A 114,827-nucleotide genomic window follows, 5' to 3' on the forward strand; every position below is an offset into this window, starting at 1 on the left:
GAGCAACTTGCCGATAAACTGGGGGCGGCTATTGGCGCATCGCGGGCGGCGGTCGACGCTGGCTTTGTGTCTAATGATTTGCAGGTAGGACAAACAGGTAAAATTGTCGCCCCGGATTTGTATATTGCAATAGGAATATCTGGTGCGATTCAGCATCTTGCCGGAATGAAAGAGTCAAAGGTGATCGTAGCGATCAACAAGGATCCAGACGCACCGATATTCGAAATAGCCGATTATGCGTTAGTAGGGGATCTGTTTGAATTACTCCCTGAACTCATTGAAGCTCTTTAACGCTAACTTTCTATATTTATTCAATCACTTGCCAGCCATGCTCATGCGCCATTGCCGTTAGTACGGCATGGTCGCTCTGCAATTCTTCTTCCATCCAAGTAATGAAACTTGTGACGGCGTCACTTTCAAGGCCTATTCGGTAGTAATATTCCCATGAACTGTTGGTCACAATGGTCGCGTCTTCAGGAAGACGGAGGTAGCCTTGTCGCAGTTCATTGACCACCAGCATCAGATCGGTGATGGTTACGCCTTGTCCCGAAAAGCATGATGTCAAAGCCATATCTAGGGTATTGAAAGTAATACCATTTTGGTTGATATGTTTCTCCAAGCCGTTACGTGATAACCAGACTTGCCAGTCACTCTGTTCTGGGCTTGGGTGCAGCCGCGGATAGTGGAGAATATCTTCGACGGTCATCGGATTGTGTTGTGGTGCAAGCAACTCCGAATAGACAGGGGCAAGGTACTCCCGGCGCAAGAAATGCAATGGGAAGTGGCTTTTGGGTTCGTGCTGCACATTATAGATGGCAATATCGTAGTCATCATTTTCAAGTTTTAGCTCTTCGCTGCTGTAGCCCATATTGGATTCTAGGTTAATGTCCAATGTAGGGTAGCGTGCTTTAAATGAATGCAAACGAGGGATCAACCAGCGCACCGCAAAACTCATCACGACTTTGATCCGCAAGGTATGACTTTCTTTAGCCTGAAGCTGGCGAATGGTGTGGTTGAGTTCGCTGTACTGGCGGGTAAGAATCAGAGCGATCTCCTTTCCTTGCTCGGTTAAATCCAATGCGCGGTGATGGCGAATAAATAATTGAAACCCCATCTGTTCTTCGAGTTGCCGAATCTGTCGACTAACCGCGCTTTGGGTAACATTGAGTTCCTCTGCGGCCAAGGTGAAGCTAAGGTGACGAGCGGCAGATTCGAAGACCCTCAAGCCATTGAGTGATGGTGGCAGCAATGTATGTCTTTTTTTCATCTTAATCTTCAGTTGTTCAATGGGGTATTAGATTCTTTGCATGAGTTTTTAGAATGCAAAAGAACTATAAATGTTGTTTGAAACATGATGCAAGAGCCAATAGAGTGATCAAGATCATGTTGGCGTATTGCCTTTGGTATCCTTAATACATTTCTCCCAGCAGTAACACTTTACTTTTATTGAATATTTTGACTTCTGTTGGGCATTTTTCTTTTTCCTTGGGGGATCCCCCCCATGCTTGTTCGTAGGTGAATAATGAAAAAATTGATCAGCCTTGCTGTGCCTCTTATCATTTCACAGCTGGTTGCCCAATTGTTGGTTTTTACCGATGTTTGGATGATGTCCCGTTTGAGCATCATGGCGATCGCTGGTGGTGGGCTGGGGGCATCGGTTTATTCGATCGTATTTACGGTTGCTGGCAGTACCGTTGGTTGTGTTGCGAACTTGATAGCTATCGCGTACGGCAAACGTGTTAGCCAGCCCGAAAAAGGGGATGCGGACGTCAACCGTTCGCTGAAAAGCGGCGTGTTACTTGCCGTATTGCTGACCTTGGCACTACAGCCATTGTTTTACCTGATGCACCACTTGTTGATTGCGGCAGATCAAGATCCACAAGCTGTCGTATTAGCGATGGATTATATGGATGCGCTGAAATGGTCGATGCTACCAACCTTGATGCTGCTGGTGCTGCGTAGTTTGGTTAGTGCGTTTGGTGATACCCGCTCTGTGATGGTGATGTCTGTTGCTACGGTGGTATTGAATGTTCCGTTGAGCTACCTATTTGCCTTTGGTTTGAATATGGGGCTTGCTGGGCTAGGTTATGGCACTTCACTGGCGGCGTTTATTGTCATGGTGGGCTACGGCTATTGGGTGTTCACCCGCCCGAAGTACCGTCGCTACAATCCGTTTGTCGCTTTAGATCAGTACAAGTTAGGGATCCTGCTGCCTTTGTTGGCTATTGGGGTACCAATCATGATTGCAACCATGCTTGAGCATGCGTTGTTTTCAGCGGCAGCCTTGCTGGCAGGTACGTTGGGGGCAGTGTCATTGGCCATTCATCAGATTGCTATGCAGTGCTTGAACCTGTCATGGAATATCGCATTCGGCCTATCTCAGGCAGCCTCGATTCTGGTGAGCCAGCATATGGGGCGTCAAGAGCCTGATATGGTCAAGCGTTATGCCAAGCTCGGTGTGGTATTGGTGACAGTGACCAGTGCCGTATTTGGTTTACTGGTTAGCTTAAAACCAGAGTTTTTAACTGTGGTGTTCAATGTGGAAGGGGATGCATTGGCCAGTGAACTGGTTGCTCAACTGCCGGGTGTCATGATTATGGTGGCGATGTGTTTTGTGGTAGATGCTTGGCAACTTACCGCAATTAGTATTCTACGAGGGATGAAAATCGTCAAAGCACCCACAATCAGTACGGCAATTGGTTACTGGCTGATTGGTTTTCCGGCTGCATGGGTTCTGATGAGTGTGATGGGGTTGCGCGGAGTATGGGCCGGGTTGGGGATCGGCTTGGCGGCAACCGGGATCATGCTGGTTGTGATTTTGTTGCGCGAGCTACGGAAGATGACGTTACAGGGTGACACCGATTTGGATCATTCCGAACATCAGACGTTGGTATAACCTCCACGATAGCGACTTACTGATGGGTATAGCCATTGCCGTATCGTCATAGCAGAAGATACGTTGTATAAGAAAAAGGTAAAAAGAAAGCCGGTTTAAAAACCGGCTTTTTTTGTCTGTTTGATGCGCATCGCGGTGCGCGACATATTAACGCAGACGGAAAACGTCTGTTTGTTTGTCACTTTGCACTTCGGCAAAACTGCGGATAAATGGACCTTGTTGGCGAACATCCGCTGGCAGCTGGTCAATCATGTAGCGTGCTTCAGCTTTTGTCGCAAAATCGCCATAGATCACTGCATACCAGTGGTAACCTTGGCTGCGTTTCCAGTTAACCCAAATAGGTTGTTGGCCGTGGATAGAGCGGATGTAGTTTTTTACATCCCTTTGGCGTTCTTCTCTTAGAGCCAGTACCTGAATAGTAAAGCGGTTCGGGTTCAGGTGGCCATAGGCTTCCTGAGTTGTCATTGCCCCAATGCATTGGTTGTCACTATATGTGTTAGAACAGCCAGCCAATAATAGCACGGCCAAAAGCGCAAAAATCTTTTGCATTATTCTTCTCCGAATGTCCCTACAGTGCTTGTGATCAGCACTTTATATAAACGACTATCATATCAATTTCATAAAGCGATATGGTGATAAAAGGCAAATTTATCAGTGCGTTTGCTGGATATCCCAGCAATTTTGTGCGAAATCAAGTCGAATAACATTATGGGCTGTCGTTATCGGACCGTTCTCGAAAGGAATTCATACCAAAACAATAAATTGCTTAGTGTATAAACAGGTGCACGGATGAATTTTGCCTAACAAGTGACTATTGTAACGCCTTATGATTATACTGTATATAAATACAGTTATAAGGGTTATAAATCATGTGTGCGGTGCCTCTGTTTTTGGATACTGTAAAGTGCGGTTTTCCCTCCCCAGCGGATGGATATCAGGAGGAATTGGATCTAGACAGTTATTTGATCCGCCATCCTAATGCAACGTTTTGCTTGCGTGCTTCGGGACATTCAATGGAAGGAGCCGGCATTTATGACGGTGACTTACTGGTCGTGGACCGTGTCGAGCCCGTTCGGCCTGGGCGTATTGTTATCGCCCGTATTTATGATGAATTCACATGCAAAAGATTGATTCGAAAAGATAATGCATGGTGGCTGAAGGCCGAGAGCCCGGCCTATAACCCTTTTCCTATGCCTGAAGATTCAGAAATTTTTGGGGTAGTTACTCGTAATATTCATAACTTGTTGGACTGACGATGGCCGATTTGAACGGGTATCGTGATCAGGTATGGGCACTGGTCGATGTCAAAAATTTTTATTGTTCTTGCGAGAAACTGTTTGATCCCAAGTTAGCAAACAAACCGGTTGTGGTTTTGTCGAACAACGATGGGTGTTGTGTGGCGATGTCTGATGAGGCAAAGGCGCTGGGAATTCAGCGTGGCGCGCCATGGTTTAAAATTGAACGAGAAGCCAGGCGTTTGGGGGTAGAGGTTCGCAGTTCTAATTATGCCCTGTATGCGGATATGAGCCGCCGTTTTATTGAGGAGCTTCACCGTTTTTCGCCCTACATTGAACAGTATTCTATCGATGAGGCATTTGTTCGATTCGACGGGTTTAAGCTCGATGGTCTGACCCAGTATGGTCACGAAATCAAACAGACAATTCAGCGGCATATCGGCTTACCAGTACGAGTCGGTATTGGAGCAACGCCGACGTTGGCTAAGTTGGCAAGCCAAGCCGCTTCTCGCTATGAAGCAAAGGTTAATGGCGTCATTCAACTTGATTCAGAGCATCGATGCCGCTGGTTATTAGCTCGTACAGATATTCAGTCAATATGGGGGATCGGGGCGAGGACGGCGGCTAGACTCCGCTCCACGGGGCTAAATGATGCGTTGCAGTTATCTGAGAAAAATGCGGCTGATATGCGGCGGCTATGGAATGTCGGATTAGCCAGGACGGTCCTCGAACTGCAAGGCCTAACTTGTATTTCACCTGGCGATATTGATGAAAAGCGCAAGCAGATCCTGTCGAGTCGCAGTTTTGCATCTGGGATCAGTGCAATCGACGAGCTTCGGGCTGCTTTAGCTTTTCACTGCCAGCGCGCGGGAGAGAAGTTGCGTAGGCAGGGAAGCCAAGCCTTGGTGGTTGGTGTGTTTTTGCGTACGAACCGGTATAAAGATTTGCCCCAGCATAACATAAGTAGTGCGGTGCCACTGGCTTGTGCAAGTCAGGACAGTTATAGGTTTTTGGATTCGGCATTGGTTCAATTGGCGAAAATATACCGTCCGGGTTACGAATACCAGAAGATAGGCGTAATACTCGATGAATTGACTGATGCCAATAACGATCATTTTCAGCTGGACATGTTTGATACCAGCGCATTGGCCGAAATGAAGCGCCGGGATCTCATGGCTATAACTGATCAGATGAATGCGCGTTTTAAAAACGGCATTAAACCGGCATCAGTGATCGGCTCTACCAACTGGCATATGCGGCAGGCTTATCGTTCTAATCGCTGGACAACCCGTATTGATGAGCTGCAAATAGCTCGTTGTTGAAACGAATGTAACGACAGGAGAAATACAGTGTTGTCACTCGAAGAACCAGTTAGGTATTGATGGAGTGCTCATATTCTTTACGGTACTCTGTTTGCTTATTGGTCAATGGGTTAAGCGTAAAGGAATGCGTGTGTCCGTCAAATTATTCCCAGCCACAGTGTTGGCTTTATCTATCGCCCTGTCAGGGTGTACCACATCAATTAACAGTGAAGATATTATGGCCCACCGGGTTAACTACCTGTTAGATGTCACCCAGTATCAAGATGCCCAATGGTTTGATGCTAGCATCCACAGCGTTGAACCGTTCAAGATAAGGTTTGATGACGGCATTCGAGCCTCTGGGGTTCGCTTGTCAGTTGAGGGAAGTAAGAATACGGTCATTTATTTTGGTGGAGCGCCTTACCGGGATCAGAAAAGCGATGTTGATATCTTGGGTCAGTTTGCCTTGCTTGGGTTGAATGTTATTACCGTACGAAACCGCAGTATTGACAGTCACGGCAATTGGCCGACATTAACGCAGCTCAAAGAAGACTCGGAAATGGTGTATCAGGCGGCAAGGCAGAAATATCGTAATGAATTTTTGATTTTGCATGGTACGGCGGTAAGCAGCTTTTGGGTATCGAAGATGGCCGCTGAGCGAGACGATGTCGATGCGCTCGTTCTGGAAGGCGGGATCACCACCTTTGAGGAATTTGCCGAAGAGAAAAACCATCTGGCATGGTTGAGAGAAAAACTCGATTTGAAACAAAAGGTTGATGTCGACAGCGAGCTAACATCACTCAATAACTATAAGAGTTTGGAGTTATTTGAAGGCCCGATGCTGGTTTTGGCAGCCCAGCAGGATTCATTGGTACCTTCTGGCCTGGCCAATAAGCTTTATGATGCGTCACCGAGCATGAAAAAGGCCGTCAAGGTCGTGAATTATGCCGATGAGAAAGATCTGATGATGCGTGATGATGCGCTGGCTGCTTATATGCAGTTTGTCCAGACCTATGGCTGGAAGGATCTGTAATTTTCCATCGTGGATTCTTGTTATCCAAAAGCCAACGCAATGTTCTCTTTGTGTTGGCTTTTTTATTGGCCATAGGATAACAAGGGTTGTATCGCCGTAGGGATTTTGGCATAAATGCATAGATAGGCATATTGATGTTAAAAAGGAGAATCAGTATGGAGCAGGCAACAGAAGTGAAGATGGTTGTGGCAGACTATGCAAATCCTGCCCATGGTTCGGCAATGTTGGCATTGATGAATACCTATGCCGATGAGTTGGTGGACGATAAGCGCGAACCGTTCAACGAGTCTTTGATAGAAGCCTTGGGCAAGCGTTCCTATGCATTTACTATCTTGTGTTACGTTGATGGTGAAATTGCCGGTTTGGCTAACTGCTTTGAATCATTTTCGACGTTTCAGGGACAGCCGCTGATTAACATTCATGATTTTGTGGTGGCATCGGCTTTTCGTGGCCGGAATATCAGTGAGGCTTTGATGGCCGAAATTGAATCTCATGCTCGCCAGCGTCAGTGCTGCCGTATCACCCTGGAGGTGCTCGAGGGGAATGACATTGCCCAGCATGTTTATCGCAAACATGGTTTTGGTCCTTACCGGCTCGATGATATCAACGGCAGTGCGCTGTTCTGGCAAAAATCGCTGTGCTAAGACATGCATGCTAGGTTTTTGGGTATATAACCTTTATTGATTAGATAGAGACAAAGCGAATTTCTGTAGGCAGTGATTTTTCCCATAATGCATTGATAGCAATGAGATGGGAAACGGTATGCAAGTATGGATCGGAATTGTACTGGCTTTGTTGGTCGCGTCGATATTTAGCGATGGTTTATACGGTGCCATATTGGTCGCGGTGGCGTTTTTTCTGGTATTGGTTGTCGCATTACGCAAACGACCAATGAAGCGAGCTCTTGGATATAAAACAGAATGACAGATGGCCAGCAAATGCTGGCCATTATTGTTTTGGGAACGGATTGTTTTAGGAGTGGGTAGGTTTGGAACGTGGTTGGCGTATTAGGCTGCAAGTTGGATATACGCCAGAGAACAACTACCGATGGAAACCCATAACAGAATGCCGAGTAGTAATGGTTTAAGGCCGGCTGCACGCAATTTCTGTACTGTGATCCCTGAGCCAATCAGGAACAGGCAAACAACCAATAGCCGTTTGGAGGCGTTGAAAATCATGTCGTAGGCTGGTTGTAGGGCTGGCAGGAAATGGGCAACCAAAATAGCAGCACAGTAGAACAGGATAAACATAGGGACGCCGATCTTTTTGCTGTCGCCTTTGAACATCAGCGCGCTGAGAAAGGCGATTGGTATGATCCACAGGGCGCGGGATAGCTTTAGGGTCGTAGCTGTTTTAAGCGCCTCGTCACCATAAGCGCCAGCAGCACCGACAACCGACGAGGTATCGTGAATCGCAATGGCGGCCCATGTGCCGAATGCCTGCTGGCTCATATCCAGCATATGGCCAATAACCGGAAAAATGAACAGGGCGATGGCGTTAAGCACGAACACCGTTGCCAGTGCAAGTGAGATTTGTTCATCTTCAGCATTGATTGCTGGTGCAACGGCAGCGATGGCACTGCCACCACAAATAGCTGTGCCTGAGGCGATCAGGTGCCCCGTTTTCTGGTTGATCCCCAATGCTTTGGTAAGAACGAACCCAAGGATCAGCGTGAAGAAAATAGAGGCAACAATCAAACCGAAGCCTTGTTTGCTGGCTTCAATAGCCTGATTGAGATGGATACCAAAACCCAGACCAATAATAGAGTAGGACAAAAGTTTTTTGGTCAGGGCTGCAATATTAAACTGAGAGGGTACAAGCCCCACAGTGGCAAGGGTGAAACCCAGTACTAACGCGATAGGAGAGCTGACAATCGGGAGCAAGCAAAGTAGGGCAACAAGAATAAACACACCGTCAGATTTACGGGTGTTGGATAAGAGAACGTGAATAGCGCGCATTGGAGTTTGATATTAGGGAGATAGATGCCGGGAGTATAATGACACTAAATATTAAGGAAAATTATAAATAACTGATTCCGGGGTTAAGATTTATTGAAAGTAGATTTCATTAAAACTGAATGTGTACAGTTGTTGCTGTGAGTGCTTTTTATGCTTTATATCATTGATAAAATATTCACGTTCATTGGAAAAAACCTGCCGTTTGTTTGTATAAAGATTGCGTCAGTATGACAAAGTCAGGGGCAAGTAAGTATTTAACGTGGACATTCGGTATTGATACAGTATTGATTGTAGGTTTGGATACTAATGCAAACGTCGTTTTTCACGCCGTTGGTGATAGTTAGTTATAAAAATGAAATTTACAATTAGGACTGAGAGTGCAAATTCGTCATATGTAGACTATTTGCGAAGCCACTTGCCGGATGCATCTTGATAGTAATGACCTGAGGCTGTTTTTTCTATTGCGCGTTTGTGAGCAAGGTGGCCGACTTCTTTGACGCTAAGCCCGTGGGAAACGGCAATTTTTTTATACTGTTCATTACGGTGCTTGTTTACATCGGCAACCAATTTCCGAACCTCGTTAGAGGGTTGCGATGTGACAGGGGCGATAAGGCCGGTATTGGTTTCCCCAACCAAACCACGGTCTTTGGCCTGTTGTAAATTGAGTGCGTAGGCATGGAAGGATATAAGCAGGGCAATGACTGCAAGCAGGCATTTTTTCATGGCAATCTCCATGCCGGATCAGAAGACGTCATCATCACTGAAGAGCTCGTCGATTTCCTTGTCAACTTTGATGCGGATTTCGTGTTCAATTTTAACATTTAGATTAATTTCAATCGGCTTGTCAGATGTCGCGACCTGAACCGTAGGCGTGCAACCGACGATGCCTGCCATGAACAGTAGACTGAAAATGGCAAAAAGCAACGGTATGAAGGTGATTTTCAGTTGAATATCCATTGAAGTACAACCTTTAGCAATAAAAACGTAAGCGCAACAGCTACTTATCCACACCCATCTGCTTTAAAAAAAGGCTTTCCAGCTTAGAGGCATTTATCATGCTCAATGTTTTTAGTAGTGCTGGTATATCTTCTTGAATACTGATGTTCAAATTCACGTTACGACCCGCAAGTACGTCTGGATTGTGCCCTTTAAATGAGGCATCAGCATTCAATAGTCCTTTTTTAGAATAGTCTAGATGAACCGAAAGCGAGCTGTAGTTATAATTTTTGAGAATTTTGCTGACCACAAGTAGGCTGTCATCACTTGCTGCTTCAATATTCTGATCAATCGTTGAACCCTTGCGGTACTTGAGTATCCCGCCAGGGTAGCGGCTGTGAAGTCTGCCTTGTTCAATCACGGGCAAGCCATCTTCAAAACTTAGCGGCAGCGTGCCGTCAAGTGTTCCTGTCATCATTATATCTTTGGCATCAATCGCTGTTGCTAGTGCATCTAAGCTTAATCCATGTACGACTAGAGAAGCCGTCGGGATCGTTAACAGGCTATTGCTGACGACCTCATGGGTACTGACGGACCCGTTAAGCATGTAGGCGTTGGCTCTGAGCAAGCGATAGAACGGTTTGGCAGAATCAAATTCCAGCACGGCGTAGAGGTTTTCAAGCAAAATTCCTGCATGGAGGTAACTGGCGTGAAGACTGATAGGATGCAATGAGCGGATGCCCTCGGGGGAAATAGCGCTAGTGACTGAGATATTGAGATCTGCAAAATGGATATCATGGGCATAACCGCTGAGTTCATGGGTAAAAAGCCCGATGGTGCCATTCCAGCCGTTACTGTCGTAGCGCAGACTGGCATCAAGGCTGATTTCACCGCCGGTGAGATCATAGCGAATAGGCAATCCTGGTAGGTAGTGTTTCTTGAGTGAATTATCGCTAGTGAATCGCATTAGGTTACGGTGTAGCGTGATGTCTGTTTGCTGTCGATCCTGCCGGTGTTTGACAGTGAAAATTAGTAGCGGGGTTTCTTTGGCGTTCGTCAATTGCCCGTCGATAGCCAGTTGGTTATCTGTTGTCTTTATTTGCCCCTTGGCATGGATAGATGGCAGTCGCTGTTCGTTAAGGTTAACCCTCATTGCGGCGAGGTACGCCGCTTGAAAAATTGTCGGCTGCGATTGCGATCCCAGTGTTAACGCTATCTTGCTCAATTCTGCGTTGATCAACCCTTGGTATTTTTGTACGGGGCTATTTCTGGTTATCTTTTCTGATGCGGCCTGCGCAATGAGCTGTTGGGCTTCAAATGCGGCATGTATTTTTAGTGGATCTTCTTGTGACGCTGTCACTATTAAATCGCTGTTTCCTTTTTTGGGGTTGATTTCATTATTGAAATGCTGGCGTAACTGTAGCCGTTTATTGCCGATCTGTACGTTTGATGCTTGTAGGTTAAGGTCTTGGCGGTGATATAGCACGGAAGCAATATTGATAGAGGTATCTATCATTTCCAGCCTCGCCATAAATGGCCTCCACAAGCTATTGAGACGGCTTTTGGCTTGGATATCGGATAGCTGTATTTGTGGGGTGGCGGAGAGGGAGTTTATCTGAGCATGTAACTGCGACTGTGCTCGGCATTGGCTGTTTTCGACGTCTGTAGTGAGTAATGGGAAATTACAGGAAAAAGTTGTATCTGTAAGTTCGAGATTGCTGCCATGCGTCTCGTTCGTCAGTGTAATTTTTTCACCTGTGCCATTGAGCGACAGACTGAGATGATCAGTTTGATAGCTGGCTGTAAGTTGTAGTTCGCCATCGCTGCTTATGATTAAGGTGTCAAGCCGATCGTTGGGAGGTTGTCCGTTATGACGGGCAGATTGCATCGAGGCAAGTATCGGGTGAGAGAGTGCCAATTGGCGGAGTGTAATGGGAATATGGGTTGGGATCTTGAGAGTGATTTGGTATTTGGCTGATTCAACCCGGCGAAAGTGGTGGATGGTTTTGCGCTCTGCTTTTGGGGTGTTTGTTTGGTTAGCTTGTTGATTAGCCTGTTGATTAGCTTGTTGGTTCGATAGTAAGTGAGCACTGCCGGGGCGAAGCAGTAACTGTGTTTGTATAGCTTCGATAGCCAATGGTTGTTTGAGTTGGGCACTGGGCATACCGGCTAATCCCAAACGGTCAGTGATATCGGCACTGTTTCTTAAACGAGCGTTGCATAGTAGGTGTTTGGGTAGCGGGCTGAGGAAGTTGATATCGCCTTCGCATGAAAGGCTATTGCCTTTTGGACCCGTCATTGTGCCATTGAAATGGGCATCTTGTTGTTTGGTATGTTTGACGAGAACATCCATCAGATAGGGTTCTGGCCCGAGTGCTTTTCCTTTCAAACGTAATTTGGCCGGTTTATCGGGTTTATTCATTCTGAATCTTGGAGTTTCCAGCACTAATCGTGAATCGATGATTAGCTGTCCATAGGTAAACCGACTGACTTTCAGGCGCCGAAAAGGGAGCTGCGCCAAACTGGCGATTGTCTGACCAAGGTGGAGACCATCATAATCATCACCGGGCTGATTCAGGAATACTGGTAACTTGCTGGGCTGATCAAGGTCGATCACATCTGCGCTAATTCGGGTCGAGGTACTTGGCCGATTGAGATCCGTGGTTAGCGAGATATCTTTACCTTGCTGGACAAAATCGGGGGCGAGTGTCGGCCAGTGCGGGTTGACCGTTGCCAGATGAACAGCAAGCGGCGTCTTGAATGGCTGCCAACTCAAAGAGAAATGTCCTTGGTTGAAATTAACGGGGAAATAGTAGCCTTGGATATCTAGCGGGAAGAGCAAGTTTAGCTCGGCATGATTAACCACGCCGGTTAATGTGACAAAGGGCGAGGTGGTAAGCACCAAATTGACATCGCTGATCTGCTGTCTTTTGGGTTTGTGGTATTCGCTGGCCAGAGTCATCGAGGCCGAACCTACCTGAGCACTGAATACATAAGGCGGGGATAGGTCAATAAGGTTAAATACCACGTCTTCGAGTTCCAGCGGGCTGAGTATCAGTCCTTGACGTTTGAGGCTATGGTGGATAATAGGAGTCAGCCTCACGTTCATCTTAGGAGAGACCAGTCGCCATGAGCTGTCTGATATCGCACTTTCCTTATCAACAAAGTGTTCAAGGGTCAGCTGGTGGATAGTGAGAACATTACGGTTGATTGTGATGCCCAATTCCCCGATGACAATTTTTTTGCCGATGCTGACCCCTGATATCGCATTGATTTCGATTCCCTTTGACGCGAGCCACGGCGGCAGCAAAATGACGGGGATCAAAATCAGCCCGCACAGGAAAACCAAGCCATATACAAAACAACGAGCCTTGCCCATTCGCGGCCGTGGCGGAAGGTTTGCGCTGTGTGGTTGAGCGGGAAGGTTATTCATTGAAGAGTTGGCTATCGTCCTGCTTCGTGTATCGTGCCAAGAATGTCTCGTCCATTGAGTTAAGCATAGCCGCCTAAACGGAATATGTGCGGCTAAGGTGGCCAATATCCAGCCAGAATCAAAGGGTTGTTTATGGGAATTTGTTCATTTTTTATTGTTTTTTTATTTGTTTTTTCTGGATAACCAAGGACGTTTTGCCTCGTATGTAGAGTGATGGTCTGCATATTGACATCAGACTGAAATAACGTGTTGTTGGATGATTTGCCGCTGGTTGCCATCAGACAATAAAACGGAGAAAAATAAGCAAGGAAATGACACCACACTTGTCGCCGACAATATACAAAATAGCTTGTCGGGGGATAGGTGCGAGTCAGCATGGATGAAAAAGAGTCGATAAAAACAGGATGTATTTATGACAGACAGCACAACAACAGAGGCAATGCAGGATAGACGGTTATCAGTTGGACAATTGGTAAAAATGCTGGGCCCAGGGATCATGATGGCCACGGCAGCTGTCGGGGGCTCGCACCTTGTTGCGTCAACCAAGGCAGGGGCGATTTATGGGTGGCAGTTGGCAATCCTAATCCTTGTGGTGAACTTGCTCAAATACCCGTTTTTCCGAGCCGGGGTGCAATACACAATGGGAACCGGTCATAGCTTGATTAAAGGTTATGACAATATGGGGCGCGGTTACTTGTGGGTGTTTACCGGACTGAGTGTGGTGTCGGGGATAGTCAATACTGCTGCGTTGCTGCTGTTTAGCGCAAGCCTGCTGGGGTATTTTTTACCGTTTACCTTATCGTTGCCGCTATTGAGCTGCGTGGTGGCTATCGCTTGTCTGGCCATACTGTTTGCGGGGCATTACAAGGCGCTGGATGCGCTCTCTAAACTGATTATGGCTGTATTGGTTGTCGCCACTGTGAGTGCCGTCTTTATTGCCGCGATGAATGGCCCTGCGGCGGCGCCTGACTATCAGGCACCTTCAGCGTGGTCTATTGCCAGTATTGGCTTTATTGTGGTGATGATGGGCTGGATGCCAGCACCGATTGAGATATCTTGCTTGACGTCACTATGGCTGAAAAGTCAGCGGAAGTTGCATCAGGTTACTCCACAATCGGCATTGTTTGACTTCAATGTCGGTTATATTGGTACGGCGGTGTTGGCGGTGGTGTTCTTGTCTTTGGGGGCATTGGTACTCCATGGCAGTGGTACGGAGCTAAAGGCATCGGGGATTGGCTTTTCCCATCAGCTCGTGAGCATGTATGCAACGACCATTGGTGAGTGGTCACGGTATTTGATTGCCGTCGTCGCCTTTTTCTGTATTTTCGGTAGCACTATTACGGTGATAGACGGGTATGCCAGGGCGATTGCCGAGGCGCAATCGCTGCTCCGGGAGAATGAAGAAGGCTGTAATCGGCAGTGGCATAATAGTTGGATGGTTGTTCTGAGTGTATCGGCAATGGGGATTATTCTGTTCTTTAGTTCAGCCCTGATGCCATTGCTTGATTTTGCGATGATCATGGCCTTTATGACGACGCCTGTTTTTGCCTTGCTGAACTATCAACTGGTTTCTAATGCCGATTTGCCTGTTTCGCTTCAGTGGAGCAAGCCGATGAAAGTGCTATCCATTGTAGGACTGAGTTATTTATTCGGATTCTTGGCTTTGTTCGTCTGGTGGAAGTGGATGATGTCATAGCGGCGAGCAAAAAAGGCCGGTAACGGACAGGACAGAAAGTACGTTACCGGCTGATTCCAGAAGGTTATGGAGCTATTGTTATTTTAAGAATGGGTTATTGGTAATCTTGACGTTAGCCGGCCAGTACAGGGTCGGATTTTGCATTCTTTACAACCAGTTTGCTTGGGCTGAACGGGGTGATATTCAGTTCATGGTTGATGCGTCGCATAGCGGTGGCAAGTACGCCATGAGCCTCTTCATTTGCAGCTGCTTCCAGTGTCAGCAAGACGGCCCGGAGTTCGCGCTGGAGTTGGGTTATTTGCTCGTTGGCATGTTCCAGTTCAATAGCCTGAATGGAAATGATTTCGTTGATCAACTGGTTGGCAACCTGTGTAGGCAGCGCTGTACGGTTGGTCATTAGTTGCGAATTACAATGTTTCAGGTAACTGATCGTTTGGGTAAGCGATTGCGACGCGTGCTTCATCTTGTGATCCTTGTCTGGATTTCACATTGCATTGTATGGTTTGTGAAATCTATTCCATGTAATAAAACAAACTGCTAACGACTCTAGTGCATACTGAATACGCAAAATTTGGCGCAGATCAAGTCCCTGCAATAAACTTGTCTAGAAGATTCCTCTAGTAGTCATTTTTATGACTAACTTATCACCTTTGTAAGAAAATTTACGGGGAATACACCTAAGTTTTTGAATATCCATTCTTATTGGTGAATAAAATGTGTTAGAGGCCATCAGAGGTTTTTTGTGTTCATTATCCAGTAAAATGATGACTCAGATGGCCGTTTTCTCATGATTTATCGTTTAGGGTTTGGTTGAATCGGCTTCGTCATCTATTTGGTTTTGCTCAAGGTAAATAGACCAATTTTCATGAATACGCTCAAATTCATCCTGACATATGTCTTCTTTTTCAACTTTGTATTGTTGGTCGATCTCTTTAAATAGCATTTTGTGTTTGTCTGGGTTGCTGCCGTAAATCAGGCACAATGTATAGAAGTAACGCTGTATATCGAGGCTATGTTCATCGATAAAATCCAAGTTATCGAACTGCTCAATTTGCGCGTCCTCTAAGGCAAAGAGTTGTGCGGCATGAAGTGCAATATCATCACCGTTTTCGACATGATGCAGCAGGATCACGGAAGCGAAATTATCGGCGGCATCTTCTTCACGGCCCAAGACAGGAATATTGTAGATGTCGATATAGGCGTGACCGATCTCGTGCAGCAAAGTATGGAGTAAGCTATCCATACTTGCTTTGTAGACAGCTTGTTTTTCGTTTTTCTCATATTGAGTAGAAAACAGTTTAACGGCATCAGACCAGAACTGATAGGGAACTTGAATCTCTCTAAGCTGGGGATCATACAGTGGGCCGTCTTGACTACCGAACTGAATTGTAACCGCCTGATCAAAGTGGATAACGTCGTTGTTGAGTTGAGCTATGATCTCTAGCTCAGGGGCATGTTGTAGTAGTTTGCGGATCTGTTTGTCGCTTTCGTTCTCTGCTGGCAAAAATTCACGTTCAATAGGGATTATCATTGTTTCTGAAGCATTATCACTTGTGGTATCTGCGATGTAGTTTGACGCGAAGGCAGAGCTCGATGAGATAGCTGCGCAGAGTAAGAGCCCGGCTGTATATTTGGTATTGCATCGTGATGATGCCGAGATAAGAACGTTTGATAGTTTTTTGATAACAGAATATGTCATGGTGTTTTCCTTGACCAAGTGTGTAGCTCCCTTCAGTGAGTATGGTTGCTAATTAACAAATGGAAAGAGTGGGAGACTTTTATTATATCGTGAAGGTTGAGATACTTAGGTCAACGTTAGGTCAGCAATTTTGGGTGCTGATTCGACATATGAAGGAGATGGTGTGAATAAACTGTTGTCATTCGAAGCCCTGATGGTTTTAGACGCAATTGATCGACGCGGTAGCTTTGCGGCGGCAGCTGAAGAATTGGGGCGTGCGCCATCGTCGTTGAGTTATCAGGTTCAAAAGCTAGAACAGGATCTTGATCTGGTAATTTTTGATCGCTCCGGCCACAAGGCTGTGTTTACTAAAGCAGGTACTTTGTTGCTAGAGCGGGGAAGGTTATTGCTGACAGCCGCTGATGAAATGATTGCTGATGCCAGTACATTAGCGCATGGTTGGGAATTGGACATTACTATTGCCTATGATGGTTTGATTAAGTTTGAAACATTATTGCCGCTGGTGGATAAGCTCGGTCAAGTGAGCAAGACACGTATGCGTTTTCAGGAGGAGATCCTTGCCGGTTGTTGGGAAGCCCTGTCACAAAATCGTGCCGATATTCTGATTGCACCGGCCCCGAGTGTTGCTCCTCCAGATGTAAAGATTCAACCCATTGGTAAGCTTGATACGTTGTGGGTTGCACACAAAGACCATCCTATTCATCAACATGATAACCCCCTTGATCCTGCCGTTCGTAAGTTATATCGGGGTATTGCCGCTGCGGATACGGCCCGTCATCTACCGCCGCTAACCCATAATATTCTTGATGACCAACCACTACTGACGGTTGGTTCTATGCATGAGAAGTTACAAGCGCTAAGAGCCGGTGTGGGTATTGCTACCATGTCGTATGAACATGCCAAGCCTTATATCGAGAATGGAGAGCTCGTTCTAATTGGCGATGATCCTGTGTATGAGCTTGAGATTGTTATGGCATGGAATCGAAGTCAGATGGGAAAGGCGAAGAGTTGGTGTATTCAACATATTGCTTCAATGTGGAAAGAGCGGTTTTAAGTTGTTTGACGTAGGGTTACTATCTACCGTCTACGTCTCGAAGTTGCTTTGTTATATGCTTTATTATCAGTTAGATAAGATGGATATTTACGGATAGCAACGTATTCATTGATATATTTAAACAGTTCAATTTAGTAAGAGAGACAAAGTAAATAATAAGTCTAAGCGATTGAGAAAGAAGCTCTATGTAGGCGAGAATCGTAGCCCAAAGGCGTTTTATATGATCTTTGGGCTAGTACGAATTAAGCTAAGATAAAATCCTTAGCCATCGATTTTTCCGTTGTTGATAAGCCAATTTAACAACTCAACTAATTTTTTAAATATAACGTTAAAGCCAATAGGTAAGGCAAATAGAGTTAATAGAAATAAAATTTCACTGTGTGTTGAAATTGGTTTGGGTATTTGAGATATCACTTCAATAGACAAGAATACCGAAGGTAATATGATTATCATTTTTTCTAGTTGCTGTTTGTAATGGTGAAATTTATACATGATAACTACCTTGGGTAACGTCGGAAATTGAACGGAATATATATTATACTATGTCCAACGGTTTGTGATTATCATCACAAAAAGTTACACCACCACATCTGTGTGATCGGTGGTGTATGCATTAACCTTTATGACATTTCCGATTCTAACGTCCAATCAGAGACTTTAATTGATTTTGCAAAAGAGGGTGTCTTAATAGCTTCAATTGCGTCAATAACAGACTTATGGAAGAAAATGATGACGGATTCAAATGATGGTCTGAAAACCAATCTATTTTCTTGGGGAATGTCGCTTAGTTTATCAAAGTCAAAGCCTTCTTCATCATCAAGAATGTTAATGATGTTATAGCAGTGAAGATACAGATATTCTTTATCTATAATTTTTGCGGGAACAAGAGAGTTCTTATGCAGATCTAGCTCGACCAACGCGTTGGCATAATCCATATCAAAGAGGATTTTACCGAAAGCGGCGATATCGAATTTAGCTTCTATCGGTTTAAACGTAGTTAGGCTTTTGCATTCGAAACTAGCCGGTATTGTTGTTGATATCGGTTGATCTCGTAAGATCCCAAGTCTCCGACTATCATTCATGTTCACAACAAAATTTACTTTAGAGTAGTCATTTGAAAAAAGATAATACTCATCTTTAATCGACATTGTTATTGACTCCAGCACCCATATATTCAGAAGTTTTAGATAAGCAAGGATTATCTTCGTCGTTTATTCTCTGAATTTAACGCTCTGATTTTTCTCATTGCAAGATTTTCTTTTGGTAATCTTGATCTAACATCACGATGATAGTGCCCGGATAGTTGTTTGATTAGAGCATATAGTGGCTCGTATAAGGTGCATATTGGATCTCTTAACCGATTAAGCACTATCAGATGCAGTTTGCTTAGTTAATGGAAGTTGCATTTCAACCACGCCATCTTCCATTTGGATGTCTATTTCAAAACCGACTTTTTGGGCTAGCATGATCATCCCGCGGTTTGCTGGCATCGTCATTCCAGTGATCCGTTTTAGTCCGCGTTCGCGGCAGTAATTGATGATTTTTGTCATCAGTATTCGTCCCAATCCAATGCCTTTGAGATCGGAGCGAACCAATATGGCAAATTCAGCGTCGATATTATCAGGATCAGACAGCGCTCGGGTTACCCCGATAATTGTTTCAGTATCATCGCTTGATTGATTCTCTTTGTCTTTATCGATGCTGGTGGCTGGTGGCGTGCGTTTTACTGCAACAAATGCCATTTCCCGGTCATAATCGATTTGGGTAAGGTTAGCCAGTGCCTCATGCTTAAGTTCGCCAACATCAGAGAAGAAGCGTTTGTAAAGATCATCAACGGATACTCTGGAAACGAACTCGGCATGTTTGGGCTCGTCTTCCGGCAAAATAGGCCGAAGCAAGATACTAGAGCCGTCTTTTAAGATGACTTCCTCTTCAAACTCTTTGGGATAAGGACGGATCGCGAGCCGTTGATGCGGGTCTTGGTTAAAAGGACGAATGGTCATCGAGGCATCGATAACAGTCATTTCTTTGCCAGCCGCAAGTAGCGGGTGGATGTCAAAGGTTTCTATTTCCGGACAATCGATAATCAGCTGAGAAATTTTGACCAGCAATTGGCACAGGGCAGGAATATCAAGGCCTTCTGGCATGTTCCGTAGGCGAATTTTCCCTGTTTTGATTGCATTGATCACCATGTAGCGAGCCAGCGCCATATTCAACGGTGGGATACCAACTGCGGCATCTTTGTGGATATCCCATTGTGCGCCATCTTCACCCAGTAAGATCACCGGGCCGAAAGTAGGATCATTATGAACGGAAATTCTCAGCGACTGTGCCCCGGTGCGACGCGCCATTCGTTGTACCAATAAGCCGTCTATTTTGGCATCTGGAAAGTTGAGTGATACCCGATCAAGGATGGCTTGTGCACCATTGGCGACTTCTTCGGCTGTCCGAAGGTGAAGCAGAACACCATGCACGGCAGATTTATGGGGAATATCCGGTGATCGCAGTTTAACGGCCACGGGGTAGCCAATTTGCTCGGCAATCTGAGCAGCTTCAGCTGGGTCATCGGCAATCCAGGTTGGCAGGGTATCAAAGCCATAGCTTTCCAATACCGGCCTGACCTCGTGGGTTTCGAGTTGTGTGATCCCCTGTGCCAGTAAATGATTCACAACATCGTGAACATGGCGTGGATTAGCTTGAATCATTCCGTGTGATATCGGCGTTTCCATGAGTTGCTTTTGGTTTCGGCGGTATTCCACTAAATGCATGAAGGCTGATACAGCACTTTCTGGGGTGCGATAGGCCGGATAGCCCGCTGCAGTGAAAATTTGCCGGGCTTTTGTGGCAGCTCCTTCTCCTGACCAGTTAGTTAATATATTGAATCGCTTGCTGCGAGGGTGCAGTTTGAGTACATCGACTAACTTTTCGGCTGTCTCTTTGCTATGGGCAATGGCCGAAGGAGAGTGCATGACCAGCAGGGCATCGAAGTCGTCGCTATCGAGCAGGATTTTTACGGCTTGTTCGTAACGCTCTATTGAGGCATCGCCAATGATATCGATAGGGTTGGATTTTGACCAACTGCTCGGCAATACGGCTGAGAGCTTCTCGATGGTCTCTGCACTGAGGGTAGCGAGTTTTCCGCCGCGGTCAGACAACGTATCGACAGCCATGATCGCAGGTCCACCACCGTTGGTCAGGATCGCCAAACGCTCACCTCGTAGTGGTACGGAGTGGGCCAATGTTTCAACGGCGGCAAATAATTCGTGGGTATCGTTGACCCTTAGCATCCCCGATCGGCGAATGGCGGCATCGTAGATGGCATCTAGCCCCGGTTCGCCCCCTGTATGCAAATGCGCAGCGGCACTACCGGCTTTGGTGCGGCCACTTTTCACCACTAGAATACGGCGGTTGCGAGCTGCGGCTCTAGCTGCAGACATGAAACGGCGCGCATCGGTAACCGAGTCGACGTAAAGCAGAATGGCCTCGGTCTTACTATCGCGGCACAAGGTATCAAGTAGCTCGGGAAAATGGACATCACATGCATCACCCAAGGATAAAAAGGTTGAAAAGCCGATGTTTTTGCTTTGTGCCCAGTCAAGAATGGTTGTACATACGGCTGCAGACTGCGAGATAAACGCGATATTGCCCCGGTTGGCTGCAATAGGAGAAAACGAAGCATTGACATTGAGCCAAGGCAGAATTAATCCCATGCTATTGGGGCCAACCAGCCGCATGCCGAATTGTCTTGCGGCCTCAAACATATGCTGTTCTTCGGTTTTACCGTCTCGGATTATCAGGTTCATGCCAGCCGCAAGAACGATGGCTACTTTAACGCCCTTGTGGCCAAGTTGGCGAATAATCTCAGTATTGCGCTGGGCATGGGTACAGACGATGGCGAGATCTGGGATACGGGGTAGGCTATCAATGGTTGGATAAGCCAGAACGCCAGCAACAGCATCATACTTAGGGGTCACTGGCATGATCGGGCCATTGAAAGAGCCGGTCAGCAGATTACGCATCACGACATATCCAGCTCGGGTCGGGTTGTCTGATGCGCCGATGACACAGATCGACTTGGGTTTAAGTAGTTTTGCTATGCCTACCATCGTTATTATCCCTTTCCTGTTCGAACTCTCTGAATTCAGTGTAACCATTCTTGTTTTGTCTGTCTGAGGCAGGTGTAGGAGCTGTGATCATGCGCTGTTTTCAGGTGAATAGGCGGAGGCGGGGGATGAATCGTGGACAGCATGGGTAAGAAAAAGGCACGGAGACCGTGCCTTTATCGGTTAGATTTGGTATCGGGATTTATCACCGATGTCGTAATGCAAAGGCATGCGCCATTTTGAAAAGGCAGCAACCGCCAGCAAAATCGCACCCGTCATGCTGAAAGCGATACTGATTTGCTGTTGGTCGAACACATAGCAGAACCAGAAACCACCCAAAGCGACAGGGGTCACTAACAGAGCCTTTAACTGGAAGCAGAAGTACTCTTTGATTGTCAGTGCACTAAACGCAAACAGGGCCGCACCCATTGCTAGCGGAGACCATAAGCCCATCAATTGCCAGCAGGTAGCAAACAATGCGCTACCCAGAATTAGCCAGCGGAAGCGTTTGTCGTAGATATGTACCGTGGTGGTGGCGAGTAACGCTGCAATGACCAAGGCTGTTGTCGCGGCTTGGGTTTCCCATGCCAAAATTGAGAGGATACCAGCCGAGGCAGTAAGCGCAGAGCGATAGAGTAAGACTGTGAGTTTATCAAGGAAGTCCAATTCGCACTGAATGTGAGGATCGGCCATAGTTTTCTCCAAGTAGGTGACCATGATTGGTCTATTTTACGCTGTTTTCTTGTGACAATGAGCTGATAGTTATTGATCTATATAAAGGTTAGGGTTGAATGGGTTAAAAAGTGACGGCAAAATGTAGGTTGCCAAGCTATTTCAATGAGTCCGTAGTGTAAACATCTGTGGTATTTTTTGAACTGACTCGGGAATATAAAGGTAAGTTCAAACCTGTCTTGATTTCCAAGTATGGAGATCACTTGTGATACATGGTGTTATGAGTAAAAGTGGGGATGGACGAGAAGGTAAATCGTTTTTATTTGGCAGATTAACAATGAAAAAAATAGCCGTACTCGCTGTGGCTGCGGTCTTGGCTGGATGTGCTTCAGATGACCAGACTCAGCTATTGTCGTCTACATCAGAAATGACGTACAGTGATGAGCAACAAGAAGCAATTATTGGTTCGCAGGAAGCCGTTGATACAGATATCGTGCAGACAGCACCACCATCGACTGTTGTTGAAGAGGTTGTAACGGAAGAAGAGGTTATAACGCCTGTAGAAACCGTACCACAACAGCAGGCTGAAACGCACTCTGGTTATACTATTCAGGTACTTGCTTTAAGCCATAATAAAGGATTTGTTTCTTATATGAAGAATCTTCCTTTGGGGCAACCTGTATGGATGAATGAGAAGGATCTGAAGGGTGCGCCTTGGTATACCTTGCTATATGGTCAGTTCGCGACGAAAGACCAAGCGCGTAATGCATTAAAAGCCTTACCACAATCCGTTCGTGAAACGGGACCATTTATTCGCAGTTTAGAAGAGATCAGCTCATCTAACTCACCAACACTGACTCGCATGAATTAACTGTTCATTGTGAATAGGACAAGCACCGCTAAGGCGGTGCTTTTTTGTATCTGTCACAACGCATTTATCGTCATTGCTTTGTAATTAATTTCTATATTTCTGGAAATTTTAGTTCCAACCTTGATCATTTCAATAATTCTTGTAATATTGAACTTATGAACAGAGACCAAGCAACAGTAATATTCGATTCACTATCATCAGGCATACGTTTGGATGCATGGCGGTTATTGGTGAAGGCAGGAAAAACCGGTTTAGTCGCTGGGGAAATGGCGAAACAGATGGATGTTGCGCCTAACTCTTTGTCTTTTCATTTAAAAGCAATGCTTCATGCGGGATTAGTCTCGGTTGAACAGCAGGGGCGTTTTCAACGCTATCGGGCCAATATCCCGGTAATGATGGAACTGATAGGTTACCTAACTGAAGAGTGCTGTGGCGATGATACGTCAGAGCAATGCCATCCTAGCCATTTAAAAACCGATGCAGATCACTGCTGTGAAAAGTGACATCTAGCAAGAATACAGTGGCCTTGCCTGAATCTGGTTGACAGTAACAGGTTGTAGGTAAGAACTGCAGAAGATAAACAGGCGCTAAAACTTCGATAGTGCTTGTTAGCTTCTTGCACCCTAAAAATGAGAGAGGAGCCCAAATCATGGGTGTTTTTGAACGATTTTTGAGCGTATGGGTTGGCTTGGGAATGCTACTGGGTATAACCGGTGGGGTGATGTTCCCTGAGGTATTTTCATTTCTGGGTAGCTTGCAATATGCGCAGATCAACATGGTCATCGCGGTATTAATATGGCTTATGATATATCCAATGATGATGCAGGTGGATTTTTCATCGATAAAGCAAATTCACCGGCGGCCTAAAGGGCTAGTTGTCACGATAGTGATTAACTGGTTGGTCAAACCATTCACTATGGCACTCTTGGCGGTGTTGTTCATGCGCTATATATTTGGCCCTTGGGTAACCCCAGATCTCGGTGAGCAATATATTGCCGGGATGATTTTGCTAGGCGTTGCTCCTTGTACAGCGATGGTTTTTGTCTGGAGCCAGTTAACCAAAGGCGATGCCAACTATACCGTTGTTCAAGTTGCCCTGAATGACTTGATTATGGTCGTGGCGTTCGCTCCGATTGCTGCTTTCTTGCTTGGTGTTACGGACGTTACCGTGCCGTGGGATACCCTGTTGTTATCTGTCTCATTGTTCGTGGTGATCCCGTTAGTCGCCGGTGCTATGACGCGTCATTTTGTTCGTAATCAGCAGAAGCTGGGGACGCTTTCAGCGAAATTGAAGCCTTTCTCAATTATTGGTCTGGTAGGGACGGTGATTTTATTATTTGGTTTTCAGGCTGAAACTATTATTGCTAACCCTGTAGATATTGTACTGATTGCTATTCCGCTTCTTATTCAAACGTACCTGATTTTTGCTGTAACCTATGTGTGGATGAAAAAGTGGAAGCAGCCGCATAAAGTGGCGGCACCCGGTGCGATGATTGGAGCATCTAATTTCTTTGAATTGGCAGTCGCCGTGGCGATCAGTCTGTTCGGTATACATTCTGGTGCAGCGTTGGCTACCGTGGTCGGGGTCTTGGTTGAAGTGCCGGTCATGTTATCTTTGGTTGCCTATGCCAATCGAACCCGAGATCAATTTGCTGTCGAAACGGCGTAGTTACTAACGGCGATTCTGGCAAATCATGTTAAAACCGTGAGCTATTGTCTCACGGTTTTTTACATTGATGGATATATAAACTAATCAGTGGCAAAAAGACGAAAGAAATCACTAATAAACTAGATATTAGATGCAAGCAACCCCAGTTTTTTATTACTATAGAGAAAATATTGATTTAGCTGGCTGCGGTAGTCAGTGAATAACAACAAGGGATGATAATGAGCTCAATCCACGTATTACTCCTGTGTGGCGGCGGTAGTGCTGAACACGAAGTATCATTGGTATCCGCCAACTACATCGAACAACAGCTTCAAGAGATTGAAGGTATCCACTATACCCGTATCGAAATGAACGATAAGGGATGGATGAACGCTGACGGTGAGTTGTGTCGATTGAATTTGGATCGCACCTTGGTACAGGGTACTAATAGCAGCATTGTTGATTACGTTATCCCATGTGTACACGGTTTCCCTGGCGAGACCGGTGATCTACAGTCATTTTTGGATATGGCGGGTTTGCCATATTTAGGTTGTGGTGCTGAAGCTAGCACAAACTGCTTCAACAAAATCACCACTAAATTGTGGTTTGATGCGTTAGGTATTCCAAACACACCGTACGTTTTCTTGAGCGAAAACAGTGTAGAGGCTCATCAGCAAGCTGCAGAAGCCTTTGATACTTGGGGAAAAGTGTTCGTGAAGGCGGCCTGCCAAGGCTCATCAGTAGGTTGTTACCGTGTCACAGAAAAGGCAGAGTTGGCAAAGGCCGTCGATGACGCATTTACATACTCAGACCAAGTGTTGATTGAGAAAGCGATCAAACCTCGCGAGCTTGAGATTGCAGCCTACCAGTACGGCGACGAATTGGTGATCACCAAGCCGGGTGAGGTATCTTGCCCAGAAGACAAGTTCTACAGTTATGAAGAAAAATACAGCGCGGCAAGTGCTTCTACAACTTCCGTTGAAGCTGGTAATCTGACTGCGGATGAGATTGAAGCAATGCGAACCTATGCTCGTAAAGCGTTTGTTCATATGAAGCTTAAGGATCTGTCTCGTATTGATTTCTTCATGAGTGAAAATGGTGAAATTTTGCTTAATGAAATCAATACCTTCCCTGGTATGACACCGATTTCAATGTTCCCTAAGATGCTGGCGCATCATGGCCATGATTTTAAGGCCTTCCTAGAGCAAGCCATTCGCTTGGGATGTAAAGCATAAAAATAGAAAAGCCGGGTGTGATATCCGGCTTTTTCATTTCTAGGTATACTCAATACGGCATAGAGCGATTAGACAGGCTAAAATGTTAACAGAACAGCAGAAACACGCCCGCTTCAAACAATTGCAGGCTCGTAATTATAGAGCCAGTTTGAAACTTGAAGGCATAGAAATTATGGCAGAGCAGGCGACTGTCAAAGGCGATACTGAAGCTGAACAGATAGCCAATCTGAAGAAGCAATATGAGCGATAAGTACGGCGTTGAACACGATCCCGATTGTTATCCGGGATCTACGGTACTCAAAAATTTGCTTGCTATTCATGACGAGCAGGAGCTCGAAAGGGCTGAGCGAGACTTTACCCGAGTACGAGCAGAACACTTCGAACCGGATTTTGATCGGTTTAGCCTCGAATACCTCAAACAAATTCATTACACACTTTTTCAAGACCTCTACGCTTGGGCCGGGAAAATCAGGCAGGTTGATATTACCAAAGGGGAGACAAGGTTCTGCCATTGGGTGAATATAGAAAAAGAAACCGATAAATTACTGATGGCACTGGCTAATGAAGATTACCTGCAAGGTTTATCGCTGAGTTCATTCATAGAACGTATTGCTCATTATTACTGTGAACTGAATGTCGTCCATCCATTTCGAGAGGGGAATGGAAGAGTACAGCGGATCTTCTTTGAAATATTGGCGATTAATGCTGGCTATGAAGTCTGCTGGGAAAATATCCAATTAGATGAATGGGTTAACGCCAATCAAAAAGGGTATTTTGGGGATTTATCGCCTTTGATTGAATTGTTTGAGCGGATTACCCAACCTATAGATGAGTCGGGATTTACCCATGATCATTGGGGGGATTCTCCGCAGTAGTTATCAAATAAGGAATAGAAAACAATAGCCATACTATCCTAATGCACTATAACTTTATATTTAGTATTAAGACAAACAATCATCACACCTTACAAAATTAGCGCTCCCAAGGTTTGTCTTTCACATACTTCTTAATTTCCTGATCGTGCTTGTCCGATTTACCTATGTACTGAGCCGGCATAGCAGGGCTCTTCCATCGTCCTTGCTCTTGAATATCAGATAAAGATAACCCGGCATCGGCTAAATCTTTTGATGCTCCCACTCGTGGTGATTGGCCTGAGAATAGTTCATTATCTGACAAGCCAAGCTCACTGCTGGCTCTACGAAAAACACGGTAAATAGAAGAGTGATCCATCGCCTTATCCCCAACATTACCGTGACGGTCAATTCGACGAAATACGACATCATCAAAAATGGCACCGATAACAAGCCACCGTTGTAGGGCCTTTGACGACACGTTGCTAAGTGCAATTGTATGATTGCCTACACTAATATCAATAAGCCCATCATCATGTATGAAAAGATCATCGACACACAGTGCTGCTAATTCGCTACGCTTGAGCATACCTTCAAACATGACAGCCCAAATCGCACAGTCACGAACATCCTTAGCTTTCGTCGCAACATCATAAACACTCAGTAATTGCTGTAGGTGTTCATCGCGGAACGCAGCGGCATTTTGTTGATCGCTATGTTTATCTGTTTGTTGCTTTCGCATTGCCAATCGTATCTCTGACTTCGCGCAAGGGTCGGGCAGGGAATGGCACCTGTGGACCAGTGAAATGGTTACCACGTAACGCTTTAGGCTTGCTAGCTTCCGCGAGTCAGCCATTTTCTCAATAAAGCGATGCACAGTATCTGCAGTTGCAGGCAGTACAGACACATGTTGTTCTAGGCAAAATTGCAGGAAATTGTTCCAATCATTAGTAAATGACACTAATGTATTTTTTGCATACTGACCCCGGGTGAGCACATTCATCGTTTCAGCATTTTCTAATCGCCGCTGAAATTGCTCTTGGCTTTGAGCACTTAATATAGGATCAGATATAGGGCTGATTTGTTTCGCCATTCGCGAACCTCAGAGAAATGTTTGTTTTCTTAATTATATCATGCACATCAACTCAATAGTCTAGGTCGATGTAATGGAAGCGATTTTATAGGGTGGGAGAGAGCCAACCAAGTAAGCAGCCATCATCAAATAACATAAAAAAACGCCCAATAGGGCGTTTGTTATAAATGCATATCAGCAACTTCACGTTCACACATCTAGAGATGCAATAGACGAGTTAGTCTTCATCATCTGACTTTTCAACGTCAACAATATAGTCACCCATCAGCCAGTTGCGGCCAATCAGCAATTTATAATCGAGTTTACTACGATCTCTTAGGTTTACATTAACCCGCTTATGCTGGCCATTCCAGCCAAGATCCATTTTCACCGCATAACGGCGCTCAACCCCCTGAGCATTGCGAATTTTGCTTACTTTAACAATTTTCCCTTTATAACGCGCTTCTTCGCCTTTTTCGTTTACTGACGTAAACTCAACAGTATGACCAAGATGATCTCTCATGTTTTCACTGTCACTTTCATCACCGATCACTTTGATATCTTTAGCGTTGATCGATGTTGTAGCCGCACCAGTATCAATACGCGCTAGATAATCCAGCCCGAGTTCATGAACTTTGATGGTTTCAACTTGCCCGACGATGGATTTCTCAGCGTGTTGCTTATTGCTGTCGTTGTCAGCATAAGACAGTGGACTACCAACCAAGGAAGCCAATAACAAAGCAGGGAAAATAAATTTCTTCACGAAAACTCCTGAGGTAGCTCTTTATAACGATGAGTATTGTGTCAAATTAGACATGAACAATCGATGAATAAGATAAATTTTAGTTAATATTGAGCAAATTACGAATAGCTTCACAGCTAATCGTTGGCGTTGTAAACAGATAAGTCTGGAATCCAAGGTGTTTCGCGGCAGTTATGTTTGCAGGGCTATCATCGATAAATAGCGATTCTTCAGGATTCAACATAAAACGCTCAGCCAGACGTTTGAAAATTTCAGGCTCGGGTTTTAGCAATAGTTCCTTTCCAGATACCAAGCCGCCATCGAACCAGACATAGAAGCTATACTGTTCATTCAGCTTTTCAAAGAAGGCACTGCTCATATTGGTGAGGAAATATGTACCAAAACCTAACGCAATAACTTGATCTACAAGCGTTTCAGTTTCAGGAATAATCGTTAATGTAGACTGAATATGTTCAATAAAATCACCGATCCTCGCTTCAGACATTCCAGTTCGTAGCGCAAAGCGAGGGATAACTTCTGCCATTAACATCGTACCGCGATCCAGGGCCAGCCAGTCGGGGTGATGAATGACATAGTTAAGCAGTATTTGCCGCTCATTGGTGTCTTCGGTGAATGATTCTACGATTTTGCTAGGATTCCAGTGCAAAAGTACCGCGCCAAAATCGAAAATGACGTTTCTTATCATAACTGTTTCCGTTTCAGTACCTATTATTGATAATATTGGGGTATGGGTAATACGCAAATGAGAACCTTGAAGTTATTACCTTGCTCACAAATCAAAGAAAACCAACGAGATTTTATCGATGAACGACAACAGCCGCTTAGTATTCTCAACGGAGACTGGACGCATTAAAGAAGAGAAGCCAGCACCAAAGCGCCCGCAAGGTGATGGTATCGTCCGCGTGCAACGCCAAACTAAAGGTCGTAAAGGCAAAGGCGTCTGCATTGTTACGGGCCTAGACATGGAAGACACAGAACTAAAATTGTTGGCGGCAGAGCTTAAAAAAGTTTGCGGCTGTGGCGGTTCTGTCAAAGATGGCACTATCGAGATTCAAGGCGACAAGCGTGATGTCATCAAAGCTGCGCTAGAGAAAAAAGGCCACACAGTAAAATTGGCAGGCGGCTGAGTCAAAACCTGTTATTAACGATAGCCAATAGAAACCCCAGGCAAAGGCTTGGGGTTTTTCTTAAGATAATTTGAAGATTCGAAAAACTGACAATGCCTGCGAAGTCAGATTTACTAAACTGCTAATTATCTACTTTATGGTAAATACGCATTATGGTTAAATTGGATAGCGTTGATACGTGTTCATTATCCCAATGCAAACAAGGGTAGTGACTTATAAACCAATAAGATAGAAACCATAGATTAGATATTACCTCCGCAAACCTTATTTAACATAAGGTACATAATGCGCACTAAGGGTGTAGAAACCCGTTAGAAGTGTCAGGTTTGAGCCAGTTAGAAATGTCATGTTGAACTACCTTCAGAGCTCGGTAATTAACTGTATTCTGGAGCCAATGAGATGTTGCTGACCATGACTGATAACGAATTCTTGAGGATTAAGCTTATCCAGGACGTTTGTGACAAACGGATCACCGGCGTTAGAGCTGCACAGCTCCTTAATTTAAGCGCCCGACAAATTTACCGCTTAGTGCAACGCTTCCTGAAATTTGGTTCTAGTGGATTAGTTTCACTTAAGCGTGGTCGTCCCGGTAATCATCGTCACAATGCAAAATTAAAACTGCGGACACTAGCCATCATCCATGAGTACTACGCTGACTTTGGCCCCACACTAACTCATGAAAAGTTAGCTGAAGTTCATGGTGTTCACATCGGATTGGAAACCCTTCGCCAATGGATGATTGCTGATGGGCTTTGGGTTCCCCATGCCAAGCGAAAACCTAAGATTTACCAGCCGCGCCACCGACGTGACTGTTTGGGCGAGCTTGTTCAAATCGACGGCTCTCACCATGATTGGTTTGAAGGTCGCAGCGAGAAATGCTGCCTCTTGGTTTACATCGATGATGCCACCGGCCGCCTGATGAACCTGCGCTTCAGCGAAACTGAATCCGCCTTCGATTACATGGTCACTACACGTGAATATATTGACCAACATGGTAAACCGACTGCGTTTTACAGCGATCGTCATGCTGTTTTCCATGTCAGTAAGCGTGATGCGCAAACCGAACGCCTGACCCAGTTCGGTCGTGTTCTTCAAGACCTTAATATCGAGCTTATTTGTGCCAACAGTTCACAAGCTAAAGGCCGTGTCGAGCGAGCCAACAAAACCTTACAAGATCGCCTTGTTAAGGAAATGCGTCTGCAAGGTATCGACACTATTGAGCAAGCCAATACATGGCTCCCCGACTTCATCGCTGATTTCAACCAGCGCTTTGCCAAACCGGCGCATTATCCCAAGGACATGCACCAGCCAGTACGTGAATCGCCCGGCGAAATCGATGATATTTGTACGTGACAAGAACCAAGGAAACTCTCAAAGTCACTGACCTTTCAAAACGATAAGGTTACCTATCTCATTGATCCGTTTGGTGAATCAAGTTCCATCTCGCCCTCTTACCCGATTTCGTCTTCAACGGCATCAACGTTGTTCGATGCCCTCCAGACCACAGCATCCGCAACCGGCAAGGCAAACGAAAAAAGCCCGCGAAACCTATAGGCTTGCGGGCTATTAAATATTTGAAGTAGGTTAAATTTTTAATTGGCAAAATTAAATAAATTTTTTAGATGTGGTTGAACGATTTCTCTTATTCGTATGGCGTGATCGAATCTTAAATTCTCTAACGAAATAGGGTCGTCGTAATAAGTTTTTGCTCCCTCATGAAAATCAAAGAACTCAGAAATAAGATTTGCATTGATACTAACAAGTAATGTATAAAACTTGTTATCCATCACTAATTTCCCTGTCACTGCTAGTTTTGAGACGTTTCTTATGTCTTCATCAATATCTTTTATTATTCCTGGTGAATACTCTCCGCAATGTGAAGATCGTATTTTTTCAGCCCAATGGCATATGTTTTCTAACGAGTTAATTACTTTATTATATTGTTCCCATTTTTCAATCCATATCCTCTCTTTCTTATACTTTGATAATGTGAAATATGCACCGAGTACAGCACCAAGGAAACTACTTATTATTGGTGCTGAAAACTTCAATAACAGTTCAAAGTCCAAGATCAATCCTCCATATGACGAAACATATCTTTGAGTTCAAATACCCACTCATAGAAACTATCGGTATCTCTATTTTTGATAAAAATAGCCATATCATTAAGTAGCCAATAAATACATTCTTCTTGCGTTTGTTCTGATTTGGAATCCTCAACCAAAACATATAAATCACATGCTAGATTTTCTATTTTAATTAACGTTCTATCATCGACACCCCAATATATTAATTCATCTTTTATCTTATTTAAGATGATTTTAAATTCGCTAACCATATATCCTCCTTAATGACATTAAATATAGACTATCATTAAGGTAAGTGATTGAAAATACTGTGTATTTATCCTCTATAGTAATAATGACAGAGAAGGTATGAAATATAAATTAATTACCATCGAATACCCTATCTTTCCACTCCTTACCATCCTGCAAGATGTACTCGAGCTTTTTGAGTTTGGTGAAGATCCCGGTCTTCTGTTGTAGGTGACGGGTACTGTCATCGGCCTTTTACATTATCACACCGGCGAATTGGCAGTTATCAATGATAGTTTTCGATACTTCCTGCCCACGCTGGAACATGTTGATGCAGCACAAACCAAACTTGCGTCCGACCTGCTCGCCTTCATAACCCCAAAGCGGATCCGATCGGTTTGATAAATAGATCTTTGGCCTGCTGGGCAATATCTTTTGATTTCTATATACTGTCGCTTGCGTATTATCATTGCCTAGACAAAAATGTTTTTTGATGAGGTAAGAACTATGAGTGACTCTGTTTATACACAGGGAATATAAGACTACATGGAAATGTTCAGCTGGTTGTTCAACAATTCATCCTGGTTAATGAAAAAACTTCTTGGCAAAAGTACCAAGTGGTTCGAGATTCTTAGTGGTGCCATAATTTGTGTTGCGTCTTTTTCGGTAGTAGCATCTGACGGGGAAGATGTTACGGCAGAATATCATTTACTTTCAAAACAGTATGAGCAATATTATTTAAACCATCATTTAGGTGATGCAATGGAAGTAGCTCTTAAGCAGTTGGATATGGATCCAAGTGATTCAGTTGCTTTTTTACGGCTAGCATTATCAATCCGTGGTTCATGTGACCAAGTAAAGCAGTATTACAGTCAATATGGTTCAATGAATCAGTTCAAAGATATAACAGTTTTAGCAAAGAAAATCATTCAGAAAGAGTGCGGTATAGACTTGTGAGTTGTGCCTAAAGGCATCAAGATGACTGGTTATACTCAGCAGTTTTTGCTTGGAATATAGTGCGCTGGTGAATTTATTATGGCGCACCTTATGCCCGGCGCTATACCTTAGGAGTTAAAATGTACAAAGAGCCTTGGTGTGATATCAAAGAATTTCCTACTCGCCACGCAGAATCATTAGTCTCTGAATTGATAACTGAATTCTATGATCAAAATGTTGATTTGATTAAGTCTAGTATTGAGCTACTAGCAAAGAGAGAGGATCAAGATGAAATACTTATTACTACCGAAGGTAAGTTTTATATTATTCATCTAACTTGGTCAGGCAGGTCAGAGCAAGCGCCTTACCCGATAACTTCATGCTATGAATCTTGGGAACAAGTTTTGGCTCGTTTGAGCAGTGACTCGGAGCAATACGAGGCATAAGCATAGCAAGTCATCTTAAGTGCCCGCTGAATTATCCGTTTTTTTCGTATGGCTATTAGATTGAAGCTGTTAAGTTTATAGTGGTTTTATATTTTTACACTGTTTGCAAAGTAACTGCGATATCTTGATAAAATACCATTAAAACAGTGACTTATAACAAAACCCACCAATAGCTATGTATATTCATACACTTCTATAGTCACCTCATATCAAAACATCCCCTATTCCATCGTAGTGAGCGGCACTTGTTGTGAATGAATTTCACACATATCGATATAAAATCATCCAATTCACACGCCGGCAATCCACTTGTGACGCTGTCACACTTTTATCATTTAGGATTTAATAGATGGTTGGGCTTATAAATAAACTCAACAGATGCTTATTGTAGAACAGAGAGATTAGTTCTATAGGTAAGTTACACAGATGACGTTGTTGAGTATAAAAAATATGCCTAACGAGTTTTGTCTATCTACTCAATCACTTTCCCTCTCGGCGTTGGGCAATTTTACATTTCAAACTGACTCAGCATACCTGAAAGATCGCGTGATCTGTCATGATCGCTTGATTGATCTTAAGAGATACAAACAAAGATCGAAGTGTCATGCATCAATGGGAAGTTGTGGCAACCACACAATTTTCATCTTGTGCAATCTGGCACTCACGCGAACTCTGTTGGTGTCCCATTGTATAAGAAGAAATGTGTCTAAATAGCACCATAATAAACAAAACTCAAAATGAGTAGCTAACCTCATAGTCATGATCTTATATTCTCTGTTATGGCTAAAATTGAATATTGTTTATTTGCCTTTAATCTTCAATTAATTAAGCCCTATTCTGTTTTAACTTAATTATGTATTTTATCTATTACGTGAGGATATTATCTTATATAATATCTCTTATAGCAGATAATATATTCCTCATTATTTTATGTCAGCGCTCTATAATAATTACCAACTCCCTGTATCGCTTAAAACTGGCTCTGCAGTGGGTCGTCATATCAGTCGTATTCATGAAGCCGTATCCAATCCGGCACTGAGTTATATCAACTCGTTGGCTGCGACCAATACGACCGGCGGCCGGGCAAATGCCCGATTTATGCTTGAGCGGTTTTGTCGATTTCTCATTGGTGGCTCGGTAAACAAAATGGATTGGCTCGTTCTGCTAACTGACCCAAATTTGACCCAGCGGGCTATCGCTGGTTTTCTTCGATACAAAGCACAACAAAAAGCGTTTTATACTGGTCGTAAAGTCGATGTGGAACAACCTTACCTCAATATGCATTTAACCCCTGTTATTGAAGGTATCCATGCTGTTGCTCGGGCGGCGATAAATGCTGGCTATCTTACTGAAAGCCAATGGGCACAATCTGTTAGTCAATTATCAAAATCAGATCTTGATGGCATTGAACCACTAGAATACGGCTGGCTACCTGAATCAATGCCCGCTTTTACTCCTGTTAGCGGTGAGGATGAGATAAGCCTAACCGCTCATCAGGCGCTAGAAGGTTTTAGCACATTTTGTATTACTTCGTGCATCCACCGTTTTGATTGGGATGGCTTGCTCACGGCCCCCGTCGTCAAGGCAACGATTAGTGAGTACCTTGATCAAGGTGTAATTTTGAACGGTGAAAAAGAAAGAGACTACAGCCCTGCTACCGCAGACAATTTGTTTCGAATGATCAGAGGTGTGGCCGAACACCATTGGTTAGCGGAGAATATTACTGTTGAGCGCTTACAGAGAATCAAGGCCATCAAACTTCCAAGAGGCTCACGAAAAACATCGGGGCGATATATCAGCTATCAAGATCTCGATAAGATACTGAATATTGCTAGCACCCACCCTAACCCAGTTCGCGCAATACGAGATCAAGCAATCTTTTCAGTCTTGTATGAAACCGGTTTACGTCGTTCTGAAATTATATCGCTGTCTATGGGATGTATCGATTGGAGCCGTGGCTGTATTAATATTATCGGTAAGGGTAACAAAGAGCGTAATATCTATTTTGATCAAAATGGTGAGATGATCGAAAAACTCAATAATTGGTTATCAGTGCGCAATAGCATTATGACTACCGATACGAATATTGCGAAAGAACCCATTTTCTGCGGGATTTCAAAATCCAAAGTACCCACAGGAAAGAAGATCAGCACCCAAACAATCAATGATATTTGTAAATGGTTAAGCCAACATGGATTTCATCGGACTATCTCTCCGCATGATTTTCGACATTCATTGGCGACAAATTTGCTTAGCCAAAATTTCGACTTGCTCTCTGTCAGCCAAGTGCTTGGCCACAGTTCTCTATCCACAACACAGCGTTATGACCAACGTGGTGAAGAGTCGTTAAGACAAACTATTGTAAGGCGAATTTAGTAATTTCGTGACGTTGTCACTGATGTTGGTGAGTATCGGCTTTAATGAGTTAATGGGATTTACTCGTTCTGCTCAATTTTCTGTAGTACAGAAGAAATCACAAACTCATTAAGGAAAATATCGTGGTCGCCAGTAATTTCATCGTACTTCACAGTCTTATTGTGCTCTTTCAGTTTATTAACATAATTGACGCTCAGATATGGTTTCGTGACCGGATCATCACTACCACAAATAACATGAATATCAGTGCGATCAGAAATATATTGAGTTAACTCTATCGGTGAGGTTCTCTTCAATTTTCCCCAGAATAGTGGATACTTTAAATATCTCAACATATCCCTACGCCAGGGGTTTATGTCTGATGGGCACGATACGATAATCGCCGAATGAGCAATATCCGGATAGTAAGCAATTAGCTTTCCTGTTATAGCTGCACCACCTGAATGGCCAGCAATTATGACCTTTGCCGGATTAAAACGTTGTTTGAGTAGCTCTATGGCGGTGGCTAACTGTTGGATTCTTTTTCGATCGTAATTATCGCCAACGGTAAAACCACGCCGACCGCTTGATTTATGCCCTTGCCCATCTTTATAACCAGGCCGAAGTAAACCGACAGCAATAACATGGTTCGCGTTATCCGCAATCATTCTGGCAAAAGTATTCTGATACGAGGCAGGTCCAGTGGGACAATCACCATGAATAGCTATAACTAGAGAGCAAGGTTTACCTCCTCCCTTCTGATAGATTTTGGCAATTGTGGTTTGTTCATCAACCTTAAGTTCAACAAATTCACCCTGCACGTTTAACCTCTCTACTTAGTTGGCTATCGTATCAGCACGCTTTTCTTTGCTTGTTACCTTGGGGATATAAAAGCCACAAGCCTCCCGTTTGGCGGTTGTTGGCATTTCCCATGCACCGCATAGATCTTTCGTACTCATTTTAGTACGTGAAAAATGGCGGCACTTACCGCATGTTTCCATACGTTTTCCTTATTATTAAATTTCAGCCTTGAATGGTGTCAGATCCATCCCTTCAATTTCGCATACGGCTTTTACGGTTGAATGTTCACTCATACGTTTTAAATACCCAGCCAAGTGTGGGAATGTAAACGGCGATCTCGCAACAGGTAATGACCATTCAGCAAGCATAAACAAAAAGAAGTCACAGGCTGAGATCTCGCTGCCAAGCAGATATACATTGTCAGCAAGTTGGTCATCTATGATTGATAGTGATTCGGCTATACGCTCGTCTTGTGCCGCAATAAGTGCCGGTATGCTTTGCTCATCCTTTATATTACGATGCGGGTAATAGCGAACCATCAGTTGTGGTTGCAATGTATTATTCAAGAATGCCAGCCACTGATAAAACAATGGTCTTTTGGGTGATCCCAGCGGGGGGATTAATTGATACTCAGGATGTTGATCACAGAGGTGGATACAAATAGCAGCGCTTTCGAAAATAGGCTGGCCATTATCAACCAACGTTGGAATCCGCCCTGCCGGATTAAGTTTCAGATATTCGGGTGATTTATGCCAATTTGATTTTTTATCAACTAAAACAAGATCATAGTCAAGTCGCATATGATGAAGAAGAAAATGTGGAGCCAAACTTGCGTTATTCGGATAGTAGTAAAGCTGATACATGCTTAATTCCCATTTAAGTCCTTAAAAACACTTAGAACTTTCACTCTACTTTAATATGAAGATCGATTCCATCATCTCTTTCCCTTTTGGTAACCATTCATCTGCTAATTCGGTACTGGTAGTAAAATGAATTGTCAAAAAACGTTCATTTACCGATGCTCCATATACTATAAGATGTTGTGACATACGATTGCCTATTGTCGGAAGAATAAACTCCATGACAATAAATTCACGACCATTTTGCTCTATAACCTGATCTCTTATCCATTTTGATCCTGGCGGCATACCTTTGTGTACTTTCTTGGAAAGAGAACGATGTTGATAACGGAAGTACTTAGAGCTAATGGGTTCTTGCGTGTAGCTATACATCAGCATCACATCGCCTGATTCGTTGCTTAATACTTCATCAGGCCTTTGTGATTTCGAACCAAAATGAGCCTTAATTTGTTCATCGCTCATCTCTTTAAATTTATAGGGCGTCAACATTAATACTTTCCCGTCAAGCATCTCTACAGGCCCCAAATCGCTAGCTGATGACATCAAACTTAACATCGACAAAAATAAAGTAATCACTATTTTCTTCATATCATTCCTTGTGACGTTTCATTTCCCTATCGTTTGATACTTATCAGCAACTTTTCTTTGCAAACAATCATCTCACCATGGGTGACCTATTGCGCATATTTTCTGTTTGAATACTGTATATCTGTGATATGTGTGGAAGAAAAATAAATCCTTCATGATTTAGCCACGGACTTATGCGGTTACAACCGCATTTGCACTGTTGAGTATTTTCACATTGAATTTGTTTACGTAGGTTAGTCAGAACTAGCTCTAACGTTTGTTTTTGCGGCCTAGATTGGTTCTATTGTTATAAACACCATGTCAACAACTAGGTCGCTTTTTTTCATTCACATAGAACATTATCCATTCACTCAACAAAACGATTCCAGAAAATAAATTCGATTTTCTGCGGGCATGATTGGAAAAACACAGAGCTTCAAATAGATTTACTCAGCACAATCTATGCAGGTATTTTTCATCCTGAAATAGACTATGCCGAGAGCGTTCTAAGTCCTTCATCTGAATATCTTTGGTATATCGTTAATGGTATGTAGGTTGTTTTAGAATAGCACCACATAGACAAATCACGGTATCTCGTTCATCCAATACTAAGTACTCATCGCACTGATTACATACTGGGCATGGCTCGTCGTCTAATTTTTTCTCTTCGATCATATCTACCTCTTCATGATGTTTCGTCATGAGAATGTTGTAGCAAGTGGATCATAAGAAAACTTCCACTTTTGACACAAATTAGGTCTAGGTCTCAAATTAAATTATTTGTATCAGTAATTTCAACATCAATAACCTGAGTCATGTCGCGCTATTATCAATAATAAAACTTTATTAAAAAGGTAAAAAAAACCAAGCTGTTACGGTAATATTTGGTAAAGTAAACTCTCTTTGCCAACAAATTTTTGAGATGATTTCATGATTAGACATGAAATATATAGATGCGCTCTCGATATAGTTTATACCAATAGCTTCACTGCTGATAATTAGCTGTGAACCACTTCTAAAAAATCAAGTAAACCCAATGGATAACCAAATTACACATCGATACTTTGGTACTGATTCTGTAACAATAAAAAAGAAAATAATCGAATAAAAAGAAGGTGTCTTATGCGCACATCACTCTTATTAATCATCTTATCTTTGTTAATATCACCGATATCATGGGGTGCAAGTGTAAAACAGTATAAACGTCAGTATGCCCATTTGCCCTGTGATACCTACGTTCAAATGATGAGTGATATACAGTCTAAATACGACGTATCTTCGAAACACCAACAGAAAAAAATGCGAAAAAAATCTGAGGCTATTGCGCAACTAAGAGAGAAAAAGAAATGCTCAAGAGCGTATTACCACTAGGCTGCTTGAGTATATAATACTGCGCATCTATAGATAGATTGCGGACTTTTAAAATGAACAGCAAAATGTATGGTGAACACGCATCAAGTTACGATGAAGCAATAGCAGACAATATCTACAATGCACACATAGATCGCCCTACTCTACAATCCATGCTGGATGATATTTCAGGCAAGCACGTTCTTGATTTAGGCTGTGGTTCAGGGCCTTACACTCAATACCTATTCGAGAAAGGTGCAGCAAAAGTAACTGCCGTCGATACATCTCCTGCTATGCTCGAAATCTTAAAACAACGCGTGCAAAACCCAGCATTATTAAATGCATATCAGCAAGATTTATCACTCGGCTTACCGCAAGAGTCAAATGCCAGCTATGATTTCGCAATTTGTCCACTGACTCTTCATTATCTTCATGATATTGAATCATTTTTTAAAGAAGTTAGTCGTGTTCTTAAGCCTAGTGGCTATTTGGTTTTTTCTACTCACCACCCATGGCTTGATTTTGAAGATTCACCCACGGGTGACTACTATGCAACAGAATTGATCCATCAGAGTTGGGATACTATTGGTGTTCCAGTTGAAGTGAGTTTCTATCGCCGTTCGCTAACAGATATATCGCAGTCTCTTTTACACGCGGGCTTTCATATTGCTCTAATAAAAGAAGGAGAAGTTGCAGAGAGTGTTAAAGATAAAGACCTTGAGCGCTATCTGCAATTGAAGAAACAGCCCATCTTCCTTTTCATCAAAGCCATAAAATTTTAGCATCTTTGTCACACAAAACCTTCCAAGCCATATAACCATTGGGCATATGGCTTGCTCTACCCCTCGTTTTTTTGTCGTATGTAACAAAATATATCTATAAATTCATGTCAAAAAAGTGACACATCGACTTTATTCTAGATAATAATTATCGAGCAAAGTCACATTTTTTCAGTGAAAATAGTCCATCTTTATAGACAGCTTGTACTGATAATAGTAACAACTACAGTAATTTCAGCCGATCTATATCAATATTTCAGAATTTTCACCCGCTCAAATATAACATTTCATAGATATCAACTTTGTCAAAGGTTCATTTCAAGAGATTATCGTTTTTATCCTAAATTTGATAATTCCGTAATGGTATATGCAACACGATCGTGATAGTGTGATTGTGTAACATAAATATACAAAAGAACAACATTTGCTTGGTGTTATCAATTAGGGGTAAAGATATGGATATCAAATCGCACGAAGTACATGGTTTTGATGCTGATGTCATTCATCTGTATCTTCAAGAAATTGCGCACAAACCACTGCTTACCAAACACGAAGAAATATTCTACAGTCGTAAAAGCCTACGTGGCGATGAGATTGCTAAAGCAAAAATGATCGAAAGTAATTTACGACTCGTTGTTAGCATCGCAAAAAAATATCGCAGTAGCGGTATGCTACTCAGCGACCTTATCGATGAAGGCAATATCGGATTAATTACCGCAGTAGAGAAATTTGACCCTGAGCGTGGATTCCGTTTTTCGACCTACGCAACATGGTGGATCAAACAGACTATAGAACGTGCTATTCATAATCAGGCACGTACAATCCGACTCCCTGTTCATGTGTCCAAAGAAATAAATACGATATTACGAACACATAAACAACTACAAAAGCATAATAATCAAGAGCCTACTCACGAAGAAGTAGCAGAGAAACTTGATCGTAGTGTCGATGAGATTTCAAGTGTACTTGCCTATGATGCTCCTGTCGTTTCTATCGATCAGCAGATCAGTGATAACTCAAACTCGCAGACTATGTCTGCATTCATTGCCGATAATGATAGCAATGAACCCGACAATGAACTGAATCGAGCTGATATCAGCCGACTGGCTGTATCAATGCTCGAAACACTCAATGCGCGTGATCGTGAAATTCTGTGTCGTCGCTTTGGTCTCATGGGTTATGAAGCACAAACGCTTCAGCAAGTTGCCGATGAAGTCGGCCTCACACGAGAACGTATTCGTCAGCTACAAGTAAGCTCACTGAAGAAACTTAAGAATGTACTAAGTCGTGAAAATTACAATATTGAAGTCCTATTTGCTGAAACCGCTTAACCAAGCGATACGCAATACAAAAAAAGCACCGTCTGGTGCTTTTTTTGTTCCCATATAACAACCCAGCCAGATCCAATCTCTTGTATCAAAAAAATAATGGCCTCTCTCATCAATATCTGAAGTAAATAAGAATTTACTCTTTCACCCTAGCCATAGAGTTCTTCGCAAACAGCATAGTTCAATTCGTACCCATGCATAATAAATCTATATAGTCTTAACACTATTCACAAAATGGATAAATATGATGAAAAAACGCTATTGGCTTGTCACTATGATGGTTACCATTCTACTTGTCCCAAACTTTGCTGAAGCGAACAAGATAAAAAAACGCAAACAACAATGCGTCAAAACAAAAGAAAAAATAGAAAAAATCCAGAAAAAAATGCGTGGTGGCTACAGCTTAAAAAAAGGTCGAAAATACCAAGATAAATTGCATGAACTCTACAAAGATGAATTCAAATACTGCTTGTAGTCCCTAGCGAGGCTGACGTGAAATAAGTGATGCCCATTCTGATTGATACTGCATCAAAATATTTGTCTCAATCATGAACCAAACATCGATTCTGAAATCAAAGATACTCTATTAACAAACCCTGAAATAGAGTGATTTTTCGTGAAGAAGATGTCTCGTATCCTAACTACCCTAATTATTCCAGTCTTACTTTGCTCATGCGCTAGTTACAGCGTCACGGAAGGAGATATCCAAAGCTATCTTGATAAAAAAACAAAAGTTGAGCGCACAGTAGGTATCAAGGGAGTTGCCTATGCCAATATCAAATTCAATGATATAACGGTTGGTATAGGCCGCGTATCAGCTGATCGAATCAACTTAGATGCGAAATCAAAGGCTAAAGTAACCATCTACAACCAGCCTAGCCAAGAGCTTGCCCTGAACGTGAATTTCAGCGCCATCCCGTACTATGATAAGGACGAAGGCGCGATCTTCCTAAAAAACTTGGAAGTCGAAAATCTTGATATCCAACCTAACAACTTAAACGTACCGACAAAAGCACTACTCAGCCCTATTGTTGAAATGGTCGGCCAGTTCCTGCTTACACGTCCTGTTTATCGTCTAAACGAGGACGATTTCAAACAAGCCGCATTAAAGACAGCACGACCTGAGCTTTTGATCAAGAATCACACGCTGGTCGTTCAAATGTAGCCGTATCGCAATGCGAGGGGGCTCTTGTATCCCCCTTCGCTTAATCGGCTACACTTTGTGATTGCTCAAGAAAATTTGTGCCGGCCGCTTCGTCAATTATATGTATCGCCTTCTCTGCTTCAAAAGCCTTGCGCATCGCTCCTGCAGCCAGGTCTTTAACCATATGCTCCTGCGCACTCACAAAGACAACAATAAATAACATCATGCTGATTACGGCAGTAAAAATGAGCGCAAGAGTACGGCGGAAAAGCCGCTTTTCAGCCTGCTGAAGCTCATACTGAACGATCTCTATAACGTCATAGTTCGTTAAGTTAGGACGAACTTTCTTTTTAAAGTCCATGGCATCTTATATTGAATGGAATATGCTATAACTCTACCCCTCCTGACTTAACTCTACCTTAACCACGTTGTTAAGCCGTAACAAATAGTCATATTATTCAGCAAGATACGAGCAATCGTTTGCACCTAAACTAGCCTATTCTTATATTTTTGAATGAATTAGATATCTATAATCAATCATAAAGTTATAGTGCATTAGATACCAATGCGTTATCTCCTAAAGAAGGATATCGAGGTGATATCAAAGATATAAAAAAATGCGGCACTTAGCCGCATTTCAACCGATAAATCAGTAACAAAACTAAATAACAACACGATAAGCAATAAAGAACATAATCAACAGCCATACTGGCGTATTACGGTATTTCAACAAATAGAAGCCAACAATAACAGCGAGAACATCCCAGACTGTTCCAATTGCACTGATCATTACCGGTTTTACCAGTGCACTGGCTAACAAGCCTACGACAGATGCGTTCACCAACATCACGGCTGATTTTAACTTCTCGTGACTAAACAGCGCACTCCATGCCGGTAAAAAAGCAAACAACAACAATGCCCCCGGCAAGAAAACCCCAATGGTTGCAACTAGACTGCCAAGCACGGGTGAATCGGTAATCGCCGATGCCCCAAGATAACTTGCCATTGTAAACATCGGACCTGGTACCAACTGCGCCGATGCATAAGCACTCAAAAATGTATCGGGTGTCACCATCCCCTCTAGCATAGGCTCAAGCAACGGCAATACCACATGCCCGCCCCCGAAAACAAAGCTACCCGCTTGATAAAATACATTAAACAAAGTCAGGAATTCGTTTTGACTGCCTATAAGAGGCAAAACCAACAAAAGAAGACCAAACGCCGTAAATAAGAAAATGTTAGGTCGAATCGGTTCAGCGTTAGCAACCGCCCTCGACTCCGTACGTCGAAACGACAGAAGAAAACCAACCAACGCAGCAACGAGGATCGGCAGAATCTGCCCGAGCAGCCCCGTACTAAAGAAAACCCATACCCCCGTTAGCCCTGCTGCCGATATAGTTAGCACACTAGTCAGGTTTTTCTTTGCCATTCCCCACAATGCATCCGCGACAACCACAACAGCCAATAGCTTTGCCGCCTGGATAACGGTATCGATAATAGCCACATCGTTGTAATGCTGATTACCAATAGCTAGAAATGTAAGCAATAGGAACGAGGGAAATGTGAATCCGACAAATGCCGCCATTGCACCGATATAACCGGCTTTTTTATAACCTATATACATACCTAGCTGGCTACTCGCAGGACCGGGTAAAAACTGACATAGGGCAACAGCTTGGTTGAAATCAGTATCCGTTAGCCACTTCTTGTTTTGAACAAACTCCCTCTGAAAATAACCAATATGGGCAGCAGGTCCGCCAAAACTGTAAAGACCTAATGTAAAAAATTGCCACAATACGTTAAGCATAAAATAAAACCTCCAAATGAGGATTTCATCATAATCCCGACAGCAAAATTAATAAAATCGTTGGTTTTAATGCTTAATATCGATTAAATTAATACTTGTAGTATCCCATCATCTCTTGCTTTCCTTGATATGACACGAGAAGAAGACCCACAATCCTGCATCAGGAGGTAACACTGCAATAATCAATGGTATAATCTTGCGGTCATCAAAGATTGGTTATTCTTATGCTTGAAAATCTGCAACAGATGGTTATCTTGGCCACCGTTGGTCATGAACAGAACTTCACCCGTGCCGCAGAGCGCCTTGGTATTTCTAAATCTCAAGTCAGTAAACAAATTCGTTATTTGGAAGAACGATTAGGTTGCCAGCTGGTTCAACGTAGCACCCGAGCCGTTGCGCTAACTGATATCGGCTTACAATATGCCGAATACGGCCAGCAGTTGCTTGATACCGTCAATGAGGCGGAAGCCTTAGTGGCAGGTTACCGCAATGAAATCAAAGGGGTACTTCGAGTTGGTATTGCGCAGTCATTTGGCAATCACCATATCACATCCGCTTTGGCTGATTTTCAAAAGCAATACCCTGGGCTTGAATTGGAAGTGAGCTTATTCGACCATCGCCCTAACCTCCTCGAAGAAGGCTTTGATTGCTGGATTGCAATTCACGAACACCCACCCGAAGGCATGGTTGCGCGTCGCTTGTCGAATTGTCATTTCGTTGTGGTTGCATCGCCGGCATATATTGCCGCTAACGGAGCCCCGCAGGTACCGGGCGATCTCCGTCAGCACAACTGCATTACCTACCAAAGCCGAGAGCGCAAATATATCAATTGGGAGTTTACCCGAGACGGGGTGCATCAATCGGTACGCGCTCGCGGAAACTATCGTATCGATAACGCGCCAGCCGTTCTTGATGCAGCTAAATCAGGTTTAGGCGTTGCCTATTTGGCTACATATCTCATGACGGACGAACTGAATACAGGACAATTAGTGCAGTTGCTGCCTGAATGGAAAGCAGATGTCGAATTGCCGATCTATGCCGTCTACCCTCGGCGAAAATACTTGGCTCCTAAAGTTCGTTCGTTTATCGACTTTATGTCAGAGCGAATGGCACAGCCTCCTTATCGCCCGTATACCCCTGAGGTTATCGCGCCTTAAGTGCTAAAACCGGCTTTACCCTCGGCGTCCATCTCAATACTGCAGTTGTTATCGCGACCAGATCAACTAAACCTATAAGATGACAGTGTAACGCGCATAGGCGGTAACCGGTATGTCTGGGCTTCGATTAGGTCGGTGGATTAAACATTTTGCCGCCGTTAGTGTCATTGTAATACTAACGGCGTGCAGCAATGACAACAACAGTGACAACGTCACAACAGATCCCCCTTCACTCCAGCAACCTTCGTCGGAAACAGTTAAAGACAGCAACATACCCGATGCCAAAGTGATGCTCACAGAAGTAACGGAGATGAGCACAACACTCTATTTCGAGCCTAACAATTTCGAACTTGACTCCAGTACTCAGTTACTTATCGATCCCATTGCGGTTAGCCTTCGGCAACACCCCGACAGACACGTGATCATTGTTGGTCATGGTGATGATTTCGCGGATGAAGATGACAATATTGCGATTTCTTACGAACGGGCGTTCAGCGTCGCAATTTACATAGCGTCAGTATTTGGGATTGATGAAGAACGGATCCAAGTCGTTTCTGCTGGCAGCAGTGAGCCTATGGAAGGAAATGGGCAGAACAGACGAGTAGATGTGATCTCACCAAAGGCCATTGTGAGGACACTAAGCCCCCACAATGAACCTAAATTTTAAAGGCAAAGCCTTCTCAAAACACTATAGGTTAAGCTTTTTACGCGCTGGTAGTGCGTACATTTGCTTGAGAATATCAGCGACGCCTAGTGGCAAACCTGCCAGTTTATCGGCAAAGCGTTGCTTCTCATCTTCAGTGACTGATTCATCTTCAAGATCAGCGGCAACATAATTGACCGGAAACAATTTATAGTTTGCGGTGATCTGGCGATCAATCTCTTCAGCCAACGCATCAGGTGTCGCGAATCCAGGCTGAATCACATCACCAAAGCTGACATGGATACGCCGCTTATGGCCGACGATCCCTTGGATGATGCTTTCGATATCTTCAAATTCACCTTTTTCATAACTACCCTGCGATTGCTTTTGATACAACTCTTTGGCTTTCGCCAAATCACACGGGTCATTCTCATAAGAAATGGCCACAGGCACGATATTCAATTCAGCCATATAATCGCCAAATTCAACTTTACGCTTGCGACCTTCCACATGAAACATTTTTAGAATGGCTGGATCTGTTTTGTCATTGCCGTCTTTGGCCCGCCCTTCTTTCTGGGCAATCCAAATCGAGTTACCCGTTTCCAGTGAATGGCGAATGTAGCTAGAAAGCAAAGACAATGCCTTAAGCATTTCACGCGGAGCCTTAACAGAGCGCTTTACGATAAAGCTCTTATTAAGCCTCATCAGCTCTGTTGCACACGGCTTTTTCAATAAGTTATCACCGATTGCAATACGAACCGTCTCAAAACCGTTATTGAACAAACACCAGTTAACCATCGCGGGATCCATCGCAATATCACGGTGGTTAGAAACAAAAAGGTAAGATTTGGCCGGATCTAGCTTCTCAAGCCCACTATAGGTAACACCATCGCATGAATGGTTGATTGTTCCATGCATATACTTGGCAACTTGACGCTGAACATCAGCGACAGAATTAACGTTTGACCATTTACGAATCAAGAAATGCTTAATGAGAGGAGTCAACAACCAACCAAACGCACCTGAGAGTTGCGGAAAGCGATAGTTCAGAATTGCATTGATAAATTCTTTGTCATTAACCAGACGCTTAATCGCCCCATTGACTTCATCGTCATTGTAAGGGCGAATTTCTTTATAAATATCGTTATCAGCTTGCACAATTATGCTTCATCATATGGAAAAACCGTGCCATTTTACGCACTTTATTCCTATTACCCAACGTAAAAGCCCACATAAAAGACATGGTTGGAGGTCTTACCAGATCAATTCAAGGCATGAGCCTGTACTCTACCTGATATAAGCTATGAAATCTGCTGCAGCAACACCGTTTCTACTCAAAAAAACAGCAATTTTTCGGTTTAGGTCTTCTGTTAGTTGACCCATACTGCAAAACAGAAGAATATGTCGCCGCTACTTCGAAAGAGAATCACTATGAAACAGGCTATCGACTTTTCCCATATTCAACAGACATTTCTTGACGTTGGTTCACGACGCAAGAGCCAATGCTCATACATGCTGCTCGTTACCAAGGGCTGTGCATTTATTCGTTTAGGCAAAAACGAATTTGCAGTAAAAGCAGGCGGCGGTTTCTATATTCCTTTCGATTGCCTCCACGCCGTTACCGTGCTGCCAGACTCGGAATACTATAAAGTTTCTTTTTCTGCCCGTTTACTTGCAGCAGCCAACCACCAGCCGCAACTTTGCCGAGATGCAGGTTACTTCAATGCGACGCCGCTAATCACTGCTGTATGTAGTGAACTGGCAACATTAGCTCGCAAAGGCAATGAACTCGCAATGGCTGGAAAAAACGGCAACTTACTACGTGTACTTGCCGATCAGATCTACGGTATGAAAGTACATACAAAATCCACCAGCCCAGGCCTTGCCAAACACGATGAGGAAAAGCTGGCGAAACTACTCTCCGGTGACACCATCACAGATATTGACTCGGTATGTGAATACCTAGGATTCACTCACAATGAGCTGGTTTCATGTCTACTTATGCGAGAAGCTATCAAGCTATCACGCTCAGGCCGCAAGGCTGGGCAAATTGCACAAAGCCTTAATACTCCCGTTGAGCTCCTCTCAGCGATGGCTGAGCCAATTCTTGGCAAACCACTAAGCCAAGCCTAGGCCCTTTTATTAGATAGTAAAAAGTATTAGATAGTAAAAAGCGACGCTAAATAGCGTCGCTTTTTGTATTCCTCTATTGGAATGGTATTTCGACCTGAAGATAAATATCGTCAAGGTCTCTATCTTCATGCCAACGGTAGTCAAATCGAAAACGTGGTGATACGCCGTCATCCCCACCGAACCCAAGGCTCATTTGTAACCCGTAGCTCTTCAGCCACTCTTTGGCATCATCGATATCTTCAATGCTGAGTGCCTGATCTGCATAACGGGAAGGTTGCCAAAATCCTAAACCATAAAAACTAGAGCTGTTTTGAGAATGTAAAACCGGTGAGTTGTTCTCACCTACCCAGCCCTGCCAAAACCGACCATCGTTATATTGATCAGCCTTCCAATCAATATAACTATCTTGTCTCAGTCGCGACGAATCAGACGCTGAATAATGATCAGTTGCATCAATCTTTTGCGCCGAACAAACAACCGAACTTTCTTTTTCTGGCAAATCTAAACATGACGAAGCAAATGCTGATGTAGCCCCAAACGTCATGCCGACTATAAGCAATGACACCAATAACACGTTTCACCTTACAATGATCCCTAAGACGTTTGATATAACGCCTTATTCATAATTAACTTAGCCACTTTTGGCGTCGTTAAATGTGAGATATCACAACTATTGACAATTGCATCTCGAATAGCGGTCGACCGAATCGGAACCGTTTCCGGACACGCTAGCACCTGCCAGCGTTTCATTATCTCATCTGACCGATAAAACTTGCTAAAATTCAGAAAATTATCAGGACCAACAATAAAAGTGAGATTTGCATTAGGCATTTTCCGTTGCAGGTTATCTAGCACCGCATAAGTCGTCACCGGATCATTACCATTGGCAATCTTCTGCTCAATCCGCGACAAGGTCACATTATTGAGCTGAGAATCCTCGATAAAAGCCGCCACCAGCTCACAGCGAACGTCATAATCAAGCATCTTTTTTCCCCAAGCATGCGTATAACTAGGCAGGAGAAGCACTTGATCAAAATGAGTCAGTCTTTCAAGCACCGAAAGGTGCCCCAAACTGGGTGGATTGAATGCGCTACCAAATACAGCAACTGATGCAGTCATAACTGGTATGTCCCTTTTTTATTCTGATTTTATGCTATTTCAACTTTATTTCTGAAAGAAGATTGATCCCTAGCAAGAGTTATCGCATGATTTTGCCAAAGGTTTAATGCATTTCATTGAAATTATGCTTTAAACAACGCTATATGGTTACAATTTGGGCATGCCCGGAGGATGCAACATTATGGAACAGCTTATTCGCGAGGAAATGCGCGTATTGCCAACAATTGACGTTGATTTTGAGATTGAGCGACGTATCGCGTTCATTCAAAAGAAACTCAAGCAATCTGGATGCAAATCGCTGGTGCTGGGTATTAGTGGTGGTGTTGACTCAACAACTTGTGGTCGTCTCGCCCAACTCGCCGTACAGGACCTCAATAGCAAAGAAGATACCGAAGCCTATCAGTTCATTGCCGTTCGTCTGCCTTATGGCGAGCAGCAGGATGAAGATGAAGCGCAGCAGGCTCTCGCCTTTATTCAGCCAAGCCACTCAGTAAGCGTCAATATCAAAGATGGCGTCGATGGCCTACATGCCAGTACGCTAGATGCGCTTGATGGGACAGGACTTATCCCTCAGAACGAAGCAACCGTGGATTTCGTCAAAGGCAACGTCAAAGCGCGTGCCCGTATGATTGCCCAATACGAAATTGCAGGGCTTGTTGGCGCCCTAGTACTGGGTACGGACCATTCTGCAGAGAATATCACCGGCTTCTATACCAAATTCGGTGATGGCGCATGTGATCTTGCGCCGCTGTTTGGTCTAAACAAACGTCAGGTGCGTCAAATTGCCGCTAAGCTGGGCGCTCCTGAGCTATTAGTCAAGAAAGTACCTACCGCCGATTTAGAAGAGTTAGCGCCGCAGAAGGCCGATGAGGACGCGCTACAGGTAAGTTATGATCAGATCGATGACTTCCTCGAAGGCAAGCCCGTTGAACAGCATGTAACGGATCGCCTAGTGGGTATCTACAAGGCTACCCAGCACAAACGCAAGCCTATTCCGACTATTTATGATGAAGCGTAATAAGCGCTGAATACCACTCTTAACAAAAAAGGGCTCTCGCAGCCCTTTTTTATTATTGCTAGCATCAACTTTCACTAAGAGCTTACCAAGAAGATCGTGTACGCTCTATTAAGGTATCAAGCTCCCACCAAATCGCCTCACACAATCCTTTGCGATATACCGCCGCTTTGAAAGCCGGATGTTCAGCTTGATACTGTTGGTAATAGGCTTCTGGACTGGTCAGGCTTGCCCGTACATTGGCAAGCCGGTCGCACGATTTGACTATCAACGCAAGTCGTGCGGCTTCTTCATTGATATCCAGATTAGCTAACCGCTGGTTCACTTGCGATTTGCGCTTAGCCCGATCCGCCAACTTGCCATCAGAGATATAACTAATGGCATCGGCAATAACAAAACCGAAATCAGCGACCAACTCATCAACCGATGTTTCTGTATCCTCAAGAACGTCATGAAGCTGTGCCACTATCATAGCATCGGTACCAAAAGGGCTTGCCAACCGGGAAACAGCCTCAAGGTGGACGTAATACGGCACATCACCATACATTTGGCGACCATGCTTTGCCCGTGCCAAGGTACGAGCCTTTAGGTAACGGTTATTCATCCTTCCCCCTACCAGATGGAAAACAACCATATCATCCTTAAGATATGGAACTACAAAATTCTATTTCAGCATATTGAATTCTACTGGAATTGTATGAAACTTATGCGATTTAACACACGAAAAATAAAAAAGGCACCGCGTAGGTGCCTTTAAATTCGGTAAGCTACCGAAAATCCAACAAACAAAAAGCCTATTATTCTTCTGCGTCGTCTTCAGCTGCTGCTTGTTGCTGCGTTTTTTGCGCTTCTGCTTCACGAATCGCGTTCGCGACCATCATGATAGCCTCGCCACTACTAATACCCTGCGCCATTAGTTCGTGGATCTTTTCAGCGGCTTCTTGCTGCTGCGCGTGTGTCAACGTAGGTGAATTACCAAACATAATGGTTCAACTCGAAAAAAACGGGCTCACAGTGTAGGTAGTTTACGCTATCTTGTCACCCGTTAATTTTTTAACCTAACCCTATCCTTTCCCTACCCCGGGCGGCCATCAACACGCGGTTGCGTCAGTACCGGATAGTAAACATAACTAAATACCCCATAGGCTGACGCCCATAGCAATGCAGACACCCCGTAACCGGCTATTCTCATCTCTGGCATCATGACAATAAACAAGGTTCGAGCCAAAAGCGCCATAACCAGTGCCCAAAACGCCATAACCATCACAGGCCCGACTTTCAGCTCCCGCCCCGTATGTCCTAACGATACCCGAGCAATCATCGCCAATACCATCCCGCCAATGCCACCTACCGTCAGTACATGCAACGCAATACTGTACTCTACCGCCCCACCAGCAAAGTAGACAGCAAACATGAACAAGCCGATCACCATTGCCAAATAAGCAATATGAAGCAGCCACAGCAAAGGCACACGACAAGTAGACAAGCTACGCCAACGGGCAAAGCGTACCAAATGCAGCATTGCCGTGACCACCAACAACACCGGCAATAGCTGCCTCTCCATGCTGTGCTGCCAACCACCGGCAAAAGGCACCAGCAGTAAAGCGAGCAACACCAACCAGCTGCTCACCAGCGACGATACCTCGATCCACTTAACTCGCGTAATTTGCTCGCTCTGGGTTCCCCGCCATGTAAAGAACGGAATAACCCTTCCCCCAACAATCAATACAACCAAACTGATTGCCATCACCGCAACCAATGCAATACTCCGAGTCGAGACTGTCAGCCAACCAAGCACCTGCATATGGAACATGGCGTTCACCCCAGTCAGTAGCAATAACATAGGAACGAAGAAAAGGTTGTTCCACTGACGTCGCAATACAATGGGCTTACCGAGGCAATATGCGGCTAACGGCATCCACAGCAAATCAAATGCCATCCATACCCAATGCGGACTGGCGATCATCATCGCTATGCGCGCCACCAGCCAACAGGCGAAAATACCGGCCAGCTGCCATCCCCTGACACCCGTTGCCCCTGTCCAGTTCTGTACTGCGGTAAGCAAAAAACCAATAATAATGGCCCCAGTGAAACCAAACAGCATTTCATGGCTATGCCACCATATAGGATTACCGTACATCCACTGAGATGCTTGGGTATAACCCAGCCAGAACAGCCCCCACAACCCCATAGAGACAACCGTAAGCATGCTTGCCGCCAGAAAGAAAGGACGAAAGCCAAGACGAAACAGCGGCACGATACGCTGCTCTTTCTCCTGATCTAAAATCTGCATCATATTTTGCTTCCTCATACTGCCTGCTACAACTCAAATACCCAGCATGGCAATACGTCTACTTTAAAGATGCATTAATAATACACCTTTAAAGGTGCAATTGAAATACAACTTATGTTGTTTATCTCTTGTGGTCTCTCTATAGCGCTGACTTAGTAATAGCATGGCACTAACACCATGTTGCAGAGGGCAAAAACTAAAAAAGGCCCTTAATGGGCCTTCATGTTCTATAGCTATCTTCTTAGAAAATCGACAACGAGTTACTTGAAACTGTCACCGGTATGATCAACAGGTCGGGTAATACTCTGGATATCCAGAACCGATAGCTCTCCTTGCCAGCGACTCTCTATGATTCCGACACTGAGCCAATAGCGACCATCTGGCAAGTCCACCTCTGGCAAGCTCGTCGGCAATCTGCCATCTACGTTTTCGGTCCATAGCGGCGTCCAGGAGGTATCATTAAGATCGTATATATTCATCGACAATATCGGTGTCGGGCAAGCCTTGTCAGGAAGACCATTTTTCTCTATCCGCCATGTACGGCTATCTATCCAGTTGATCCACTGCTTGCGCTTGGGCGGAGACAAGATAACCCACTCCTTGAATTCCTCTCCGTCCCCGGTATTAATGATCAATTGGTACAAGCCTGCACTGCTGGCTTTTTCCAACCGCTTAGTCTCAATAGAGAAGTAATCCCCAGAGAGTCTACCCGGCGAGGCCGACAGTACCTTCTCCTGCGGCCAACGGATAAAATCAATATGTTTGATTTGCTTTGACGCTGTTCCCGTAATAGCCAGCTTAGGCAAAACCTGAGATTGATTTTGGATCATCTCGCGCTGAACGGTAAGTGACTTCAACCAGGCCGGAAAACGCGTGGCATCCAGACTACGCCCACAATCCTCGGTCACGGCCAAGTTAAGCAATGCGTTGAGATTGGCTTCTTGCTCTTCAGTCGGCTTTCCTTGCCAAGCCTGTATCATTGCATCGAAACTCTCGGCACTACTCCCTTCAAGCAATTTCTGATGGGCAACCGTCAATACATCTTGTTGTGGAAACCATGCTGCCTGAACACTCGGTACACACAACACCGAGTTCAACAGCAGCATGGAGAAAACAACCGGTATCCTTGGCATGTGACTACGCAGACTTCATGCGGTAGCCGACACCGCGTAAGGTTTCAATCTCAATACCAGAGAGCTTCTGGCGCAATTGCAGTATATGGGTATCTACCGTTCGGGTTGTTGGGTAATGGTTATAACCCCATACCTGATCAAGCAACTCGTCACGGGTAAACACCCGACCGGCATGTTTGGCCAAAAACACCAACAGTTCAAATTCAGTGCGGGTCAGTACCACGCTCTCATCACCATTGCGAACTTCGCGACTATCTAGATCAATCTGTATACCGCCGACCTTGACGATATTCGCAGCGACTTTCTCTGGCGCACCGTCACGCAGATGCAAACGCACGCGCGCCAATAGCTCTTCCTCGGCAAACGGTTTGGTCAGGTAGTCTTTTGCCCCTGACTCCAACCCCGTGACCTTGTCTGAAATAGACACCATAGCCGTCAACAGAATAACGGGAACGTGCTTAATATCCAGCCATTGGCTCAGGTAGCTAAGGGAATCCCCCTCCGGAAGCTGGCGGTCAAGAATCACCAGATCGGCACCAGACCAAAGATCTGCAACTTTGCTTGCGCAGTCTGCGTAAAGGCAATGGTAGCCAGCTTCTTTTAAACTTTCGAGTAAACCATCAGCGAGGTTACGATCATCTTCAACCAGAAGCAGAGTCTGATTCACAAGGTATCTCCAATATAAACGTTGTCGGCGGGCCAACTAGCTTCATTCGCCCACCCATTCTTCGGATCATCGATTCGACGATTGTAAGTCCAAGCCCCAAGCCTTTTTCACTCACAAAGGGCTTTCTTAATCTTGCCCAGTCTTTATGACTGAGCGGTCCATTATCTGAAACTCTTACAATCAATTTTCCAGAATCGAACGATGAGGTTAATTTTACCGGCTTCACGCCGTACTTATGGGCATTCGATAACAAGTTATCAATACAGGTGCCCAACCAATATACATTGACATCAACAGGACGATCTTGAGCCAGCTCTAATGTCACTTCATAAGGCTCGCTGAGGTATTCCACCCACTCATTGAACGATTCGACATGCGAAACGCTGAGTTCCTGTTGATTTGCCTGCAAATAATCCTTACTGGCCTCGGCAAGTTGCCGCAAGCGCCGGGAATCTTCTGTCAGGCGTCTGAATTCATCATATAGACTTTCTGGCAATGCATCAAAATGTCGTCGGAATCCCTCTACTGTCATAGCCAAGCTGGCTATCGGTGTACGCAGTTCATGTGTCAGGATTTGCAGTACCAACATCCGCTCTTGCATCGCCCTACGGCGAATACGCCAACGATAGAACCCCCATCCCACCAGCAAACCAATATTGACGACCAACAATCCTACCAGCAGGTAGGATGTCAGGTGTGATTGGTCTTCCTCGGCCCAGCAAATATTGCCACTTTTAAGAATACAAAAACCATCGTGTTTCAGGCGGGTAAAGTTCACATCGAACTTACCCATTGCCTGTGACCACACGGGCTGATCATAAATATGGTACTCATTGCCATTGCGTATCCAAAGCTCGCCGTTAGAGACAAACGCTTCGGCACCGGCAATGTATACCGCTACCTCATCGGGGCTCATCCTCTGCAAGCGTCCCAATGCCGTATTGGTCGGTGCCAGTTCGCGCTCCTGAACATGCAGGAAACGAGCGAGTTGTTGTTCCATATCAGGATGTACCGCCAAATAACGGGCCGCATAGCTCCCGCCACCGGGGTGAATGTAACCCGCACGGGCAAACCAACCGACAGGCAGCACCGTGTTGTTACACAATGCACGAGTAAACACGAGAGGCTGTGTCAACAATGGGGTGACCGGCCAAGGCCCCTTGCAGGTCAGTGACCCCTGATAAAGACGGCGCAATGACTTGAGCGGGTATTTAGCCGACTGCGGCAACAGCGTTGTCGGTATCAGCAAAGGCGTGGGGAATTGGCTTTGAAGCTGGCGGAAATCATACGTCGCTACCGGTTCGCTCGCCAAAAGCTCGGCACGAACCGCACTCAAACGCTCGGGCAAATTTTCAGCCCACGCTGGCTGCAGCCCCGACAGAAGCAGCGATAGGAATAGGACGTATTTTTTCATGGCGCCAGTGTATCACCCAATATCCTTACATTGTCATGAAATTGTCATTCGAGTGAAGATAAAGTGAGCAAGAAACCTCTTCGTGTCATAGTTTTCCCCTATTGATAAATATAAAAAAACAGCCAGCAGGTTATCCTACTGGCTGTTCAACTTTTGCCGCTATTTATCGATGTGGATCTAGTCCAAATGCTCCAGAATACTCAAGCAGCTATCTTTGGCATCACCAAATAGCATCTGAGAGTTCTCTTTGAAGAACAACGGGTTCTGAACGCCTGCATAACCGGTGTTCATTGAACGCTTGAACACGATAACGTGCTTGGCGTTCCACACTTCCAGAACAGGCATCCCTGCGATAGGGCTATTCGGGTCATCCAACGCCGCTGGGTTTACGGTATCGTTAGCACCAATAACCAGCACCACATCAGTTTCGGAGAAATCGTCATTGATTTCGTCCATTTCCAATACGATATCGTAAGGTACCTTGGCTTCTGCCAACAAGACATTCATGTGACCTGGCAGACGGCCGGCAACTGGGTGAATACCAAAACGCACATTCACACCTTTCTTACGCAGCTTGTCGGTAATTTCATGAACTGGGTACTGAGCCTGGGCAACTGCCATGCCGTATCCCGGGGTAATAATCACCGAGCGGGCGTCTTTTAGCATTTCCGCCACTTCTTCTGCTGAGGCTTCCTGATGCTCGCCCTGCTCCTCGTCGCTAGAGATAACAACTTCCTGACCGAAGCCACCAGCAATCACACTAACAAACGAGCGGTTCATCGCCTTACACATAATGTAAGACAGGATCGCACCTGACGAACCAACCAGTGCGCCAGTAACAATCAACAGATCGTTTGCCAGCATGAAACCCGCTGCTGCCGCTGCCCAACCCGAGTATGAGTTCAGCATAGACACGACAACCGGCATATCCGCACCGCCGATGGAAGCCACCAAGTGATAACCGAACGCAAAAGCAATCAGCGTCATGACAATCAGCGCGAACATACTGCCGTCAGCCTTGACGAAGTAGATCATAAGAAGCGCAGACACAACAACGGCCGCCAAGTTCATTTTGTGCTTATGGGGCAGGTTCAGCGGTGATGAAGAGATCACACCACGCAGTTTGCCAAATGCCACGATAGAACCGGTAAAAGTAACCGCACCGATGAAGACACCAAGGAATACCTCCACCATGTGGATAACGTGTTCAGCATGGATACCGGCAAGATCTGTCGACACGGGTGCAGGTGGCTCAAGATAGCTGTTATAACCAACCAGTACCGCAGCCATACCCACAAAGCTGTGAAGGATAGCTACCAGTTCCGGCATTTCGGTCATTTCTACTTTCTTCGCGTAGTGGATACCAATACCACCACCGATCACCATCGCGATGATGACCCACGCAAAACCCTCGGCACTCGGACTGAAGATTGTCGCAATAAGCGCAATCGCCATACCCGCAATACCGTAGTAGTTACCGTTTCTCGCTGATTCTTGTTTAGACAGTCCCGCGAGACTTAAGATGAAAAATAACGCAGCAACAATGTATGCCGCTTGTACTAATCCTGCAGACATGAGTTACTCCTATTATTTATCTTTGCGGAACATTTCGAGCATACGCTTGGTAACTGTAAAGCCACCGAAGATATTTATGCTCGCAATGAGTACAGCAACAAAAGATAAGGCAGTAACGACACCGTTACCCTGGCCTATTTGCAGGAGTGCACCCACGACGATAATGCCTGAGATTGCGTTTGTCACAGACATCAGTGGTGTATGCAAAGCGTGTGTTACGTTCCATACAACGTAGTAACCTACCACACATGCCAAAACAAATACCGTGAAGTGAGAAAGGAACGCAGCCGGTGCCACAGAGGCAATCCAGCCAAACGCAGCCACACCCGCCGCCATCAGACCGTATTTCTTGGCCGGAGAGGCAGGGACTTCTTCTTTCTTGGCAGGAGCTTCAACCGCAGGCGCAGCTTGAGCTGGGGCAGCAGATACCTTGATCGGTGGAGCTGGCCATGTTACCTCGCCCTCTTTGATCACTGTCAGACCGCGCAATACTTCATCATCGAAATCGATATTAATATTACCGTCTTTCTCTTTGCACAGCAGTTTGGTCAGGTTGACGAGGTTGGTTCCATAGAGCTGGGAAGACTGAGTAGGTAGACGACCAACCATATCGGTATAACCGATAATCTTGACACCGTTCTCCGTCAAAACAACTTTGTCAGCCTCGGTGTAAGCACAGTTACCACCATTGGCAGCGGCCAGATCAACAATGACACTACCCGCCTTCATGCTGTCGACCATTTCTTTGGTGATCAGCTTCGGTGCTGGACGCCCTGGGATCAGAGCCGTGGTGATAATGATATCAACATCTTTGGCCTGCTCAGCATAAAGACGCTCAGCAGCTTTGTTGAATTCGTCTGACATCTCTTTGGCGTAGCCATCGCCAGTGCTTGTATCTTCCTTGAAATCAACTTCAAGGAACTCAGCACCCATTGACTCTACCTGCTCTTTTACTTCAGGTCGTACGTCAAAGGCCCGAACAATCGCACCAAGGCTACCTGCCGCACCGATTGCAGCCAAACCAGCAACACCAGCACCAGCTACCATTACCTTGGCTGGTGGCACTTTACCCGCCGCGGTGATCTGGCCGGTGAAGAAACGGCCGAACTCATGGGCTGCTTCGACAACGGCACGGTAACCCGCGATATTTGCCATCGAGCTTAGTGCATCTAGCGCCTGAGCACGAGAAATACGTGGCACTGAGTCCATCGCCATGACGTTAATATTCTTGGTAGAGAGCTTTTCAAGCAAGTCTGCATTTTGTGCAGGCCAGATGAAGCTCACTAGACTCGCCCCTTCTTTGATCAGGTCGAACTCATCAACGCCGGTTTCCTCATTGACCTGCGGTGCATTAACTTTAAAAATCAGATCAGACGCCCACACTTCTTCCGTTGATACCACAGTGGCACCAGCAGCTTCATAAGCGGCATCATCAAAACTGGCAAGCAGACCCGCATTGCGCTCAACCGCAACACTGAAGCCCATTTTTAACAACTGCTCTACCGTTTTCGGCGTTGCAGCTACTCGCGTCTCGTTAGCGAGTATTTCTCGAGGTACACCAATTTGCATCATTATTCCCTAAATTTTGGCAAATAAGTAACAATTTTTTATCCAACCAGACGCGTAATATCAAGCCTTTTGTAGGAAAAATACAAAATAATTCTATTCGCGCTCTGTTATTCACAGCAAATGTTGCCAGCTAACTGTAAATAAATAACGTTTCAAACGCCTGATCAGAGGTCAAACCACAAAGAGAATTAACAACCTATGCATAAAAACATGCACAAATCACTAATATTTATATTCTGTCCTTATAAACAACCAAAAACAGTGATCTAATTAGATAAACGAACGTTTGAATCACAAGGAATGACAATATTGATGGGGAATGCTGCGTTGGGGATGTGGCCATTTCAGTTTCCATCATCATTCCTTGACGATGTGATCATCCCAAGTATCAAGTATGACTTGGGAGACCATGCTCAATGTAGCGGTTATCGGAACATGCTGTCGCCGTTCTGATCGATGAACATTTTAGCTTTGTTAATCATGAAAGTTTCGGCATCCTGCTTCGAACCCATCAGATCCGAACGAATGAAAACATGGGTCTTCAGTTCACCGTCCAATTGCTTGCAAATACGTCCGGCTATACGGTATTGCCCGCCTTCTGACTTAGGCTCTGGGTATATCAAATAACCTTCGTACTCGATAGCCTCTACATTCGCGATTTCCGGTTCAGATTTTACAAAACCAAAGAGCTTTGAGAAAAATCCCACAATGGCATCTCCAATCAATCATCTATATCGCGTACATCATGCCATATTCACAGGAAAGTAAACTACCCTTAACGACGCATTTTGTTTTGTGACTCTTTTCAATGCAAAAAACGCCGACCAAGGCCAGCGTCTTTGTATGTTGCTTAGGTTCAGCGGAATTAGCGATAGACGCCGATATCCTTTTGCAAATGGACCGGTAGATCCTTAACGTCACAATATGATGGGGTTTTCTTTACGCTGAACAAAATATCCAATGCGTGAGCAATCAGTCCTTTGACGCTAACTGCATAGGCTTTTTTATCCATAACAACTGGTGTGTCAAAATTCATTGCCTGTGCCATGACTGCCTCTCTGTATTTTCTGGCCAATGTGAATTGGCATCGAGCCTAAGTGCTTTATCAACTGGCTATTATTTTAACTCGCTCAAATCACACGCAGAACTGACAATATTTCAGCAACAAAATTAGATTTTCTTATGCAAAATGTAGCAATCACAAAATAACAACAAACAACGCCGCAGCAATGAAAACTCATGCAGCAAACAGCACACTTAATGCATAAATAACCATGACTTGCATAATACTGGTTTTACTTGCTTTACTATCCCATCAAGGGTAACAATGGATTAACACTTACTGTATTGCGGAAATTCAAGAGTAATCACATTTATGCTCAGTATGATTACCCGACATTCATCCAGCTTATTGATCGCCTCAGCGTTCGCCGGTTTTATGCTGCCCAACGCTGCAGCAGCAATGTTTCCGTTTCTCCCTTATATCTTGTTTTTCCTGATGCTGTTCACGCTATTGGGAATAGATCAAAAAACCTTAATCAAACGACTCGCCACAACTCAGGTATGGAGCTTTGCTCTCTTTCATAGCGCAGGGATGACATTAATAAGTTGCAGCATAGCTACGCTATTGGGCTCATCAGATACCATGCTACTGGCCGTCGCAGGTGTCGCCGCAACTGGATCGCTATTTGCCACGCCAGCAATCGCACGCTCCATCGGACTGGATGCGCTAGAAGCAATGGCGATGACAATAGCCACAACGCTGCTGATGCCAGCTATTATCTACGTTAACCTATGGTTGTTTAGCGATGATAGCTTCGCCCTTGACGTTCATAGCTATGCTATTCGCTTGGCTGTCTTTATTGTCAGTCCGATGTTGCTATCGGCCTGCGTTTACCGCCTTGTCCCAGCTGAGACCCTCAAACGCGTTCACGGTAAACTCGCTCATATAACCATACTGCTCGTCTTTGCCTTCCCATTCGGCCTTATCGAGCCCTTTCGCAAGATCTTCGACCAATCCGCCTTTGATGCCCTACAGTATTTCGGAATCGGATTAATACTATGCGGAATGTTCTTCCTCACAGGTTTAATCTGTTATGCAAAACAAGGAAAACAAGCTTCATTACTGGCAGCCATCACCACCGGCAATCGCAATGTATTACTGACATTCACCATTGCAGGTACTTACCTTGGGCCCGATTTCTTGATCCTACTTGGTGCTATCCAGCCGACAACATATGCATTCCCCTTGTTTGTCCGCTGGCTAGCAATAAGACTACCCGATACTCCCAACCCGCCGCGCAACCCACTGCAAAGCGACAACACAAAACAATGACACCGACTTATCGGCAATAAGCAGCACTCTCGTGCTTTATACCGGATACAAATCGGACAATCGGCGCCTGGCATCAAATAATTATCCATAATTTAATTAATTACCTTGCACGGCTTTCTGGAATTTCCTATAGTCGCAAAGAATTCTCAGGGCGGGGTGAAACTCCCCACCGGCGGTAGTCCCAACAGGGAAAGCCCGCGAGCGCTTGCAGTTGATATTGCAAGGTCAGCAGATCTGGTCCAGAACACGGTCATGCCATGTTTGATTCCAGAGCCGACGGTTATAGTCCGGATGAAAGAGGATTTCAGCGATAATCTGTGTTTATAACACCGGTATACGCTCAGCTTGCATTATTTGCAGGCGATGTCGTATCGGCTGTTTTTCGAATACCGTACTGCATCTACATATTTGCTGATAGCAGTCGCTTTTGCTGACATTCCATGCCCTGATTCTGGTAACGATATTGTATTTGGAGTTTTTTACCATGAATCAGTCTCTACTCTCACCTTACGGTAATGCATTCGAACGCGTTGAAGCTGCCCTTGCCGCCCTTCGTGAAGGCCGTGGTGTTCTTGTTGTTGATGATGAAGATCGCGAAAATGAAGGCGATATCATTTATGCTGCGGAAACCCTTACCGCCGAGCAAATGGCGCTGATGATCCGTGAATGTTCAGGTATTGTTTGCCTATGCCTGACCGAAGAACGCTGCCAGCAGCTTGAATTGCCTATGATGGTGGGAAACAACACCAGTGCCAACCAAACAGGCTTCACCGTCACTATCGAGGCAGCCAAGGGCGTAACTACCGGCGTATCTGCCGCTGACCGCGTTACAACAATCAAAACAGCCATCGCCGACGGAGCCAAACCTTCTGACATCAACCGTCCAGGCCACGTGTTCCCGCTAAAAGCAAACCCTGACGGTGTTCTTGCCCGCCGCGGCCACACCGAAGCGACTATCGATTTGATGCGTTTGGCTGGCTACAAACCTTATGGTGTGCTTTGTGAGCTAACCAACCCAGATGGCACTATGGCTCGCCTACCTGAAGTCATCACGTTCGGCGAAACACATAATATGCCCGTACTGACCATTGAAGATCTTGCTGCTTACCGCATTGCCAACGAAGTGGCCAACAGCGAAAGCGACAATAGCCTTACGGCATAAGCCATAGGCACACAACGGGAATCTTAACAAGCCGGGCCGCACACCCGGCTTTTTTCATCCTTAGTATTCATCTTTGCTCTCTCTTAGAATAAAAATGAGCAAAATAAAAATGTCTAATATAAAAAACCGCCGATAGCGTCAGCTACCGGCGGTTTTTCTAGTTCCTGTCTATTAATGGTAATGGGCTTAAGCGACCCCTTCCTCGTGACACACACAAGGAATAAACTGCGACAGATTGGCTGGTGGAACATCTAATTGCTGCTTGTGAGCCGCATAGGCAGAAAATGCCTCTGCCATTGTGACATTCAGGGGTTGAGGCTCTTCCCCATTGAGCAAAGCATGATAGCCCTCTTTGCCTGTGGCCGTGTAGCCCGACGATACCGAAAGATATGTCGCACCATCGTCAACCTCCCGCCACTCCGAGCCGACAAGATACTCTAGCTGCTCAATCCGCTGGCCTTGTGCTGCACAGCAGCGATAGACAAAGCGTAAGTGGGATGTATAAGGGTAACTTCCGTCCCCCGTGCCTTCAACGCCATTATCGATGGCATTATCGATCGCCCCTTCAAGCGCCGCCCTTACTTGCGCGCCAGTTACCGGATAAACCATCAAGCCGATGGCAAACGGCAACAACCGGCCAGAAATGTCTGCGGCGGTCAGCGGCCCGGGATTCAACGATGAGCGTACGCCACCAGCATTATGAATACCAAAGTCAACCGCAAAGCCTAACTGGCGAGCCTGCCAGACAAAACTGTCAACGACATGCGGCGCGATCTGACTTGCCCCCTTGGCATCGGGAATGCGCGTGTGACGCAATGGGCTCATAACATCGGCAATATGTTCTGTTTGCAGCTTACGTACGGCAGGCCGGTATTCCTCGTTGAGGATATTTTCGATATAGGGATCTTTAATACAGAATCGAACATTTGGCTGCTGTTTAAGATAGGCTTTCACTTTATCGTGGCTCAGCACATCAAGGTGCTCGCTTCTGCTGGCGTCCAGAGTGAACTGCCGTCCCAGCAAGAGCTGGTTTGTCCCCGATACAGACTCAACGCTACCGTCTGCGGCAAAATCAATATGCAGCTGACCTAAGGCCAATGCATTGCAGCCCGCCTGTACGACGCAAGTCCCTTTGACCATACGGGCATAAGAATCAGTGACGCCGTAACCAAGGTTAGTAAAATCACCCTGCATTGTATGGCTGTGGCCACCAATAATCGCACCGATACCATCGACCTCTTCGGCCAATTCCAAATCACGCTCATAACCGAGGTGACTCAGTACAATAATTTTATTAATCCCGGCACGGTGCAAGGCGGTTACAGTTTGCTTGGCAACATCGGTAACATTGTGGAAAAACGTATCCGGATCCGGATTGGCAATACCAGCCATATTCTCAATGGCCAGACCAAACACCGCTACGGGTTCACCCTCTACATCGTGTATCCAAGATCTGGCACATTGCTGCTCGGCATCGTATGCCAATACATTGTTTTTACGTGATAGCGGGTTAGCTTTACCCACCAGCTCACCGGAAAGATCCCAATTGCCGGCAAGCAGCGGAAAGTTAACTTGATCCATGAAATCAGCGACAGGCTCATTGCCCATGTCCAACTCATGGTTACCAAGAGCCATCGCATCAATGCCTATCGCATTGAGCAACTCGGCATTAGCTACCCCTTTATACAGGGAGAAATACAGTGTGCCCTGAAAACAGTCACCGGCATGGAGAAAGACAAAGCTCCGTGACTGCAACAAAGCTTGGCGCTGAATATCCTTTACAGCTGAAGAAACGCGAGAGAATCCACCACAACTGGCATATACCGACATCTCTGGTTCAATGACGTCGCTGGGCAACTGTAGTGAGATCGACGACGGCTCGAAATGTGAATGCGTGTCGTTAATATGGGCGATCGTTAACTTCGCTGGACGATGGTGTGTCATAATGCTGAAAGTACTCCATTATCCTAAAATGCTAGTTCACTTCCCCCTCCAGCACATTGTGCGGGGAAGCCAACTCGAATCTACGCTAATACCTCGAATAACTTCGAAAAACAGATCTTCTCGCTGGTTAATACGAACTTACTAAGAAGAAAACATGACGTTTCTAGGTATTGAGATTTCATCATACAACACATCATGACAAAACTCAGGTTTCCTCTTGAAATTAAATCTTATATTGCATCAAGACAGTGATGGTTATCAGATGACTCCAGCTTAACAAGGCTAGACGTATCCAGTATCCTATCTCCCATCTTTACCCAGATCTGTTCCCTCTTACCAATAAGCAGAATAACTCCCATGACACTACCTCAATTCAGATTTCATCCCGATCCCATTGCCACTGGCGCGATTAAGAAAAGCGACAAAACCTGCCAATGTTGTGGTAAAGCGCGAGGATATATCTACACCGCGAGTTTCTATTCACGTGACAATGTCACGGATATTTGCCCGTGGTGTATATCCGATGGCTCTGCGGCTAAAAAATATGATGGTTCTTTCGTCGACGATTATCCGCTGCTCGAAGCTGGCATTCCAATGGCGCTTATTATTGAGATCTGCGAAAGAACGCCGGGGTTCGCTTCTTGGCAACAGGAAATTTGGCAGACACATTGCGATACTGCCTGTGAATTTCATGGCGATGCAGAAAAACATGAACTAGAAAAATGGGACAATGACAGTTTGCAGCAATTCCTCACCGAACAGATGCTGGATGAAAAATTATGGGAAGCGATTGTTCAGCATTATGAAAAAGGCGGTGATCCTGCCATCTATAAATTCAAATGCCCTTCATGTGGAAAATTTATCTACTCAATGGACTTCTCATAGCCCGAGCAAATAACCTTGCCCTCTCGCACGATTTCTACTCCGTGCGACTGAAAGCCTCTCCCTTGTATGTGGTTGGCATCAACAACCGAAGATATTCTATCCGGCGTTATCCTCCTTGGGTCTATTGTTGTTTCATATCCATTGGAATATGGCCCACCGGGAGGATACACCATGAGCCCATCACGGCTGATATTATTGCTATTACTCGTCCCAATCACAGTAACAGCAAGTGTTAAACCCATTCCCCGTTACGAAAAGGTAGACTTGGATACTCGGCGGATATATGAACTCTCCTCGTTTCCTATATATGACTATTTTGTCTGTATAAAGAAAAACGACCCTGGACTACTCGCATACCTACAAAATGATTCACTATTTGACAAAACAATCCGTACCGTTTCTGGCGAAATGGCAGCAAGCTACTATCGATATTTCAATGATCAGCCAGAAAAGCCTTACGTTAGCTCCCCAAGCCCTCAGGAAAAATGGCCGCCAAGCGAACCTGCTCCATTTAGCAACAATAAAGCCATCAAGCATTTCCCCTACCAACTAATAAGCAAGCAAAAACACGACTACCACTACTCAGTGTCAATCTATGATGTGAAAAAAGAACAATGGCGACGCGATGGCGAAGAGCGAGTATGGCTATTCAACCAGTTTGATTTTCTTCAGCGAACATCAGACTACAACGTGGAGAGTATCGAAAGTATTGATAACCTAATGCTGATGACATCCTTGGATTTAAGAAGTATCCAGAAAGCAAATAGTGAAAAAAATGCATTCAGCTTGGGCTATAACAACGTCAAGGCCTTTTTCTACCAAGCTGATGTGAAGTATTGCAAATAGCGCTATTACCAAATAAGAATATTACCGAAACCAGCCAGCTCAGCGTCAATCATCTAGAAAAAAGCCACCCAACTGAAATTGGATGGCTTTTTTCTTTCTTATTCAGCACGCCTCGGCTTACTGATAACGCCCATGACGCTGAAGGAACTCAATTTTGTAGCCATCAGGGTCAACAACAAAGAAGAATTTGGCCAACAGTTGACCATCACGGAAGAATTCTTTGATTTCTGCTGGTTCATACCCCAAACCGGCCAATTTCGTATGCTCGGCTTCTAGGTCGTCAACGGCTACGGCAATATGGCCATAACCGCTTCCGTGGGTATAGGACTCAGTCCCTTCGTTCCACGTCAGCTCGAGCTCCATATCGTTCTCTTCGTTTCGTAGGTATACCAAGCTGAAACCGTCGAAATCGAGACGCTCTGCAACATCCAGATCCAATGCTTCCTTGTAAAACTTCAATGATTTATCTAGGTCGCCCACACGTACCATAGAATGAATGATCTTAGCCATCTGACATCTCCAGGTTGAACATACCCGAGCGGTACCATAAAACAGCTACACGCACACCGGGATACTGCGAATTTTAGTCCGCAGACTATAGCAACTCCCTGTTACTGCAACAAGCAGTTCCTCCACGCGCTATCGTCTCGTCCCATGTATCCAAAACCCTTTCATTTTCAATAATGTGATACTGAATGTGATTCAACGCCGCTTTGTACTGTAGGCTTAAACAAGGTTACAGGCGAGTGAGGTATATATGCAGCTAGAACGAATTGAAATATCCGGCTTTCGGGGTATAAAACGTCTCTCTCTTTCTCTGGACGCACTGACTGTTTTGATTGGTGAGAATGCTTGGGGGAAATCCTCACTGCTCGACGCGCTGGATATTGCACTGTCTCCGGATGCCTCTTTCCATAACTTTCACTTTGACGACTTTCATATCGACTACAGTGCTGGCCATGCCAAAATGCACCAGTTGCAAATCGTACTCTACTGGCAAGAAGACTACCCCGGTGAACACAAAGCACGCCGTTACCGCAGTTTTAGCCGAATGTGGCAATCCACCCACGCCGAAACCAAAGCACTATACTACCGGATCGCCAGTACGATTGAGGGTGATAGAATAATCACCGAACGCTACTTTCTAGATACCAAAGGCGACAGGATCCCATGTGACGATACCGACAAACTCGCCAAACAGCTCATGATCCTTCACCCTGTCGTACGTATCCGTGATGCTCGGCGGCTTCGCGACTACAGCCACCAGCATAAATCACCTACCCACTCTCACGACAAAGCCGATAGCAAGAGCAATGGCAAAAACGGTAACGGGCACGAACAGCCATCCCTAGAAAAACAAGCTGCTGAAAAAAAACAGGCTGAAAATGTACGTATCCAACGGCGACTCGATAATACCTGCCGCCGATTAATGACCAAACCCGGCCATGTTAGCCAAGCTGAGATAAAAAGCAGCATCAATGCCCTGCGTTCGCTGGTCGATCACTATTTTGCCTTTACGCCACAAAGCCAGCCCCGCCACTTTGATCGGGCCCACTTTCCAGAAAGGGCTCAATATGCGGTCAATCCGCTCGAACAACTCAGCCAACGAGAAATGAGCAAACAAGGGCGATTAATCCTAATGGGGCTGCTCAATGCCTTCATCCGCGCTCGAGGCCCGGTTGAACTGAAACGGATCAGCCGCCCAATCATGATCCTAGAAGATCCGGAAGGCCGACTTCACCCCACGTTTCTCCATCAGGCGTGGAGCTTTATCGTTAACATGCCGATGCAAAAGATCCTTACGACCAACAGTCCAGATCTCTGCTCTGTTGTACCTATTGATAGCGTCAAAAAGCTGATCCGCCACCCGAACAAAACACTGGTCTACAGCCTTAATCCACAAGTTCTGGGTAAAGATGAAGCCAGACGCGTTGCCTTTCATATTAGGCTTCACCGCCCAAGCGCACTTTTTGCAAGAGCATGGCTATTAGTTGAAGGCGAAACCGAAGTATGGTTATTCAATGAACTGGCTCGCCTCTGTGGCTATAACCTTGCCGCAGAAGGGGTTCAAATTATCGAATTCGCACAAAGTGGATTGCGCCCGCTAATCAAAGTTGCCCGCAACCTTGGGATTGAATGGCACATGATTGCCGATGGTGATATGGCAGGGAAAAAATACGCGGATACTGCAAGACGAATGCTGGGTAACGAATCAGAACGCCATAGGATCACCTTACTGCCTAAGGCCGACATTGAACATTTCTTGTTTTTCAATGGCTTCGAGTCATTATTCCGAAGTTTGGCCGGCATTCCGGAGCACTCTCCTGTTAGCCCGAAGAAAATCATTCATCGGGCACTTAAGCGTCAAGCAAAACCGGATGTCGCTCTTGCAATGATTGCTTACATTGACGAGCATGATATCGATGTGATTCCGTTACTATTACGCTGGGTTCTAAAACGTGTGGTTGCTATGTCTCGCGGAGTCAGTCAGATCTAGTTAAAATCAATACAAATTAATACAGGTAACGCCTATTTATCCTGCTTTTCAAAAAACAATGTTACTTGGCCGACATGAAAACCCCACTTGGTCATTTCTGCAGTATTGAACAAGTGGGTCTCGTCTTGCAGATACATCCAATCATTGAATGTGATGTCATAGCTACTATCACCAACCGGCACTCTGAGTACATAACGCCAATTAAGAGCGTTACCGATAATCTTACCTTGAGCCTCTCCAATAACGTCATCAGCCGTACCGCTATAGCGCCCATTTCCCTGATGGGTGATCACCCAAATTCGACGTTGTTGCTCTCCGTCATCAAAGACGAAATATTCTGTTAACGTCAGAACATTTCCATCAACTGCTCCGACAATATCGACATTAAACCGCCGGGTTTGCTTACCGCTCCGGTCTTGCAGCATTCCCCACGCCTTGACTCGACCGTCAAAATATCCAAATAAATCAAAATCAGGCTTCGTGCCTTGATAATCCTCTATCGATGCCGTGCACCCGAATAATCCCATAATAAACACCAAAGATATCAAGATGGGTCTGCTCAATCTTGCCATGCCGTCTCCAAAGCAACTAGCGTCTGCCTATCAGTTGGTTGCGAATGTCTGGATAGGCCGTTTGCGGTGACAACCAGATATGAACAAATGAGCGCGCCATTTCATGATCCTTCACAATCCCAATCTGCCGATTATCACGGTAGAACGTACCTTGTTGGCCGTCATAGACGAAAATAAGCCTATCCCCCTTGCGAACATCCGGCCAAATTGTCGCTAATTTACGCAGCCATTTATCGCGTTTGAATTTGGTGATCCCGAGATGGGCCCACTGATCATCGGTTGCATCAATAAGATCATCGTTATCAATGTTACGCTGGTATTTGATCACCAAGGCCAGAGGTAATCCATTATTGCGATAGGTTCCGTTGGGTGTGCGCAATTCTGAATCGTAAATAACCCACGGCCCCCACTTTAGTTGGGCCTCACCCACCGCCGGCCATGACTGCCACGGCGTTGATGCAAATGCACTATTACTGACACCCATTAGCCCGGCAACCACAATCCCAAGAAGGGCTGATTTATATGATTTAAAAACGGAATGGTTTTGCATATCGCCCTCCGAACAGACGGTTAACCGTTGTTAGTAAGCCTATAGCGACGAAGGTAAACAGCCCCCAGCACAGTAAAAGGACAAGACCACTTAACTCAATACCATATGGCCAAGACACCGCATCAAATCGATAGCCAGCCAAATAACTCATTGCTCCGCCAAGCGAACCAATCAGTCCAAGCAGCCAATACGGCATAACAAGCAACCGACTACGCATAATCCAGACAAATGACGCAAAACCCAGCCATAGCAGTACTAACCACAAGGGCATTCCTTCCGCATCAAACGCCAAAACCCCCGCTTGGATCAGCAAAAAATCCATTCCGATACCTATCCCGCCAAGAAGCAACGAAAAACGTGCGCTGCCGGGAAACAATGCCCACGCGGTTACCAACATAATCACCAAAGCAACCACCCATTGTGATTGCCCCAAAACGGCAACTGCCCAGTAGAGGTTGAATGCAAGTCCAAGAACAACCACAGCCTTGGTGCTCAATACTGATGATGTCGCCGTTTCTGATAGGATGGGTGAAGTAGCAACAGAGCCTTGCGCCTTTGGCGACTGGCTATTCGCTTGCGATGCTTCAACCTGTTGATCTCGGAATGAATAGCCTGCCATCGTTGGTTACGCCTCGTTATTGGGTTCGTCTTTACAGGCTGTGTCCTGCCTTGCCCTAACTACGCCACTGGCTTCGGCTGGCTACGAGTTGAACCGTACTTATCGTTCTCTCAAGGAAGCCGCCTTCGCAGTAACATAAGTAATAACGCCACATACGGATAAATCGATCATCAAAGCCTTGTTGTTTCAACATTTCAATACTGCGATTAAACCCTTGGTGCCAATCTGACAAGGTACGCGCATAATCCAGCCCGATATCTTTCAAGTCCCGAATAACAAAATCTGTATGTTGGGTAAACTGGCTGGAAAGCACATTGACTGAAGGAAGAAAACCACCGGGGAAAATATGTTTCTGTATGAAATCCACCCCTTTGCTATAGCTATCATAACGTTGATCGGCAATCGTGATGGCTTGAAGCGCCAATAAGCCATCAGGTTTGAGTAAAGACTGGCATTTCTTCAAATAGGTCGTCAGATATTCCTTACCCACAGCCTCAACCATTTCGACAGACACTATCTTGTCGTACTTCCCTTCCAGATCACGATAATCACTGAGCAACAGGGTAATTCGATCCTGCAAGCCTTCTTCTTCAACCCGCGCTTTGGCCCATGCATACTGTTCATCTGAAATAGTGGTAGTGGTTACCTGACAGCCATAATGCTTGGCCGCATGAATAGCCAATGCCCCCCAACCCGTACCAATTTCTAGCAAATGGTCTTGCTCGCTCAAATTAAGTAACTGGCACAGGCGGTCGACTTTGGCATACTGGGCATCAGCCAAGGTCGTATCTTGTGTCGCATAGATCCCCGCGGAGTAAAGCATGCTCGGATCCAGAAATGTGCGATAAAAATCGTTGCCCAAATCATAATGGGCCAGAATGTTTTGTTTGGCGGCTTCCTTGCTGTTTCGGCGTGACCAATGCAGCCATTTATCCTTGATCGCCCCCAACCAGCTGACCTTCTGCTCCAGCTTGTCGAGCATAGGCAAGTTCATCGCAATCACTCTGACAACCTGAGTAAGATCTGGCGAATCCCACCAGCCGTCCATGTAAGCTTCACCGGCGGCGATACTGCCACCATTAAGGACCCGACGATAAAATGCAGATTCATTGACAATAAGTTGGGCTTGGCAAGCAGCTTCCCTGTCGCCGAAAAAATGCGTATCTCGGTCTTTTTCCACAATGGTGAGTCCCGCGCCTTGGATATATGCCAAGAAACCAAACACGACTCGCCTCGCGACCTGCTCAGTTTGCGTCACCCACTTCCCTGAACGATCCGCTTCACTCTTAAACATAACATCACCCTTTGCTTTTGTTGTTCTTCAGGTTGCTCGCCCGAATCTATCTATTAGAGCCTATCTATTATCTCTTATCGCTCGTCTTATGTTTTTTTGCTCGAATCCACCACACTATCCGGATGACCATGAAACGGCACTTTCTTGAGCCAAAGTTTCAACGCCTGCCAATAAATGCCAACCAATATTTTTACCGTTTGTATCGGTGTGGCAAACAATAGACGCGCCAACTGATCGGTGGTGAAAGACGAATGCTTCATCGCCATGGTCGCATCAAGTACTTTGCTACCATCTGCTCGATCACAAATATCAAGATGTACCAGTAGTCGCCGTCCAGGTGGCTGCAAGTTCCACTGATAGCGCTGTGTCATAGGATTAAAAGGAGATACGTGAAATTGCTTGCTCTGCTGCCAATATTGTTCTGGCCACTGGTCTGTTGCAGGGATGGCATAGTAATACCGCTCATTCCACGGGGTATTACTTACCTCAGCCAATACCCAACGCCAGGTATTCGTTTCATCATATAGGTAATAAAGATTGAGCGGGCTGAAATAGATACCGGCATAGCGCAGCTGACACAACAATGTTATTCGCCCTTCTATCTGTTCGCCGGTCAAGCGGGCAACCATCTCTTTCACTCTCTGTTTTACTTCAAGTGCCGATACGGCCGCCCCGTCAACAGCCATATAGTCTGCTGCTCGCCAACGAGCAAAATGCCACCAGCGGGTACCAAAGCCTATTACCTTTCGCTCAAGCTGGGGCAACTCATCAAGATCAACCATCGGCATGAACATTGGGTAGCTAAAGCCGTGTTTCACTGGACTGAATCGACGGTGGCGCACGCTTCCGACAAACAACGCACTATTCATTTCACTTAGATCGCTCATAACTCAGCCTTGTTGCCGTTGAAGCTCAGAAGTAACAGCAAGATCGGCCTGAGGTGTATCAGCCAAAGTACGCAAACCATTTACGACATCCAGTGCACTGCGTACACCATCCTCATGAAACCCGTTATACCAATACGCACCGCAATACCAGATCCCCGATTTTCCGTTGATCAAATCTCGCGATTGCTGGGCCAACATACTCTCAGAGGTAAAGACTGGATGGGCATAGACAAAACGCCGTAAAATTTTGGCCGGATCAATAGCCTCAGTCTGATTTAGCGTGACACAGAAAGTCTCTTTCGATTCAATACCTTGGAGGATATTCATGTTGTAGGTAACGCTAGATAGCTTCTTATCACGCTGCTGACCAGCATCAAGATAATAATTCCAAGATGCCCAAGCCGCTCGCGACTGCGGCAGCATAGTGGTATCCGTATGCAACACGACTTCATTGTTCTGATAAGTCATGTTGCCTAATACCGCATTCTCGTGTTCATTGGGATCGACCAAGATCTTCAAAGCCTGATCGCTATGAGTGGCAAAGATCACTTGGTCGTAACACTCTATCTCTCCCGCCGACGTTACCCCTATCTGACCATGCAGGCGCTGCACGCCCGTAACTGGGCTAGACAGGCGGATCTTATCTTTGAATGGCATGATCAACTTTTTGACATACTCGCGAGACCCGCCGGGTATCACGTACCACTGCGGTCGGTTAGTCACTTCAAGTAATCCGTGGTTACGGAAGAAACGAATAAAGAATTCCAACGGGAAGCCACGCATATCGGACAACGTCGAAGACCAGATGGCCGCCCCCATGGGCAAAATATAGTTTTCACTGAAATAGTCATTGAATTGATTGCGACTTAAAAAATCCCCCAGTGTCCGGGACTGTTCTGTTGCCAAATCAACCTTGTTGGCCAATTTATTGAAACGCAGAATGTCATAAATAAAACGGTAGAATAACGGATTTACCAAATTTCGCTTCTGGGCGAACATCGAGGCCAAATTGTGACCGTTGTACTCCAGCCCAGTGGCATCATTATGAACACTAAAACTCATTTCAGTAGGCAGGCCTGCAATGCCAATCTCTGCCATCAAACGTTCGAAATTAGGATAGGTACGGTCATTGAAGACAATAAACCCGGTATCTACTGCATACTTGCCACTTGGTACGTTAACATCGACCGTTGCGGTATGTCCCCCAACATAGTCGTTAGCTTCATACACCGTAATATCATGATGCTTATGTAGATAATGGGCACAGGTCAATCCAGATATCCCTGTTCCTATGATCGCTATTTTCATACGGTCTTCCCTGTAAGTCGTTTAACAGCAGCCAATTGCCATGACAACGGCAACAGCGCGAGTGATTTAAGAAAAAGGCTGAACTTGGGCGGAAAATGAATTTCTTTTTTCTTTGCCTTAATACCGCAGCGGATCTTTTCCGATGCATACTCAGGCGACACCAACATCGGCATTGCAAAATCGTTCTTATCCGTTAATGGTGTTTTGACAAAACCGGGGCTAACTAGTGACACCGTCACGCTTTTAGCCGCCAAATCTATATCTAGCGTTTTAGCGATATAGGCCAATGCCGCTTTGGATGCACCATAAGCCTCAGCACGAGGCAACGGTAGATAGGAAGCCGTCGAACCCACCAATACCAAATGGGTCGATGCATTAAATCGATCCTGCATGGCCTCGATACAATTGAGCAAGCCAAACACATTGGTTTCAAATACACGACGAAACAAGGCAACATCTATTTGGCCATGGTTAATGTATTCACAAGTACCGGCATTGAGGATCAAAACCGAGGGCAAAGGATCCAGTTCCGCCAACGCCGTTGCGACTTGCTCACCATCAGAAACATCAAAGCGAAGTGTCGTAATCCGGTTGGATTCGGCTTCTAATAATGCCAGCCGCTCGGAACTCTGACCGCAGGCATAAACCTGCCAGCCTTCCTGGGCGTAATCCAACGCCAACTGACGTCCTATCCCCGAACTGGCTCCAGTGATCAATACTGAATTAGTTCCATTAGCGACTTGTTGTTCCGAGCCCATTCCAACCATGTCATAACCTCGCCTTCAAATGACGCACTACATTGCCAAGTAACGGAATACCCTCATAAATCATCTCACCCATATCAAAGTAATCGCGATGGCACTGCACTTTTCCTTCGGCAAACTCCAATCGCGAACACCCTTTTACCTGTCGTATTTCCCCATTGCTGATTCGAGGATGGCTAAAATGCATCGTCCATTGAACATAGGCGACATTACCTTGCTCAACTGCTTCGTGAATATCAAATGCGCAGCTACTCACATTCTCAAAAAGACGGTCAAAGTAGCCTTCGAGATTTTGCCAACCTTCCATTCGATGTGCGGGATCTTCAAATACCACATCCTGGTGGTAAACATCCGCAAGCATGGCAACATTTTCCTTACTCAACGAACGGTACGCCTGAACAAATTTTTCCGTTAGCTCCTTGGGTTGATACGACATTCTTTGCTCCTTGCTATTGCATTTGTGCTATCTCAAGCCAAAGTCTTCTAAATCCGATCTGCCATCTCTTTCGCTATCCTAAACACTTCGATAGTGCATACTCTCGCAGCCTTGTGATCAACAATTGGCAACGGATAGTCCAAACAAACCGGCGAGTCGAACAACATTGAGTCATTGTTACGGGCAGCCTCCGGCCATAAATGCGGAGTATGGATATATTTATCCGGTACGTCTTTTAACTCATGCACCCATGTACGGATAAATTCCCCTTTAGGATCAAACCGTTCTCCCTGAGTCGTCGGATTGAATACCCGAAAATACGGCTGTGCATCAGTCCCTGTCGATGCCGCCCACTGCCAACCACCATTATTAGATGCAAAGTCCCCGTCAATAAGATGAGACATGAACCACTGCTCGCCAGCCCGCCAGTCGATCAACAAATCCTTAGTCAAAAAACTAGCCGTTATCATTCTAAGTCGATTGTGCATCCATCCTGTTGCTTTCAGCTGACGCATCGCCGCATCGACAATTGGGTATCCCGTACGTCCCTGCTGCCACGCCTGCAAATACTCATCGGATTCACGCCACAGCACATTGTTAGTCCAAGAGACAAAAGGCTGATTTCTACCCAGCTTCGGATAAGCCACCAGCAAATGACGGTAAAACTCACGCCATACCAACTCATTAAGCCAAGCAAAACCACCGCTATCAGGAGATATCAAACAATTTGGCGCATAGTTCAACAGCACCGACAGACACTGCCGCGCCGACAAGCACCCCGTGGCCAAGTAAGGGGAAAGACAACTTGTCCCATCGATAGACGGAATATCCCTTTGCTGGTGGTACAGTGCCACTTTAGTTTCACAGAATGTCAGCAGACGCTGGCGGATCGCCTCTTCGTCGACGGGCCAATCAATACTGTTCACCTTCGGATAGGTAAAGGTTGGAATATCACCATCAGACAGCGTCATCAACGCATTGCTATCGACTTTCGCTGGTGGCGGCTGCACCTGAAGACCCGCACGGTACAAATAACTCAACCATGCTTTGCGAAACGGCGTGAAGACCTTAAAAGCCTCACCAGCCTGAGTGACAACGTCACCAGGATTAACGATGCAACTATCATCGAAACAATGAAATTGAATATTCAAGGGTGAAAGTGCATCTTTGACGTTTTTATCCCTTAGCTGCTCATCATTCTCATACTGCTTGTTGCAAAAAACGCTATGGGCACCGGATTCACCTGCTAACTGTGTAATCGCCAACGGTACATCTGAAAAATCAGCGACTTCACGTACCACTAATGGAATATTCAAATCTGCCAATAAATCTTTCAATACCGCTAAACGGCGATGAATAAGATCAACTTGAATTGGAGCTACATGGTGTTCATGCCATTGCATCGGTGTTGGTAAATATACAGCCACCAAATTCTCACATTGCTCACGAGCTGCGAGTAATGCCGTGTTGTCTACTAACCGCAAGTCAGCCCTGAACCAAATAATTCCGGTTCCACTCATTGTTCAACCTCCAAGCTAGGATCATTCATTAATTCAGGGTGAATAGAGCAAATACTTCCGCTCAGTGACAATTCCGTTTGACCAGACTCCGTCCATTGCACCAATTGCTGTAATGTTTCTCGGGTTAACTTGTTGTCACCATCAACAACCAGCAAGGGCGTTTTCCATTGATTAAGCAAACTCTGCAAAGCCAATATTTTTCCTGATAATGACGTTAGTATTGTGACGTTGTAACCAGACTCAACCAACTTAAGCAGACGGATCCATAATCTGTAACTAGGCACAGGATCAAAACTCACCAGCAAACAAGGTCGCTTATTTCGCCGACGGGCCCCCGATGACACCGCCATACACCGTTCACTCAAAATACCTCGCCATAGCGACAGCTGAATGTTAGCGAGAGGATTTTCTTCCTGCGCAATAACAGCTTCAATCTTCGCAGCAATACGCTGCTCAAAAACATCCAGCGGGTATTCTTTCATCTGCTGGGCAAGCAGCCGATCCAAGGCCTGAGCATCGAGATTAGCCAGCAACTGCAGTGCCTGTTCAACATCATTATCACTATCATGGTCGCCCCCATCGAAATCACTACTAAGCGACTGTTCCAAGAGCGGCCTTACCTTGCTTATTGCTACACCTTTATCAAGCCAACTAAGGATATGTCTTATCTGGGCAATATCTTGCTCTGAATACAAACGATGCCCTTTTTCGGTACGCTTGGGATTTAGCAAGCCATACCGCCTCTGCCAGGCTCGTAATGTGACAGAATTTACGCCTGTAATTTCAGACACATCTTTAATCGCATAAAAGGCTTTTTCAGAGTCCATAACGCAGTTTTAACTCCTCTGGATATGGGTCAATAAATGTTTGGATTTGTAGATAGGGATCTGGGTATTCGCGCAAGTAGTGTTTAATCAGTGCCATTGGCGCCAAAATAGGCTGATTACCAGAACGATAACTGTCGATAAGCTCGGCCAGCTCGGCTTTTTGCTCTTTGGTCAGCGAACGTTTGAAATAACCTTGCAAATGCATCAACACATTGGTCTTGTTCTTTCTGCTAGCCCGCTCTTTAACTGCATCCATGAACAACTGACGGTATTCATGATAAAAGTCATCAAGATCCCAATCTTTAATATTGGCGACCATCTGTCCTAATGACTTATAAGCAGATGGGCTATGCGCCATCAAAACTAGCTTGTAGCGAGAATGAAACTCGACAAACGCTTTGGCAGAAAGGTTGTCACGCACACTTTTATAGAAATCATTCAGTGTGAAAATGCGAAAAACAAAATTCTCACGAAGCACAGGATCATTCAGCCGACCGTCTTCTTCAACAGGTAACCAAGGCATTTTGGCCATTAGGCGTTTGGTATAAACCCCAACAGTTCCCCCAGGAACCGTATTGTTGTTTGCAATATGGAGTTTGACCCGCTCCATACCACATGTTGGCGATTTCGCACAGACGACATAACCACACAGTTCATCAAACTGACCGACTATTTTATCGGTGAATGCATTCATTTTATCGGTGTGATCAATATCTTGCCGCTTAGTTTCCACCAAGCGTTCTTCACCGGAAGGCAGTTGTAAAAGGCGAATAACAGGTCGTGGCACTGTCATCCCAATACCAACTTCAGGACATACGGGCTTAAACGTCACATAATTAGACAACTCATCGACCACAAATCGATTCTGCTTGTGGCCGCCGTCAAAACGTACTCGCTCACCAAGTACACATGCACTAATCCCTACTTGAATTGCCATGCTCCACCTCACCTTGTACAAAATACATCTCTTGTACAATTAGGTTAGGCATAAAGATCACTTTGTACAAAATTTTTTTTTGTACAAAGTGATATGGCGCACAAATGTACTTATTTTCTAACTAGTAAGTAGACATAAACAGCCATTTGCACATGCGATAAAATGAGTCAAATACGATAAGAAAGATTAAAACAGAAGAGAAATCATATGACTATTGGTACATTTTCTATTGTTAATAGCTAATGCCCTGATGATTTTGAAAAAACGTTGATCACTATGACCCCAAGAACTATCAGGGACACGCCAATCACCGCGGCTAGATCTAATTTTTGCTTAAATAAGAACACACCTACGATAGAGATCAATACCACCCCCAGTCCGGACCATATCGCATATGCCACCCCGACCGGTATCGTCTTTAGCACCAATGACAAAAAATAGAAAGCAATACCATAGCCGACAATCACCACGATGCTTGGCGTAAATTTTGAAAAACCCTCCGATAATTTCAGTGACCCCGTCGCGATAACCTCCGCTATGATAGCTATTGCCAAATAGATGTATCCCATGGTTTTCCCTCACCAAATACTATTCACAGTTCCTTTAACATCCAAACATCACATCCATTGTGCTCCGTACCTAACAATGGCCCATCAAGATGAACAAAGCCCAATGCGTCATACAGCGCAATTGCTGATGTCATACTTTTCAACGTATCGAGGTAACACCGTTCAAAGCCCTCAGTCTTAGCAAACTCAAGGCATTGCGTGGCAAGTCTACGGCCCAACCCGAGTCCCCGACCTTCTGGCAAAATAAACAACTTCTTCAGCTCACAAGTACTTTGACTACCACTGAATGACGCAATACCACAGCCGCCCACAACCTTGCCTTCAACAAGTGCAACTAAATACTGACTTCTGGAAAAATTGCCATAATGTTGGCTCATGCACAGTACTTCGGGATCAGAAGGGCCAAAACCTTCACCAATCGCACCATACTCCGCCCCGACTTGTTTGATGATATCGCACACAATGGCATCATCTTCTTTCTTTATTGGCCTAATCACTACTCTTATCCCTCTCGCTCAATCACGCTTGACACCCAGATAGGCGCAATCCTAAAAATAATTTAATATCACTAAGTTATATAAAAGATATCAATACAATAATATCTTTTATTCACTATTACTCGCTGACCGACTACAAGTCTAATCACTTGATTCTAAATATTCATGCATAAAATCAAGGAGAATAAACCAACAATTTAAACTCTGCTTTACTAACGTACCATCAACAGACTGAAATCATTCATCCTATCTTGCCAGCAACCAACTCTCAGTCATTTCAACCTTTAGTTTTTGCCTTTCCATATAACCCATTCCCCACTCTTCAACTAGGCTAAATCAGTATTCAGAGTGACAACGCTATGCGCGTCGCACGTCTGCAAAACAGCCAACTAGAGGATGGAAAAATGGCGTACAAGAACTTTACAACCTTCAACGTAGATATACTTGATGGTGTAGCCTGGGTGACCATCGACTTTCCGCCAGTCAATGTGCAAGGCCAAGAGATGCTGGCTGACCTAAACAGTCTGGCATTACGTCTAGAACGCGACCGTAATGTCAAAGTCGTGGTTTTCCAATCTGCCCATCCTGATATATGGGTCTGCCATTACGACACCGATTTATTAAAAGACATGTCGATGGATGCCGTCTCACGAGAAGAGGCCTGTTTGCTCGATTTACAAGCGGTACTGGAACGCATAAGCCGCCTACCACAAGCAACCATTGCAAAAATCGAAGGTTACGCACGCGGCGGGGGCCACGAATTTGCCCTAGCCTGCGACATGCGCTTCGCAGTCAAAGGCAAATACAAATTCATGCAAATGGAAGTGGGTATGGGCATCCTTCCTTGTGGCGGAGGTGCATCAAGAATGGCAAGACAAGTAGGGTTAGGACGCGCCCTTGAAATTATTCTCAGCGCGCGGGATTTTACCGCAGAAGAAGCCGAGGCCTACGGTACTATCAATAAAGCCCTAGAGGCTGACGAAATCGGCCCTTATGTGGAAAATCTTGCTAAGCGTATTGCCCAATTTCCCGCAGAATCCATTAATGCCTGTAAGCAAACGGTTTATGAGTCCATCGATAAACCGATTGATGAAGCCTTAAAGGCAGAGGCATACTGGCTCTATCAGGCCACTAGCAAAACTCCTGCAATAAAGCGCTTTGCATACGCAGATGCCCAAGGTGCCCAATTTGATATGGACAATCAGCACAATTGGGAAAAACTGGTTATCGATATTCAGAATGTCAAAGACTAACCTTATCCCCCTCTTCACCATAGACGAAGGCAACCCTTACGTTGCCTTCCTTGAGGTTATGATATTTTCCCAGCACACTCGGTGCCAATCCACGTCAAATAATCCTGATAGCCCGCCGTGATAGGCAACTGAACAATTTGTGGGGTGTCATAATTGTGGTTGGCGAGAATATCCGCTTCAACGGCCTGATAGGCATCACAGGTTGTTTTGATGATGACCAATTTTTCCTGATCACAGGCAACCTCACCTTGCCAGTGGTAATAGCTGTCGATTGACTGCACCTGAATACAACCAGCAAGTCTTTTCTCCAACAATGATGTAATCATTGCCTTGCCAACATTCTCATCAGCATACGTGGTCAACACCACGCAGTATGGCGACACATTTTCCATAGACTTTTCCCTCGGCCAACAAAAAGGGAGCATTCGCTCCCTTGATTCTTATATTATTATCTCGCCATCTATTTCGAGATCAATAATTCATTGCCGCTATTTATTGGCACTTAGAAACCATCACCTGCTGTGGTGCACCGCTATCACTAAATGTCAGACTCCATACATAGCGCCCCGCCTCCGGCAAAGTTACCGCGGTGTCTTTCCCATAACCGCCTTTCACTAGCTTACCAGCCTGACCCGGTGTTAATGCTAACCCTTTAGCGGTAAACTGTGGTGACCAACTTTTCGTCGCATATTGCATCCGGTATGCCCCGGCTTTCTCATCAACAACAACCTGATAGGTATTGTTACCTTTATATTGGTAAGCCCGTTGAGATTTGTGTGACCATCCAGCATCGGCAAAATCACCCACCACATACAATGTGTCGTCAACCGGCCCTGCTTCATCAACGGTCGGGTTATCACATTGAGCCAAGAAACCTTGGCCTGTTAGCGATACCACCGCAGCCTCACGCGGTACCACGCCCTCAGCCGTCGGAGTAACAATACGCAAGAAACGTGCAGCATAGCCTGATAATGGAATTGAATATTGACCATTATCTGCCACAAATGCTTCGCCAGTTAACAAGTCAACCAATGTCCCCTTAGAGCCAATCTCGGCCTGCTGAAGAGCTATAGTCTCTGGTTGGTCAGTTGTACTGACCATATAGAGCAGCGCTTCATTCTCTGCCTGTTTGTGATCAACATAGACATTATCATTGGCAAGCACGTTGACACGCTCACCACTGTACAATGCCGGGTGCTTAGCTCGCAGCGACATAACCGCGGTGACATAACGCTTAAGATCCGCCTGCTCGGCACTAAGTGACGTTGTCACCCCATCGATATTGGCACTGGTTCTGGCAACGTGATCATCGCAAAGTCCCCTTACCGCACAATCCTCCTTGACCTTAGCCGCATAGCCTTCAAGCTGATCACCAATCTCATCACCATAGTAGAGCGTTACAGGCCCGGTATAGGCTGCCAAGAAAGAAATCGCAGCCTTATGGCGCTGCCAATATTCTGGCTGTTCCGGTGATGCAATATTGCCGCGTTGCAGCAAATCGCCAAAACGCACTAGATCATGATTACCCAGCATTAGATTCGGCTTGGCGTGAGACGGATACAGGCTATGCAGCCTCATCCCTTCGTCAAGCCACTGGCCGCCTTTACCACCAATGGCGTTTTCATTGACCGCGAATGTCTCAACAACACGGTAACGGACAGGAAAATCAAATGCCGAACACAACGCCGGACGTGAATCCGTCCCATAGCCTGTTTCGGTAATGGTATTTTCGTTATTCCAAATTTCGGCCACCATGTAGCCTAACGGGTTGACAGACTCACCCTTGTTGTTGGTATAAGTCACCGCCTTGGATGCCTCATCGACACTTTTACGAATCACTTCCCATGCATCAGTCGGTACTTGATAAGCCTGATCCAATCGCCAACCATCAATCTTCAGCTCATTAATCCAATAGGTTGCCACTTCTTGGTAAAACGGCAGGCTATCCGGATAGCTCACCGGGTTGCTCTTGCCGACAGGCAAGCGCCCCTGCGGCGACGGCATGACATTTCCTTTATGGTGGCCAAACACACCGTCGAAAAACACATATAACCCACGAGCATGGGCTTCTTCCACCAACTGGCGAGCTTGCTCCATCGTGCCGAACCGAGGATCAATGGCAAAATAATTCGTGGCAAAATACCCAGTTGCATCCAGACGATCTGCCCAATGATCCTGACCATCAATCGGTACAGAGTCAAAAATAGGGGTTAGCCAGATGGCATTCATCCCAAGCGATTCAATATAATCCAGCGAATCGATAATCCCCTGCAAATCACCATTGTGATGGCTGGTTCCATAACCCGTTCCATGACCTCTTGCCGGATCACCATCAACAAAACTCTCGACCATGACTTGATAAATACGAAGGTTATCTGATTTCTCTGCCACTACGGGATCACAGGCATAGCTGCCAGCGGCTAACTGTCCTGTATTTTCTGACTGGTTCGGTTCGGTATGGCTACATGCAGATAAGGTGGTTGTAATAGCTAGGGCCAGTAGGCTGGGAAGCATCCGTTTCACGTTCAATCTCCTCGTTGTATTTTTCTAAGATGTTGTAGAGAGGTAACCCAGCAAGCATATGCTTGATACCCCACCATCAGACCCTCCCCCATTTATTGCCAAGGGGGTGGAGATTAGGGGCGTAGAAAGTCCGAACCAAATACCTGAAAATGTATCTAGGGAAAACATCCCTACCAAACGCGACAAGACGCAAAATATCCATCAGGGACTAACAGTTTTCTTTTCCGCAAACCGTTAGCATATTCAAACTCTTAGCTCATCCTTCCAGCAAAGAATAAAAAATGTGCGACTACATACAAATTTATAATTTGCCGCTACAATAGCCGAAAATCATGCACCGTATGAAGGTCACACAATGCTACACGATGAATTTGAAACACTCGTTAAATCACTATGCGAGACAGCAGGTCTGCCAGAAGCACTTGCCCTGCTAAAACAACAAGAAGACGAAGCTATCGTAGAAGCTGCCAACTCACTAGCCGGTCAGTTCCAACTGGCTGAAATTGAAGGCGAGCAACGTATCTACCACGTTTCAATGCAAGAAAATGACAACGGCGAAGAAGAAGAATACGCCGAGTGGATCATGAACGTCGGTGATGACGTGATCAAATTCGTTGCATGGTTCTTCTACGACCAATTCGAAATCAAAGCCAAAGACGTATACCAAGCCGCTGGCCGTACTTACCAGCAGCCAAAACGCAGCTAAGCAATAAGCTTCTCGCTTTTGCTATACACAAACAGCGGCAAAGATGCCGCTGTTTTTCGTTTAACTGTCCGCAAATAGCCTTTTACGGTATTCGCGGGGCGAGCAGCCGTGATAATGACGAAAGCGATGGGTAAAATTGAATGGGTCCTGATAACCCAATCGCTGGGCCACCATACTGACCGACCATTCCTTATACCAAAGCAAATCGACTGCTTTTTCCATTCGCAGCATAATCAAGCGCTGCTGGGTGGAACAGCCGTATAACTGGCGGGTTATTCGGTTAAGCTGCTCGGTACTTAAAAAGCAGCGCTCTGCAATACCTTTTACGGTCCAGTTCAAATGCAGCTGTGATTCAACTTCATTAAACAAACTTTGTACCCGTAACTGCGAATTCGAAGGGGCCAATGAGGTTGTTCCCAGCAACAGACGTGACAATTCACTCGCAAAGAGTTTTCGGTAACTCGCCCGACCTCCCACTTCGCTGTGAAGTAAATTCATCACAGACCATACCCGCTCGCACTGATAGCTATGCTCTACGCGCTGACCACCAACAGCGATAGGCTGCCACTTTTTGCTGTCTTGCAACAGTACCCAGGCCATTTTCCATAGTCCACCAGGCTCTGCCAGCTCAAATCGAAACGGCAAGCCCGCAGGCAAAACAGCCAACGTGCCGGGCAACAAAGCGTATTCCCGCTGGCTCGTTGTGAGTTTCCCCATTCCATCCAGTGTAAAAATGAGCGTATGTGAGTCGGTGGCAACCCGCTCTATCTCGTAGCCTTCGGCCAAATCAGCCAAACCCGCCATAAAAAACTCATTCTCAGTTAATTCCGGCAATTCAGACTGAGTAAGAAAACGTTCCTTGCACGCTTCAGCTAGATAAACAACCTCTTGCCAATGGGTAATCGGTATTTCTAGCCTAATACCCAGCGTGACCGATTCGCACAGGTTTTCTGGGATTTTTAACATGTCGATTCATTCCCTGCTTCGCTATAGTTGCCCGGCAAATCCATGCTGATTTCCACCAGCTGGCAGTTCACTTGAGGGCTAATCAATGACAACAAACACAACCCAACAAAACGCGCTACCAGAAAGAATGTTCTCACGTGTTGCCAAGCTGGCATTTCCCGTTGCAATTCAAAGTGCGCTTGTGTCTATTTTGGCGCTTGCCGATGTCCTAATGGTCAGTGACTATGGTCAATCAGCTACCGCTGCGGTGGGTATTGCCTCAAAATGGCACTTTGTCGCCATTATGATCATGGCAGGACTCGCTTCCGCCAATGGTGTGCTGGTATCCCAATACTGGGGACGCAATGACAAAGTACACGCAAAAACCGTCACATTGCAGGCCATGAAATTCGGCTTGGCCATCATGGTACCGGTTACCTTTGCAATTACTGTATTTGCCTCGCAAATCATGCAATTACAAACTAATGATTTTGCGGTGATCAACCAAGGTGCGCAATACCTTTGGTACAGTTTTCCTGTTTTGATTTTGACCCATATCATCATTACCGCAGAATCAAGCATGCGCTCAAGTGGTGATGCAATGACTCCATTAGTGCTAGGCGCTATTACCATTGCCATCAACATCTGCCTTAACTTCATTTTGATCAAAGGCTATCTGGGCTTTCCGGCAATGGGGGTGGCCGGTGCGGCATTGGCGACCACGATTGCTCGATTTGCACAGGTTGTAATGATGTGGGTAGTGCTGAGCAAACGCCGTCACTGGCTACTGACCAGCGAATCTATCCGCCGCCACCAGACCTTATGGATGACCTACCGCAAGCTGGCGATCCCGCAGTCACTGAACACGCTGCTATGGGCGCTGGGTACCCTGACCTACCAAATCATCTTTGGTCATATGGGTACCACAGAACTGGCTGTATTCAGTATGATTGGCCCATTCGAATCTTTGCTGTATGCCACCTTCATGGGCATATCCGTCGCTTGTTCGGTATTGATCGGCCAATCTCTTGGCAGAGATGAGTTCGACACGGCTCAGGCCATGACTCGGTTTTTCTTGAAATTCGTAGTGATCATCGGCTTGGGTATGAGTTTATGCCTGTACCTCAACCATCAATTCGTCTTGGCATGGCTAAACCTCGATAGCAGCAGTCTGCGCCCTTATGCCCAACCAGCAATGGTTGTCATGAGCATAGGGATCACATTGAAAATGCTCAATATGATCATCATCAACGGGATTTTGCGTTCTGGCGGGGAAAACTTGTTTTGTCTGCGTATGGATTTCATCGCGATGTGGATGGTCGGCATTCCGCTAACAGCTTATGGCGCGTTCGTTGGCCATTGGGACTTTGGCTGGGTTTACTTCACCATGCTGACTGAAGAAGTCGTTAAATTAGGCCTTTGTTTTAATCGTTACCTGAAAAAACGCTGGCTCAATAACTTAACGATCCAACCCCAACCAGCAACCTGCGCATAATCACAACCAAAAGGCTGGCGACAAACCTCGTCAGCCTTTTTCCTTCTAATACGAAAGCATCAACTCTTTCTCACTGAAAAAGCGATAATAATTAGTTTTCTGCTTCGGCAGGTGAAATAACCGTCGACACCTTGGTCGGCATGGGATCAACCCCGCCAACAATCAAGCGACAAATACCGGTATGCATGTCTTTGGTATGAACCATCTGCTTGCCATCAAACACCCAGCTATTCGCACTCCAACAATCACCAATGCCTCGTCCTTTATGCGTTGCGGTGATTGTACCGTCAATATACTCATTGCCATCAACCGGCAATAGCAAGGGTTTGTCAGGTGTATTGTCGTTAACCAACCAATAAGCCATCGCCCAGTTGTATGCAGCCATCCAACACGATGCCGCGTAAATTTTTTGCTCAGGCGTAATTTGCACCATGCTGATTTCCGGAGATTCCTCAAACAGACTTGGGCATTCAAAGTCACCCTCATCGTTATCAAAACCGGCGCGCAACAATGGCAGCATCTTGGTATATAACGGAGAACCCACCTCAATTGACTTAAGCTCACCTTTCATTGCCCGGTTTACAACAACGGGGGCCGGTTCAGCCGGCAATACCTGCGACTCTGGTCGATAGCCTTTCGTCACGATAGCAAACGGCGTACTTTGACGACCTTGGTACTCATCCATCTTCCGGAATATTGCACTCGCCCCGCTCCCAGACAGTTCCCATCGAGTTTTAGCATCACCAAACTCTATGACCGCGTCTTTCGTCACAACAGAAAGCAGGGCGTGTACCTGCATCTCACTCAACTTGCCTTCATGTTTCATATCGATAGGCCCCATTTCGGTACCATCAATATATAAATTTATCTGTTTGGGTTCAGATTCGCTATAAGCCCCAATATAGAATTTAGCCGTAACCGGTGTTGCTGCACCTGCATTACGGGTAAACATCACCGCTATCGGATTCTCACTTTCTTCTTCTGCATAACCTGCGGCTCGACATGTTCCCGTATTATCACAAGTAAGCACCCAATCTTTATGATAAAAGTTTTCACCATCAAACGCAGCTGCCGAACTAGCTCCAATACACAGAGCCAGAGTCGCTGAATGTAATAACTTCATTGTTGTTAAACTACTCATGTTAATTTAACGTGATTCTAGCAAGTTAGATCTTTCAGATCAGCTAATTAAATGCAAAATAGTCACTTAATAGTAAAAATACGTTCTCATTAAAACCAAAACTATCTCTCTCATTTTGGCGTATAAATACATCAAAAGCTGGCAAGAATATCCTTTATCCTTACCAGCTTTCCCTACCATTATTCAAGCAACAGCAGTACGACCTACGACTAAAGAAATCAAAAATATTACAATTACCGCCGCTAGAATCTTAAGCTCTCGATCTCGCATACGCTTCTCCTTTATTTTCACTAAAGATCAGATTACGAACCATCACAATAAAGAACCCTGTTAAAACAAGATTCAATGCAAGGGACAACATACTGATCGTGACAATCGGGCCACCGAAGCCGTAACCAATACTGATCATCAGTACCCCAGCCCCTACCTCGCCCCTTGGCCACATGCCAATTGACAACGCCAATCGCTCTTTCACGGTTGCTTCGCTGCGATAACAAAACAGCGGGAACATCTTGCCGATATTAGAAACGATAGAAATCATCAACACGTGGAATACAATTTCCCCCATCCCCATTGCAGGCATGGCACTTGTGATACTGCTTGTTTCACCCACAGTTACACTGCCGAAGATCTGCGGCAAACTCAAACCAACCAATACCATGAACATGCAGGCGATGACCGTTGATATTTTTTGGTCTTTAGCTGACTCATGCTGAGATCGCATCATACAGCCCAAAACAAATGCAGGCAGGAGCACCTCGAAATGCACATCCGTAGAGAGATAGAACCATTCACATAAGGCCGTAATCACAACCGAGTAACCAATCACTGCCCCGGCATTCGCTGGGATATTCCATTTATGGAGATACTTGTAGCCAACCACCAGCAATAGCAGCATCAAAAGTAAAGTAACACCCAAAGCCGGACGCCAGCCAACAACTAATACGGTAAGTGGAATCATCAACAGAACCGTATCGAGATCATCGAATATCGCCAATACACGGGCTTTTTTGAACATCCAGGTCGCCCCCAAGCCTGCAGCGGCCAGCATGGCAAAAAGCACCCCGGCAGATGTTGGGGCAGCAAACCGCCCTATTACCAGAGTCTCCTTCCATGCATCGGCACTGAACCAGATATCGGAGGGCATCAGAACAAAAATGAAATACAAGACAACAGCAATCCAAGGGAATGTTGCCGTTGTCATAGCAACGACATAATCCCATCGATATTGTTTTAAATTATTTTTATCTAACTCAAATTCTCGACCAACATTGATCATAATATAAGACAATGCGGCCATTGTTATGACCATTATATATGGCTGAATCGTACTATAGCCATTAAATACCAATGGAAATAATTGAGAGAGAAACAACCCCACCAACAATAATGTAGAATAAATAATAACTTTCTTCACATAGCCACCATAACAAAACTTTCATTATATATAACGTATTTATTTTGATGATGTTGACTATATTACAAATATTTATTTCTTGGTTTTATCAATTATCTTTACTTGTATGATGGTGTAAGTTTGAACATTATTCTGTTTTATATTGCAGAAAATATTTAGCAGAGATTTCATTAAATTACACACAGAAACAAGAGTAAATAAACTATTAAAACAATTAACAATACGCAAACAAACGACTAACTGCTATTAGTCTAACTTAACCTCGGATATAACGGCAATATCTATCTGTCTAACCGATGTATATCCATTCAATTAGACACGATTAAATAATGATATTTTTTACGGCCAAATAAAAACCCACATCGGCAATATGAGTCTCGGTGTCATAGCTATGGTAAAGCTCGAAACACGGTCGCTGATCTACCATCAGTCCCGCATTGTGCGCATCCGCTGACAATTGTTGCCACCATTGTGCATACTCTGATTTATCTTTGATAATAGAACGCTTGGTGCAATAGCGCCCTTCAGGTAAGGTCTGTATGGCAATATCCTTGGTACCTTCTGTCCCTAACGGCACCGTCAAGCATAAGTCTGTCCGACATTTATCAGCGTCTACTATCGCAGGATCATCCCAGTAGATGAACAGGCATTGCCCCCCTTGGAGTCGATTGTCACTTGCCCAATGGTACAAACGCTCAAGTGCAGATTCATAATTTTCACCATAAGGACCAACAACACGAATGTAAGCCAGACGTTTTTCTGGGATCATTTCAGTTTTCATGTGTACCACCTAACCTATACTTGTTGTACCCACCTATTTTTGTGGTTATGCCACTAAGGTTAGCTTATGTTTGAATGGCTGAAGAATATCTTTCATCTAGGCAATGATCATCCAGACGATCTCGTAGAAAAACAAAATGAATCCCCCGTTGCCGACTCTGAACCAGATGCCGGAAAAAAATATGCTCAAGGTAGCCCCGGTCACCATGACGATGGAGATGGCGACTAACTGAAGAAGGTTACACACCATTATACGGCGGTATATAATGGCGCCTTCAGTTAACGTGATATTAAGGTCTTTTACTTGACGCTATCCTACGCCGCCCATACCGCCATTATCCTTGACTTCGAGACTACGGGGCTTTCGCCAAATATGGGTGATCGCGCCATTGAAATTGGTGCTGTCAAAATTGAACAGGGGCAAGTCGTCGACCACTTTCAAGGATTAATGAATCCAGGATTTAGAGTCAGTAGCTTTATCGAAAGCTATACCGGCATTACCAATAACATGCTCGCTACAGCTCCAAACTGCGAAACCGTGATGACGGAATTTGCCGATTTTATCCAAGGCTACAACCTCATCGCCCATAATGCCTCTTTCGATCAACGTTTCCTTGATGCTGAACTCGACAGAATCAACCGTCGCTACTCAGGTTCGTTTTGTTGCTCAATGCTGGTTGCTCGGCGTCTGTACCCGCACGCAACCAACCACAAGTTAGGCACATTAGTTCATCAACTGGCGCTTGAGAACGATGGTACCTTTCACCGAGCTCTTGCCGATGCAAAAATGACCGCTTCTCTGTGGTGCCATATGCTCGATACTATCGAAGATCAGTATCAACTCTCGTCAGTCCCCTTCTCTGTAATGCAAAAAATCAGCAAAACCACCAAGGCGTCTGTGCCGAGTTACCTACAGAAACTCAAAGCCTAAGCTGATCCACACAATATCGCCTAGGTGCTTTCAGCTTTTACACCTAGGCAATCACCATAAATTCTGGTGATTATCTCAAGTAATAACACGCCTCATGGTTTTTATTTAAAAAGACCATGTCTAGTTCAAATGTTCCAACATCTAATAAGATTATATTAATAATTTGAACACTGTGTACTTTATCTTCGAAAGGAAGACGAACTCAGTATTCGCACTATTGAAATCAACCATTGAAGATATAATTCCCGCCCCTTCACTTTAAATTGACCAGTATTTGATCTTAATCACCACTCGCCAAATCCCTATTCTTAAGTTAATTTGGTTCTATCACACTCAATACTGGAGGAAGTATGGGATTATTCGACGCACTACTTGGCAATGCTGGAGAAATGGACCGAGACGAGGCCCATGAAGAGCTTTCAACGATTCTGGGGAATGGCGAGCAAATTGAGTTAGCCTATAAACTCATCAGAGACATGATCGTACTCACCAACCGGCGCCTGATTCTGATCGACAAGCAAGGTATGACAGGCAAGAAAATCGAGTACCGATCTATCCCGTATAAATCCGTCACCATGTTTACCGTTGAGACAACAGGCCATTTCGACCTCGACGCCGAGTTAAAGATCTGGGTTTCCGGCCAATCCGACCCGATGGAGCTAGAGTTTTCCGGCAAAACAAACGTCTATGCCATGCAATCGCTATTGGCAGAAAAAGTGGCTGGGAAATAATCTCTGCTAGGACATCCCTTGCTGAGCATGGTAAGCCTCTCAGCAAGGGGAATGTCACTTATAGTGCTAACCTTGCTCGCAACCACGCGGCTATATCTTTAATTTGCTCGAAGCACACTTGGTGCTCCATTGGGTAATCATGCCACTGCGGACTGAAACCTTTCTCGACAAGGGTATGGTAAGCATCTCGCCCCATGTCAGGCAGAACAACCGGGTCATACTGACCATGCATAATGCTAATTGGCAAATTCTGATTGGCGCTTTCTACTGTCAGCGATTGTGCTGTGGGGAAATACGTTGATAACGCCAGTAACCCAGCTAACGGTTGAGGATAAGTCAGCGCCGTATGATAGGCGACGGCTCCACCTTGTGAAAAACCAGCAAGAATAATACGCTCACTGGCAATACCACTGGCAATTTCATGATCGATCAATTTTGCAACCTGCTCGGCCGAGGCTTTTAGTTGATCAACATTCAACTGGCGCCCCGCCCCCATTGCCAATATGTCATACCACGCAGGCATCACCATCCCACCATTGATCGTCACTGGTATCGACGGTGAATGTGGGAAAATAAAACGTACTGGCGCAGAAGCCGGAAAACCCAACTCTGGCAATATAGCCTCGAAGTCATGTCCGTTAGCTCCCAAACCATGCAACCAAATAACAGAAGCGTCCACAGGTACTTCAGGTTCAACAATCACCGATGATAAATAGTCCATATCCCTTCTACTTTTAATGAATATCGTTATAGGCTCTGCACCTATTGTCGTTCTAAGATGCCTAGCATGAGCATGAATTGCAAAAATAAGACCGCAAAATGCGGCCTTTACTCTGTCTGCATCACCCCAATTGCATCACCAAAATGCCGAATGCTTATTACATACCATAAAGGAGGAATCCATTACTCGGGCACAACGCGTGCAGTACGCCCTTCCACGTTAACCCTTACCCGCTGGCCAACTCGGAAAATCATATTAGGATTGGCTTCTTGTACCACAGCGATCGTCTCACCCGTATCATCCATCTTAATCGTTAAATTCACCCCATTGCGTTTGGTTATTCCCTGCGCAGCTTCGCTGCCCGCGTAGCCCCCAAGCAAACCACCACCAATGGCAGCAATGTCAGATCCTGAGCCGCCGCCAATCTTCGACCCAAGGATCCCCCCAACCGCGGCACCGGCAATTGCCCCAATTGCCTGCCCCTCACCTTCAATGGTCACAGGTTCCGTTTTTACAACCGTGCCATAACGTACCTGCTGAATTGACCGGGTATCAGCCACTCCGTAAGAGTCTCCATAAGGATTTGGCGATGTACACCCCGTAAGCCCCAATCCCAATACAGCAAATAGGCACAGCAACCAGTACATTTGATACTTCATAGGCTTTCCCCCAGTAACATTCATCTGCCAGCCAGCCTGACAGCAACCAGCAACGTCTTTTCAGTATAGCAATCTGATCATATCTCTAGTTCGCACGAAATTTATCCACTTAATATGATTCGTGCCGAATAATTGTTGCAAACTATTGCATTTTTTTACCAAGCGTTTAGTTTAATTTGCCGCCCGACTGATCCTGATCTTTATCCTGGTGATAATAGCACCATCACAATTAACGTTTCCGTGAGCAAGCAGACGCCCAGCAGATACCGACATGAACAGACCCACCTTTACCAAGCATTTTGTTGCCTTGCTGTTCAGTCTAACTCTGATCACGAGTGCCTCTTACCTCAGCCATCTGCTTTGGCCGAGTGTGAATACCGGTACGCCGACTCTTCCTTATCATACGGAAATCTACGAATCACGACGGCAGGACGAAGAACACCTAGAGCCGCTGATTTCGCTATTTTCCCAACCAGGGATCTCTGCCAACCTGCCTTGCGTGCAATCTGTATCGACACCGAATACAACAAAACCGATCGCACTGAACAACCAGCAGGACATCTTGGCATTCACCGGCGAGAGTCCATCTCTGTGGCTAAACGTCATGCTATTTGCGGTGACTATTCCTTTGAGCATCAACCATCGCCACAAACGGCGCAGACGGTGCCTGACGGGTAATAACGGTGCGAATCTTCAATACAAGTTTGTGGTTCAACAATAACCAAAATCACCCTATTGCTAACGACGACGGAAGGTCTCGACCTTATTCCGTAAATATCACGATCGCCAATTTAGTTATTGATTACATGTTGAATTACAGACCCAGAATTGACTACCCACTTCTTCTTGCCATTATTTTAGTCATGCTCCTTGGCAGCTTGACGGTTTGGAGTGCCAGTGGCTTCAGCGAACCTATGATGGAACGCCACCTTGTACGCGCCCTGATTTCCTTGACGTGTATTATGGTAATGTCAGCCATACCACCGATTAAATATCAGCATATCACGCCCTTTCTGTATGGATTGGCTGTCGTACTACTGCTAGGTGTTATCGTAATGGGCGACAGTACCAATGGCTCGCAGCGCTGGCTTGCCCTTGGCCCTATTCGCTTCCAGCCATCGGAACTGGTCAAGGTAGCCGTACCTATGATGGTGGCTTGGCTTATTGTGGTTGACGCAGGAAGACCCGATCTGAAAAAAATTGGACTGTGCTTGCTGGTAACTGGTGTTCCGGCCGGGTTGATTTTCATTCAGCCTGATTTGGATGGCGCGATATTTGCCGTGATCTATGCACTGTTCGTGCTCTATTTCGCTGGTATGAGTTGGAAAATCATTGGTAGCTTTTTAGGCGCTATTGCCACCGCTGTTCCTTTGCTGTGGTTTTTCGTCATGGAAGCCTACCAGAAAAAACGGGTGACTCAGTTTCTCAATCCCGAATCGGACCCACTCGGCGCTGGCTACCAGATCATCCAATCTCTCATTGCCATTGGTTCAGGCGGGGTCAGAGGCAAAGGCTGGATGCATGCAACACAAGGACACCTTGGCTTCATCCCTGAAAGCCACACCGACTTTATTTTTTCGACCTTCGCCGAAGAATGGGGCTACATGGGCAGTGTACTGCTCATGGGCTTGTACCTATTCATCACCTTACGGGTGATCTGGCTTGCCTGCCAATGCGAGCACCCATTCAACCGCTTGGTAAGCGGAGCACTGGCGCTGAGCTTCTTCCTCTATGCCTTTATCAATACCGGCATGGTAAGCGGCGTACTTCCCGTAATGGGCAGCCCGTTACCTTTCTTCAGTTACGGCGGTACGGCGATGATCACCCAAGGTGTCTGCTTCGGCATCATCATGTCGCTGTGTCTCTACAAACCTTACACAAGCAAGTAGCATCTTTTTATATCTTCAACAAAAACGCGGCCCTGTGCCGCGTTTTTGTTTCTAAGAAAATGTAATCCTCGAAAAAACACTCCGTCTTGTCATCTGTTCTCTGCCATACTGGTTTTGAAATACCCAAATGCTCTTGTGGCAACGCCTACAACTACGCATTACAGGGCCTCTTTGGAGCCACTCCGACCATATCAAGGAAGACAGATGAAAGACGAAACCCTTTCCATCCACTATGGCTATGAAACCGATCCAACGACAAAATCGGTCGCCACCCCCATCTACCAAACCGTAGCTTATGAGTTTGACAATGCACAACACGGTGCTGATCTCTTCAATCTCGAGGTTCCCGGCAACATCTATACCCGAATCATGAACCCCACCAATGACGTTCTCGAGCAACGTATGGCGGCATTGGAAGGCGGGATAGCCGGGCTGGTGGTCAGTGCGGGTAGCGCAGCAATTAACTACGCCATCCTAACGCTGGCTCAGGCCGGTGATAATATTATCTCTACCCCACAGTTGTATGGTGGTACCTACACCTTGTTTGCCCACATGCTGCCAAGGCAAGGCATTGAAGTCCGTTTTGCCAAGGACGACAAACCAGAAAGCCTTGCTGCCCTTATCGATGAAAACACCAAAGCCGTTTACTGTGAAAGTATCGGCAACCCGGCGGGCAATATTGTCGATATAGAACGAATTGCCGAACTTGCCCACCAGCAAGGTGTTCCTGTAATCGTCGACAATACCGTAGCAACTCCCATTTTATGCAAACCGATTGAGTTCGGCGCTGATATCGTGGTTCACTCCCTGACCAAATACGTTGGCGGCCACGGAACTACACTAGGTGGTGCCATTATCGATTCAGGCAAATTCCCTTGGGCCAAATTCAAACAGCGTTTCCCTGTAATGAACGAACCAGAGCCTTCCTATCACGGTGTGGTTTATACCGAAGCCTTCGGCGATGCGGCGTTCATTGGCCGAGCTCGAACAGTACCGCTACGCAACACCGGGTCAGCACTGTCTCCAATGAATTCATTCATGCTGCTACAAGGGCTCGAGACCCTTGCGCTACGAATGGAACGCCACACAGAAAATGCCCTGAAAGTTGCCCAATACCTCCAGCAACACGATAAAGTCAGTTGGGTAAGTTATGCCGGATTGCCTGACTCTCCCTTCTATCCACTGGCTGAAAAATACATGGCAGGCAAGCCATCGGCTATCCTCTCGTTCGGTCTTAAAGATGGTTATGATGCAGGGGTTCGCTTCTACGACAGTTTGAAAATTTTCAAACGCTTGGTGAATATCGGTGATGCCAAATCTTTGGCTTGCCATCCGGCCTCTACCACACATCGACAGCTCAATGCCGAAGAGCAAAAGCAAGCCGGTGTCAGCCCTGAGATGATCCGTCTGTCTGTTGGCATAGAGCATATCGATGACATCATTGCTGATCTCGAACAGGCACTGAACGCGTAATACTCCCCCTATGACGCCAAGCGACAACACTGCACTTGGCGTCATCTGTATATCGATGCATCGCCATCGCTTTTGTTACCGATTCAACCCAAGATTTTATTGCCTTGTGTTTTAAAACGCCCCAATTCTCAAATTTAAATATACAAACTCAACACCTTACATAAAAACAAGATCAACATCGCACATTTTTATTGCGTAAGGTCCTATCATTCCCCCTCCATTATTTAACAAATTAAATACTAAAAATGAAAAGAACCTTACTTGCCTCGACCATTCTGCTTACCCTTAGCAACCCACTCTTTGCTGCCGACGGTGATTTAGTTGACGTAACCATCCTAGGTACCTCTGATCTGCATGGCCACTTTATGCCTTGGGATTACGCAGCAGACAAACTCAATATGCGTGGCAGCCTGAGTCAGATCGCGACTAAGGTAAAAAATATTCGTGACAAAAATGGCAACGTTATCCTTGTCGATGCCGGTGATACTATTCAAGGCAACTTCGTCGAAACGTTCAAAGACGAGCCCGTAGACCCAATGATGTTGGGTTTCAACGAAATGAAATACGATGTCTGGGTGTTAGGTAATCACGAGTTTGACTTCGGCCTGAAAGTTCTGGATCGCTCATTAACCCAGTTCAAAGGCCATTCACTAGGTGGCAATATTAAGCGCCCTGACGGCAACCCGTTCCTACCTGCCTATACCATCATTGAAAAGCAAGGCATCAAAATTGGCGTGATCGGTATGGACACTCCAATGACTCAGGTTTTTGCCGAAGGAACAAACCGCTTAGGTGGCGTGACTTTCACCAACCCAACATTAGAGGTCAAGAAAGTCATCAAACAAATCGATGACAAGGTCGATGCGATCGTACTTGTTGCCCACATGGGCTTGGACAACGAAAACAACATCGACCATACCGGTGTCACTGACATTGCCAATGCCAACCCGGAACTTGACGCTATCGTCGCTGGCCACATGCACACCCGCATCGACAAAGCCGTTGTCAATGGTGTGATCATTACAGAACCAGACAAATACGGCCGTGCACTCTCACGTATTGATCTGCAATTTGAAGAGAATGACGGCAAATATACGTTGGTCAATAAAGACAGCTTCACCTACAAAATCAATGGTGTTGAATCAGATTCCGTGATGGAGTCGCTGTACGCTCCTTATCACAAGCGCCTACGTGAAAATGCAAACCGTTCTGTTGCAGAACTGACCGGTGTTGATCTGGTACCAGAAAATGCCATTCGTGGTATCCCACAAGTGCATGTACAAGACACAGGTATCAGTGCCCTATATCAGGAAGCGAGCTTCCACTACGCACCACAAGCCAATATCATCGCCCTACAAATTGACAACGACAATGCAGAGCTTGATGTTGGCCCAATCAAAGCCAAAGACATTGCCTACAACTATCAATACGCAGGTGGTGAAATCACCGTTTATGAGATGACAGGCAAAGAGCTGAAGAAATACATGGAATGGTCTGCGGGCTACTTCAACAGCGTAAAACCTGGCGATGTTACTTACAGCTTCAATCCAGAACGCCGTTCATCAAAATATTCAACCAACGATTTCTTCGCCGGTGTGACTTACACCATCGATTTAACTCAGCCTGCTGGCAAACGTATCGCTGACCTGAAATTTGCCGACGGCAAAGCCATTACAGACAACACCCCTATCCGCCTTGGCATGAATAGCTACCGTATGGGACACCTAACCAAAGCTGGTGGTGTACTGGAAGGTCGTGAGTTCCCAGTGTTGTTTGACACAGAAGCCGAGTACGGTGAAGATGCGGGTACAATTCGCAACCTAACCATCCGCTACCTGACCGAAGTGAAAAACGGCAAGTATGAAGGTAAGCCGATGCACCGTTGGCACCTTGAAGGGCTAGATGGCTACGACAAAGAACGAGCCATTGTCACCAAACTAATCAACGACGGTAAAATCGATGTACCAGCTAGCGAGGATGGCCGTTACACCAACGTTGCCTCTATCAATGTCAAAGATCTGATGTTTAAATCAAAGGCTGATGCACTCACCTACGTCAAAGCGCAAAAGGCCAAGCTTGCCAGCGCTACGCCAGCCGATGCGATTGCTATTAAGCGCAACATCATCATTGCCGAGGCGATTAACTAACAAAGCATAATATGTGCTTATGAAATAAGAAGGGATCATTACGATCCCTTTTTTATAACCAAAACTATAATTTTATACCTTTAATGGGAGATCAATGTATTTTCTCTGAAACGAGCAGCTTGAGGTCATTGAGGTATATTGATAAATTGAGTCCTAGTTAGAGCAGGAGAATCAGTAATGAGCAATGAAACAAAAACAATGGAAGTGCCACTAGCAATTGCCGATAGAGTGCAAGCGCTTATTGATGCGTACGAAGCCAAAGAGAAGTTCAAAGCTGAGCGTATTATCGTCGTCAACAACTTGCTTGCTATGGATAGCCTGAGCTGCGAGATGGCCGTTTACAGTCTGCCGCAAGACGAACTACTCAATACTCTCCGATTTGTTTATGAGCTATCTGGCACTAACAGCAAATTCGTCACCAATATACTTACCCAGTCCCGTGAGAACCCTAAGAAAGTATTATCTGACTCGCAGCGCGCAACGGCGAAAAGTATGCTGTTTAATCTGATCAATGATCCATCTGTCATTTCTGCGATGAAAGAAGTTTCGTAATACGGCTTACCTTTCTCCAATGCACATTAGATACGTATTGGATAACTACGCATTGGGTAACTACGCATTGGGTAACTACGTATTGGATAACATTGTAGCGTGGCATTAAGGTTCGATAATTTGTGACATTCTTGTATTGGCTTTAACCCCACTACAAAATGAGACACTGACGTATTTATGCAATCTGTTCAATTTCACATTCTCGTTTAGAATTGGCAGATTGCATGCTGGCAAATCCACTATGCTAAGTAAGATACACACAAACCCGAGCCATACCGATGCCCCAGCAAACAGACTCTGAGCGCAGCCTTACCGTCGCTGTTTTGCTCTACCCCGGTTTCGATCTACTTGACCTTGCCAGCGTCACCAATGTTTTAGGCTTATATCCTGATGCCTTCAACCTTATTCTCACAACCAATCACGATAATACTGACGAGACGCATCTCCCGGCAGAACAGCAAATCACCAGCCAACAAGGTGTTACCCTTAGCCACATAACCCACTGGCAGCATCTTCCAGCCATTGATATTGTCATTATCCCTGGTGGTGAAGGAGCCGCTACTTTTGCCCTCAAACCCTCAGTTACTCATTGGCTAAAGCAGCATGCCGACACCCGTTATATTTGTGCATTTTCACTCGCGGCTGTACTACTGGCTGAGGCAGGATTACTGCTGGGAAAATCCGCCACCACTAGCAAAAAGCACTATCGACTGGCAAGCCAATTCGGAATCGGGGTCGACTGGTATCCTGTTGCTCGATGGGTGCGAGATCAAAATATATTCACATCATCGGGGGGAATTGCGGGATTAGATATGATGCTGGCGTTACTTGCCGCATTGAAGGGAGAAGATATTGCACGTAAAACCGCTATCCAACTCGAACACATTTGGATCAACGATCCCAACGATGACCCATTTGCACCACTCCACGTCGTACAATGAGCGGCCAAACGACTATCAAGGCTTATAGCCCACCAACTGTTATAGCAAGAGGCAGCATTACCTGCCTCTTCGTGTTATCTAAGCATCAATAGCCTAAATTTTTGCTTACTTCGCTTCTTCCCACATCACGTACGTCTCAGCAGCCTTCGCCGCTTTCAACATATCAATCAAGGGTAAGGCTCGAGTATGTAGACTAACAACGGGCTCACTGTAAGGCTCATCTTCATCATCGCGCAAGTCTGTATTATCCGATTCTTGCTCGATCTTCTTCATCGCTACGGTTTCCGCCTGCAAGTTTTCAAGCGCTGCGTCGATTTCATCCTTCTCCAGTGCGCCGGGAATCTGGTCGCACTTGCCCATGATTTTCAGCATTTGCTTTGCAACATCACCGAACATCATAATCTGGCCTGAGGCTTTACATTTAAAGACAACTAACATGTTTTCCTCACAACTTATTGAATTTCAAATACCCAAATTGATAATACAAACCACTATGAGCATTTCACAACTATCAGTAAAGACGCTAACAGGCACACTAAGATTACATTATTTGAGATTTGCTTCGATCAATATTGCTATCCCTACGGGCATAACCATATCCCGCCAATGCCCCAGCCAAGGCACCAAAAAAGTGGCTTTCGTAACTGATCCATTCATGTACCGGGACAAATCCCCAGATCATCGACCCGTAAATAACAATCACCAAAAATGCAATTACGATCGACTTCAAACTGCGGTAAAACAAACCATATACCAGCAGATAAGCCCACAGCCCGTAGATAATGCCACTCAGTCCGATATGGTAGTTCATGCGACCAAATATCCAGACGCCGATCCCGCTGCCAAACCAGCAAATCATAAACACTGATATCAACCTTGCCAGACCGAAACGAGACAGCAGCAGTGCCAATACTGTAAACGAAAACATATTGCTCAACAGGTGCCCCCACGAACCATGGATAAATGGGTAGGCAGCCATACCTGTAAAATGCGTATAATGCCGTGGCAGCAAGCCAAAGTCAGCGAGATAACCGGCTGATACAACATTGACGATATGTACAACAACACATACCGCCACCACAGCAAAAATAAACATCAAGGCATCTTTATCTGTTTGCTTCATCTGTCCTCTCAGATTGTTACACTTCAGCGGCATCTAAGATGACCGTAGCAACGGTTACCAAAAAGACTGCCGCGAACGGTAAGGCAGATCTTCCTGTTTACGCTGCCGCCGTCCTGCAATGGTAAAATTTCGGCCAAGCAACAACCGCAACTGGCTGAATGTTTCATGCGCCAGCAAAAAACGCTCGGAACCATGCCAACAACGATTTGTTGTTAACTTTATTGCAGCCAATGCATCGGGGGATGCTTGTGCCAACTGACTAACAAGCTCCTTTGCTCGCTCCATCGGCTGATGTGAAAGCTCAGTAACCAGACCGCATGACAACGCTTGTGATGCTGTGACAATCTCGCCGGTCATCGTCAGTCTCATGGCTATATCCTTAGCAACCACTTCACGCAGCGACATCAAGCCAGCCATATCAGGGACTAACCCCCAACGAACTTCCATAATTGACAGCTCGGCATCTGGCTCTGCAATGCGAAAATCGGCACCAAGAACAATTTGCATCCCCCCACCGTAACAGCGTCCTTCGATGACCCCTATCACAGGAAAGGGTAACTTACGCCAATTTCGAGACACTCGTTGGGCCAAATTCGCATTGCCCGGTAACCACTTCGCCAATAACGATATCGCCTTAGATTTTGATGTGGCTACACTTTTTATATCAAGTCCACTGCTGAAATTACCACCTTCACCACGCAAAATCACGGCTCGTATATGTTTTTGCTTCCTCAACCGTTTGCTTATCGCATCAAGTTCCTGAAACATTTTCATATCCAAGGCATTCATTTTATCCGGCCGATTCAATGAAACCGTTACAATCCCGTTATTATCTTCGACGTTAATCCGATGCCATTCCATTGCTGCTCCCCTCTGGTCTGTCCAGTTAATTTCATGTTAACACAAAATTAACAGGACACCTGTGCGCAAATGCTCACAATGCACATAATGACGCCAAGTCACACGCCTTTGGCTATTTTGGGGCTTTACGATACCCTAAAGCTTCTGCGGCAAGTCGCCATTCTGTTGAGGTAGCCGATGAGATAGGCTCATAGGTAATAACAATCGTTGTAGGATCGCCCCCTGTACACACTGTCCCATTCTGTTCGATGGACGCACTAAAAAGCGGGAGTGCATTAGACGTAGCGGCGCACCAAGTACCAACCATCGCTCCCCCTTTCAAATGGCATAACTGATCAACTATCTGTTGATATTCATCAAGAGAGCCTTTCGTCTCATCAAGACACCACAAACGCTCATAATGAATATATCCATCTTTGGGGTGATAGACCTTGCCGGGAATCACTGCGGTGAAATCTAGGATCCCCCCTCGGGTTGCCTTAACATACGCTTCAGACAAATTGGCAATATCTTCCCCTAAAACAGGCGAAGGCTTCCTATACAAATCACTAATACAAGCGCTTAACAATAAAGCGATAACAATCGTTGCCCAAGGGTGCCATTTCATACAGATCACCAGTGAAAGGTTATACGGCATGAACTCATGTTATAAGCATATACCCTGTCTGCTAAAACGAGCGTACAGAGGAATCTTGGGTATATCGTTTTCTATGGCCTAGGATAATAAGAGGTACTAACCGGAGATAATTATGTATTACGTTGATTCGCAACCAAGGCTACTGATTGCAGAAAACACAGACATCCTTGAAGCCTTTATCGATAACGGACTGCATATGGATCATCAAATTTACTGTCAATTCCCTCTCCCTGATTCACTATCCGAACGAGTGAAACAATCTGCACCTCTCTCTGTTGAATTCAACGATGGAAACATCATCTCAGACCAACAAAAATAATGGTTTATAGGAGGTAAGCATCATGATTCGTTCTCTTTTTCTAACAACTACTATGATGCTACTTCTAGGGGCATGTAGCTCCGATGTTTCCACAGACTACAACACTGCCGTTAACTACAGCCAATTCAAAACGTACCAGTTTTCTGCCGGCGTCAACCATGCAACAACGACCCTTGATGGAAAACGGATGGAAGATGCCATTGCTGTGGCGCTCTATCAAAAAGGCATGGAACCAGCCGCCAACAATGCCGATGTCACTGTTACGCATTCTATTATCGAGCAATCAGACTATCGCTCATATGGAACCAGCATTGGTTTTGGTTACGGCTATCGTAATTTCGCTTTTGGCTATAGCCCACCGACAGATTATCGTGAGTATCGCTACGGTAAACTCGTCGTCGAAATGATTGATAACAGCAACAATCAAGTGGTGTGGCGTGCCGTGTCGAAGCGAAAACTGTCTGAAACCCTTTCGCCTTCTGCGCGCATTGACTTTATCAACACACAAATTAATGAAATGTTTAAGCAATATCCACCGTTGTGATATAGATATCAATCATCCTCTATGTTTATAAATAACGTCTTCTAATTCCTGATTTCCATAAGCATCCGAGTTTGTAAGGTGTCCATCATAAGAGCCCAATTTATTAATAAAAGAGCCGTTTTTGAATACGAGTTGCAGTCCATGCTCTTGTTCCCACTGACAATGACATCCTAATGAAATGTATATCAAGTTATCAGACTCCCGCCGAGAGACCGCAGGCTCACAACCAAACTGTACAAACTTCCAAACATCATTCGGCGTATTAATTTCCACATACCAATCATCGTCTGGCGTCAAGTATTTCAAGATATCTTGGTAATAGTTATAGACAAATTCACTTACATTATGAAGAACCCTTTTATCAAGGTTAATGAAATTATCGATAGCAGAATGGAAATCTTCTTTGTTAAAATCGAACTGGTACTCTTCAAGCACTAACTCGCATACAGTATTATCAAGAAATGCGACTTCGATCGGTTCGGTAACACACTCATCAAAACGATCATCGACGATAACTTTACCGTTTGATATTTCAAACTCCAGCACTTTAATTCACCTTATTATTAAGTATAAACATTCATTTAAATCGAAGCGGAATACTCTCAGTTATTGATATATCCTCAAGACACTGTTTCAAACTAATTTGATCAGCCTCATAAACTCTCGTAATAACACTCTTTTCGTTATTTACATCAACGGTCAAACACGCACAACTAAAACCATAATTTCTGTTAGTTCGTACAAAATCACGCTGATCCTCAATAGCCTTATAGGCAAGAGCTAATGAATCTTCATCAAGATGTGCATCACCTTGAAATGAAATCCCCCATGTATTATCGCGATCAATCAACCACATATTAGCTGGTGATGGATTCTCCAACCATCCACATCTAATCTCTTTGGCTATCAATGGAAAAGAACTTAAGATTAGTATACAGAGCAAAAAATATTTCATCACTTAATCTCAAAACACATAAAATATGAATTTTTTTGCATTACCATTCTCTAGGCGCAATAACATTCTCAATATCGACATCAGCAAATCCATAAGAACGAACAATAAAATCAAAATCTCCGGCGATCACTTCTCTTGCTTCCGTCTCCAGTTCACTGCCGTTATCCTCAAATTCCTCACCGAGTTCATTAATTCGTTCTGTTGCAGCATGAGTAAGTAATAACAGGCTCTCTTCACTGTTTGGGTTGTTAGCTTCAATACTCTCACAAAGCTCAATCAGTATAATTCTGAGTTTATCTACGAGAAAATCAGGAAAGTAGCCATCACTGTACATACCCGTAAGAAAACCATAACCTTGTAACTGACCATTTGAAATAGACATTAAAATCTCCTTATTTTCATACAACACCAGACCGTCTATAAATTTCCTTAATCTTATCTTCCAATATGAGCCTACTAAACTAATGAATAAACAATTTTATGAAAATAATATAACCATGTCTGACAATTATCAGGTATCAAAGATGATATATATGTTATCTAGATTACATCCATCTCTGCTAACTTTTTCAATGCAAACAAGCCTCTTTGTGAGACTGGATTAGATCTATCAGCTGCAAATTTTTCTGCATACTGTGATGATAAGGCACCGAAATATTTTAGCTCACGAATCAAAAATTCAGCTGAAACCCTACGAACAACCGAAGAACGATCATTCGCTGAATTTTCAAGCAAAACTGTGAATGGAATAGAGACATCCAGCATCCGCTCTGAAATAACGGGTTTAAGCCGTCCTTCACAATATCGAATATTTGTCCATTCCCACTTTCTTCCCTCACTCCAAACCACACGTTTTTCAAATAAACTTCGATAAGCCTTAGCTCTAACCACTGGCTGTACGGCATTAACAGCAATTTCATATAAATACTGGTCAAGCATGGAAGTCCGCCCTAATTGAGCAAACAAAGATGGCATTGGGCCAGATGCAGAGTTTATTAACTTAACCCTAAGTAGCTCAGAAACATTGGGCTCCATAATTATCTTCAGCAAGGTATCTCTGCCACTATCCTCAATTCTACCCCATGAATTCCAATTTACTATCGCGAGGCTGATAGCATCGCTAACTGCTTTAGGATCTGTATTTCTTGCGATAAGGGGAAGTTGCTCTCTAGCAACCTGACGAACTTGAGGCACCCAATCATTAAGCCTTCGTAACACCATTGAAAAGAAAAAAGCATTAGGGGCACCACTAAATAATGTTCTTAGGATTTTCTCTCGCTTATAACCATCACAACTAATTAAGTCTAACCAAGTCAATAATTGTTGAGATTTTAAGCAACCTTTCCTGTCATAGTGAGCATTATAATCAAACGATTTTTGAAATTCGGATCGGATTAACCTTTCCCAGTAGTCAAAATTTGTTAACGGTAATTGATCCGTAGACTCCGCTAAAACAGACATATCCGCAACTACTTTGCTTCCAGCATTAATCGATTTGGCAAAATCTCTTACTGACAAGATGATTTTTTCTTCTATATCTAATGACTTCGGCACAAATCTCCCTCGCTTATCTCTTACAACTTCCAATCGTGAATTCAAATACCGACAACTTATCCCTCATCTAGGTGAGGCTCAGATACAAAATCCCTGACATTGCCGATATCATCAAGAACTAACGGTACTGAGCATACCTAGATACGGCGTCTTCCATTAATGTATCATTATCATAAAACTGTGATACTCGGTCAGCGATGACTTGCAAAGCCTCTTTGCTTTCACTGCGAACACAGAACATGTCAGCTTCCGAATCGAACTGAATGCTGCCTAGTGTATCCGGTGACTGCTCTTCGAGAAGTGCCCTAATCAGTCTATTCCAATCGTGTCCATTTCCTAAAAAACCTTTTTTATCGAAAATTTCCCACTTCATATCACTAGAAAGCAATAGGCTGTATACCTCATTCTCTTCTGAAAAGATAAATGGATACATAATGTTATTACTCATGATTTTCCTTATATAACACGTAAAACTAAAGCCAAGTTATCCCAACGGTGTAATGGATACACAATCAATGAGGCCAAAATGAAAAGTGGAAAATGATTAAATTCATATTCACACTTCTTAAATATCGCATCATGATGAGCACTATCATTACAAGCTGTCTAATAAACTATTCGAAAGATTATAATCTTCTTATTTATTTCATTTAAAGTCAAATAGTTACCCTTCACCATGACGACTCAAGATATACATTTCGTGGACAGTGAACATTTCCAGAATAAAAATTCATGCGGATTTTTCATGAGCTACATATAAAAAACCCCAGCAATAGGATGCCGGGGCTAATTTATTCATCAACTATATGTCGTTATTACAGGCTTCGTCTTGCTTTAACATCTTGAGCCAGTTTGCGCAGTACAAGTTCGGTATCCTCCCAGCCGATACACGCATCGGTAATACTTTGCCCATATGTCGGAACTGTACCATCAACAATATCCTGTCGACCTTCAACCAGGTTACTTTCAATCATGACACCAAAGATAGCCTTGTTCCCTTGTGCAATCTGCTGGCCAACATCATCAGCAACGACCATCTGTCGCTTAAACTGTTTTAGGCTATTGGCATGACTAAAATCAATCATTACCTTCTGTCTCAGCGCTGCTTTTTCCAGTTGCTCAGTAATGGCCGCAACGTGCTCAACACTGTAATTAGGCTCTTTTCCCCCACGCAAAATGATATGGCAATCATCATTACCCGCGGTCGATACAATTGCCGAATGACCATATTTGGTAACGGATAGAAAATGATGGGGGGCACTAGAGGAACCGATAGCATCAGTGGCAATTTTGATGTTGCCGTCCGTGCCATTTTTGAAGCCAACCGGACACGACAACCCAGATGCCAGCTCACGATGGACCTGAGATTCAGTGGTACGGGCCCCTATTGCCCCCCAGCTGATCAAATCCCCCATATACTGCGGGGTGATCATATCCAGAAACTCACCCGCTGTCGGCATTCCCATATCTGTCAATTCAAGCAGCAACTTGCGACCAATGCGCAGGCCATCGTTGAGCTTGAAGCTATTATCCATATAGGGATCGTTGATCAAGCCTTTCCAGCCAACCGTTGTACGCGGTTTTTCAAAATAAACGCGCATCACAACTTCAAGTTCGCCACTCAATTCATCACGCAGCTGCTTCAATTTTCGACCATAATCCAATGCCGCATTGGGATCATGGATAGAGCAAGGCCCAATTATCACCAACAAACGATCATCTTCGTCATTCAGCATATTGTGAATCGCCGTACGCGCCTGATACACCGTCTCTGATGCATTGTCAGTCGCTGGAAAACGCTCCAGTACAGCAACGGGAGGTAAAAGTTGTTTTATTTCACGGATACGTACATCATCGGTCTTATACATTGCTACTTCCTGAATTCACGGCCCGTCAACTGTACATCATAATTTACAACTTTAGTTGACAGCAATTTCAACATCCAATTGACTTTAACTTATCTATATTCTAGGTGAAGTGCAAACCCTAATTCACCGAATACTGATATTTTCTCTGCGGTGGATAATTAATCAGTTCCTTAACCATTTGGTGAGAAAACCGTTCATCATCGCGGTTATTCAAACAAACTTTTGTAATTCTCTTTTCAGGGCAATAACATAAGTTCAATAACTTATCTTATACAAAGGTTGGCTGATGGTTTCTGAACCCGTGATCGCATTTCATAATGTCGATAAATGGTATGGCCAGTTTCATGCCTTGAAAAATATCAACCTCACTATAGAACGCGGTGAGCGCCTTGTTATCTGCGGCCCATCCGGATCGGGCAAATCAACATTGATCCGCTGTATTAACGGACTTGAACAATTCAATAGCGGTGAAATCACCGTTGAAGGCCAGCCGCTCGACAAGCGTCATCTCCGAGCCATAAGGGGCAAAGTTGGAATGGTCTTCCAACATTTCAATCTTTTCCCTCATATGACAGTACTTGAAAACCTGACCCTTGCCCCGCAACGGACACTGAAAATGACGCAGCAGGACGCCCAAGCACTGGCGATGGAATATCTGGCACGAGTACAAATCGCCCATCAGGCCGACAAGTTCCCTTCCCAACTTTCCGGCGGCCAACAACAGCGCGTCGCTATTGCCCGCTCTTTATGCATGAAACCGGACATATTGCTTTTTGATGAACCGACATCGGCATTAGACCCTGAAATGATCCGCGAAGTACTGGATGTGATGAAAGAACTGGCTAACGAAGGCATGACCATGGTCTGCGTTACCCATGAAATGGGATTTGCCCGCCAAGTTGCGGATCGCGTCGTGTTTATGGATGAGGGTGAAATCGTTGAGACGGCTCCTCCTAGCCAGCTATTCGATTCGCCGCAGCATCCACGTACCCAGCAATTCCTTGAACAGATCCTGAGCTACTGAGGCCGCTTATGTCACAATCGTGCCTACCTCACCACTCTGGCTCGGCTACAGCACCACTAATACGAAAGATACTAAAGCCGTTTTTGTCGGGATTGTTACAAATTGGGCTCGTGGCCGCGGCTATTTTCTGGCTGTTGCAAAGCGGTGCCGAGGCAATGGACTACCGCTGGCAGTGGTATCGCATTCCCCAATACTTATGGTTTGTCGAAGACGGTGAGTGGTTCCCAGCCGAGTTACTTGAAGGGTTAATGGTCACCCTCCACATCAGCGCGGTCAGCCTGATTGCCACCTTGTTGATCGGCCTTACCGCCGCCTTGCTTCGACTGTCAGATTCGATCGTTGGGCGAGGTCTGGCTCGCGGTTATGTTGAGTTAATACGTAACACCCCCTTACTGGTGCAAATTTACCTACTCTATTTTGTCTTCGGCCCAGTATTAGGACTAGAACGATTCACCACCGCCGTACTGGCACTGTCGTTGTTCCAAGGAGCATACACTGCCGAGATTTTCCGAGCGGGATTACTCAGTATTAGCCGGGGGCAATTTGAGGCTGCTGACAGCTTGGGGCTAAGCAAAATCGATAGCTACCGCTATGTCATTTTGCCGCAGGTTTTCCGCAGGATATTACCACCACTGACCAACGAGGCCGTCTCTTTGGTAAAGAATTCCTCCATTGTTAGCGTCATGGCTATCTTCGACCTAACAACTGAAGGGCGAAACATTGTGGCAGATACCGCTATGCCGTTTGAGGTCTGGTTTACTGTCGCCGCCATCTATCTGTGCGTGACTTTATTGCTCTCTGGACTGGCAGCATGGCTCGAACACAAGCTCAACGTATCAAAATAATTTACAGCAACAATAACAACTAAATACCACTATCTAAACAAGGAGAAAGGAAGTATGAAGCGCCTATTATCCATTTTTCTGGCGATCACTACGCTAGTGACATCGTCGCTCGCTATCGCATCTGACAAAAGCGCACTAACAGAGATCAAAGAACGCGGAACGCTCCGAGTCGGTATGTCCACATTTGTACCTTGGGCCATGCGTGACAAGCAAGGCGAACTGGTCGGGTTCGAAGTTGATGTCGCTCGTCGTCTTGCCAGCGATGCCGGACTTAAGGTCGAATTTATCCCAACCGCATGGGACGGTATCATCCCCGCCCTGCTTGCTGGCAAATTCGACGTCATTATTGGCGGTATGTCCATTACTCCGGCAAGAAACATGAGCGTGCTGTTCACAGCGCCTTATGCTCATTCAGGCGTTCAACTTGCGGCAAGCAAAGACAAAGCAGATGGCAAGGTAACGATTGCCGACTACAACAAACGCAGCGTCACTCTTGCTGTTCGCCGTGGTGCCTTTACCGTCCAAACAGCAAAAAAATATTTCCCCAAAGCCAAACTTCGCCAATTTGACGATGAAGCGCAGGCATTCCAAGAAGTACTTAACGGCAACGCCCATGCAGCTCTTGCTTCATCACCGAAACCTGAGCAAATGGCAATCCAGTACAGCGACAAGCTATTCCTACCATTTAAAGAACGTTTAAGTCGCGGCTCTGAGGCCTTTGCTATTCGCCAAGGTGAATTTGATTTGCTTAATTTCTTCAACAACTGGATTTTGCTTCGTACCGAAGATGGTTGGCTCAAAGAGCGCCATGACTATTGGTTCACCACTCTTGATTGGCAAGACCAAATTGCAAAAGGACAGTAAGCCTTGTCACTAAGCAACCATACCAAGATGCCGGGCCAAAAGCGCCCGGCCCTCTTGCCACTCAACGCGCTCGACTGGATCTTACTGACCGTTGTCAGTCTCTTTTGTGGCTGGCTCTACTACCGCTCAGCGATTGGGATCCAATACCACTGGCGCTGGAGCCAGGCATTTGACCTGATCTTCACCCGAGGCCAAAACGGAGAGCTTCCTTATTTCTTTCAAGGTGTAATCGCAACAATACGCCTGAGCCTATGGGGAATGCTGTTTGCCGGCATACTAGGTGTCATTCTGGGGCTAGCTCGGCGATCTTCACTCGCGATCATCCGCTTCCCTGCCCAGGCATACATCCAGTTGGTACGCAATATTCCCCCACTGGTCTTTGTTTTTATTTTTTATTTTTTTATTTCCAGTCAGTTGGTCCCGGCCCTTGGTTTGACATCCGTTCTACGCGATATCCCGGAGCACACCAATATCGTCCAAAATATTCTTTTTGGACCCGCAAAATTATGGGAAAACTTGTTTTCGGGGATTCTGTGTGTAGGCCTAATTGCCGCGGCCTACATTGCTGAAATCGTACGCTCCGGGATCGACAATATAGCCAAAGGACAGTGGGAAGCCGCAGACTCCTTGGGCCTATCTCGCTGGGATCGGTTTCGCTACGTCATTTTCCCGCAGGCACTGACAGGGATCGTACCGCCCCTGGCGGGACAGTTCATCTCATTGGTCAAAGATTCTTCAATCATCTCGCTGATCTCAATTCAGGAGTTAACTTTCGTTGGCAGCGAAATAGCTAACTCGTCGGGGATGATTTTTGAGATCTGGCTACTTGTTGGCGCAGGGTATTTATTCCTATGCCTAGGACTCTCTGTGCTGTTCGGCAAACTGGAAACACACAGTCAGCGACATCGCAGACGGTAAATGAAGAATCACCCGTTTCACTAACGGGTGATTTCAAAAACGCACAGCTTATGGTTGTGCCTTTCCTTATCGCCAATATGCTCCATGCCGATCTTTTTCATTACCTGCCGGGCGGACATATTTCGGTTAGAAGTAAATCCGATAATACGGCGGAATCCCCCCTCGCGCAGACCATACTCGACAATTGCACGACCTATCTCGGTTGCATAACCCTGATGCCAATGGTCTTCACAAATTGTCCACTCGATTTCGGCGTCATGCTCGCTGTCACCGTAAGGGTTCAAGCCAACACGGCCAATCAGGGTATTACAATCTGACAATATCAACGGGCAATTGAAATAGTGTCCGCGCCACTGCCAGCCATGTCGATTAGCCTTGAACCATTCAAGCACATCACGGGCCTTCGCCTCGGTCCAGGGTTCTTCCTCGGTATAGGTATGCACAGACTGGTTCGACATAATGCGATGAAGGCTATACAGATCACCTTCATGCCAGGGGCGGATATAAAGACGTTGGGTTTTGATACTTGGTGCGACATCTAAAATCATCTTTATCCCTCTTTTAAACGGGCCAGAGCCTTCATTCATCCCTGACCTGTTGTTGGCGTTCAAACCTGTTGCGCATACCCTCTTAGCAACGTTTGTCTACTGGCAAACTATTGCAAATTTCAAATTACCCAAACAGCCTCACTCAATATGCAGGATTCAGAGATCCATTCTCAGGGTTCTTGTCTTTCTTCATCCTGCATATTCACAACCGCTATGCCTTGCTGAGAAATCAATACATTCTCGTTAAAACAGGTCTCTTAAGGTTGTTTTGGCATATGTTATTTAATTGTAGCAAACATATCAGCCCATTCCGGCCACAGCTTGCCAAGATCCATATGTGCTTCAAGCGTGTCGGCCAATCGGTCAATATGTTGTTCACGAAGCAGGTCAAAATCCGGTGTTTTAGTCGCTTCCAACCCAGCCCATGCCAAAATCGCATCACAGGCTTCAGGCTGCTCGAAAATACCATGCAAATACGTGCCGAAAACTTGGCCATCAATACCAATCTGTCCATCGGGGCCATCAGTCAACATAATCGGCGCATCAGCCTTAACGCCTTGCGTCACCCCAGCATGGATCTCATACCCTCGAACTTCAACTGCTGCCTGCTCTGGCATCACCAACTTTCCTGTCACGCGCTTGAGTTGCTTATGGGGTTCAAGCACCGTCGATGTCTGCAGATATCCAAGCCCTTCGCTGCTGCCCGGTTCACCCTCGATGCCATCAGGATCTGCAATCGACTCACCCAGCATCTGGTAGCCGCCACAAATTCCCATCACCTTGCCACCCAACCGCAAATGACGCGCAATCTGCTTATCCCATCCCTGCTCTTTCAAATACGCCAAATCACTGCGAACACTTTTCGTTCCCGGAATAATAATCAGATCCGAAGGCGGGATTTGCTGCCCTTTACCGACAAATTGCAGGTTAACCTGCGGGTGCATCCGCAATGGATCGAAATCGGTGTGATTGCTGACCCGCGTAAGCACAGGAACAGAAACACGCAGTGGGTTTTCATCGCTATCGACCTGCTGGGCATTAATGGCATCTTCCGCTTCCAGCATCAAACCGTGCAAGTATGGCAGTACACCCAAAACCGGTTTACCTGTCTTCTCTTCCAGCCATTCCAGACCATTTTCCAGCAACTTGATATCGCCACGGAAACGGTTGATAACAAACCCTTTCACCCGCGCCTGCTCTGATTCAGACAACAACGCCAGTGTACCGTACAAATGGGCAAAGACGCCGCCACGATCAATATCAGCCACGATAATCACCGGCACATCAGCCTTTTCGGCAAAGCCCATATTGGCCACATCATTTTCTCGCAAGTTGATCTCAGCCGGGCTTCCCGCACCTTCGATAATCACCGTCTGGTATTCCTGCTGCAACAAAGCAAAGGACTCCATAATTGGCCCCATAACCACTTTCTTGTAGTTGTGGTAACCCACGGCATCCATATCAGCCAGCGCCTTACCCTGTACAATTACTTGTGCGCCGGTATCGGTATTTGGCTTTAGCAATACCGGATTCATATGTACGGTTGGCTCAATGCCACATGCTTGCGCCTGTACGGCCTGTGCGCGGCCTATTTCACCACCATCCAGCGTTACAGCGCTGTTCAATGCCATATTCTGCGATTTAAACGGGGCAACATGGATATTTTTGCGTGCCAATACCCGGCATAGACCTGCGGCCAATACACTTTTTCCAGCATCGGACGTAGTCCCCTGAACCATCAGGGCTTGAGTGGTAGATTGCATGAGTGTCTCACTTAAAATTGTTGCTGAATTGGCCACTGAATTTGCGGCCAATGCTGTCCTTGTTGATCGGTAAATACCGTGACGCGGTAACGAGCCGCATAAGGTAATTCAATGCGGTGCAAATAATTGGCATTTTGTGGCAGTTCAAGCAGGAGCCGTAGGAGTTGCTTCATCACCCCGGCATGGGTAACCACCAGCAGACGCTTGCCTAACTGCTCATTAAGCAAGCACTGCCATGCTTCAGCGATGCGCGTATCAAAAGCCTCTAATGACTCTCCACCATGAGGGTTACCTAGCCATGGGTTTTCCCAGTATTTTGCCAGCGTAGAGCCATGCTTCTCCCACAGCGACTGATGGCTCTGGCCATCCCAGTCACCAAAATTCATTTCCATCCATTGGGGATTGAGGCTCAAGGGTTGTCGGCACTTTTCAGCAAAAGACTGCGCAAAATGGCTGCAACGCTGAAGGGGGGAGCTGATCACCGTTTCGATGTCATCCAAACCAAGCACCGCCTGCTCCATTTGCATCATTCCTGTCTCGGTTATCACAAAATCTGTATGACCCCGCAAACAGCCATGTCCATCCGGTAGGCCGTGCCTTAAAAAGTCTACCCTCGTATAAACACCATGCGGCAAAGCGGCTTTGTCCTGCCCGTCTTGGTTTTGCTCTGGGTTGGCCATATGTATGCTCTCCCTTTGATGAGATGACTATGCGAATGCTGGGCCTTTTAGTACCTGCGATAGCCCTGCCGTCACAAACGTAACGCGATCGACTTGCTGGGCGATGGCTTGATGCAGCCAACCGCTCTGGTCAACAAACTGGCGGGATACCTGACCAAGCGGCACAATCCCCTGACCGACCTCGTTGCTGACCATAATAACGCGGCATTGCGCACCGGCTAGGGCTACAAGCAACTCTGATTTATGCTCGGCCCAAGGCTGAGGAAAATCATCATTAAACAGACAATTGGTCAACCACAGTGTCAGGCAGTCAATCAACACGCAATACTCGGGCTTGTTGTACGTCCGGATCACCCTCGCCAGATCAACGGGCTCTTCAACCAATAGCCACTCTGCCGGGCGATCCTGCTGGTGGCGCTGAATACGTTCGGCCATTTCGTCATCGTCGGCTGTGGCTGTTGCCACATACACAACCTTCAACCCTGACGCCATTGCCAACTGTTCGGCCAGCCGGCTTTTGCCTGAACGGGCACCGCCTAATACCAACTCTGTCGTTACCACTTCTAACCCTTCTTTTTACCG

Annotated in this window: 123 protein-coding genes, 1 pseudogene and 1 riboswitch (1 of these 125 only partly in view); of the genes and pseudogenes, 51 read left to right on the forward strand and 73 right to left on the reverse strand. The window is 45.3% G+C overall.

The genetic code is table 11. The features are described 5' to 3' along the window. On the forward strand, positions 1-291 hold the 3' portion of the coding sequence (locus tag ACSF8X_RS19045; RefSeq protein ID WP_500852013.1) for an electron transfer flavoprotein subunit alpha/FixB family protein. 663 nt of this gene lie to the left of the window's left edge; the window shows 291 of its 954 coding nt (coding positions 664-954); its start codon lies beyond the left edge, outside the window; it ends in the stop codon at positions 289-291. Between the two features lie 16 nt (positions 292-307). Here the strand turns inward: ACSF8X_RS19045 and ACSF8X_RS19050 are convergent, their stop codons facing one another. Further along, positions 308-1,267 carry a LysR substrate-binding domain-containing protein gene (locus tag ACSF8X_RS19050; RefSeq protein WP_500852014.1) on the reverse strand — a complete coding sequence of 320 codons (960 nt, stop codon included), beginning with the start codon at positions 1,265-1,267 and terminating at the stop codon, positions 308-310. 255 nt (positions 1,268-1,522) lie between these two features. Here ACSF8X_RS19050 and ACSF8X_RS19055 point away from each other — a divergent pair, with 255 nt between their 5' ends. After that, a complete protein-coding gene (locus ACSF8X_RS19055) occupies positions 1,523-2,896 on the forward strand; it encodes an MATE family efflux transporter (protein WP_500852015.1) in 1,374 nt (457 codons plus the stop codon). A 147-nt stretch (positions 2,897-3,043) separates the two neighbouring features. Here ACSF8X_RS19055 and ACSF8X_RS19060 read toward each other — a convergent pair whose 3' ends face one another. Continuing rightward, complete coding sequence (locus ACSF8X_RS19060; protein ID WP_047879057.1) at positions 3,044-3,445, reverse strand: SPOR domain-containing protein; 402 nt, start codon at positions 3,443-3,445, stop codon at positions 3,044-3,046. A gap of 320 nt (positions 3,446-3,765) precedes the next feature. Between ACSF8X_RS19060 and ACSF8X_RS19065 the strand changes: the two genes are divergently transcribed. The 5 genes from ACSF8X_RS19065 (at position 3,766) to ACSF8X_RS19085 (ending at position 7,389) form a co-directional block, all read left to right on the forward strand. Then, entirely contained in the window at positions 3,766-4,149 is a 384-nt protein-coding gene (locus tag ACSF8X_RS19065) for a LexA family protein (protein ID WP_500852016.1), read from the forward strand. 2 nt (positions 4,150-4,151) lie between these two features. Then, positions 4,152-5,453 carry a Y-family DNA polymerase gene (locus ACSF8X_RS19070; protein ID WP_500852017.1) on the forward strand — a complete coding sequence of 434 codons (1,302 nt, stop codon included), beginning with the start codon at positions 4,152-4,154 and terminating at the stop codon, positions 5,451-5,453. Between the two features lie 130 nt (positions 5,454-5,583). Further along, positions 5,584-6,465: an alpha/beta hydrolase family protein gene (locus ACSF8X_RS19075; protein WP_047879054.1), complete on the forward strand. Its 882-nt coding sequence runs from the start codon at positions 5,584-5,586 to the stop codon at positions 6,463-6,465. Positions 6,466-6,620: 155 nt separating this feature from the next. Beyond that, positions 6,621-7,109: a GNAT family N-acetyltransferase gene (locus ACSF8X_RS19080; protein WP_047879053.1), complete on the forward strand. Its 489-nt coding sequence runs from the start codon at positions 6,621-6,623 to the stop codon at positions 7,107-7,109. 118 nt (positions 7,110-7,227) lie between these two features. After that, positions 7,228-7,389 (forward strand): hypothetical protein, encoded by a 162-nt coding sequence (locus ACSF8X_RS19085; RefSeq protein WP_157037833.1) that lies wholly within the window; start codon positions 7,228-7,230, stop codon positions 7,387-7,389. Between the two features lie 83 nt (positions 7,390-7,472). Here ACSF8X_RS19085 and ACSF8X_RS19090 read toward each other — a convergent pair whose 3' ends face one another. From ACSF8X_RS19090 to ACSF8X_RS19105, 4 genes are all read right to left on the reverse strand, one after another. Then, positions 7,473-8,423 carry a YeiH family protein gene (locus ACSF8X_RS19090; protein WP_500852018.1) on the reverse strand — a complete coding sequence of 317 codons (951 nt, stop codon included), beginning with the start codon at positions 8,421-8,423 and terminating at the stop codon, positions 7,473-7,475. Positions 8,424-8,822: 399 nt separating this feature from the next. Further along, entirely contained in the window at positions 8,823-9,146 is a 324-nt protein-coding gene (locus ACSF8X_RS19095; RefSeq protein ID WP_047879051.1) for a YdbL family probable chaperone protein, read from the reverse strand. Between the two features lie 18 nt (positions 9,147-9,164). Beyond that, positions 9,165-9,380, reverse strand: a complete 216-nt coding sequence (locus ACSF8X_RS19100) for a YnbE family lipoprotein (protein ID WP_047879050.1) — start codon at positions 9,378-9,380, stop codon at positions 9,165-9,167. A 40-nt stretch (positions 9,381-9,420) separates the two neighbouring features. Then, positions 9,421-12,738, reverse strand: coding sequence for an intermembrane phospholipid transport protein YdbH family protein (locus tag ACSF8X_RS19105; protein ID WP_500852019.1), 3,318 nt, complete (start codon positions 12,736-12,738; stop codon positions 9,421-9,423). Positions 12,739-13,204: 466 nt separating this feature from the next. Here ACSF8X_RS19105 and ACSF8X_RS19110 point away from each other — a divergent pair, with 466 nt between their 5' ends. Next, positions 13,205-14,488, forward strand: coding sequence for an NRAMP family divalent metal transporter (locus ACSF8X_RS19110; RefSeq protein ID WP_500852020.1), 1,284 nt, complete (start codon positions 13,205-13,207; stop codon positions 14,486-14,488). A 112-nt stretch (positions 14,489-14,600) separates the two neighbouring features. Here the strand turns inward: ACSF8X_RS19110 and ACSF8X_RS19115 are convergent, their stop codons facing one another. Then, the gene (locus ACSF8X_RS19115) at positions 14,601-14,951 is read right to left on the reverse strand and encodes a hypothetical protein (RefSeq protein WP_047879048.1); all 351 of its coding nucleotides are present in this window, start codon (positions 14,949-14,951) and stop codon (positions 14,601-14,603) included. 336 nt (positions 14,952-15,287) lie between these two features. Beyond that, a complete protein-coding gene (locus ACSF8X_RS19120) occupies positions 15,288-16,187 on the reverse strand; it encodes a DUF4344 domain-containing metallopeptidase (RefSeq protein WP_500852021.1) in 900 nt (299 codons plus the stop codon). 163 nt (positions 16,188-16,350) lie between these two features. Here ACSF8X_RS19120 and ACSF8X_RS19125 point away from each other — a divergent pair, with 163 nt between their 5' ends. Continuing rightward, on the forward strand, positions 16,351-17,241 hold the full coding sequence (locus ACSF8X_RS19125; protein WP_500852022.1) for a LysR family transcriptional regulator: 891 nt from the start codon (positions 16,351-16,353) through the stop codon (positions 17,239-17,241). 261 nt (positions 17,242-17,502) lie between these two features. Here ACSF8X_RS19125 and ACSF8X_RS19130 read toward each other — a convergent pair whose 3' ends face one another. From ACSF8X_RS19130 to ACSF8X_RS19145, 4 genes are all read right to left on the reverse strand, one after another. Continuing rightward, on the reverse strand, positions 17,503-17,733 hold the full coding sequence (locus tag ACSF8X_RS19130) for a hypothetical protein (RefSeq protein WP_500852023.1): 231 nt from the start codon (positions 17,731-17,733) through the stop codon (positions 17,503-17,505). 128 nt (positions 17,734-17,861) lie between these two features. After that, positions 17,862-18,389: a hypothetical protein gene (locus tag ACSF8X_RS19135; protein ID WP_500852024.1), complete on the reverse strand. Its 528-nt coding sequence runs from the start codon at positions 18,387-18,389 to the stop codon at positions 17,862-17,864. A 213-nt stretch (positions 18,390-18,602) separates the two neighbouring features. Beyond that, complete coding sequence (locus ACSF8X_RS19140) at positions 18,603-21,347, reverse strand: bifunctional acetate--CoA ligase family protein/GNAT family N-acetyltransferase (protein ID WP_500852025.1); 2,745 nt, start codon at positions 21,345-21,347, stop codon at positions 18,603-18,605. A 180-nt stretch (positions 21,348-21,527) separates the two neighbouring features. After that, positions 21,528-22,037: a DUF2301 domain-containing membrane protein gene (locus ACSF8X_RS19145; protein ID WP_047879044.1), complete on the reverse strand. Its 510-nt coding sequence runs from the start codon at positions 22,035-22,037 to the stop codon at positions 21,528-21,530. 259 nt (positions 22,038-22,296) lie between these two features. Here ACSF8X_RS19145 and ACSF8X_RS19150 point away from each other — a divergent pair, with 259 nt between their 5' ends. The 6 genes from ACSF8X_RS19150 (at position 22,297) to ACSF8X_RS19175 (ending at position 26,645) form a co-directional block, all read left to right on the forward strand. Next, a complete protein-coding gene (locus tag ACSF8X_RS19150) occupies positions 22,297-22,887 on the forward strand; it encodes an SPOR domain-containing protein (protein WP_240478299.1) in 591 nt (196 codons plus the stop codon). A 44-nt stretch (positions 22,888-22,931) separates the two neighbouring features. Next, positions 22,932-23,390, forward strand: a complete 459-nt coding sequence (locus ACSF8X_RS19155) for an ArsR/SmtB family transcription factor (RefSeq protein WP_500852026.1) — start codon at positions 22,932-22,934, stop codon at positions 23,388-23,390. Positions 23,391-23,536: 146 nt separating this feature from the next. Further along, entirely contained in the window at positions 23,537-24,556 is a 1,020-nt protein-coding gene (gene arsB / locus ACSF8X_RS19160) for an ACR3 family arsenite efflux transporter (protein WP_500852027.1), read from the forward strand. Positions 24,557-24,774: 218 nt separating this feature from the next. After that, positions 24,775-25,770 (forward strand): D-alanine--D-alanine ligase, encoded by a 996-nt coding sequence (locus ACSF8X_RS19165; protein WP_500852028.1) that lies wholly within the window; start codon positions 24,775-24,777, stop codon positions 25,768-25,770. An 82-nt stretch (positions 25,771-25,852) separates the two neighbouring features. Then, positions 25,853-26,020, forward strand: a complete 168-nt coding sequence (locus tag ACSF8X_RS19170; RefSeq protein ID WP_500852029.1) for a YhfG family protein — start codon at positions 25,853-25,855, stop codon at positions 26,018-26,020. Beyond that, a complete protein-coding gene (locus tag ACSF8X_RS19175; RefSeq protein ID WP_500852030.1) occupies positions 26,010-26,645 on the forward strand; it encodes a putative adenosine monophosphate-protein transferase Fic in 636 nt (211 codons plus the stop codon). The genes ACSF8X_RS19170 and ACSF8X_RS19175 overlap by 11 nt, the downstream gene beginning before the upstream one ends. Before the next feature lie 97 nt (positions 26,646-26,742). Here ACSF8X_RS19175 and ACSF8X_RS19180 read toward each other — a convergent pair whose 3' ends face one another. The 3 genes from ACSF8X_RS19180 to ACSF8X_RS19190 form a co-directional block, all read right to left on the reverse strand. Then, the gene (locus tag ACSF8X_RS19180; protein ID WP_500852031.1) at positions 26,743-27,714 is read right to left on the reverse strand and encodes a tyrosine-type recombinase/integrase; all 972 of its coding nucleotides are present in this window, start codon (positions 27,712-27,714) and stop codon (positions 26,743-26,745) included. Between the two features lie 217 nt (positions 27,715-27,931). Continuing rightward, the gene (locus ACSF8X_RS19185; RefSeq protein WP_047879037.1) at positions 27,932-28,456 is read right to left on the reverse strand and encodes an ATP-dependent zinc protease family protein; all 525 of its coding nucleotides are present in this window, start codon (positions 28,454-28,456) and stop codon (positions 27,932-27,934) included. Positions 28,457-28,535: 79 nt separating this feature from the next. Then, positions 28,536-29,141, reverse strand: coding sequence for an HAD family hydrolase (locus ACSF8X_RS19190; RefSeq protein ID WP_500852032.1), 606 nt, complete (start codon positions 29,139-29,141; stop codon positions 28,536-28,538). A gap of 118 nt (positions 29,142-29,259) precedes the next feature. On the opposite strand from ACSF8X_RS19190, the gene yciH reads away from it, so the two are divergent. After that, on the forward strand, positions 29,260-29,583 hold the full coding sequence (yciH, locus tag ACSF8X_RS19195; protein WP_047879035.1) for a stress response translation initiation inhibitor YciH: 324 nt from the start codon (positions 29,260-29,262) through the stop codon (positions 29,581-29,583). Positions 29,584-29,994: 411 nt separating this feature from the next. After that, positions 29,995-31,029: pseudogene (locus tag ACSF8X_RS19200) on the forward strand (ISNCY family transposase); the annotation flags it as partial. A 146-nt stretch (positions 31,030-31,175) separates the two neighbouring features. Here ACSF8X_RS19200 and ACSF8X_RS19205 read toward each other — a convergent pair. Beyond that, positions 31,176-31,652, reverse strand: a complete 477-nt coding sequence (locus tag ACSF8X_RS19205; protein WP_500852033.1) for a hypothetical protein — start codon at positions 31,650-31,652, stop codon at positions 31,176-31,178. A gap of 2 nt (positions 31,653-31,654) precedes the next feature. After that, entirely contained in the window at positions 31,655-31,921 is a 267-nt protein-coding gene (locus ACSF8X_RS19210; RefSeq protein ID WP_500852034.1) for a hypothetical protein, read from the reverse strand. A 523-nt stretch (positions 31,922-32,444) separates the two neighbouring features. Between ACSF8X_RS19210 and ACSF8X_RS19215 the strand changes: the two genes are divergently transcribed. The 3 genes from ACSF8X_RS19215 (at position 32,445) to ACSF8X_RS19225 (ending at position 35,656) form a co-directional block, all read left to right on the forward strand. Further along, positions 32,445-32,855, forward strand: coding sequence for a hypothetical protein (locus ACSF8X_RS19215; protein WP_500852035.1), 411 nt, complete (start codon positions 32,445-32,447; stop codon positions 32,853-32,855). 119 nt (positions 32,856-32,974) lie between these two features. Continuing rightward, the gene (locus tag ACSF8X_RS19220; protein WP_500852036.1) at positions 32,975-33,280 is read left to right on the forward strand and encodes a hypothetical protein; all 306 of its coding nucleotides are present in this window, start codon (positions 32,975-32,977) and stop codon (positions 33,278-33,280) included. 930 nt (positions 33,281-34,210) lie between these two features. Continuing rightward, on the forward strand, positions 34,211-35,656 hold the full coding sequence (locus tag ACSF8X_RS19225) for a tyrosine-type recombinase/integrase (RefSeq protein WP_500852037.1): 1,446 nt from the start codon (positions 34,211-34,213) through the stop codon (positions 35,654-35,656). Between the two features lie 59 nt (positions 35,657-35,715). On the opposite strand, the gene ACSF8X_RS19230 is transcribed toward ACSF8X_RS19225, so the two are convergent. Genes ACSF8X_RS19230 through ACSF8X_RS19245 form a run of 4 tightly spaced genes read right to left on the reverse strand, consistent with a single transcriptional unit; the run spans position 35,716 to position 37,884 of the window. Further along, a complete protein-coding gene (locus tag ACSF8X_RS19230) occupies positions 35,716-36,456 on the reverse strand; it encodes an alpha/beta hydrolase family protein (RefSeq protein WP_500852038.1) in 741 nt (246 codons plus the stop codon). 15 nt (positions 36,457-36,471) lie between these two features. After that, positions 36,472-36,594 (reverse strand): hypothetical protein, encoded by a 123-nt coding sequence (locus ACSF8X_RS19235; RefSeq protein ID WP_276203191.1) that lies wholly within the window; start codon positions 36,592-36,594, stop codon positions 36,472-36,474. Positions 36,595-36,651: 57 nt separating this feature from the next. Then, on the reverse strand, positions 36,652-37,299 hold the full coding sequence (locus tag ACSF8X_RS19240; protein ID WP_500852039.1) for a glutathione S-transferase family protein: 648 nt from the start codon (positions 37,297-37,299) through the stop codon (positions 36,652-36,654). Positions 37,300-37,344: 45 nt separating this feature from the next. Beyond that, complete coding sequence (locus ACSF8X_RS19245) at positions 37,345-37,884, reverse strand: hypothetical protein (protein WP_500852040.1); 540 nt, start codon at positions 37,882-37,884, stop codon at positions 37,345-37,347. Between the two features lie 1,403 nt (positions 37,885-39,287). Here ACSF8X_RS19245 and ACSF8X_RS19250 point away from each other — a divergent pair. The 4 genes from ACSF8X_RS19250 to ACSF8X_RS19265 all read left to right on the forward strand — a co-directional run bounded on the left by ACSF8X_RS19250 (position 39,288) and on the right by ACSF8X_RS19265 (position 42,485). Continuing rightward, positions 39,288-39,995, forward strand: coding sequence for a class I SAM-dependent methyltransferase (locus ACSF8X_RS19250; protein ID WP_500852041.1), 708 nt, complete (start codon positions 39,288-39,290; stop codon positions 39,993-39,995). 452 nt (positions 39,996-40,447) lie between these two features. Beyond that, positions 40,448-41,323 (forward strand): RNA polymerase sigma factor RpoS, encoded by an 876-nt coding sequence (gene rpoS / locus ACSF8X_RS19255; RefSeq protein ID WP_047880578.1) that lies wholly within the window; start codon positions 40,448-40,450, stop codon positions 41,321-41,323. Between the two features lie 241 nt (positions 41,324-41,564). Continuing rightward, on the forward strand, positions 41,565-41,795 hold the full coding sequence (locus ACSF8X_RS19260) for a hypothetical protein (protein WP_205626107.1): 231 nt from the start codon (positions 41,565-41,567) through the stop codon (positions 41,793-41,795). Positions 41,796-41,945: 150 nt separating this feature from the next. Continuing rightward, on the forward strand, positions 41,946-42,485 hold the full coding sequence (locus ACSF8X_RS19265) for a YceB family lipoprotein (protein WP_047880580.1): 540 nt from the start codon (positions 41,946-41,948) through the stop codon (positions 42,483-42,485). A 40-nt stretch (positions 42,486-42,525) separates the two neighbouring features. Here ACSF8X_RS19265 and ACSF8X_RS19270 read toward each other — a convergent pair whose 3' ends face one another. After that, positions 42,526-42,825, reverse strand: a complete 300-nt coding sequence (locus ACSF8X_RS19270; protein WP_047880581.1) for a hypothetical protein — start codon at positions 42,823-42,825, stop codon at positions 42,526-42,528. Positions 42,826-43,125: 300 nt separating this feature from the next. Further along, the gene (chrA, locus tag ACSF8X_RS19275) at positions 43,126-44,271 is read right to left on the reverse strand and encodes a chromate efflux transporter (protein WP_047880582.1); all 1,146 of its coding nucleotides are present in this window, start codon (positions 44,269-44,271) and stop codon (positions 43,126-43,128) included. A 224-nt stretch (positions 44,272-44,495) separates the two neighbouring features. Between chrA and ACSF8X_RS19280 the strand changes: the two genes are divergently transcribed. Both ACSF8X_RS19280 and ACSF8X_RS19285 read left to right on the forward strand, forming a co-directional pair. Further along, positions 44,496-45,428 carry a LysR family transcriptional regulator gene (locus tag ACSF8X_RS19280; protein WP_047880583.1) on the forward strand — a complete coding sequence of 311 codons (933 nt, stop codon included), beginning with the start codon at positions 44,496-44,498 and terminating at the stop codon, positions 45,426-45,428. 112 nt (positions 45,429-45,540) lie between these two features. Continuing rightward, positions 45,541-46,095: an OmpA family protein gene (locus tag ACSF8X_RS19285; RefSeq protein WP_047880584.1), complete on the forward strand. Its 555-nt coding sequence runs from the start codon at positions 45,541-45,543 to the stop codon at positions 46,093-46,095. Between the two features lie 21 nt (positions 46,096-46,116). Here the strand turns inward: ACSF8X_RS19285 and ACSF8X_RS19290 are convergent, their stop codons facing one another. Beyond that, positions 46,117-47,229: a 1-acyl-sn-glycerol-3-phosphate acyltransferase gene (locus ACSF8X_RS19290; protein WP_500852042.1), complete on the reverse strand. Its 1,113-nt coding sequence runs from the start codon at positions 47,227-47,229 to the stop codon at positions 46,117-46,119. Between the two features lie 273 nt (positions 47,230-47,502). Between ACSF8X_RS19290 and ACSF8X_RS19295 the strand changes: the two genes are divergently transcribed. Continuing rightward, the gene (locus ACSF8X_RS19295; protein WP_500852043.1) at positions 47,503-48,204 is read left to right on the forward strand and encodes a cupin domain-containing protein; all 702 of its coding nucleotides are present in this window, start codon (positions 47,503-47,505) and stop codon (positions 48,202-48,204) included. 73 nt (positions 48,205-48,277) lie between these two features. Here the strand turns inward: ACSF8X_RS19295 and ACSF8X_RS19300 are convergent, their stop codons facing one another. Together ACSF8X_RS19300 and ACSF8X_RS19305 are read right to left on the reverse strand one after the other, a co-directional pair. Continuing rightward, complete coding sequence (locus tag ACSF8X_RS19300) at positions 48,278-48,778, reverse strand: hypothetical protein (protein ID WP_500852044.1); 501 nt, start codon at positions 48,776-48,778, stop codon at positions 48,278-48,280. A gap of 20 nt (positions 48,779-48,798) precedes the next feature. Further along, entirely contained in the window at positions 48,799-49,323 is a 525-nt protein-coding gene (locus tag ACSF8X_RS19305) for a nicotinate-nicotinamide nucleotide adenylyltransferase (protein ID WP_500852045.1), read from the reverse strand. Positions 49,324-49,504: 181 nt separating this feature from the next. On the opposite strand from ACSF8X_RS19305, the gene nadE reads away from it, so the two are divergent. Next, the gene (gene nadE, locus ACSF8X_RS19310) at positions 49,505-50,341 is read left to right on the forward strand and encodes an NAD(+) synthase (RefSeq protein ID WP_047880588.1); all 837 of its coding nucleotides are present in this window, start codon (positions 49,505-49,507) and stop codon (positions 50,339-50,341) included. A gap of 82 nt (positions 50,342-50,423) precedes the next feature. Here the strand turns inward: nadE and ACSF8X_RS19315 are convergent, their stop codons facing one another. From ACSF8X_RS19315 to ACSF8X_RS19360, 10 genes are all read right to left on the reverse strand, one after another. Then, the gene (locus ACSF8X_RS19315; RefSeq protein ID WP_500852046.1) at positions 50,424-50,942 is read right to left on the reverse strand and encodes a phosphohydrolase; all 519 of its coding nucleotides are present in this window, start codon (positions 50,940-50,942) and stop codon (positions 50,424-50,426) included. 193 nt (positions 50,943-51,135) lie between these two features. Next, entirely contained in the window at positions 51,136-51,321 is a 186-nt protein-coding gene (locus ACSF8X_RS19320) for a YoaH family protein (RefSeq protein WP_047880590.1), read from the reverse strand. Positions 51,322-51,413: 92 nt separating this feature from the next. After that, entirely contained in the window at positions 51,414-52,634 is a 1,221-nt protein-coding gene (locus tag ACSF8X_RS19325; protein WP_500852047.1) for an NnrS family protein, read from the reverse strand. A gap of 257 nt (positions 52,635-52,891) precedes the next feature. Further along, a complete protein-coding gene (locus ACSF8X_RS19330) occupies positions 52,892-53,737 on the reverse strand; it encodes a DUF2861 family protein (protein WP_500852048.1) in 846 nt (281 codons plus the stop codon). Positions 53,738-53,768: 31 nt separating this feature from the next. After that, the gene (locus tag ACSF8X_RS19335; protein WP_047880592.1) at positions 53,769-54,431 is read right to left on the reverse strand and encodes a response regulator transcription factor; all 663 of its coding nucleotides are present in this window, start codon (positions 54,429-54,431) and stop codon (positions 53,769-53,771) included. After that, positions 54,406-55,845, reverse strand: a complete 1,440-nt coding sequence (gene vxrA, locus ACSF8X_RS19340) for a sensor histidine kinase VxrA (RefSeq protein ID WP_047880593.1) — start codon at positions 55,843-55,845, stop codon at positions 54,406-54,408. Before vxrA ends, ACSF8X_RS19335 begins: the two co-directional genes overlap by 26 nt. Positions 55,846-56,022: 177 nt before the next feature. Continuing rightward, positions 56,023-57,420, reverse strand: a complete 1,398-nt coding sequence (gene pntB, locus ACSF8X_RS19345) for a Re/Si-specific NAD(P)(+) transhydrogenase subunit beta (protein ID WP_047880594.1) — start codon at positions 57,418-57,420, stop codon at positions 56,023-56,025. A 12-nt stretch (positions 57,421-57,432) separates the two neighbouring features. After that, positions 57,433-58,989, reverse strand: coding sequence for a Re/Si-specific NAD(P)(+) transhydrogenase subunit alpha (gene pntA, locus ACSF8X_RS19350; RefSeq protein ID WP_500852123.1), 1,557 nt, complete (start codon positions 58,987-58,989; stop codon positions 57,433-57,435). Between the two features lie 425 nt (positions 58,990-59,414). Then, positions 59,415-59,696, reverse strand: coding sequence for an HlyU family transcriptional regulator (locus ACSF8X_RS19355; protein WP_500852049.1), 282 nt, complete (start codon positions 59,694-59,696; stop codon positions 59,415-59,417). 158 nt (positions 59,697-59,854) lie between these two features. Next, complete coding sequence (locus ACSF8X_RS19360; RefSeq protein WP_047880597.1) at positions 59,855-60,037, reverse strand: hypothetical protein; 183 nt, start codon at positions 60,035-60,037, stop codon at positions 59,855-59,857. 327 nt (positions 60,038-60,364) lie between these two features. On the opposite strand from ACSF8X_RS19360, the gene ACSF8X_RS19365 reads away from it, so the two are divergent. Next, on the forward strand, positions 60,365-61,324 hold the full coding sequence (locus tag ACSF8X_RS19365; protein WP_500852050.1) for a hypothetical protein: 960 nt from the start codon (positions 60,365-60,367) through the stop codon (positions 61,322-61,324). Between the two features lie 138 nt (positions 61,325-61,462). Then, positions 61,463-61,631: riboswitch (FMN riboswitch) on the forward strand. Positions 61,632-61,808: 177 nt separating this feature from the next. Then, complete coding sequence (ribB, locus tag ACSF8X_RS19370) at positions 61,809-62,486, forward strand: 3,4-dihydroxy-2-butanone-4-phosphate synthase (RefSeq protein ID WP_500852051.1); 678 nt, start codon at positions 61,809-61,811, stop codon at positions 62,484-62,486. A gap of 186 nt (positions 62,487-62,672) precedes the next feature. Here the strand turns inward: ribB and ACSF8X_RS19375 are convergent, their stop codons facing one another. Next, the gene (locus tag ACSF8X_RS19375; protein ID WP_500852052.1) at positions 62,673-64,430 is read right to left on the reverse strand and encodes a bifunctional metallophosphatase/5'-nucleotidase; all 1,758 of its coding nucleotides are present in this window, start codon (positions 64,428-64,430) and stop codon (positions 62,673-62,675) included. Positions 64,431-64,787: 357 nt separating this feature from the next. On the opposite strand from ACSF8X_RS19375, the gene ACSF8X_RS19380 reads away from it, so the two are divergent. Further along, complete coding sequence (locus ACSF8X_RS19380; protein WP_500852053.1) at positions 64,788-65,315, forward strand: CbrC family protein; 528 nt, start codon at positions 64,788-64,790, stop codon at positions 65,313-65,315. 66 nt (positions 65,316-65,381) lie between these two features. Further along, complete coding sequence (locus ACSF8X_RS19385) at positions 65,382-66,161, forward strand: hypothetical protein (protein WP_500852054.1); 780 nt, start codon at positions 65,382-65,384, stop codon at positions 66,159-66,161. A gap of 117 nt (positions 66,162-66,278) precedes the next feature. Here the strand turns inward: ACSF8X_RS19385 and ACSF8X_RS19390 are convergent, their stop codons facing one another. Beyond that, on the reverse strand, positions 66,279-66,671 hold the full coding sequence (locus ACSF8X_RS19390; RefSeq protein WP_500852055.1) for a VOC family protein: 393 nt from the start codon (positions 66,669-66,671) through the stop codon (positions 66,279-66,281). A gap of 247 nt (positions 66,672-66,918) precedes the next feature. Between ACSF8X_RS19390 and ACSF8X_RS19395 the strand changes: the two genes are divergently transcribed. After that, positions 66,919-68,658 carry a DUF2813 domain-containing protein gene (locus ACSF8X_RS19395; RefSeq protein ID WP_500852056.1) on the forward strand — a complete coding sequence of 580 codons (1,740 nt, stop codon included), beginning with the start codon at positions 66,919-66,921 and terminating at the stop codon, positions 68,656-68,658. A 32-nt stretch (positions 68,659-68,690) separates the two neighbouring features. Here ACSF8X_RS19395 and ACSF8X_RS19400 read toward each other — a convergent pair whose 3' ends face one another. The 13 genes from ACSF8X_RS19400 to ACSF8X_RS19460 all read right to left on the reverse strand — a co-directional run bounded on the left by ACSF8X_RS19400 (position 68,691) and on the right by ACSF8X_RS19460 (position 79,447). Beyond that, complete coding sequence (locus ACSF8X_RS19400) at positions 68,691-69,230, reverse strand: DUF3833 domain-containing protein (RefSeq protein WP_500852057.1); 540 nt, start codon at positions 69,228-69,230, stop codon at positions 68,691-68,693. 16 nt (positions 69,231-69,246) lie between these two features. Next, positions 69,247-69,780 (reverse strand): chalcone isomerase family protein, encoded by a 534-nt coding sequence (locus ACSF8X_RS19405; protein WP_500852058.1) that lies wholly within the window; start codon positions 69,778-69,780, stop codon positions 69,247-69,249. Continuing rightward, positions 69,758-70,399 carry a DUF2878 domain-containing protein gene (locus tag ACSF8X_RS19410; RefSeq protein WP_500852059.1) on the reverse strand — a complete coding sequence of 214 codons (642 nt, stop codon included), beginning with the start codon at positions 70,397-70,399 and terminating at the stop codon, positions 69,758-69,760. Before ACSF8X_RS19410 ends, ACSF8X_RS19405 begins: the two co-directional genes overlap by 23 nt. Before the next feature lie 55 nt (positions 70,400-70,454). Continuing rightward, complete coding sequence (locus ACSF8X_RS19415) at positions 70,455-71,693, reverse strand: SAM-dependent methyltransferase (protein WP_047880606.1); 1,239 nt, start codon at positions 71,691-71,693, stop codon at positions 70,455-70,457. Between the two features lie 86 nt (positions 71,694-71,779). Then, complete coding sequence (locus ACSF8X_RS19420; RefSeq protein WP_500852060.1) at positions 71,780-72,580, reverse strand: DUF1365 domain-containing protein; 801 nt, start codon at positions 72,578-72,580, stop codon at positions 71,780-71,782. 3 nt (positions 72,581-72,583) lie between these two features. Further along, the gene (locus ACSF8X_RS19425; RefSeq protein ID WP_500852061.1) at positions 72,584-73,888 is read right to left on the reverse strand and encodes an NAD(P)/FAD-dependent oxidoreductase; all 1,305 of its coding nucleotides are present in this window, start codon (positions 73,886-73,888) and stop codon (positions 72,584-72,586) included. Next, positions 73,885-74,655, reverse strand: coding sequence for an SDR family NAD(P)-dependent oxidoreductase (locus ACSF8X_RS19430; RefSeq protein WP_500852062.1), 771 nt, complete (start codon positions 74,653-74,655; stop codon positions 73,885-73,887). Before ACSF8X_RS19430 ends, ACSF8X_RS19425 begins: the two co-directional genes overlap by 4 nt. Before the next feature lies 1 nt (position 74,656). Next, entirely contained in the window at positions 74,657-75,088 is a 432-nt protein-coding gene (locus tag ACSF8X_RS19435) for a nuclear transport factor 2 family protein (protein WP_500852063.1), read from the reverse strand. A gap of 47 nt (positions 75,089-75,135) precedes the next feature. Then, positions 75,136-76,608, reverse strand: a complete 1,473-nt coding sequence (phrB, locus tag ACSF8X_RS19440) for a deoxyribodipyrimidine photo-lyase (protein WP_500852064.1) — start codon at positions 76,606-76,608, stop codon at positions 75,136-75,138. Continuing rightward, the gene (locus ACSF8X_RS19445; protein ID WP_053062580.1) at positions 76,605-77,435 is read right to left on the reverse strand and encodes a MerR family transcriptional regulator; all 831 of its coding nucleotides are present in this window, start codon (positions 77,433-77,435) and stop codon (positions 76,605-76,607) included. Before ACSF8X_RS19445 ends, phrB begins: the two co-directional genes overlap by 4 nt. Next, the gene (locus ACSF8X_RS19450) at positions 77,425-78,372 is read right to left on the reverse strand and encodes a YbgA family protein (protein ID WP_500852065.1); all 948 of its coding nucleotides are present in this window, start codon (positions 78,370-78,372) and stop codon (positions 77,425-77,427) included. Before ACSF8X_RS19450 ends, ACSF8X_RS19445 begins: the two co-directional genes overlap by 11 nt. 239 nt (positions 78,373-78,611) lie before the next feature. Then, the gene (locus ACSF8X_RS19455; RefSeq protein ID WP_500852066.1) at positions 78,612-78,941 is read right to left on the reverse strand and encodes a DMT family transporter; all 330 of its coding nucleotides are present in this window, start codon (positions 78,939-78,941) and stop codon (positions 78,612-78,614) included. 23 nt (positions 78,942-78,964) lie between these two features. Continuing rightward, the gene (locus tag ACSF8X_RS19460) at positions 78,965-79,447 is read right to left on the reverse strand and encodes a GNAT family N-acetyltransferase (protein ID WP_500852124.1); all 483 of its coding nucleotides are present in this window, start codon (positions 79,445-79,447) and stop codon (positions 78,965-78,967) included. A gap of 395 nt (positions 79,448-79,842) precedes the next feature. Between ACSF8X_RS19460 and ACSF8X_RS19465 the strand changes: the two genes are divergently transcribed. After that, a complete protein-coding gene (locus ACSF8X_RS19465; RefSeq protein ID WP_047880704.1) occupies positions 79,843-80,691 on the forward strand; it encodes an enoyl-CoA hydratase/isomerase family protein in 849 nt (282 codons plus the stop codon). 56 nt (positions 80,692-80,747) lie between these two features. On the opposite strand, the gene cutA is transcribed toward ACSF8X_RS19465, so the two are convergent. Together cutA and ACSF8X_RS19475 are read right to left on the reverse strand one after the other, a co-directional pair. Further along, positions 80,748-81,083, reverse strand: coding sequence for a divalent-cation tolerance protein CutA (cutA, locus tag ACSF8X_RS19470; RefSeq protein ID WP_500852067.1), 336 nt, complete (start codon positions 81,081-81,083; stop codon positions 80,748-80,750). A 100-nt stretch (positions 81,084-81,183) separates the two neighbouring features. Next, positions 81,184-83,205 (reverse strand): alpha-amylase family glycosyl hydrolase, encoded by a 2,022-nt coding sequence (locus ACSF8X_RS19475; RefSeq protein ID WP_500852125.1) that lies wholly within the window; start codon positions 83,203-83,205, stop codon positions 81,184-81,186. Positions 83,206-83,569: 364 nt separating this feature from the next. Here ACSF8X_RS19475 and ACSF8X_RS19480 point away from each other — a divergent pair, with 364 nt between their 5' ends. Next, on the forward strand, positions 83,570-83,920 hold the full coding sequence (locus ACSF8X_RS19480; protein WP_047880615.1) for a hypothetical protein: 351 nt from the start codon (positions 83,570-83,572) through the stop codon (positions 83,918-83,920). Between the two features lie 60 nt (positions 83,921-83,980). Here the strand turns inward: ACSF8X_RS19480 and ACSF8X_RS19485 are convergent, their stop codons facing one another. Further along, positions 83,981-84,886, reverse strand: coding sequence for an AraC family transcriptional regulator (locus ACSF8X_RS19485; protein ID WP_500852068.1), 906 nt, complete (start codon positions 84,884-84,886; stop codon positions 83,981-83,983). Between the two features lie 85 nt (positions 84,887-84,971). Here ACSF8X_RS19485 and ACSF8X_RS19490 point away from each other — a divergent pair, with 85 nt between their 5' ends. Next, complete coding sequence (locus tag ACSF8X_RS19490) at positions 84,972-86,360, forward strand: MATE family efflux transporter (protein ID WP_500852069.1); 1,389 nt, start codon at positions 84,972-84,974, stop codon at positions 86,358-86,360. A 91-nt stretch (positions 86,361-86,451) separates the two neighbouring features. Here ACSF8X_RS19490 and ACSF8X_RS19495 read toward each other — a convergent pair whose 3' ends face one another. The 3 genes from ACSF8X_RS19495 to ACSF8X_RS19505 all read right to left on the reverse strand — a co-directional run bounded on the left by ACSF8X_RS19495 (position 86,452) and on the right by ACSF8X_RS19505 (position 89,699). Further along, on the reverse strand, positions 86,452-87,483 hold the full coding sequence (locus tag ACSF8X_RS19495; protein WP_047880618.1) for a DUF1176 domain-containing protein: 1,032 nt from the start codon (positions 87,481-87,483) through the stop codon (positions 86,452-86,454). 268 nt (positions 87,484-87,751) lie between these two features. Beyond that, a complete protein-coding gene (locus tag ACSF8X_RS19500) occupies positions 87,752-88,801 on the reverse strand; it encodes a sodium:proton antiporter (RefSeq protein WP_500852070.1) in 1,050 nt (349 codons plus the stop codon). A 439-nt stretch (positions 88,802-89,240) separates the two neighbouring features. Beyond that, entirely contained in the window at positions 89,241-89,699 is a 459-nt protein-coding gene (locus ACSF8X_RS19505) for an AraC family transcriptional regulator (RefSeq protein WP_500852071.1), read from the reverse strand. Between the two features lie 66 nt (positions 89,700-89,765). Between ACSF8X_RS19505 and ACSF8X_RS19510 the strand changes: the two genes are divergently transcribed. From ACSF8X_RS19510 to ACSF8X_RS19520, 3 genes are all read left to right on the forward strand, one after another. Next, positions 89,766-89,927: a hypothetical protein gene (locus tag ACSF8X_RS19510; RefSeq protein WP_157037928.1), complete on the forward strand. Its 162-nt coding sequence runs from the start codon at positions 89,766-89,768 to the stop codon at positions 89,925-89,927. Between the two features lie 75 nt (positions 89,928-90,002). Next, on the forward strand, positions 90,003-90,629 hold the full coding sequence (locus ACSF8X_RS19515; RefSeq protein WP_047880621.1) for a 3'-5' exonuclease: 627 nt from the start codon (positions 90,003-90,005) through the stop codon (positions 90,627-90,629). 350 nt (positions 90,630-90,979) lie between these two features. Next, positions 90,980-91,360, forward strand: coding sequence for a PH domain-containing protein (locus ACSF8X_RS19520; RefSeq protein ID WP_047880622.1), 381 nt, complete (start codon positions 90,980-90,982; stop codon positions 91,358-91,360). A gap of 58 nt (positions 91,361-91,418) precedes the next feature. On the opposite strand, the gene ACSF8X_RS19525 is transcribed toward ACSF8X_RS19520, so the two are convergent. Continuing rightward, entirely contained in the window at positions 91,419-92,081 is a 663-nt protein-coding gene (locus tag ACSF8X_RS19525) for an alpha/beta hydrolase (protein WP_500852072.1), read from the reverse strand. Positions 92,082-92,263: 182 nt separating this feature from the next. After that, entirely contained in the window at positions 92,264-92,740 is a 477-nt protein-coding gene (locus ACSF8X_RS19530) for an outer membrane lipoprotein (protein ID WP_047880624.1), read from the reverse strand. Positions 92,741-93,011: 271 nt separating this feature from the next. Between ACSF8X_RS19530 and ACSF8X_RS19535 the strand changes: the two genes are divergently transcribed. From ACSF8X_RS19535 to ACSF8X_RS19560, 6 genes are all read left to right on the forward strand, one after another. Then, positions 93,012-93,461 carry a hypothetical protein gene (locus ACSF8X_RS19535; protein ID WP_047880625.1) on the forward strand — a complete coding sequence of 150 codons (450 nt, stop codon included), beginning with the start codon at positions 93,012-93,014 and terminating at the stop codon, positions 93,459-93,461. A gap of 85 nt (positions 93,462-93,546) precedes the next feature. Continuing rightward, the gene (rodA, locus tag ACSF8X_RS19540; RefSeq protein WP_047880626.1) at positions 93,547-94,629 is read left to right on the forward strand and encodes a rod shape-determining protein RodA; all 1,083 of its coding nucleotides are present in this window, start codon (positions 93,547-93,549) and stop codon (positions 94,627-94,629) included. A gap of 204 nt (positions 94,630-94,833) precedes the next feature. Next, positions 94,834-96,102 (forward strand): O-acetylhomoserine aminocarboxypropyltransferase/cysteine synthase family protein, encoded by a 1,269-nt coding sequence (locus ACSF8X_RS19545; RefSeq protein ID WP_047880627.1) that lies wholly within the window; start codon positions 94,834-94,836, stop codon positions 96,100-96,102. Positions 96,103-96,347: 245 nt separating this feature from the next. Further along, complete coding sequence (locus ACSF8X_RS19550) at positions 96,348-98,249, forward strand: bifunctional metallophosphatase/5'-nucleotidase (protein ID WP_047880628.1); 1,902 nt, start codon at positions 96,348-96,350, stop codon at positions 98,247-98,249. Positions 98,250-98,426: 177 nt separating this feature from the next. Further along, on the forward strand, positions 98,427-98,801 hold the full coding sequence (locus tag ACSF8X_RS19555; RefSeq protein ID WP_047880629.1) for a hypothetical protein: 375 nt from the start codon (positions 98,427-98,429) through the stop codon (positions 98,799-98,801). 278 nt (positions 98,802-99,079) lie between these two features. Continuing rightward, positions 99,080-99,742 carry a DJ-1/PfpI family protein gene (locus tag ACSF8X_RS19560; RefSeq protein ID WP_500852073.1) on the forward strand — a complete coding sequence of 221 codons (663 nt, stop codon included), beginning with the start codon at positions 99,080-99,082 and terminating at the stop codon, positions 99,740-99,742. A 105-nt stretch (positions 99,743-99,847) separates the two neighbouring features. On the opposite strand, the gene ACSF8X_RS19565 is transcribed toward ACSF8X_RS19560, so the two are convergent. The 4 genes from ACSF8X_RS19565 to ACSF8X_RS19580 all read right to left on the reverse strand — a co-directional run bounded on the left by ACSF8X_RS19565 (position 99,848) and on the right by ACSF8X_RS19580 (position 102,333). Further along, positions 99,848-100,180 (reverse strand): DUF1840 domain-containing protein, encoded by a 333-nt coding sequence (locus tag ACSF8X_RS19565; protein WP_500852074.1) that lies wholly within the window; start codon positions 100,178-100,180, stop codon positions 99,848-99,850. Between the two features lie 103 nt (positions 100,181-100,283). After that, positions 100,284-100,865, reverse strand: coding sequence for a rhomboid family intramembrane serine protease (locus tag ACSF8X_RS19570; RefSeq protein ID WP_047880632.1), 582 nt, complete (start codon positions 100,863-100,865; stop codon positions 100,284-100,286). Between the two features lie 54 nt (positions 100,866-100,919). Beyond that, positions 100,920-101,726 (reverse strand): crotonase/enoyl-CoA hydratase family protein, encoded by an 807-nt coding sequence (locus ACSF8X_RS19575; RefSeq protein ID WP_500852075.1) that lies wholly within the window; start codon positions 101,724-101,726, stop codon positions 100,920-100,922. 112 nt (positions 101,727-101,838) lie between these two features. Then, the gene (locus tag ACSF8X_RS19580) at positions 101,839-102,333 is read right to left on the reverse strand and encodes a hypothetical protein (protein ID WP_047880634.1); all 495 of its coding nucleotides are present in this window, start codon (positions 102,331-102,333) and stop codon (positions 101,839-101,841) included. A gap of 142 nt (positions 102,334-102,475) precedes the next feature. Here ACSF8X_RS19580 and ACSF8X_RS19585 point away from each other — a divergent pair, with 142 nt between their 5' ends. Both ACSF8X_RS19585 and ACSF8X_RS19590 read left to right on the forward strand, forming a co-directional pair. After that, a complete protein-coding gene (locus tag ACSF8X_RS19585; protein WP_047880635.1) occupies positions 102,476-102,682 on the forward strand; it encodes a hypothetical protein in 207 nt (68 codons plus the stop codon). Between the two features lie 22 nt (positions 102,683-102,704). Continuing rightward, the gene (locus ACSF8X_RS19590) at positions 102,705-103,226 is read left to right on the forward strand and encodes a DUF4136 domain-containing protein (protein WP_047880636.1); all 522 of its coding nucleotides are present in this window, start codon (positions 102,705-102,707) and stop codon (positions 103,224-103,226) included. A 12-nt stretch (positions 103,227-103,238) separates the two neighbouring features. On the opposite strand, the gene ACSF8X_RS19595 is transcribed toward ACSF8X_RS19590, so the two are convergent. From ACSF8X_RS19595 to aroG, 6 genes are all read right to left on the reverse strand, one after another. Beyond that, on the reverse strand, positions 103,239-103,772 hold the full coding sequence (locus tag ACSF8X_RS19595; protein WP_500852076.1) for a DUF6985 domain-containing protein: 534 nt from the start codon (positions 103,770-103,772) through the stop codon (positions 103,239-103,241). Positions 103,773-103,803: 31 nt separating this feature from the next. Further along, complete coding sequence (locus ACSF8X_RS19600; protein WP_500852077.1) at positions 103,804-104,181, reverse strand: DUF4087 domain-containing protein; 378 nt, start codon at positions 104,179-104,181, stop codon at positions 103,804-103,806. 40 nt (positions 104,182-104,221) lie between these two features. Next, complete coding sequence (locus ACSF8X_RS19605; RefSeq protein ID WP_500852078.1) at positions 104,222-104,563, reverse strand: DUF5713 family protein; 342 nt, start codon at positions 104,561-104,563, stop codon at positions 104,222-104,224. Between the two features lie 158 nt (positions 104,564-104,721). Further along, positions 104,722-105,735 (reverse strand): hypothetical protein, encoded by a 1,014-nt coding sequence (locus ACSF8X_RS19610; protein WP_500852079.1) that lies wholly within the window; start codon positions 105,733-105,735, stop codon positions 104,722-104,724. 118 nt (positions 105,736-105,853) lie between these two features. Next, complete coding sequence (locus ACSF8X_RS19615) at positions 105,854-106,183, reverse strand: Imm51 family immunity protein (RefSeq protein WP_500852080.1); 330 nt, start codon at positions 106,181-106,183, stop codon at positions 105,854-105,856. Between the two features lie 367 nt (positions 106,184-106,550). Then, positions 106,551-107,603: a 3-deoxy-7-phosphoheptulonate synthase AroG gene (gene aroG / locus ACSF8X_RS19620; RefSeq protein WP_047880639.1), complete on the reverse strand. Its 1,053-nt coding sequence runs from the start codon at positions 107,601-107,603 to the stop codon at positions 106,551-106,553. Positions 107,604-107,889: 286 nt separating this feature from the next. Here aroG and ACSF8X_RS19625 point away from each other — a divergent pair, with 286 nt between their 5' ends. From ACSF8X_RS19625 to ACSF8X_RS19640, 4 genes are read left to right on the forward strand one after another with little or no spacing between them, the layout of a single operon-like run. Beyond that, positions 107,890-108,627, forward strand: coding sequence for an amino acid ABC transporter ATP-binding protein (locus ACSF8X_RS19625; protein WP_047880640.1), 738 nt, complete (start codon positions 107,890-107,892; stop codon positions 108,625-108,627). Between the two features lie 8 nt (positions 108,628-108,635). Continuing rightward, positions 108,636-109,472, forward strand: coding sequence for an amino acid ABC transporter permease (locus tag ACSF8X_RS19630; RefSeq protein ID WP_047880641.1), 837 nt, complete (start codon positions 108,636-108,638; stop codon positions 109,470-109,472). 54 nt (positions 109,473-109,526) lie between these two features. Continuing rightward, positions 109,527-110,336 carry a transporter substrate-binding domain-containing protein gene (locus ACSF8X_RS19635; RefSeq protein WP_500852081.1) on the forward strand — a complete coding sequence of 270 codons (810 nt, stop codon included), beginning with the start codon at positions 109,527-109,529 and terminating at the stop codon, positions 110,334-110,336. Between the two features lie 27 nt (positions 110,337-110,363). Further along, positions 110,364-111,254: an amino acid ABC transporter permease gene (locus tag ACSF8X_RS19640; RefSeq protein ID WP_500852126.1), complete on the forward strand. Its 891-nt coding sequence runs from the start codon at positions 110,364-110,366 to the stop codon at positions 111,252-111,254. A gap of 20 nt (positions 111,255-111,274) precedes the next feature. Here the strand turns inward: ACSF8X_RS19640 and ACSF8X_RS19645 are convergent, their stop codons facing one another. From ACSF8X_RS19645 to cobU, 4 genes are all read right to left on the reverse strand, one after another. After that, on the reverse strand, positions 111,275-111,802 hold the full coding sequence (locus ACSF8X_RS19645; RefSeq protein ID WP_047880644.1) for a GNAT family N-acetyltransferase: 528 nt from the start codon (positions 111,800-111,802) through the stop codon (positions 111,275-111,277). Positions 111,803-112,080: 278 nt separating this feature from the next. Further along, complete coding sequence (locus ACSF8X_RS19650; RefSeq protein WP_500852082.1) at positions 112,081-113,565, reverse strand: cobyric acid synthase; 1,485 nt, start codon at positions 113,563-113,565, stop codon at positions 112,081-112,083. An 11-nt stretch (positions 113,566-113,576) separates the two neighbouring features. After that, positions 113,577-114,245: a histidine phosphatase family protein gene (locus ACSF8X_RS19655; protein WP_500852083.1), complete on the reverse strand. Its 669-nt coding sequence runs from the start codon at positions 114,243-114,245 to the stop codon at positions 113,577-113,579. A 27-nt stretch (positions 114,246-114,272) separates the two neighbouring features. Further along, positions 114,273-114,806, reverse strand: a complete 534-nt coding sequence (cobU, locus tag ACSF8X_RS19660; RefSeq protein ID WP_500852084.1) for a bifunctional adenosylcobinamide kinase/adenosylcobinamide-phosphate guanylyltransferase — start codon at positions 114,804-114,806, stop codon at positions 114,273-114,275. Positions 114,807-114,827: the final 21 nt, after the last annotated feature.

Source organism: Photobacterium panuliri (genome assembly GCF_059920555.1).

Coding starts and splice junctions, on each gene's coding strand:
- ACSF8X_RS19050 (WP_500852014.1), bottom strand. CDS start 1,267: ATGAAAAAAAGACATACATTGCTGCCACCATCACTCAATGGCTTGAGG.
- ACSF8X_RS19055 (WP_500852015.1), top strand. CDS start 1,523: ATGAAAAAATTGATCAGCCTTGCTGTGCCTCTTATCATTTCACAGCTG.
- ACSF8X_RS19060 (WP_047879057.1), bottom strand. CDS start 3,445: ATGCAAAAGATTTTTGCGCTTTTGGCCGTGCTATTATTGGCTGGCTGT.
- ACSF8X_RS19065 (WP_500852016.1), top strand. CDS start 3,766: ATGTGTGCGGTGCCTCTGTTTTTGGATACTGTAAAGTGCGGTTTTCCC.
- ACSF8X_RS19070 (WP_500852017.1), top strand. CDS start 4,152: ATGGCCGATTTGAACGGGTATCGTGATCAGGTATGGGCACTGGTCGAT.
- ACSF8X_RS19080 (WP_047879053.1), top strand. CDS start 6,621: ATGGAGCAGGCAACAGAAGTGAAGATGGTTGTGGCAGACTATGCAAAT.
- ACSF8X_RS19085 (WP_157037833.1), top strand. CDS start 7,228: ATGCAAGTATGGATCGGAATTGTACTGGCTTTGTTGGTCGCGTCGATA.
- ACSF8X_RS19090 (WP_500852018.1), bottom strand. CDS start 8,423: ATGCGCGCTATTCACGTTCTCTTATCCAACACCCGTAAATCTGACGGT.
- ACSF8X_RS19095 (WP_047879051.1), bottom strand. CDS start 9,146: ATGAAAAAATGCCTGCTTGCAGTCATTGCCCTGCTTATATCCTTCCAT.
- ACSF8X_RS19100 (WP_047879050.1), bottom strand. CDS start 9,380: ATGGATATTCAACTGAAAATCACCTTCATACCGTTGCTTTTTGCCATT.
- ACSF8X_RS19105 (WP_500852019.1), bottom strand. CDS start 12,738: ATGGGCAAGGCTCGTTGTTTTGTATATGGCTTGGTTTTCCTGTGCGGG.
- ACSF8X_RS19110 (WP_500852020.1), top strand. CDS start 13,205: ATGACAGACAGCACAACAACAGAGGCAATGCAGGATAGACGGTTATCA.
- ACSF8X_RS19115 (WP_047879048.1), bottom strand. CDS start 14,951: ATGAAGCACGCGTCGCAATCGCTTACCCAAACGATCAGTTACCTGAAA.
- ACSF8X_RS19120 (WP_500852021.1), bottom strand. CDS start 16,187: ATGACATATTCTGTTATCAAAAAACTATCAAACGTTCTTATCTCGGCA.
- ACSF8X_RS19130 (WP_500852023.1), bottom strand. CDS start 17,733: ATGTATAAATTTCACCATTACAAACAGCAACTAGAAAAAATGATAATC.
- ACSF8X_RS19135 (WP_500852024.1), bottom strand. CDS start 18,389: ATGTCGATTAAAGATGAGTATTATCTTTTTTCAAATGACTACTCTAAA.
- ACSF8X_RS19140 (WP_500852025.1), bottom strand. CDS start 21,347: ATGGTAGGCATAGCAAAACTACTTAAACCCAAGTCGATCTGTGTCATC.
- ACSF8X_RS19145 (WP_047879044.1), bottom strand. CDS start 22,037: ATGGCCGATCCTCACATTCAGTGCGAATTGGACTTCCTTGATAAACTC.
- ACSF8X_RS19150 (WP_240478299.1), top strand. CDS start 22,297: ATGAGTAAAAGTGGGGATGGACGAGAAGGTAAATCGTTTTTATTTGGC.
- arsB (WP_500852027.1), top strand. CDS start 23,537: ATGGGTGTTTTTGAACGATTTTTGAGCGTATGGGTTGGCTTGGGAATG.
- ACSF8X_RS19165 (WP_500852028.1), top strand. CDS start 24,775: ATGAGCTCAATCCACGTATTACTCCTGTGTGGCGGCGGTAGTGCTGAA.
- ACSF8X_RS19170 (WP_500852029.1), top strand. CDS start 25,853: ATGTTAACAGAACAGCAGAAACACGCCCGCTTCAAACAATTGCAGGCT.
- ACSF8X_RS19175 (WP_500852030.1), top strand. CDS start 26,010: ATGAGCGATAAGTACGGCGTTGAACACGATCCCGATTGTTATCCGGGA.
- ACSF8X_RS19180 (WP_500852031.1), bottom strand. CDS start 27,714: ATGGCGAAACAAATCAGCCCTATATCTGATCCTATATTAAGTGCTCAA.
- ACSF8X_RS19190 (WP_500852032.1), bottom strand. CDS start 29,141: ATGATAAGAAACGTCATTTTCGATTTTGGCGCGGTACTTTTGCACTGG.
- yciH (WP_047879035.1), top strand. CDS start 29,260: ATGAACGACAACAGCCGCTTAGTATTCTCAACGGAGACTGGACGCATT.
- ACSF8X_RS19210 (WP_500852034.1), bottom strand. CDS start 31,921: ATGGTTAGCGAATTTAAAATCATCTTAAATAAGATAAAAGATGAATTA.
- ACSF8X_RS19215 (WP_500852035.1), top strand. CDS start 32,445: ATGGAAATGTTCAGCTGGTTGTTCAACAATTCATCCTGGTTAATGAAA.
- ACSF8X_RS19220 (WP_500852036.1), top strand. CDS start 32,975: ATGTACAAAGAGCCTTGGTGTGATATCAAAGAATTTCCTACTCGCCAC.
- ACSF8X_RS19225 (WP_500852037.1), top strand. CDS start 34,211: ATGTCAGCGCTCTATAATAATTACCAACTCCCTGTATCGCTTAAAACT.
- ACSF8X_RS19235 (WP_276203191.1), bottom strand. CDS start 36,594: ATGAGTACGAAAGATCTATGCGGTGCATGGGAAATGCCAACAACCGCC.
- ACSF8X_RS19240 (WP_500852039.1), bottom strand. CDS start 37,299: ATGTATCAGCTTTACTACTATCCGAATAACGCAAGTTTGGCTCCACAT.
- ACSF8X_RS19245 (WP_500852040.1), bottom strand. CDS start 37,884: ATGAAGAAAATAGTGATTACTTTATTTTTGTCGATGTTAAGTTTGATG.
- ACSF8X_RS19250 (WP_500852041.1), top strand. CDS start 39,288: ATGAACAGCAAAATGTATGGTGAACACGCATCAAGTTACGATGAAGCA.
- rpoS (WP_047880578.1), top strand. CDS start 40,448: ATGGATATCAAATCGCACGAAGTACATGGTTTTGATGCTGATGTCATT.
- ACSF8X_RS19260 (WP_205626107.1), top strand. CDS start 41,565: ATGATGAAAAAACGCTATTGGCTTGTCACTATGATGGTTACCATTCTA.
- ACSF8X_RS19265 (WP_047880580.1), top strand. CDS start 41,946: ATGTCTCGTATCCTAACTACCCTAATTATTCCAGTCTTACTTTGCTCA.
- ACSF8X_RS19270 (WP_047880581.1), bottom strand. CDS start 42,825: ATGGACTTTAAAAAGAAAGTTCGTCCTAACTTAACGAACTATGACGTT.
- chrA (WP_047880582.1), bottom strand. CDS start 44,271: ATGCTTAACGTATTGTGGCAATTTTTTACATTAGGTCTTTACAGTTTT.
- ACSF8X_RS19280 (WP_047880583.1), top strand. CDS start 44,496: ATGCTTGAAAATCTGCAACAGATGGTTATCTTGGCCACCGTTGGTCAT.
- ACSF8X_RS19285 (WP_047880584.1), top strand. CDS start 45,541: ATGTCTGGGCTTCGATTAGGTCGGTGGATTAAACATTTTGCCGCCGTT.
- ACSF8X_RS19295 (WP_500852043.1), top strand. CDS start 47,503: ATGAAACAGGCTATCGACTTTTCCCATATTCAACAGACATTTCTTGAC.
- ACSF8X_RS19305 (WP_500852045.1), bottom strand. CDS start 49,323: ATGACTGCATCAGTTGCTGTATTTGGTAGCGCATTCAATCCACCCAGT.
- nadE (WP_047880588.1), top strand. CDS start 49,505: ATGGAACAGCTTATTCGCGAGGAAATGCGCGTATTGCCAACAATTGAC.
- ACSF8X_RS19315 (WP_500852046.1), bottom strand. CDS start 50,942: ATGAATAACCGTTACCTAAAGGCTCGTACCTTGGCACGGGCAAAGCAT.
- ACSF8X_RS19320 (WP_047880590.1), bottom strand. CDS start 51,321: ATGTTTGGTAATTCACCTACGTTGACACACGCGCAGCAGCAAGAAGCC.
- ACSF8X_RS19325 (WP_500852047.1), bottom strand. CDS start 52,634: ATGATGCAGATTTTAGATCAGGAGAAAGAGCAGCGTATCGTGCCGCTG.
- ACSF8X_RS19330 (WP_500852048.1), bottom strand. CDS start 53,737: ATGCTGCTGTTGAACTCGGTGTTGTGTGTACCGAGTGTTCAGGCAGCA.
- vxrA (WP_047880593.1), bottom strand. CDS start 55,845: ATGAAAAAATACGTCCTATTCCTATCGCTGCTTCTGTCGGGGCTGCAG.
- pntB (WP_047880594.1), bottom strand. CDS start 57,420: ATGTCTGCAGGATTAGTACAAGCGGCATACATTGTTGCTGCGTTATTT.
- pntA (WP_500852123.1), bottom strand. CDS start 58,989: ATGCAAATTGGTGTACCTCGAGAAATACTCGCTAACGAGACGCGAGTA.
- ACSF8X_RS19360 (WP_047880597.1), bottom strand. CDS start 60,037: ATGGCACAGGCAATGAATTTTGACACACCAGTTGTTATGGATAAAAAA.
- ACSF8X_RS19365 (WP_500852050.1), top strand. CDS start 60,365: ATGCTCAGTATGATTACCCGACATTCATCCAGCTTATTGATCGCCTCA.
- ribB (WP_500852051.1), top strand. CDS start 61,809: ATGAATCAGTCTCTACTCTCACCTTACGGTAATGCATTCGAACGCGTT.
- ACSF8X_RS19375 (WP_500852052.1), bottom strand. CDS start 64,430: ATGACACACCATCGTCCAGCGAAGTTAACGATCGCCCATATTAACGAC.
- ACSF8X_RS19380 (WP_500852053.1), top strand. CDS start 64,788: ATGACACTACCTCAATTCAGATTTCATCCCGATCCCATTGCCACTGGC.
- ACSF8X_RS19385 (WP_500852054.1), top strand. CDS start 65,382: ATGTGGTTGGCATCAACAACCGAAGATATTCTATCCGGCGTTATCCTC.
- ACSF8X_RS19390 (WP_500852055.1), bottom strand. CDS start 66,671: ATGGCTAAGATCATTCATTCTATGGTACGTGTGGGCGACCTAGATAAA.
- ACSF8X_RS19395 (WP_500852056.1), top strand. CDS start 66,919: ATGCAGCTAGAACGAATTGAAATATCCGGCTTTCGGGGTATAAAACGT.
- ACSF8X_RS19400 (WP_500852057.1), bottom strand. CDS start 69,230: ATGGCAAGATTGAGCAGACCCATCTTGATATCTTTGGTGTTTATTATG.
- ACSF8X_RS19405 (WP_500852058.1), bottom strand. CDS start 69,780: ATGCAAAACCATTCCGTTTTTAAATCATATAAATCAGCCCTTCTTGGG.
- ACSF8X_RS19410 (WP_500852059.1), bottom strand. CDS start 70,399: ATGGCAGGCTATTCATTCCGAGATCAACAGGTTGAAGCATCGCAAGCG.
- ACSF8X_RS19415 (WP_047880606.1), bottom strand. CDS start 71,693: ATGTTTAAGAGTGAAGCGGATCGTTCAGGGAAGTGGGTGACGCAAACT.
- ACSF8X_RS19420 (WP_500852060.1), bottom strand. CDS start 72,580: ATGAGCGATCTAAGTGAAATGAATAGTGCGTTGTTTGTCGGAAGCGTG.
- ACSF8X_RS19425 (WP_500852061.1), bottom strand. CDS start 73,888: ATGAAAATAGCGATCATAGGAACAGGGATATCTGGATTGACCTGTGCC.
- ACSF8X_RS19430 (WP_500852062.1), bottom strand. CDS start 74,655: ATGGTTGGAATGGGCTCGGAACAACAAGTCGCTAATGGAACTAATTCA.
- ACSF8X_RS19435 (WP_500852063.1), bottom strand. CDS start 75,088: ATGTCGTATCAACCCAAGGAGCTAACGGAAAAATTTGTTCAGGCGTAC.
- phrB (WP_500852064.1), bottom strand. CDS start 76,608: ATGAGTGGAACCGGAATTATTTGGTTCAGGGCTGACTTGCGGTTAGTA.
- ACSF8X_RS19445 (WP_053062580.1), bottom strand. CDS start 77,435: ATGGACTCTGAAAAAGCCTTTTATGCGATTAAAGATGTGTCTGAAATT.
- ACSF8X_RS19450 (WP_500852065.1), bottom strand. CDS start 78,372: ATGGCAATTCAAGTAGGGATTAGTGCATGTGTACTTGGTGAGCGAGTA.
- ACSF8X_RS19455 (WP_500852066.1), bottom strand. CDS start 78,941: ATGGGATACATCTATTTGGCAATAGCTATCATAGCGGAGGTTATCGCG.
- ACSF8X_RS19465 (WP_047880704.1), top strand. CDS start 79,843: ATGGCGTACAAGAACTTTACAACCTTCAACGTAGATATACTTGATGGT.
- cutA (WP_500852067.1), bottom strand. CDS start 81,083: ATGGAAAATGTGTCGCCATACTGCGTGGTGTTGACCACGTATGCTGAT.
- ACSF8X_RS19475 (WP_500852125.1), bottom strand. CDS start 83,205: ATGCTTCCCAGCCTACTGGCCCTAGCTATTACAACCACCTTATCTGCA.
- ACSF8X_RS19480 (WP_047880615.1), top strand. CDS start 83,570: ATGCTACACGATGAATTTGAAACACTCGTTAAATCACTATGCGAGACA.
- ACSF8X_RS19485 (WP_500852068.1), bottom strand. CDS start 84,886: ATGTTAAAAATCCCAGAAAACCTGTGCGAATCGGTCACGCTGGGTATT.
- ACSF8X_RS19490 (WP_500852069.1), top strand. CDS start 84,972: ATGACAACAAACACAACCCAACAAAACGCGCTACCAGAAAGAATGTTC.
- ACSF8X_RS19495 (WP_047880618.1), bottom strand. CDS start 87,483: ATGAAGTTATTACATTCAGCGACTCTGGCTCTGTGTATTGGAGCTAGT.
- ACSF8X_RS19500 (WP_500852070.1), bottom strand. CDS start 88,801: ATGGCCGCATTGTCTTATATTATGATCAATGTTGGTCGAGAATTTGAG.
- ACSF8X_RS19505 (WP_500852071.1), bottom strand. CDS start 89,699: ATGAAAACTGAAATGATCCCAGAAAAACGTCTGGCTTACATTCGTGTT.
- ACSF8X_RS19510 (WP_157037928.1), top strand. CDS start 89,766: ATGTTTGAATGGCTGAAGAATATCTTTCATCTAGGCAATGATCATCCA.
- ACSF8X_RS19520 (WP_047880622.1), top strand. CDS start 90,980: ATGGGATTATTCGACGCACTACTTGGCAATGCTGGAGAAATGGACCGA.
- ACSF8X_RS19525 (WP_500852072.1), bottom strand. CDS start 92,081: ATGGACTATTTATCATCGGTGATTGTTGAACCTGAAGTACCTGTGGAC.
- ACSF8X_RS19530 (WP_047880624.1), bottom strand. CDS start 92,740: ATGAAGTATCAAATGTACTGGTTGCTGTGCCTATTTGCTGTATTGGGA.
- ACSF8X_RS19535 (WP_047880625.1), top strand. CDS start 93,012: ATGAACAGACCCACCTTTACCAAGCATTTTGTTGCCTTGCTGTTCAGT.
- rodA (WP_047880626.1), top strand. CDS start 93,547: ATGTTGAATTACAGACCCAGAATTGACTACCCACTTCTTCTTGCCATT.
- ACSF8X_RS19545 (WP_047880627.1), top strand. CDS start 94,834: ATGAAAGACGAAACCCTTTCCATCCACTATGGCTATGAAACCGATCCA.
- ACSF8X_RS19550 (WP_047880628.1), top strand. CDS start 96,348: ATGAAAAGAACCTTACTTGCCTCGACCATTCTGCTTACCCTTAGCAAC.
- ACSF8X_RS19555 (WP_047880629.1), top strand. CDS start 98,427: ATGAGCAATGAAACAAAAACAATGGAAGTGCCACTAGCAATTGCCGAT.
- ACSF8X_RS19560 (WP_500852073.1), top strand. CDS start 99,080: ATGCCCCAGCAAACAGACTCTGAGCGCAGCCTTACCGTCGCTGTTTTG.
- ACSF8X_RS19565 (WP_500852074.1), bottom strand. CDS start 100,180: ATGTTAGTTGTCTTTAAATGTAAAGCCTCAGGCCAGATTATGATGTTC.
- ACSF8X_RS19570 (WP_047880632.1), bottom strand. CDS start 100,865: ATGAAGCAAACAGATAAAGATGCCTTGATGTTTATTTTTGCTGTGGTG.
- ACSF8X_RS19575 (WP_500852075.1), bottom strand. CDS start 101,726: ATGGAATGGCATCGGATTAACGTCGAAGATAATAACGGGATTGTAACG.
- ACSF8X_RS19580 (WP_047880634.1), bottom strand. CDS start 102,333: ATGAAATGGCACCCTTGGGCAACGATTGTTATCGCTTTATTGTTAAGC.
- ACSF8X_RS19585 (WP_047880635.1), top strand. CDS start 102,476: ATGTATTACGTTGATTCGCAACCAAGGCTACTGATTGCAGAAAACACA.
- ACSF8X_RS19590 (WP_047880636.1), top strand. CDS start 102,705: ATGATTCGTTCTCTTTTTCTAACAACTACTATGATGCTACTTCTAGGG.
- ACSF8X_RS19600 (WP_500852077.1), bottom strand. CDS start 104,181: ATGAAATATTTTTTGCTCTGTATACTAATCTTAAGTTCTTTTCCATTG.
- ACSF8X_RS19605 (WP_500852078.1), bottom strand. CDS start 104,563: ATGTCTATTTCAAATGGTCAGTTACAAGGTTATGGTTTTCTTACGGGT.
- ACSF8X_RS19615 (WP_500852080.1), bottom strand. CDS start 106,183: ATGAGTAATAACATTATGTATCCATTTATCTTTTCAGAAGAGAATGAG.
- aroG (WP_047880639.1), bottom strand. CDS start 107,603: ATGTATAAGACCGATGATGTACGTATCCGTGAAATAAAACAACTTTTA.
- ACSF8X_RS19625 (WP_047880640.1), top strand. CDS start 107,890: ATGGTTTCTGAACCCGTGATCGCATTTCATAATGTCGATAAATGGTAT.
- ACSF8X_RS19630 (WP_047880641.1), top strand. CDS start 108,636: ATGTCACAATCGTGCCTACCTCACCACTCTGGCTCGGCTACAGCACCA.
- ACSF8X_RS19635 (WP_500852081.1), top strand. CDS start 109,527: ATGAAGCGCCTATTATCCATTTTTCTGGCGATCACTACGCTAGTGACA.
- ACSF8X_RS19640 (WP_500852126.1), top strand. CDS start 110,364: ATGCCGGGCCAAAAGCGCCCGGCCCTCTTGCCACTCAACGCGCTCGAC.
- ACSF8X_RS19645 (WP_047880644.1), bottom strand. CDS start 111,802: ATGATTTTAGATGTCGCACCAAGTATCAAAACCCAACGTCTTTATATC.
- ACSF8X_RS19650 (WP_500852082.1), bottom strand. CDS start 113,565: ATGCAATCTACCACTCAAGCCCTGATGGTTCAGGGGACTACGTCCGAT.
- ACSF8X_RS19655 (WP_500852083.1), bottom strand. CDS start 114,245: ATGGCCAACCCAGAGCAAAACCAAGACGGGCAGGACAAAGCCGCTTTG.